107 protein-coding genes, 2 tRNA genes and 3 pseudogenes (2 of these 112 cut by a window edge) are annotated in these 113,078 nt (G+C 69.5%); 73 read left to right on the top strand and 39 right to left on the bottom strand.

Annotated elements, in window-relative coordinates; all coding sequences use genetic code 11:
* The 6 genes from recR to FBY35_RS16390 form a co-directional block, all read left to right on the top strand.
* Positions 1-17, top strand: the 3' portion of a protein-coding gene (gene recR, locus FBY35_RS16415; RefSeq protein ID WP_142214508.1) for a recombination mediator RecR. Its footprint begins 583 nt before the window's first position; 17 of the gene's 600 nt are visible here — the last part of the coding sequence; the start codon falls outside the window, past its left edge; its stop codon occupies positions 15-17.
* On the top strand, positions 10-669 hold the full coding sequence (locus FBY35_RS16410) for a DUF5063 domain-containing protein (protein ID WP_142214507.1): 660 nt from the start codon (positions 10-12) through the stop codon (positions 667-669). Before recR ends, FBY35_RS16410 begins: the two co-directional genes overlap by 8 nt.
* 259 nt (positions 670-928) lie before the next feature.
* Positions 929-2,200, top strand: a complete 1,272-nt coding sequence (locus FBY35_RS16405) for an aspartate kinase (RefSeq protein WP_142214506.1) — start codon at positions 929-931, stop codon at positions 2,198-2,200.
* Entirely contained in the window at positions 2,197-3,267 is a 1,071-nt protein-coding gene (locus tag FBY35_RS16400; RefSeq protein WP_142214505.1) for an aspartate-semialdehyde dehydrogenase, read from the top strand. Before FBY35_RS16405 ends, FBY35_RS16400 begins: the two co-directional genes overlap by 4 nt.
* Positions 3,268-3,691: 424 nt before the next feature.
* Entirely contained in the window at positions 3,692-4,261 is a 570-nt protein-coding gene (locus FBY35_RS16395) for a SigE family RNA polymerase sigma factor (protein WP_142215104.1), read from the top strand.
* Between the two features lie 71 nt (positions 4,262-4,332).
* Positions 4,333-5,367 carry a hypothetical protein gene (locus FBY35_RS16390; RefSeq protein ID WP_260848630.1) on the top strand — a complete coding sequence of 345 codons (1,035 nt, stop codon included), beginning with the start codon at positions 4,333-4,335 and terminating at the stop codon, positions 5,365-5,367.
* Between the two features lie 146 nt (positions 5,368-5,513).
* Here the strand turns inward: FBY35_RS16390 and FBY35_RS16385 are convergent, their stop codons facing one another.
* Both FBY35_RS16385 and FBY35_RS16380 read right to left on the bottom strand, forming a co-directional pair.
* A complete protein-coding gene (locus FBY35_RS16385; protein ID WP_142214504.1) occupies positions 5,514-6,263 on the bottom strand; it encodes an SURF1 family protein in 750 nt (249 codons plus the stop codon).
* A 73-nt stretch (positions 6,264-6,336) separates the two neighbouring features.
* Positions 6,337-8,178: a prolyl oligopeptidase family serine peptidase gene (locus tag FBY35_RS16380; protein ID WP_142214503.1), complete on the bottom strand. Its 1,842-nt coding sequence runs from the start codon at positions 8,176-8,178 to the stop codon at positions 6,337-6,339.
* A 123-nt stretch (positions 8,179-8,301) separates the two neighbouring features.
* Between FBY35_RS16380 and FBY35_RS16375 the strand changes: the two genes are divergently transcribed.
* Entirely contained in the window at positions 8,302-8,694 is a 393-nt protein-coding gene (locus tag FBY35_RS16375) for a nuclear transport factor 2 family protein (RefSeq protein WP_142214502.1), read from the top strand.
* Here the strand turns inward: FBY35_RS16375 and FBY35_RS16370 are convergent.
* The 3 genes from FBY35_RS16370 to FBY35_RS16360 all read right to left on the bottom strand — a co-directional run bounded on the left by FBY35_RS16370 (position 8,688) and on the right by FBY35_RS16360 (position 10,939).
* Complete coding sequence (locus FBY35_RS16370) at positions 8,688-9,386, bottom strand: 4'-phosphopantetheinyl transferase superfamily protein (protein ID WP_142214501.1); 699 nt, start codon at positions 9,384-9,386, stop codon at positions 8,688-8,690. The two genes, FBY35_RS16375 and FBY35_RS16370, sit on opposite strands and share 7 nt — an antisense overlap.
* Positions 9,387-9,658: 272 nt before the next feature.
* Positions 9,659-10,234, bottom strand: a complete 576-nt coding sequence (locus tag FBY35_RS16365; RefSeq protein ID WP_142214500.1) for a TerD family protein — start codon at positions 10,232-10,234, stop codon at positions 9,659-9,661.
* 243 nt (positions 10,235-10,477) lie between these two features.
* Positions 10,478-10,939, bottom strand: coding sequence for a potassium channel family protein (locus tag FBY35_RS16360; RefSeq protein WP_142214499.1), 462 nt, complete (start codon positions 10,937-10,939; stop codon positions 10,478-10,480).
* A gap of 297 nt (positions 10,940-11,236) precedes the next feature.
* Between FBY35_RS16360 and FBY35_RS16355 the strand changes: the two genes are divergently transcribed.
* Positions 11,237-11,683 (top strand): hypothetical protein, encoded by a 447-nt coding sequence (locus tag FBY35_RS16355; protein WP_142214498.1) that lies wholly within the window; start codon positions 11,237-11,239, stop codon positions 11,681-11,683.
* On the opposite strand, the gene FBY35_RS16350 is transcribed toward FBY35_RS16355, so the two are convergent.
* The gene (locus FBY35_RS16350) at positions 11,684-13,048 is read right to left on the bottom strand and encodes a chloride channel protein (RefSeq protein ID WP_160159275.1); all 1,365 of its coding nucleotides are present in this window, start codon (positions 13,046-13,048) and stop codon (positions 11,684-11,686) included. It abuts the gene before it with no gap.
* Positions 13,049-13,257: 209 nt separating this feature from the next.
* Between FBY35_RS16350 and FBY35_RS16345 the strand changes: the two genes are divergently transcribed.
* Genes FBY35_RS16345 through FBY35_RS36110 form a run of 3 tightly spaced genes read left to right on the top strand, consistent with a single transcriptional unit; the run spans position 13,258 to position 15,358 of the window.
* Entirely contained in the window at positions 13,258-13,968 is a 711-nt protein-coding gene (locus tag FBY35_RS16345) for a TetR/AcrR family transcriptional regulator (RefSeq protein WP_142214497.1), read from the top strand.
* 25 nt (positions 13,969-13,993) lie between these two features.
* Positions 13,994-15,136, top strand: coding sequence for an NAD(P)/FAD-dependent oxidoreductase (locus FBY35_RS16340; RefSeq protein ID WP_142214496.1), 1,143 nt, complete (start codon positions 13,994-13,996; stop codon positions 15,134-15,136).
* Positions 15,137-15,196: 60 nt separating this feature from the next.
* Positions 15,197-15,358, top strand: coding sequence for a hypothetical protein (locus FBY35_RS36110; protein ID WP_160159274.1), 162 nt, complete (start codon positions 15,197-15,199; stop codon positions 15,356-15,358).
* A 219-nt stretch (positions 15,359-15,577) separates the two neighbouring features.
* Here the strand turns inward: FBY35_RS36110 and FBY35_RS16335 are convergent.
* The 4 genes from FBY35_RS16335 to mptB form a co-directional block, all read right to left on the bottom strand.
* A tRNA-Pro gene (locus FBY35_RS16335) sits at positions 15,578-15,651 on the bottom strand.
* 89 nt (positions 15,652-15,740) lie between these two features.
* Complete coding sequence (locus FBY35_RS16330) at positions 15,741-16,667, bottom strand: metallophosphoesterase (RefSeq protein WP_142214495.1); 927 nt, start codon at positions 16,665-16,667, stop codon at positions 15,741-15,743.
* Positions 16,562-17,908 carry a glycosyltransferase 87 family protein gene (locus FBY35_RS16325; RefSeq protein ID WP_399208260.1) on the bottom strand — a complete coding sequence of 449 codons (1,347 nt, stop codon included), beginning with the start codon at positions 17,906-17,908 and terminating at the stop codon, positions 16,562-16,564. Before FBY35_RS16325 ends, FBY35_RS16330 begins: the two co-directional genes overlap by 106 nt.
* 43 nt (positions 17,909-17,951) lie before the next feature.
* Entirely contained in the window at positions 17,952-19,385 is a 1,434-nt protein-coding gene (gene mptB / locus FBY35_RS16320) for a polyprenol phosphomannose-dependent alpha 1,6 mannosyltransferase MptB (RefSeq protein ID WP_142214494.1), read from the bottom strand.
* 173 nt (positions 19,386-19,558) lie between these two features.
* On the opposite strand from mptB, the gene FBY35_RS16315 reads away from it, so the two are divergent.
* Positions 19,559-20,023 (top strand): GatB/YqeY domain-containing protein, encoded by a 465-nt coding sequence (locus FBY35_RS16315; protein ID WP_142214493.1) that lies wholly within the window; start codon positions 19,559-19,561, stop codon positions 20,021-20,023.
* Between the two features lie 137 nt (positions 20,024-20,160).
* On the opposite strand, the gene FBY35_RS16310 is transcribed toward FBY35_RS16315, so the two are convergent.
* Positions 20,161-22,389 carry a transglycosylase domain-containing protein gene (locus FBY35_RS16310; protein ID WP_142214492.1) on the bottom strand — a complete coding sequence of 743 codons (2,229 nt, stop codon included), beginning with the start codon at positions 22,387-22,389 and terminating at the stop codon, positions 20,161-20,163.
* Between the two features lie 393 nt (positions 22,390-22,782).
* Here FBY35_RS16310 and FBY35_RS16300 point away from each other — a divergent pair, with 393 nt between their 5' ends.
* Positions 22,783-23,127, top strand: a complete 345-nt coding sequence (locus FBY35_RS16300; RefSeq protein ID WP_177149633.1) for a WhiB family transcriptional regulator — start codon at positions 22,783-22,785, stop codon at positions 23,125-23,127.
* A gap of 92 nt (positions 23,128-23,219) precedes the next feature.
* Here the strand turns inward: FBY35_RS16300 and FBY35_RS16295 are convergent, their stop codons facing one another.
* Together FBY35_RS16295 and FBY35_RS16290 are read right to left on the bottom strand one after the other, a co-directional pair.
* Positions 23,220-24,512: an ArsA family ATPase gene (locus FBY35_RS16295; protein ID WP_142214491.1), complete on the bottom strand. Its 1,293-nt coding sequence runs from the start codon at positions 24,510-24,512 to the stop codon at positions 23,220-23,222.
* Positions 24,509-25,471: an ArsA-related P-loop ATPase gene (locus FBY35_RS16290; protein WP_142214490.1), complete on the bottom strand. Its 963-nt coding sequence runs from the start codon at positions 25,469-25,471 to the stop codon at positions 24,509-24,511. Before FBY35_RS16290 ends, FBY35_RS16295 begins: the two co-directional genes overlap by 4 nt.
* Positions 25,472-25,567: 96 nt before the next feature.
* Here FBY35_RS16290 and FBY35_RS16285 point away from each other — a divergent pair, with 96 nt between their 5' ends.
* The 6 genes from FBY35_RS16285 (at position 25,568) to FBY35_RS16260 (ending at position 30,824) form a co-directional block, all read left to right on the top strand.
* Positions 25,568-25,729 carry a DUF4177 domain-containing protein gene (locus tag FBY35_RS16285; RefSeq protein WP_121891618.1) on the top strand — a complete coding sequence of 54 codons (162 nt, stop codon included), beginning with the start codon at positions 25,568-25,570 and terminating at the stop codon, positions 25,727-25,729.
* Positions 25,726-26,196 carry a RidA family protein gene (locus tag FBY35_RS16280; protein ID WP_142214489.1) on the top strand — a complete coding sequence of 157 codons (471 nt, stop codon included), beginning with the start codon at positions 25,726-25,728 and terminating at the stop codon, positions 26,194-26,196. Before FBY35_RS16285 ends, FBY35_RS16280 begins: the two co-directional genes overlap by 4 nt.
* Before the next feature lie 338 nt (positions 26,197-26,534).
* On the top strand, positions 26,535-27,962 hold the full coding sequence (locus FBY35_RS16275; RefSeq protein ID WP_260848697.1) for a PQQ-dependent sugar dehydrogenase: 1,428 nt from the start codon (positions 26,535-26,537) through the stop codon (positions 27,960-27,962).
* A gap of 84 nt (positions 27,963-28,046) precedes the next feature.
* A complete protein-coding gene (locus tag FBY35_RS16270) occupies positions 28,047-28,913 on the top strand; it encodes an NUDIX hydrolase (RefSeq protein ID WP_142214488.1) in 867 nt (288 codons plus the stop codon).
* A 43-nt stretch (positions 28,914-28,956) separates the two neighbouring features.
* Positions 28,957-29,787, top strand: a complete 831-nt coding sequence (locus tag FBY35_RS16265) for an MBL fold metallo-hydrolase (protein ID WP_142214487.1) — start codon at positions 28,957-28,959, stop codon at positions 29,785-29,787.
* A 152-nt stretch (positions 29,788-29,939) separates the two neighbouring features.
* Entirely contained in the window at positions 29,940-30,824 is an 885-nt protein-coding gene (locus FBY35_RS16260) for a prohibitin family protein (protein WP_142214486.1), read from the top strand.
* Positions 30,825-30,892: 68 nt separating this feature from the next.
* Here the strand turns inward: FBY35_RS16260 and FBY35_RS16255 are convergent, their stop codons facing one another.
* Positions 30,893-31,567, bottom strand: a complete 675-nt coding sequence (locus FBY35_RS16255; RefSeq protein ID WP_017947815.1) for a Crp/Fnr family transcriptional regulator — start codon at positions 31,565-31,567, stop codon at positions 30,893-30,895.
* Positions 31,568-31,833: 266 nt separating this feature from the next.
* Between FBY35_RS16255 and nth the strand changes: the two genes are divergently transcribed.
* The 3 genes from nth to FBY35_RS16240 all read left to right on the top strand — a co-directional run bounded on the left by nth (position 31,834) and on the right by FBY35_RS16240 (position 34,717).
* Positions 31,834-32,676, top strand: coding sequence for an endonuclease III (gene nth / locus FBY35_RS16250; protein ID WP_142214485.1), 843 nt, complete (start codon positions 31,834-31,836; stop codon positions 32,674-32,676).
* A gap of 64 nt (positions 32,677-32,740) precedes the next feature.
* A complete protein-coding gene (locus FBY35_RS16245) occupies positions 32,741-33,451 on the top strand; it encodes a CoA pyrophosphatase (RefSeq protein WP_142214484.1) in 711 nt (236 codons plus the stop codon).
* A 66-nt stretch (positions 33,452-33,517) separates the two neighbouring features.
* Positions 33,518-34,717, top strand: a complete 1,200-nt coding sequence (locus tag FBY35_RS16240) for a MarP family serine protease (protein ID WP_186356950.1) — start codon at positions 33,518-33,520, stop codon at positions 34,715-34,717.
* An 88-nt stretch (positions 34,718-34,805) separates the two neighbouring features.
* On the opposite strand, the gene FBY35_RS37155 is transcribed toward FBY35_RS16240, so the two are convergent.
* The 6 genes from FBY35_RS37155 to FBY35_RS16210 form a co-directional block, all read right to left on the bottom strand.
* The gene (locus FBY35_RS37155; protein ID WP_142214482.1) at positions 34,806-34,994 is read right to left on the bottom strand and encodes a hypothetical protein; all 189 of its coding nucleotides are present in this window, start codon (positions 34,992-34,994) and stop codon (positions 34,806-34,808) included.
* A 155-nt stretch (positions 34,995-35,149) separates the two neighbouring features.
* The gene (locus tag FBY35_RS16230) at positions 35,150-36,079 is read right to left on the bottom strand and encodes an alpha/beta fold hydrolase (RefSeq protein ID WP_142214481.1); all 930 of its coding nucleotides are present in this window, start codon (positions 36,077-36,079) and stop codon (positions 35,150-35,152) included.
* A 116-nt stretch (positions 36,080-36,195) separates the two neighbouring features.
* A complete protein-coding gene (locus FBY35_RS16225; RefSeq protein WP_142214480.1) occupies positions 36,196-36,645 on the bottom strand; it encodes a phage holin family protein in 450 nt (149 codons plus the stop codon).
* A gap of 61 nt (positions 36,646-36,706) precedes the next feature.
* Positions 36,707-38,104, bottom strand: coding sequence for a Na+/H+ antiporter NhaA (nhaA, locus tag FBY35_RS16220; protein ID WP_142214479.1), 1,398 nt, complete (start codon positions 38,102-38,104; stop codon positions 36,707-36,709).
* A gap of 307 nt (positions 38,105-38,411) precedes the next feature.
* Positions 38,412-40,367, bottom strand: a complete 1,956-nt coding sequence (gene acs / locus FBY35_RS16215; protein WP_399208259.1) for an acetate--CoA ligase — start codon at positions 40,365-40,367, stop codon at positions 38,412-38,414.
* Between the two features lie 200 nt (positions 40,368-40,567).
* Positions 40,568-42,907, bottom strand: coding sequence for a bifunctional SulP family inorganic anion transporter/carbonic anhydrase (locus FBY35_RS16210; protein WP_142214477.1), 2,340 nt, complete (start codon positions 42,905-42,907; stop codon positions 40,568-40,570).
* A 285-nt stretch (positions 42,908-43,192) separates the two neighbouring features.
* Here FBY35_RS16210 and FBY35_RS16205 point away from each other — a divergent pair, with 285 nt between their 5' ends.
* Positions 43,193-44,494, top strand: a complete 1,302-nt coding sequence (locus FBY35_RS16205) for a hypothetical protein (RefSeq protein ID WP_142214476.1) — start codon at positions 43,193-43,195, stop codon at positions 44,492-44,494.
* 62 nt (positions 44,495-44,556) lie between these two features.
* On the opposite strand, the gene FBY35_RS16200 is transcribed toward FBY35_RS16205, so the two are convergent.
* Positions 44,557-45,543, bottom strand: a complete 987-nt coding sequence (locus FBY35_RS16200; protein WP_142214475.1) for an ATP-binding protein — start codon at positions 45,541-45,543, stop codon at positions 44,557-44,559.
* A gap of 102 nt (positions 45,544-45,645) precedes the next feature.
* On the opposite strand from FBY35_RS16200, the gene FBY35_RS16195 reads away from it, so the two are divergent.
* Positions 45,646-46,473 (top strand): oxidoreductase, encoded by an 828-nt coding sequence (locus FBY35_RS16195; protein WP_142214474.1) that lies wholly within the window; start codon positions 45,646-45,648, stop codon positions 46,471-46,473.
* A gap of 347 nt (positions 46,474-46,820) precedes the next feature.
* Here the strand turns inward: FBY35_RS16195 and FBY35_RS16190 are convergent, their stop codons facing one another.
* Positions 46,821-47,678, bottom strand: coding sequence for an HAD family phosphatase (locus tag FBY35_RS16190; RefSeq protein ID WP_142214473.1), 858 nt, complete (start codon positions 47,676-47,678; stop codon positions 46,821-46,823).
* Between the two features lie 493 nt (positions 47,679-48,171).
* Here FBY35_RS16190 and ssd point away from each other — a divergent pair, with 493 nt between their 5' ends.
* The 7 genes from ssd to FBY35_RS16155 all read left to right on the top strand — a co-directional run bounded on the left by ssd (position 48,172) and on the right by FBY35_RS16155 (position 53,060).
* Positions 48,172-49,257, top strand: a complete 1,086-nt coding sequence (gene ssd, locus FBY35_RS16185; protein WP_142214472.1) for a septum site-determining protein Ssd — start codon at positions 48,172-48,174, stop codon at positions 49,255-49,257.
* Entirely contained in the window at positions 49,254-50,402 is a 1,149-nt protein-coding gene (locus FBY35_RS16180; RefSeq protein ID WP_142214471.1) for a TadA family conjugal transfer-associated ATPase, read from the top strand. The genes ssd and FBY35_RS16180 overlap by 4 nt, the downstream gene beginning before the upstream one ends.
* Positions 50,402-51,250: a type II secretion system F family protein gene (locus FBY35_RS16175; RefSeq protein ID WP_142214470.1), complete on the top strand. Its 849-nt coding sequence runs from the start codon at positions 50,402-50,404 to the stop codon at positions 51,248-51,250. Before FBY35_RS16180 ends, FBY35_RS16175 begins: the two co-directional genes overlap by 1 nt.
* Positions 51,247-52,017: a type II secretion system F family protein gene (locus FBY35_RS16170; protein WP_142214469.1), complete on the top strand. Its 771-nt coding sequence runs from the start codon at positions 51,247-51,249 to the stop codon at positions 52,015-52,017. Before FBY35_RS16175 ends, FBY35_RS16170 begins: the two co-directional genes overlap by 4 nt.
* Positions 52,018-52,106: 89 nt before the next feature.
* A complete protein-coding gene (locus FBY35_RS16165; RefSeq protein WP_260848696.1) occupies positions 52,107-52,277 on the top strand; it encodes a DUF4244 domain-containing protein in 171 nt (56 codons plus the stop codon).
* Entirely contained in the window at positions 52,264-52,632 is a 369-nt protein-coding gene (locus FBY35_RS16160; protein ID WP_142214467.1) for a TadE family type IV pilus minor pilin, read from the top strand. Before FBY35_RS16165 ends, FBY35_RS16160 begins: the two co-directional genes overlap by 14 nt.
* Positions 52,629-53,060 carry an Rv3654c family TadE-like protein gene (locus FBY35_RS16155; protein WP_142214466.1) on the top strand — a complete coding sequence of 144 codons (432 nt, stop codon included), beginning with the start codon at positions 52,629-52,631 and terminating at the stop codon, positions 53,058-53,060. Before FBY35_RS16160 ends, FBY35_RS16155 begins: the two co-directional genes overlap by 4 nt.
* Here the strand turns inward: FBY35_RS16155 and FBY35_RS16150 are convergent.
* The gene (locus tag FBY35_RS16150) at positions 52,996-55,479 is read right to left on the bottom strand and encodes a DEAD/DEAH box helicase (RefSeq protein WP_142214465.1); all 2,484 of its coding nucleotides are present in this window, start codon (positions 55,477-55,479) and stop codon (positions 52,996-52,998) included. The two genes, FBY35_RS16155 and FBY35_RS16150, sit on opposite strands and share 65 nt — an antisense overlap.
* A 78-nt stretch (positions 55,480-55,557) precedes the next feature.
* Between FBY35_RS16150 and FBY35_RS16145 the strand changes: the two genes are divergently transcribed.
* From FBY35_RS16145 to FBY35_RS37140, 14 genes are all read left to right on the top strand, one after another.
* The gene (locus FBY35_RS16145) at positions 55,558-55,911 is read left to right on the top strand and encodes an STAS domain-containing protein (RefSeq protein WP_003967428.1); all 354 of its coding nucleotides are present in this window, start codon (positions 55,558-55,560) and stop codon (positions 55,909-55,911) included.
* Between the two features lie 92 nt (positions 55,912-56,003).
* A complete protein-coding gene (locus FBY35_RS16140; protein WP_142214464.1) occupies positions 56,004-56,450 on the top strand; it encodes an ATP-binding protein in 447 nt (148 codons plus the stop codon).
* Positions 56,451-56,722: 272 nt separating this feature from the next.
* Entirely contained in the window at positions 56,723-59,128 is a 2,406-nt protein-coding gene (locus tag FBY35_RS16135; protein ID WP_142214463.1) for a sodium-translocating pyrophosphatase, read from the top strand.
* Between the two features lie 187 nt (positions 59,129-59,315).
* Entirely contained in the window at positions 59,316-59,999 is a 684-nt protein-coding gene (locus tag FBY35_RS16130) for a small secreted protein (RefSeq protein ID WP_142214462.1), read from the top strand.
* Positions 60,000-60,090: 91 nt separating this feature from the next.
* Entirely contained in the window at positions 60,091-61,602 is a 1,512-nt protein-coding gene (locus tag FBY35_RS16125; RefSeq protein WP_142214461.1) for a class I SAM-dependent methyltransferase, read from the top strand.
* A gap of 176 nt (positions 61,603-61,778) precedes the next feature.
* Positions 61,779-61,973, top strand: coding sequence for a hypothetical protein (locus tag FBY35_RS16120; RefSeq protein WP_142214460.1), 195 nt, complete (start codon positions 61,779-61,781; stop codon positions 61,971-61,973).
* A 224-nt stretch (positions 61,974-62,197) separates the two neighbouring features.
* Positions 62,198-65,065: a type I DNA topoisomerase gene (gene topA, locus FBY35_RS16115; protein WP_142214459.1), complete on the top strand. Its 2,868-nt coding sequence runs from the start codon at positions 62,198-62,200 to the stop codon at positions 65,063-65,065.
* A gap of 139 nt (positions 65,066-65,204) precedes the next feature.
* The gene (gene tmk / locus FBY35_RS16110; protein ID WP_142214458.1) at positions 65,205-68,219 is read left to right on the top strand and encodes a dTMP kinase; all 3,015 of its coding nucleotides are present in this window, start codon (positions 65,205-65,207) and stop codon (positions 68,217-68,219) included.
* A gap of 108 nt (positions 68,220-68,327) precedes the next feature.
* Positions 68,328-69,533: a DNA polymerase III subunit delta' gene (locus FBY35_RS16105; RefSeq protein WP_142214457.1), complete on the top strand. Its 1,206-nt coding sequence runs from the start codon at positions 68,328-68,330 to the stop codon at positions 69,531-69,533.
* Positions 69,534-69,613: 80 nt separating this feature from the next.
* Entirely contained in the window at positions 69,614-71,155 is a 1,542-nt protein-coding gene (locus FBY35_RS16100; protein WP_142214456.1) for an alpha/beta hydrolase, read from the top strand.
* A gap of 109 nt (positions 71,156-71,264) precedes the next feature.
* Positions 71,265-71,338 (top strand) — tRNA-Thr (locus FBY35_RS16095).
* Between the two features lie 170 nt (positions 71,339-71,508).
* The gene (locus FBY35_RS37150) at positions 71,509-71,700 is read left to right on the top strand and encodes a hypothetical protein (protein WP_260848629.1); all 192 of its coding nucleotides are present in this window, start codon (positions 71,509-71,511) and stop codon (positions 71,698-71,700) included.
* A 48-nt stretch (positions 71,701-71,748) separates the two neighbouring features.
* Positions 71,749-71,916 carry a hypothetical protein gene (locus tag FBY35_RS37145; protein WP_260848628.1) on the top strand — a complete coding sequence of 56 codons (168 nt, stop codon included), beginning with the start codon at positions 71,749-71,751 and terminating at the stop codon, positions 71,914-71,916.
* Positions 71,883-72,257: an IS110 family transposase gene (locus FBY35_RS37140; RefSeq protein WP_260848627.1), complete on the top strand. Its 375-nt coding sequence runs from the start codon at positions 71,883-71,885 to the stop codon at positions 72,255-72,257. Before FBY35_RS37145 ends, FBY35_RS37140 begins: the two co-directional genes overlap by 34 nt.
* Before the next feature lie 124 nt (positions 72,258-72,381).
* Here the strand turns inward: FBY35_RS37140 and FBY35_RS16085 are convergent, their stop codons facing one another.
* Positions 72,382-72,771: an ATP-binding protein gene (locus FBY35_RS16085; RefSeq protein WP_142215099.1), complete on the bottom strand. Its 390-nt coding sequence runs from the start codon at positions 72,769-72,771 to the stop codon at positions 72,382-72,384.
* A 925-nt stretch (positions 72,772-73,696) separates the two neighbouring features.
* Between FBY35_RS16085 and FBY35_RS16080 the strand changes: the two genes are divergently transcribed.
* From FBY35_RS16080 to FBY35_RS16055, 6 genes and pseudogenes are all read left to right on the top strand, one after another.
* Complete coding sequence (locus FBY35_RS16080; RefSeq protein ID WP_142214455.1) at positions 73,697-74,032, top strand: MerR family transcriptional regulator; 336 nt, start codon at positions 73,697-73,699, stop codon at positions 74,030-74,032.
* A gap of 380 nt (positions 74,033-74,412) precedes the next feature.
* Positions 74,413-74,565: pseudogene (locus FBY35_RS16075) on the top strand (hemolysin III family protein); the annotation flags it as partial.
* 423 nt (positions 74,566-74,988) lie between these two features.
* Complete coding sequence (locus FBY35_RS16070) at positions 74,989-75,192, top strand: cold-shock protein (protein WP_142214454.1); 204 nt, start codon at positions 74,989-74,991, stop codon at positions 75,190-75,192.
* Between the two features lie 318 nt (positions 75,193-75,510).
* Positions 75,511-77,022: a DEAD/DEAH box helicase gene (locus FBY35_RS16065; RefSeq protein ID WP_142214453.1), complete on the top strand. Its 1,512-nt coding sequence runs from the start codon at positions 75,511-75,513 to the stop codon at positions 77,020-77,022.
* A 46-nt stretch (positions 77,023-77,068) separates the two neighbouring features.
* Complete coding sequence (locus FBY35_RS16060) at positions 77,069-77,473, top strand: CBS domain-containing protein (protein WP_142214452.1); 405 nt, start codon at positions 77,069-77,071, stop codon at positions 77,471-77,473.
* A 55-nt stretch (positions 77,474-77,528) separates the two neighbouring features.
* A complete protein-coding gene (locus FBY35_RS16055; RefSeq protein ID WP_142214451.1) occupies positions 77,529-77,840 on the top strand; it encodes an SCO5918 family protein in 312 nt (103 codons plus the stop codon).
* 104 nt (positions 77,841-77,944) lie between these two features.
* Here the strand turns inward: FBY35_RS16055 and FBY35_RS16050 are convergent, their stop codons facing one another.
* The 3 genes and pseudogenes from FBY35_RS16050 to FBY35_RS16040 form a co-directional block, all read right to left on the bottom strand.
* Positions 77,945-78,304: a hypothetical protein gene (locus FBY35_RS16050; RefSeq protein ID WP_142214450.1), complete on the bottom strand. Its 360-nt coding sequence runs from the start codon at positions 78,302-78,304 to the stop codon at positions 77,945-77,947.
* A 177-nt stretch (positions 78,305-78,481) separates the two neighbouring features.
* Positions 78,482-78,882, bottom strand: a pseudogene (locus tag FBY35_RS16045) (L-threonylcarbamoyladenylate synthase); the annotation flags it as partial.
* A gap of 337 nt (positions 78,883-79,219) precedes the next feature.
* Entirely contained in the window at positions 79,220-80,200 is a 981-nt protein-coding gene (locus FBY35_RS16040; protein ID WP_260848626.1) for a DUF3800 domain-containing protein, read from the bottom strand.
* Positions 80,201-80,357: 157 nt separating this feature from the next.
* On the opposite strand from FBY35_RS16040, the gene FBY35_RS16035 reads away from it, so the two are divergent.
* Complete coding sequence (locus FBY35_RS16035) at positions 80,358-80,702, top strand: VOC family protein (protein ID WP_142214448.1); 345 nt, start codon at positions 80,358-80,360, stop codon at positions 80,700-80,702.
* Between the two features lie 101 nt (positions 80,703-80,803).
* On the opposite strand, the gene FBY35_RS16030 is transcribed toward FBY35_RS16035, so the two are convergent.
* The gene (locus FBY35_RS16030; RefSeq protein WP_142214447.1) at positions 80,804-81,679 is read right to left on the bottom strand and encodes a sigma-70 family RNA polymerase sigma factor; all 876 of its coding nucleotides are present in this window, start codon (positions 81,677-81,679) and stop codon (positions 80,804-80,806) included.
* Between the two features lie 101 nt (positions 81,680-81,780).
* Here FBY35_RS16030 and tsaA point away from each other — a divergent pair, with 101 nt between their 5' ends.
* The gene (gene tsaA, locus FBY35_RS16025) at positions 81,781-82,209 is read left to right on the top strand and encodes a tRNA (N6-threonylcarbamoyladenosine(37)-N6)-methyltransferase TrmO (RefSeq protein WP_142214446.1); all 429 of its coding nucleotides are present in this window, start codon (positions 81,781-81,783) and stop codon (positions 82,207-82,209) included.
* Between the two features lie 16 nt (positions 82,210-82,225).
* Here the strand turns inward: tsaA and FBY35_RS36105 are convergent, their stop codons facing one another.
* The gene (locus tag FBY35_RS36105; protein ID WP_160159273.1) at positions 82,226-82,384 is read right to left on the bottom strand and encodes a hypothetical protein; all 159 of its coding nucleotides are present in this window, start codon (positions 82,382-82,384) and stop codon (positions 82,226-82,228) included.
* 99 nt (positions 82,385-82,483) lie between these two features.
* Between FBY35_RS36105 and FBY35_RS37135 the strand changes: the two are divergent.
* Together FBY35_RS37135 and FBY35_RS16015 are read left to right on the top strand one after the other, a co-directional pair.
* Positions 82,484-82,675: pseudogene (locus FBY35_RS37135) on the top strand (sigma factor-like helix-turn-helix DNA-binding protein); the annotation flags it as partial.
* Entirely contained in the window at positions 82,641-82,826 is a 186-nt protein-coding gene (locus tag FBY35_RS16015; protein WP_142214445.1) for a hypothetical protein, read from the top strand. The pseudogene FBY35_RS37135 and the gene FBY35_RS16015, both read left to right, overlap by 35 nt.
* A 15-nt stretch (positions 82,827-82,841) precedes the next feature.
* Here FBY35_RS16015 and FBY35_RS16010 read toward each other — a convergent pair whose 3' ends face one another.
* Both FBY35_RS16010 and FBY35_RS37735 read right to left on the bottom strand, forming a co-directional pair.
* The gene (locus FBY35_RS16010; RefSeq protein ID WP_142214444.1) at positions 82,842-84,527 is read right to left on the bottom strand and encodes a bifunctional 3'-5' exonuclease/DNA polymerase; all 1,686 of its coding nucleotides are present in this window, start codon (positions 84,525-84,527) and stop codon (positions 82,842-82,844) included.
* Between the two features lie 56 nt (positions 84,528-84,583).
* On the bottom strand, positions 84,584-85,861 hold the full coding sequence (locus FBY35_RS37735; RefSeq protein WP_142214443.1) for a helix-turn-helix transcriptional regulator: 1,278 nt from the start codon (positions 85,859-85,861) through the stop codon (positions 84,584-84,586).
* 160 nt (positions 85,862-86,021) lie between these two features.
* Here FBY35_RS37735 and FBY35_RS16000 point away from each other — a divergent pair, with 160 nt between their 5' ends.
* The 4 genes from FBY35_RS16000 (at position 86,022) to FBY35_RS15985 (ending at position 89,930) form a co-directional block, all read left to right on the top strand.
* A complete protein-coding gene (locus FBY35_RS16000; RefSeq protein ID WP_142215098.1) occupies positions 86,022-86,930 on the top strand; it encodes an NADP-dependent oxidoreductase in 909 nt (302 codons plus the stop codon).
* A 57-nt stretch (positions 86,931-86,987) separates the two neighbouring features.
* Positions 86,988-87,671, top strand: a complete 684-nt coding sequence (locus tag FBY35_RS15995; protein ID WP_260848625.1) for a lipoprotein — start codon at positions 86,988-86,990, stop codon at positions 87,669-87,671.
* A 222-nt stretch (positions 87,672-87,893) separates the two neighbouring features.
* The gene (locus FBY35_RS15990) at positions 87,894-88,733 is read left to right on the top strand and encodes a nitrilase-related carbon-nitrogen hydrolase (RefSeq protein WP_142214442.1); all 840 of its coding nucleotides are present in this window, start codon (positions 87,894-87,896) and stop codon (positions 88,731-88,733) included.
* Positions 88,734-88,799: 66 nt separating this feature from the next.
* On the top strand, positions 88,800-89,930 hold the full coding sequence (locus tag FBY35_RS15985; RefSeq protein WP_142214441.1) for a DUF2786 domain-containing protein: 1,131 nt from the start codon (positions 88,800-88,802) through the stop codon (positions 89,928-89,930).
* A 61-nt stretch (positions 89,931-89,991) separates the two neighbouring features.
* On the opposite strand, the gene FBY35_RS15980 is transcribed toward FBY35_RS15985, so the two are convergent.
* Entirely contained in the window at positions 89,992-90,660 is a 669-nt protein-coding gene (locus FBY35_RS15980) for a hypothetical protein (protein WP_260848624.1), read from the bottom strand.
* Between the two features lie 286 nt (positions 90,661-90,946).
* Positions 90,947-91,402: a hypothetical protein gene (locus FBY35_RS15975; RefSeq protein ID WP_260848623.1), complete on the bottom strand. Its 456-nt coding sequence runs from the start codon at positions 91,400-91,402 to the stop codon at positions 90,947-90,949.
* Positions 91,403-91,704: 302 nt separating this feature from the next.
* Between FBY35_RS15975 and FBY35_RS15970 the strand changes: the two genes are divergently transcribed.
* Positions 91,705-91,938, top strand: a complete 234-nt coding sequence (locus FBY35_RS15970; RefSeq protein ID WP_142214438.1) for a DUF397 domain-containing protein — start codon at positions 91,705-91,707, stop codon at positions 91,936-91,938.
* A 24-nt stretch (positions 91,939-91,962) separates the two neighbouring features.
* Here FBY35_RS15970 and FBY35_RS15965 read toward each other — a convergent pair whose 3' ends face one another.
* Positions 91,963-92,472, bottom strand: coding sequence for an ATP-binding protein (locus FBY35_RS15965; RefSeq protein ID WP_142214437.1), 510 nt, complete (start codon positions 92,470-92,472; stop codon positions 91,963-91,965).
* Between the two features lie 312 nt (positions 92,473-92,784).
* On the opposite strand from FBY35_RS15965, the gene FBY35_RS15960 reads away from it, so the two are divergent.
* The 4 genes from FBY35_RS15960 to FBY35_RS15945 all read left to right on the top strand — a co-directional run bounded on the left by FBY35_RS15960 (position 92,785) and on the right by FBY35_RS15945 (position 96,511).
* Positions 92,785-93,648, top strand: a complete 864-nt coding sequence (locus FBY35_RS15960) for a helix-turn-helix transcriptional regulator (protein WP_186356949.1) — start codon at positions 92,785-92,787, stop codon at positions 93,646-93,648.
* Positions 93,649-93,715: 67 nt separating this feature from the next.
* Positions 93,716-95,173 carry an aldehyde dehydrogenase family protein gene (locus tag FBY35_RS15955; protein WP_142214435.1) on the top strand — a complete coding sequence of 486 codons (1,458 nt, stop codon included), beginning with the start codon at positions 93,716-93,718 and terminating at the stop codon, positions 95,171-95,173.
* Positions 95,174-95,275: 102 nt separating this feature from the next.
* Complete coding sequence (locus tag FBY35_RS15950) at positions 95,276-95,824, top strand: DinB family protein (RefSeq protein ID WP_142214434.1); 549 nt, start codon at positions 95,276-95,278, stop codon at positions 95,822-95,824.
* A 45-nt stretch (positions 95,825-95,869) separates the two neighbouring features.
* Positions 95,870-96,511, top strand: a complete 642-nt coding sequence (locus tag FBY35_RS15945) for a PadR family transcriptional regulator (RefSeq protein ID WP_142214433.1) — start codon at positions 95,870-95,872, stop codon at positions 96,509-96,511.
* Here FBY35_RS15945 and FBY35_RS15940 read toward each other — a convergent pair whose 3' ends face one another.
* The gene (locus FBY35_RS15940; RefSeq protein ID WP_142214432.1) at positions 96,512-97,945 is read right to left on the bottom strand and encodes a glutamate decarboxylase; all 1,434 of its coding nucleotides are present in this window, start codon (positions 97,943-97,945) and stop codon (positions 96,512-96,514) included. It lies immediately after the preceding gene.
* A 125-nt stretch (positions 97,946-98,070) separates the two neighbouring features.
* Here FBY35_RS15940 and FBY35_RS15935 point away from each other — a divergent pair, with 125 nt between their 5' ends.
* A complete protein-coding gene (locus FBY35_RS15935) occupies positions 98,071-98,829 on the top strand; it encodes a MerR family transcriptional regulator (RefSeq protein WP_142214431.1) in 759 nt (252 codons plus the stop codon).
* Positions 98,830-98,865: 36 nt separating this feature from the next.
* Here FBY35_RS15935 and FBY35_RS15930 read toward each other — a convergent pair whose 3' ends face one another.
* A complete protein-coding gene (locus FBY35_RS15930) occupies positions 98,866-99,231 on the bottom strand; it encodes a YbjQ family protein (RefSeq protein WP_142214430.1) in 366 nt (121 codons plus the stop codon).
* 185 nt (positions 99,232-99,416) lie between these two features.
* On the opposite strand from FBY35_RS15930, the gene FBY35_RS15925 reads away from it, so the two are divergent.
* Positions 99,417-100,109: a DedA family protein gene (locus FBY35_RS15925; RefSeq protein WP_142214429.1), complete on the top strand. Its 693-nt coding sequence runs from the start codon at positions 99,417-99,419 to the stop codon at positions 100,107-100,109.
* Positions 100,110-100,156: 47 nt separating this feature from the next.
* Here FBY35_RS15925 and FBY35_RS15920 read toward each other — a convergent pair whose 3' ends face one another.
* Together FBY35_RS15920 and FBY35_RS15915 are read right to left on the bottom strand one after the other, a co-directional pair.
* Positions 100,157-101,815 carry a threonine/serine exporter ThrE family protein gene (locus FBY35_RS15920; protein ID WP_142214428.1) on the bottom strand — a complete coding sequence of 553 codons (1,659 nt, stop codon included), beginning with the start codon at positions 101,813-101,815 and terminating at the stop codon, positions 100,157-100,159.
* A 137-nt stretch (positions 101,816-101,952) separates the two neighbouring features.
* On the bottom strand, positions 101,953-102,447 hold the full coding sequence (locus FBY35_RS15915) for an inorganic diphosphatase (RefSeq protein ID WP_108151010.1): 495 nt from the start codon (positions 102,445-102,447) through the stop codon (positions 101,953-101,955).
* Positions 102,448-102,533: 86 nt separating this feature from the next.
* Here FBY35_RS15915 and dacB point away from each other — a divergent pair, with 86 nt between their 5' ends.
* From dacB to folE, 6 genes are all read left to right on the top strand, one after another.
* Complete coding sequence (gene dacB, locus FBY35_RS15910) at positions 102,534-103,937, top strand: D-alanyl-D-alanine carboxypeptidase/D-alanyl-D-alanine-endopeptidase (protein WP_142214427.1); 1,404 nt, start codon at positions 102,534-102,536, stop codon at positions 103,935-103,937.
* Positions 103,938-104,004: 67 nt separating this feature from the next.
* The gene (locus tag FBY35_RS15905; RefSeq protein ID WP_142214426.1) at positions 104,005-105,150 is read left to right on the top strand and encodes a zinc-dependent metalloprotease; all 1,146 of its coding nucleotides are present in this window, start codon (positions 104,005-104,007) and stop codon (positions 105,148-105,150) included.
* Between the two features lie 188 nt (positions 105,151-105,338).
* On the top strand, positions 105,339-106,406 hold the full coding sequence (gene tilS / locus FBY35_RS15900) for a tRNA lysidine(34) synthetase TilS (protein WP_142214425.1): 1,068 nt from the start codon (positions 105,339-105,341) through the stop codon (positions 106,404-106,406).
* A 96-nt stretch (positions 106,407-106,502) separates the two neighbouring features.
* Positions 106,503-107,042 carry a hypoxanthine phosphoribosyltransferase gene (gene hpt, locus FBY35_RS15895; protein ID WP_142215096.1) on the top strand — a complete coding sequence of 180 codons (540 nt, stop codon included), beginning with the start codon at positions 106,503-106,505 and terminating at the stop codon, positions 107,040-107,042.
* A gap of 161 nt (positions 107,043-107,203) precedes the next feature.
* On the top strand, positions 107,204-109,225 hold the full coding sequence (gene ftsH / locus FBY35_RS15890) for an ATP-dependent zinc metalloprotease FtsH (protein ID WP_142214424.1): 2,022 nt from the start codon (positions 107,204-107,206) through the stop codon (positions 109,223-109,225).
* A 137-nt stretch (positions 109,226-109,362) separates the two neighbouring features.
* Positions 109,363-109,968, top strand: a complete 606-nt coding sequence (gene folE / locus FBY35_RS15885; RefSeq protein WP_142214423.1) for a GTP cyclohydrolase I FolE — start codon at positions 109,363-109,365, stop codon at positions 109,966-109,968.
* A 107-nt stretch (positions 109,969-110,075) separates the two neighbouring features.
* On the opposite strand, the gene FBY35_RS15880 is transcribed toward folE, so the two are convergent.
* Complete coding sequence (locus tag FBY35_RS15880) at positions 110,076-111,188, bottom strand: esterase family protein (RefSeq protein ID WP_142214422.1); 1,113 nt, start codon at positions 111,186-111,188, stop codon at positions 110,076-110,078.
* A 147-nt stretch (positions 111,189-111,335) separates the two neighbouring features.
* Between FBY35_RS15880 and FBY35_RS15875 the strand changes: the two genes are divergently transcribed.
* Positions 111,336-113,078, top strand: the 5' portion of a protein-coding gene (locus tag FBY35_RS15875) for a phosphatidylglycerol lysyltransferase domain-containing protein (protein WP_186356948.1). It continues 90 nt past the right edge of the window; the window shows 1,743 of its 1,833 coding nt (coding positions 1-1,743); its start codon is at positions 111,336-111,338; its stop codon lies off the right edge, out of view.

The following is a 113,078-nucleotide window of genomic DNA, read 5'->3' as shown; positions in this document are numbered from 1 at the left end:
GACTTCTCGATGTCTGACGCCAACCTGCACGCCGTCAATCAGGACCCGGACAGCTTCGCGGTCCAGATCGCCGACTCGATCGAGTCCTTCATCGTCGCGACCACGGAAGTCGCGAAGGGCGACGAGCCCGACAGTGCGGTGCCCTTCCTGCTGCTGGAGGTCTCCCAACTCCTGCTGACGGGCGGTCGGCTGGGCGCGCACGAGGACATCATTCCGGACGAGCGGTACGAACCGGACACCGGCCCCGACGTGGACGTCGACGACCTGCGCGAGCGCTTCGCCGTGCTGCTCGACCCGGTCGACGTCTTCTCCGAGGTCTTCGACCCGTACGAACCGCGCAAGGCCCCGGTCGCCTCCCGGATCTCGGACAACCTCGCGGACATCGTCACCGACCTGCGCCACGGCCTGGCCCACTACCGTGCGGGCCGCACGAGTGAGGCGCTGTGGTGGTGGCAGTTCTCGTACTTCTCCAATTGGGGCCCGACCGCCTCCGCCACGCTGCGCGCGCTGCAGTCGCTGGTCGCCCACGTCAGGCTGGACCAGCCGCTGGAGGAGCTGGACGGTCTGGACACGGACGAGGACCTCGCAGAGGACGCGCTGGCCGAGGAGGCCGGGAAGGTGATGGCGCAGGAGATCGCGGGCCCGCTGGGCCTGCGTACGGCCACCTGAGAGCTCCCGGATCCTTTTCCGGCCACTATGTGGCGCGTCACCGGCGGGCGGGCCCTCGGGCCGACGTGACACGGCCCACATACCGCGTAGCACGCATGAGTCGGGGCAGGAGTCGTCCGGGTGGCCGTGACCCTTCCCGGTGATCACGTAGTGAGCGGGACATCTCACCATGTGACTGCACCGGGTCGGAGTCCGGCCGCTCGTTAGACTGAGCCGACCGCAGTAGTGCGGACCGAAACGGACTGAGCGAGGAGCGCACGTGGGCCTTGTCGTGCAGAAGTACGGAGGCTCCTCCGTTGCCGATGCCGAAGGCATCAAGCGCGTCGCCAAGCGAATCGTCGATGCCAAGAAGGACGGCCACCAGGTGGTCGTCGTGGTATCCGCGATGGGCGACACGACGGACGAGCTGATCGATCTCGCCGAGCAGGTATCCCCGATCCCTGCCGGGCGCGAATTCGACATGCTGCTGACCGCCGGAGAGCGGATCTCCATGGCCCTGCTGGCGATGGCGATCAAAAACCTGGGCCACGAGGCCCAGTCGTTCACCGGCAGCCAGGCAGGCGTCATCACCGACTCGGTCCACAACAAAGCGCGCATCATCGATGTGACGCCGGGCCGGATCCGTACGGCGCTGGACGAGGGCAACATCGCCATCGTCGCGGGCTTCCAGGGTGTGTCCCAGGACAAGAAGGACATCACCACCCTCGGCCGCGGCGGGTCCGACACCACCGCCGTCGCCCTGGCCGCCGCCCTGGACGCCGAGGTCTGCGAGATCTACACCGACGTCGACGGCGTCTTCACCGCCGACCCCCGGGTCGTGAAGAAGGCGAAGAAGATCGACTGGATCGCCTTCGAGGACATGCTGGAGCTCGCAGCCTCCGGCTCCAAGGTGCTGCTGCACCGCTGCGTCGAGTACGCACGCCGATACAACATCCCGATTCACGTCCGCTCGTCCTTCTCGGGACTGCGCGGCACCTGGGTCAGCAACGAACCGCAAGGGGACCAGAAGGTGGAGCACGCCATCATCTCCGGAGTCGCCCACGACGTCTCCGAGGCCAAGGTCACGGTCGTCGGAGTGCCGGACAAGCCGGGCGAGGCCGCGGCCATCTTCCGTACGATCGCCGATGCCGAGATCAACATCGACATGGTCGTGCAGAACGTCTCGGCGGCCACGACCGCCCTGACCGACATCTCCTTCACCCTCCCCAAGACGGACGGCCGCAAGGCCATCGACGCCCTGGAGAAGGCGAAGGCCGGGATCGGCTTCGAATCGCTGCGCTACGACGACCAGATCGGCAAGATCTCGCTCGTCGGCGCGGGCATGAAGACCAACCCCGGTGTCACCGCCTCCTTCTTCGAGGCGCTCTCCGACGCGGGTGTGAACATCGAGCTGATCTCCACCTCGGAGATCCGTATCTCGGTGGTCACGCGTGCCGACGACGTCAACGAGGCCGTGCGCGCCGTGCACACCGCCTTCGGTCTCGACTCCGACTCCGACGAGGCGGTCGTCTACGGAGGCACCGGTCGATGACCCGCAAGCCGACGCTTGCGGTCGTCGGAGCGACCGGAGCCGTCGGCTCTGTGATGCTCCAGATCCTTTCGCAGCACGCGGATGTCTGGGGCGCCATACGACTGGTCGCCTCTCCGCACTCGGCCGGCCGCAAGCTGGCCGTGCGCGGTGAGGAGACCGAGGTCGTCGCGCTCGGCGAAGAGGCACTGACGGGCGTCGACGTCGCGCTCTTCCTCGTACCGGACGCGGTGTCCGCGCAGTGGGCGCCGGTCGCCGCGGCCAAAGGCGCGGTGGTTGTGGACAATTCGGGCGCCTTCCGGCTGGATGCCGATGTGCCACTGGTCGTACCCGAGGTCAATCCGCATGCCGTACGGGTCCGCCCGCGCGGCATCGTCGCGAGCCCGCACGACACCACGCTCGCGATGGTTCCGGCCGTGGGCGCGCTGCACGCCGAGTTCGGGCTGCGCGAACTGGTCGTCGCCTCCTACCAGGCCGTCAGCGGCGCGGGGCGTGACGCCGTCGGGGCGCTGCGCGCCCAGCTGTCGCTCGTTGCCGGTACGGAACTGGGCGCCGGGCCCGGAGACGTACGCAGGGCCGTCGGCGACGAGCTGGGACCGTTCGCGGCACCGCTGGCGCTGAACGTGGTGCCCTGGTCGGGGACCCTCCAGGACGGCGGCTGGTCGTCCGAGGAGCTGGGGCTGCGGGCCGAGACGCGCAAGATCCTCGGCCTGCCGGGGCTGCGGGTGGCGGCGACGTTCGTCCGCGTCCCGGTGCTCACCACGCATTCGCTCGCCGTGCACGCGCGCTTCGAGAGCGAGGTCACGGTGGAGCGGGCGCACGAGATCCTGGCGACCTCGCCCGGAGTGGTGCTCTACGACAATCCGGCGGCCGGGGACTTCCCCACGCCCGCCGATGTGGTGGGGACCGATCCGACGTGGGTGGGGCGGGTGCGGCGGGCTCCGGACGACCCCTGTGCGCTGGACCTGTTCGTCTGCGGCGACAATCTGCGCAAGGGTGCCGCGCTCAACTCCGCTCAGATCGCGGAGGCTGTCGCGGCGGAGATCGGGCCCGCGCTCGCCCCCGGCTGATCCGTCCCGTTTGTTGCCGCTCTGTGCGCTTCCTCTGTCTGCTTCCCGCTGAATCGGGGCGGGGGAAGCGGAATGCTTTGTAGGCTCTGTGAACACCCTGTGATCAAGACGAAGGTCTGTACCACTTGAACTGGGGTGCAAGGATGTTCGACGATGCGCTTCCCCTCTTTCTGCAACCGGCAGTTGGGCGGGAGGCGTCTTTGCGGTTGCCCCTTCACGGTGCCGCGAAGAAAAGGGGCATTGGGGAAGAGCGGGTACGCATGGGCGCATTTGGTTCACCGTCAAAAACGGTGGCGTACGCGTACAACCCTGACGGGGGGAAGCGTGTCCAACAGGCGTGGCAGAGGTTCTCGACTTCACCAGGGTGGTCCCGGTCCGCGGCGCAGCAGTGCGCCCGCTCCGCCGGCCCCGCCCGCCCGCCGGCATGCCGGTGATCGCCCCCATGCCCCGCACCACCCGCATCTCGTCCCAGCGCGAGGGCGCTGAGGACACCATGGCCGCGGGTACCACAGTCGATCACCTCACCGAGACCTATCGCGCCCACTACCGGTCGCTGCTTGGTCTCGCGGCCCTGCTTCTCGACGACACGGCCTCCTGCGAGGACGTCGTCCAGGAAGCCTTCATACGCGTCCACTCGGCGCGCAACCGGGTACGGGACCCGGAGAAGACCCTGGCGTATCTGCGCCAGACCGTCGTGAATCTGTCGCGGTCGGCGCTGCGGCGCCGCATCCTCGGGCTGAAACTGCTCTCCAAGCCGATGCCGGACATGGCGAGCGCCGAGGAGGGCGCGTACGACCAGCTGGAACGGGACGCGCTGATCAAGGCGATGCGCGGACTCCAGCGCCGCCAGCGCGAGGTTCTGGTGCTGAGGTACTTCGCGGACATGACAGAGGCTCAGGCCGCCGAGACGCTGGGGATTTCGCTTGGCTCGGTGAAGGCGTACGGCTCGCGGGGCATCGCGGCGCTGCGCGTCGCCATGGAGGCGACGGCATGAGCGGGCACAGGGACAGGTTTGAGCAGTACGGGCCGGACGGGCCGTTTGACGACCGGACTGGGAACGGAATTGTGAACTACGGGCCGGAAAATGAGCTGGGCGGCCTTGGAGCCCTTGGCGGGGACGAAGTCGCCCTGCGGCGGCTGCTGCAAGGGGCGGTGCAGGATCTGGAGCCCTCCGAAGGAGCCCTTGACCACCTGCGAAGGGCAGTCCCTGCGCGACGCGCCCGCAAAAGGCAGGCGCTGGTCGGTGCGGCGGCCGCGGTGGTGCTGATCGGCACCGCCGTCCCCGCCTTCGTGCATGTGGCGACCTCCGGCGGCAGCGACAGCGCCAACCCCGTCAACGCCGGACACGGCGAACAGGCTCAGGGAGGCACCGGGGACGAGGCGGGAGCCGAGGACGGCGAGTCGGGGACGGGCAGCCCCTCCGCCGGCGGCCAGGGCACCGGGCAGAACAAGGGCGGCGCGACCCCGACGCCGGGACAGCAGCCCTCCGGCGCCACGGACGGCAGGACGGGCGGCGTCCTCAACCCGCCCGTTACCGCGCCCGCCAGCTCCGCGGTCTGCGAGTCCGGCCAGCTCGGCGTCACCGCGGCGCAGGCGGCGCCCGACGCCGAGGGCAAGGTGTACGGCACCTTCCGCGTCACCAATGTCTCCAAGACCGACTGCGCGGTCAGCGGCGACGGCACGGTCACCTTCAAGGCGCTGGGCGCGGCCGACCCCGCCAAGATCACGGTGGCCGAGCACACGGCGGGCGACGCGGCGACCGGTCTGCCGGCCCCCTCGGAGGAGGCGGCTTCGCTGCTGCTGAAGCCGGACACGGCGTACGAGGTGAAGTTCGCCTGGGTCCCGAAGGACAGCTGCCCGACCACCGGAGCATCGCCCGAACCCACGCCGTCGGAGGGCGGCTCGTCGGGCGCGAGCACAGGCACGGGCACGACCTCGGGGAACGCCGAGCCCCAGCTGGTCCCCACGGCCGACGGCCCGGCGGACGGCAGCGTCGCCGTGACCCACACCACCGGGGTGGGCTCGCCCAGCGCGGAGACGACGATCACCAACGCGTGTTCAGGCACGATCTACCGCACGGGTGTGCTGAGCGCTCAGTGACGGGCCGGTCCGGGCCGGCGCCTGCGCCCGCGGCGCCGCGCGACGGAGCCGCACATCGGCAGCTGCCCTACCCGCCCCCCCACCGCTCGGTTTGAAGGTCGGGCAGGTGGGCCCGCCCCGATTGGCGCGGGTTCCGGCGGCGCCCGTTACGCGGGCTCCAGGCCAAGCGCTCGGTCTCGCTCAGCCTCCGCTTCGCGGCGCAGCAGCCGGAACCACATGAAGAGCACGAAGCCGGCGAAGACGAACCACTCCCCGGTGTAGCCCAGGTTCTGGAACGCCTTCAAGTCCAGCCCGCTGCCCTCCGGCGCGGACGCCGGGACCGGCTTCAGTCCGCTGTCGGCCTCCGTGAGGGTGACCCACGCGTCGTACACGTCGTCCGGCACGAGGTTCACCAGCGACGCCGCGCTGATCATCCCCAGCTGTCCGCCCGGCAGCCCGCCCGCCGCGTGCACGCCTTCGGTGCCCGGGGTCTCCGAGGCCTGCAGGGCGCCGGCCACGGTGACCCTGCCGGCGGGTGCCGCGGGGGCGGCCGCGCCCTGCCGCAGCCAGCCGCGGACCACCGGCAGCGTCCGGCCGCCGTCGGTCTTGAGCAGCGTAAGCACATACGAGCCGCGCTCACCGTCCAACTGCCGGTCCGGCACCAGGAACTGCTTGCCGTACCGCCCGCCGGCCGTCACCTGCCGCCCCGACGTCTTCTGGTCGACGGGCAACAGCTCGTCCAGAGGCACGGCCTTCTGCTCACCCGGCGCGGGCCCCTGCTTGGCCTGCTGATGCGTGGTGACGCGGTCCTCGAACTTGCCGAGCTGCCACGACCCCATGAAGACACAGAAGGGGATCGCCAGCACGACGAAGATATTGATCCCCCACCAGCGGGGCGTCAGCAGGAACCGGTACACACCCCCACGGTACGGAACGTGCCGACCGCCCCTCGGCCCGCCCCCCGTTCGCGGAGCCCGTCCCGCCAGCCGGCTACCCCAGGTCCACCCCCTGCCCCAGGTGCTCGGCTGCGAACGCGAGCTCCAGCCCCACCTGCTTGATCCGCTCCTCCACCACCAGCGAGCCGTGCCCCGCGTCGTAGCGGTACACCTCGTGCATCGCGCCGCGCGCGGCGAGCCGGTCCACATAGTTCTCGACCTGGCGGATCGGGCAGCGCGGGTCGTTGACGCCCGCCGAGATATAGACCGGGGCCCGGACCGCGTCCACATACGTCAGCGGCGAGGAGGCCTCGAACCTCTCCGGGACCTCCTCCGGCGTACCGCCCAGCAGGGTGCGGTCCATCGCCTTCAGGGCTTCCATCTCGTCGTGGTACGCCGTGACGTAGTCCGCGACCGGTACCGCCGCAAGGCCCAGCGCCCAGGCCTCGGGCTGGGTGCCCAGGCCGAGCAGGGTCAGATAACCGCCCCATGAGCCGCCCGCCAGGATCAGCCTCTGCGGATCCGCGAGCCCGGATGTCACCGCCCACTCCCGGACCGCCGCGATGTCCTCCAGCTCGATCAGCCCGACCCGGTGCTTGAGGGCGTCCGTCCATTGCCGGCCGTACCCAGTCGAGCCGCGGTAGTTGACCCGTACGACCGCGTATCCGTGGTCGACCCACGCCGCCGGGCCCGCCGCGAATTCGTCGCTGTCGTGCCAGGTCGGGCCGCCGTGGATCTCAAAGACGGTCGGCAGCGGGCCCGTCGCACCCGCCGGCCTCTGCACCAGCGCGTGGATCCGGCCGCCCGGCCCCTCCACCCAGGCATCCTCGACCGGCACCGATTCCGGCGCCTTCATGCCCGGGGGATCGAGCACGACACCGCCCGATGTCGAGCGGACCTGGGGCGGCAGCGCGGCCGAGGACCACAGGTACTCCACCTCCCCGCCCGGCCGGGCCGTCGCACCCGAGACCGAACCGGCCGGCGTCTCGATCCGCACCAGCTCCCGCGTCGCCAGGTCGTACCGCCACAGCTCGCCGCGTGCCTCGAAGCTGTGCGCGACCAGCAGCCCCGAGCCGTCCGGATACCACTCGGCGTTCACATCGCCCGGCAGGTCGATCGCGAGATCGGTCTCCTCGCCCGATGCGACGTCCCAGATCATCGGCTCCCAACGGCCGCGCCGCTGATGCCCGACGAGCAGCCGGGTGTCCCCGTCCACCGGAGCGAAACCGAGGACCTCAAGCCCCAGTTCCTCAGTGCCCCCCTTTGTGTCGTCCAGCTCGCAGACGGGGCTGCCGTCGAGGCGTACCACTCGCAGCGCCGAGTGCATCGCGTCCCCGTGCTCGGTGTGCTCGATCGCGATCAGCGTCCCGTCGTGCGACAGATCGCCGACCCCGGCGGACTCCCGGTGCCGGTAGATCTCGGCCGGCTCCGCGTCCTTGCGTACGACGTGAATCGTCGTGCCGTCCTCGTCGGTCGAGCGGCCGACCACCGAGGTGCCGTCCCGGCCGATGGCCAGACCCGCCGGATAGGAGGGTCCGAGGCCCGGCGCGGCGGGCTCGTCGTCCCCACCGCCGAAGGGCTGGCGCATCCAGACGCCGAACTCGTCGCCGTCGGTGTCCGAGAACCACAAGATCGACGCGCCGTCGGGGGAGAGCACCCCGTCCGTCGTGCCATTGGGCCGGTCCGTCGCCTGCCGCTGCTCGCCCGTCGCCCGGTCCCAGGCGTACAGCTCGTAGGTCCCGGTGGCGTTGGACACGAAGAGCGAGCGGTGCGGTGCGTCCTCCGCCCAGTCGGGCAGGGAAACGCGCGGCGCGCGGAAGCGCTTCTCCCAGTCGGGCATGCCGGGCAGCTCCGGCGTGCCCGGCAGCTCCGGCGTGGAGTCGGTGATCTCAGTCATGACCCCATTCTGCGCCGGACCCCCGACAATCCGTTCGGGCCGTCCGCAGCCTGTGGATAACTTCGGCGTCGCGCTCGTGATCACCCGGGCCCGATTGTCAGTGGCCGGGTGCACACTCGCCGTATGAACCGATCGACCTCAGCGACCGAGCTGCACAAGACCGTTGAGACGTACTGGTCCTCGGCCGAAGCCCGCGACTGGGCGGGCTTCGCGGCGACGCTGGCCGAGGACGTGGTCTACGAGCTGCCGCAGACCCGCGAGCGGATCCGCGGCCAGGAGGCGTGCGTCCGTTTCAACCGCGAGTATCCGGGCGACTGGCACCTGCGCATACAGCGGATCGTGGCCGACCGCGACCAGGCCGTCACCTGGATCCACGTCACCGTGGGCCTTGAGGAGATGTACGTGGTCACCTTCTTCACCGGTGACGAGGAGGGCCGGATCACGACCGTCACGGACTTCTGGCCCGAGGCGTACGAACCGCCGCCGGGCCGCGAGCACCTGGTAGAGCGCTACTGAGGCGCGGGCCCGGGCGTGGTGCGGCGTACGGCGACGGCTGCCGTGTAGCCGGGATCCGCGGGCAGGTCGGCCACCAACCAGTCGGCGTCAGCGGCCGGTTGGGGTCCGGCCCCGACATAGGTGAGGGCAAGGTCCTCGTTCAGGCCGACTCCCGTCGCCTTCAGCAGGGCCTCCTTACGTGTCCAGCAGCGGGCGAAGGCGAGGGCGCGGTCCGCCGTGGGCAGCGCCGCGAGGTGTGCACGCTCCTTCGGGTGCAGCTGGGCGGCGACATCGGCGACGATCCCGATGTCGCCGGGTACACCTTCGACGTCGATGCCGACGGGTCCCGTGGCCAGCGCGATCATCACCAGGCCGCTGGTGTGCGAGAGCGAGAAGTGCACCGGGCTGCCCGGGACGACGGGCCGCCCGTGCGGGCCCCCGCAGTGGGTGCACGGCTCGCGCGAGAAGGGCACCGCTTCCGGGGCCAGTCCCAGCCGCTCACCCAGAAGCCTGCGCAGCGTCACGTGCGCGACGGCGTAGGAGTCCCGGTCGGTGTCCCGCACAAAGGCAGCCAGGCGCGTGGACTCCTCGCCGTCGAGGATGTGGGGCCGGGCGAGAGCATCGGCGATATGGTCGGGCACCCGGCCGGACCACAGCAGTTCCACGCCCGGCAGCGCCTGGGCCTCGCGGCCGATGGGGGTGTCGGTCGGCATGCTGTGGTCCTCCGCCTGTGGTTCGACGCCGGCATCAAGGCTGACGGGCCGGACGGTCCATCAAGGTGGTCGGCCCCCGAGTCGACCGTACGGGAACGGGAGCCGGACCGTGCGGCCCCGCCGCCGAAGCCACCGCGGGGGCCGGCACATACCGGGCAGGTACGTCGGCTGTACCGGGCCGACGGACACCCGGGCGCGTGCCAAGGGCCCGACCCACGCCGCACGCGTCGTCGAGGATCAGGCCCTTGAGCAGCTGAACAGGCTTACGCGGCTCAGATATTGACGCCGAAGTCCTGCGCGATGCCCCGCAGGCCCGATGCATACCCTTGGCCGACCGCGCGGAACTTCCACTCCGCGGCGTTGCGGTACAGCTCGCCGAAGACCATCGCGGTCTCGGTCGAGGCGTCCTCGCTCAGGTCGTACCGGGCGAGCTCCGTGCCACCGGCCTGGTTGACGACGCGGATGAACGCGTTGCGCACCTGGCCGAAGGACTGCTGGCGGCTCTCGCCCTCGTGGATCGAGACCGGGAAGACGATCTTGTCGACCTCGGCCGGCACGCCCGCGAGGTTGACCTTGATCTGTTCGTCGTCGCCCTCGCCCTCACCCGTGAGGTTGTCACCGGTGTGCTCGACGGAGCCTTCTGGGCTCTTGAGGTTGTTGAAGAACACGAAGTGCTGGTCGGAGACGACCTTGCCGTTGGCGTCGACCAGCAGAGCGCTGGCGTCGAGGTCGAAGTCCGTGCCGGTGGTGCTCCGTACGTCCCAGCCGAGGCCCACGACGACCGCGGTCAGTCCCGGGGCCTCCTTGGTCAGCGAGACATTGCCGCCCTTGGAAAGGCTGACACCCATGGAAATCCCCTGCGCAATCCGGCGCGGGCCGCGCCTCTTGACGATTCCTTTGCCCAACGGGGCAACGAGCGGTCCCCCTCCCTGGTTCCCCTGTCGCCCGATGTCATCGTCCGGTTGGCCCTCACCACGCTTCGGCACCCTCGACAATGAGCGCCGCGCGGTCGCGGCGGACCAGGTCGCGGGGCCCGATCATGGCCATCGCCCTCTTGCCGGGCATCAGGGCGGACATCTCGGGCGGACATGTCAGGTGAGATCGTCGCGCCCCATCCGCTCCCCGGCCCGCCTGCGCACTCGGCGCGACACCGCGGTCGCGGCGGCGGTCAGGATGACGAAGCTGTACAGGATCTGAAACATGGTCACCAGTCGTGCGGTCTGGCTCAGCGGCACCACATCCCCGTAGCCGACCGTCGCCAGAGTGATGACGGTGAAGTACAGGGCGTCGAGCCGTGTCTTGAGTCCCTGGAACGAGTCCGGGTCCTTGGCGAGGGCGTAGTACGTCCCGGAGAAGAGCAGTACCGCCATGAGCATCAGGACGGGAATGACGATGACGGGGTGGGCACCCGGCCTGTCGATGTACGCATCCCTGATCTGACGCAGCAGCAGGTACGTGGCGACGGCGAGCCCCGCGAAGAAGATCGTCCAGCTGACCAGGGGGCGGTCCGGTCCGAGGCTGTCGAGGGGGAGCAGGAAGTACGCGGTGGTCATGGCGACTACGAGACAGACGGGTGGACCCACGACTCGTAGCACTCCAGGATTGGTTGTGCGGTGCACCACGTGAGCCTCCCGCCCGAGGTCGCGTCCCGCCGAAGCTCGCCCCCACCACGATCGTCCGCCCCGGCGATCCCCCGCCACTCCACGGCAGCCGAACGGTGCGTCGGCGCCTGAGTGCCCCGCGCCCGAATCACCCGGACGGGCGTACCCAAATGGCGCCGAGATGGGCCGGGGCCGACGCTCGAAGTCCCGTATGTGACCGGCGTACGGGACCGAACAGAGGACCACACCATGAGTCAGGACCAGCGGGCAGGAACACCGACGTACACGGGGCCGCAGCCCGGAGAACCGAACAGCGGATGGGTGACCGGCGGACTCGCCTTCGCCGCCGTGCTGATGCTGTGCGTCGGAGTGCTCGGCGTGCTCCAGGGCATCGCTGCGATCATCGAGGACGACGTGTACGGCCGGGTCGGCAACTACGTCTATCGCATCAACCTGACCGGCTGGGGCTGGATCCACCTGATCATCGGCGCCTGCCTCGTGATCACCGCCGGGGGCCTGTTCAAGGCCGCCACCTGGGCGCGAGTCATAGGTATCTGCCTGGCCTCGCTCAGCCTCATCGCCGAGTTCATGTTCCTGCCGTACTCGCCGATCTGGTCCGTAGTCATGATCGCGGTCGACGTGTTCATCATCTGGGCGCTGGCGGTGTACCGCAGTGACGCGCCGCGTAAGGCCTGATCAGCCTTTCGTGATCGACTTCCGCTCCCCTTCGAGGAGTTGGGAGGCGATGAAACCGACGACCGAGCAGACGATGACCAGCGGCATCTGGTGCGCTGCGTCAGTGCCGAGCAGCAGGAAGGAGAGCACGGCGCTGGTGAGCGGGAGACGGGTGACCACTGCCGTGGCGGTGGCCATCCCGAGCGCGAGCCCCGGCGCCGTACCGAGGCCCGGCAGACCCGAGCATGCGATGCCGATCGCGGCACCGAGCATGAGGGAGGGGAAGATGGGGCCGCCGCGCAGGCTGCCCAGACAGATGCCCCATGCCAGGCCCTTGAACAGGACGAGAGCGGCCAGCGTGCCGATGGACCAGGCGTGGGGCTGTGCGGCCAGGCTGCTCAGAGTCGTCTGGCCGGACAGCGCGGCCTCCTCCGGCGAGCGGTCGGTGACCAGGGCGTACGCGGAGATGCAGATGCCCACGGCCATGGCACAGGCGACCGTGCGGACGGCGGTGAGCCGTTTCGTCCAGGCTTCCGTGAGAAACCCGAGGCGGTGCCCGGCTGTGACGATCACCGCGATCAGCACCGCCACGGGAATCCCCCACAGGAAGTCCCACGCGTCCGGGTTTGTGTCCGGCGGCACCTGGGGCAGGGTGAGCCCCCCGGTCGACAGCCCGGTCCATTGCCCGAAACCGGTGAAGACCAGCGCCCCCACACCGCTGGCCAGCAGACAGGGCAGCAGCAGGAGCACCAGCTGCGAGCCGCCGAGACCGGCGGCCTCCACCACCATCACGGCGGCCACCAGAGGGCCGCCGAGAATCGTGGAGATCGCCGTAGTGGAACCGGCGGTGCCCACAACGAGCGCGGCCTTGGGGTCCGCTTCCCGTTTCGCCGCCCGCACGCTGAGCAGGGCAAGGCCGCTGCCCACCCCCATCAGAGGAGCTTCCGGACCCAGCACCACGCCCAGAGGCAGCCCCGCAAGGGCGGCGAAGACCACGCCCGGCAGCTCCTTCGGCCCGAGGGTCGGACCGCCGAAACCGTGGACGGGCACATGCCCGCCGTGGCCCGGCACGCGTGTGACGACTGGAGCAAGCAGCAGCCCGGCCAGCAGCAACGCGGGCAACGGCCACCACCAGGGCGGCTGGTCGTATCCGGCCGCCTCCGGCAGGGACTCCCACACCCAGTGCTGGAGCTCGTGCTGCAGGCTCACGAAGTAGAAACAGGCGAGCGCGATGGGCACGCCCAGGATGACGGAGACCAGCAAGAGGCGTAGGTAGCCGGGGCTGAACAGCGCCTCACGCAGCGTCAGCGGACCCGGGTCCGGCCCTTGGTCCTTGGGCGCGGGGGTTGCGGACTGGCCTGGGGGCGGCGGGGGGTTTGCGGACATGGAGGGCGCGCTCTCCTCGATCTCCGGCGGGCCAGGTGCTGGTGGGCACAGTCAACGCGGACGAGATCAACGGCGCACTCCGGAGATGGCGGTGGGGTGACGGACCTGGCCCCGGCTGGCTCAGTCGTCGGGCGGCGGGAGCCTTGCGGGGTTGCGAACATGTTCGTCAGGTACTTGTTCGTGCCGAACATGTTCGTTAGCCTCGGTCCATGGCTACTCACGGCAATGCACCCCTCAGTCGTAGGGAACGTCCGGCCAAACGCGCCCTGACCCGGCCGGGCATCATCGCCGCCGCAGTGCGGATCATGCGGTCCGAAGGTCTGCAGAAGGTCACCATGCGACGCCTGGCGCAGGAGCTGGACACCGGCCCGGCGTCGCTCTACGTGTACGTGCGCAATACCGCCGAGCTGCACGCGGCAGTCCTGGACGAGTTGCTCGGCTCCGTCGACCTGACGCCGGTCAGCGAGGACGGCGACTGGCGCGACCGGCTGATCGAGGTCCTCACCTCCTGCACTTCGGTGCTGTTCGCCCACCCCGAACTGGCCCGCGCGGCACTCGTCGCCCGCCCCAGCGGCGAGCACTATCTGCGGCGGGTCGAGGCGCTGCTGGCTCTGATGGACGAGGGCGGCGTCCCGCCGGGGCAGGCCGCTTGGGGCGTGGACCTACTGCTGCAGTACGCCACCGCGACCGCCGCCGAGCACGCCGGTCAGGGCCAGGCCGCCGACGCCCAGGACGACTGGGACGCCCTGACCAGGGCCCTGCTCGGCGCCTCTCGCGACACCCACCCCCATATCGCCGCACTCGCCACCGCGCTGCTCTCGGGCGAGCCCCGGACCCGGTTCGCCTGGGGTGTCCGTGTGCTGCTCAACGGCATCGTGCACACCCCCGTACCGGCCCCTCCGGCCGGTTCCGCGGCCTGAACCGCACCCCACGAGGAGTATCGGCATGACCACCCACCACCCTCTGGCCATCATCGGCGCCGGTCTCGGCGGCCTCACCCTGGCCCGCGTCCTGCATGTCAACGGCATCGCAGCGACAGTTTTTGACCTGGAGGCGTCCGCCGGGGCCCGCACTCAAGGCGGCATGCTCGACATCCACGAGGAAACCGGGCAGGCGGCGCTGCGTGCCGCGGGCCTCCATGATCAGTTCCGCCGGCTCATACACCCCGGTGGCGAGGCCATGCGCATTCTCGACAAGCACGGCGTCGTACGGATGGAGCAACAGGACCCGGGCGACGGCGCACGTCCCGAGGTTGACCGCGGACAACTGCGCGACCTGCTGCTCACCTCGCTGCCCGAGGGCACTGTCCGCTGGGGCAAGAGGATCACTGGCGCCGGCCCCCTGGGCGGCGGCCGCCACGAAGTGACCCTGGCCGACGGGAGCGCCTTCACCACCAACCTGCTCATCGGCGCCGACGGGGCCTGGTCGAGGATCCGCCCGCTGCTCTCGGCGGCCCTCCCCGCGTACACGGGTGTGTCGTTCGTCGAGGTGGACCTGCTGGAAGCCGACCGGCGCCACCCCGGCAGCGCGGCCGTCATCGGCGGCGGATTCTTCTTCGCGCTCGACGACGGCAAGGGACTCCTCGCCCACCGCGAGACCGACGGCAGCCTGCATGTCCACGTCGCGCGCAAGGCACCCCACGAGTGGATCACCGGCATCGACTTCACTGACACCGACGCCGCCAAGGCGGCCGTCCTCGCCCACTTCGACGGCTGGCACGACAGCCTGCGCGCGCTGGTCGCCGAGGCCGACGGCGCCCTGGTGCCGCGGCACATCCACGCCCTGCCCACTGCCCACCGCTGGGACCGGATCCCCGGGGTCACCCTCCTGGGCGACGCCGCCCACCTGATGTCCCCGTTCGCCGGCGAGGGCGCCAACCTCGCCATGTTCGACGGCGCCGAACTCGGCAGCGCCCTCGCCGCCCACGCAGGCGACACCGAGGCCGCACTCGCCGCCTACGAACGGACGCTGTTCCCCCGCAGCGAATCCTCAGCCGCGGAGTCGGCCGCCAGCCTCGACCTGCTTTTCGGCGACAACGCCCTTACGGGCCTGCTGGACCAGTTCGCTTCCCACAGCCAGCCGGGCTGACCCGCGCGGCCCGCTCCCTTGGTGTCACCGGTCCGTACGGCATGCGCGGAGGTGTACACGGTGGAACAACTCCGCCAGATCATGGGCGCCTTGTGGATCACCGATGCGGCGGCAGAGGTCTCGCTGAACCTGCGAACACACTTCGCCGGTACCCACGAGTTCAAGCCGGGTGACCACCAGCGCAAGGCGCTCACGACGGCGCTGGACCAGCTCGTTGCCTGAAGCACGGCTCTCGCCACGCTGCGCTCCACTCGAAGCTCCGCAGCCGCCTGCCCACGAGGCAGTCCGTCCATCGCCGCGGTCAACAGGTTTGACAGCAGCCCGAGTTCCCCGTTGCGCTGCCTGCACGAGCCGCGCGGAAAGACTCCCCGGAGGACACGAGAAACCACTCAGGGGCCTGATCCACTCGGTGGATCAGGCCCCTGACCTGGTACTTCACTGTCGGGGTGGCGGGATTTGAACCCACGACCTCTTCGTCCCGAACGAAGCGCGCTGCCAAGCTGCGCTACACCCCGATGTCACCGCTGTCGCGGCGACATCGATTACTTTAGCCCACCCGCGGCCCTGGACGAAATCCGGTTTTCGCGCACGTCCCCGGGCCGTCTCAGTCCCGTGCCACCAGTGTGAGCAGCGTCGCTTCCGGCGGGCACGCGAACCTCACCGGCGTGTAGCGGCTCGTGCCGCAGCCCGCCGAGACGTGCAGGTAGGAGACGTTTCCGGCGTTCTGGTGGGTCGAGAGGCCCTTGACGCGGGCGGTGTCCAGGTCGCAGTTGGTGACCAGGGCGCCGTAGAAGGGGATGCACAGCTGGCCGCCGTGGGTGTGGCCCGCCAGGATCAGGGGGTAGGCGTCGGCTGTGAAGGCGTCGAGTGCGCGCAGGTAGGGGGCGTGGACCACGGCCAGGGAGAGGTCGGCGGCCGTGTCCGGGCCGCCGGTGACGCGGTCGTAGCGGTCGCGTTTGATGTGCGGGTCGTCGAGGCCCGTGAACGCGAGCTCGTAGCCGTCGAGCTTCAGGCTGCCGCGGGTGTTGCTCAGGTTCACCCAGCCCGCCGTGTCGAACGCGTCGCGCAGCTCTTCCCACGGGTTGTGGACCACGCCGACCGCCGGGGCGTTGCCGTTCAGGCCGTGTCGGCCCTGGACCTTCTCGATCAGGTAGCGGCCCGGGTTGCGAAGCGTGGGGCCGTAGTAGTCGTTCGAGCCGAAGACGTAGACGCCGGGGTATTCGAGCAGCGGGCCGAGTGCGTCGAGGACCTCGGGTACGGCGTCCGGGTCGGACAGGTTGTCGCCGGTGTTGACCACGAAATCCGGGCGCAGGCCCGCCAGGGACTGGAGCCACGCGCGTTTCTTGCGCTGGCCGCACACCATGTGGATGTCGGAGACCTGGAGTACACGCAGCGGGCGCATCCCGTGCGGCAGGACGGGAACCGTCAGCCGTCGGAGGCGGAAGGAGCGGGCTTCGAAGCCGGCGGCGTAGGCGAGGCCGGCAGCGCCGGCTGCCGTGATTCCCAGGGGTACTCCGTAGCGTGCGTGCATGCGTCCATCGTTGCAGACCCGGCGTGGCGGGGCAGCGGACGGGCGGCCGGGGCGGTGGCCTCTTCCCGCAGAGGGAGGGCGATGAGCAGGCCGAGGCAGATCCACACGTACGTATTGCTGCCGAGGAAACCGTCGATGCCCGTCGCGTCCCAGCTCCACAGCCATACGACGCTGCTGCACAGGATGACGTAGATCGCGCCCGCCCATCCCAGCAGGCGGCGCCGTCTCGGGTCCCCCTTCTGGAGGCGCAGCCCCGCGTCGATGAGGACGGCCAGTGCCGGGAACACCCAGACCAGATGGTGCACCCAGGTGACGGGGCTGATCAGGCAGGCCGTGAGGCCGGTCACGGCAAAGCCCGTGAGTTCGTCTCCGGCAGCGACGGCGCGACGTGCGCGCCAGGCCCAGAGGCAGAGGATCACGATCACGCCGAGCGCCCAGACCGTACGGCTGGGGGCGTCCGGCTCGGAAAGCCGGGCGACGACTCCCTGCCAGGACTGGTTGGAGACGTACGCAAGCGAGCCGACCCGGTCCGTGTTCCACATCGCCTCGGTCCAGTAGACCCGCGAGGCGTCGGGCGCCACCCACATGGCGAGCAGTGTCGCGCCGGCCGCGACGCCCGTGGCGGTGGCGGCGGCGCGCCAGCGGCGGGTGAGAAGCAGATAGCCGATGAAGACGGCCGGGGTGAGCTTGATCGCGGCGGCCAGGCCGATGCCGAAGCCCGCGAAGCGGCCGCGGCCCGTGGACAGGAGCCAGGCGTCGGCCAGTACGAGCGCCAGGAGCAGTTGATTGACCTGGCCGAAGCTGAAGGTGTCGCGGACTGGCTCCAGCAGGACGAACAGACAGCCGGCGACGGCGAAGGTGAACCACCGGCTCCAGCCCTGGCGGCGCACGACGGTTCCGGCCGAGCAGTACAGCACCGCTCCAGCCGCCGCGAGGTTGAGCAGCACACTGATCGCGACGGCGCTCTGCCAGTCGACCAGTGTCATCGGCAGCATGCACACGGCAGCGAACGGCGGATAGGTGAAGCCGTAGTGCGTCCCCGGGACCAGATAGTCGTAGATGCGTCCGCCGTCGGTCCACGACTCGACCGTTCCGTAGTACACACCGAGGTCGAACCAGTCGCGGTGCAGCGGGACCGTGGCCAGGAACAGTCCGACGGCGGCGGCGAGCCCCACGACGAGGGACGGCCTTCCGCGCGTGGTCGTCGGCCAGGTCACGCCCGTGGTTCTGGTCGTCGTCATGCGGCGCTCCCTTGCCGCGTCCGGCGGCTTCCCGGTCTCTTCGTCATGCGGCGCTCCTGAGCGGATCCGTCCCGGTGCGGGTCGCGGCGCGCGTCATGCGGTGGGCGCACCACAGCGCGAGCACCGCGAGGACTCCGCCGCAGGTCGCCAGCGCCACCTGAGGTCCCTCCGGCGCGAAGCCGCTCGGCAGTACCGCCAGGGCCAGTACTCCGCTCGCGACGGCGACCGTCCTGCGCACCGAACTGTCGGGTCCGGCCGCTGCTATCAGGAACAGCCCCCACAGCACGTACCAAGGCCGTATCGCCGGTCCGAGGACGGCCACCGCGAACAGGCTCAGCCTGAGTGCGTACACCGGGCGCAGCCTGTGGTGGCGCCGCCATGCGAGCAGTACGGCCAGCGCGGTGGCGCCGAGCCCTGCCAAGTGCCAGGCGGGCGCGGCAAATTGGGCCAGGCTGCTGCCCGCGTTCTCCAGCAGGGCGCCGGTCATGCGGCCGAGGGAAGAGGTGAGCGACCAGTTCTGTGGCGAGACCGGGGTGTCCAGGGCTCCTATCCATCCGTATCCGGTCCCGGTCAGTGCGGTGGTGCCCGCCGTGGTGCCGGCGCTGATCCCGAGGACCGCCGCGACAGCTCTCACTCGTGGTGTACGGCCCTCGAGCTGCCGGGCCCAGAGCAGGGCGACGGCCACCAAGCCCAGTGCGGCGGGCGCTTTCACCAGGGCCGCGAGCGTGACCAGGACGACCGCGACGATCGGCCGGCGCCCCAGCGCCGCCACCAGACCGGCGCCCAGCAGGCCGAGCATGATCGCGTCATTGTGGGCACCGCCGACGAGATGCAGCAGTACCAGCGGATTGAGCGCCCCGAGCCAGAGAGCGGCGGCCGGGTCCGCCCCGCAGTGCCGGGCCAGCGTGGGCAGGCAGAGGACCATCACGGCAACACCGAGCAGGGCGACGAGCCGCATCCCGAGCACGCCGGTGAAGACTTCGCTACGGGTGAAGTCGGTGATGGCCCGGGCGCAGGCGAGGAAGAGCGGTCCGTACGGAGCCGGGGTGTGCTGCCACAGCGGCGCCACCTCCGCCGGCAGCGGTCCGCCGAGCCGCGAGGGCCCGTGCGTGTACACGTCTATCTGTGCGTCGACCATGGCGCCCTGCGCCAGGTAGCTGTACACGTCCCGGCTGAACAGCGGCGGCGTAAGGAGCAGCGGCGCCGCCCACAGCCCGAGGGTGAGCAACAGGGTCCGCCGGCCGGGCGGCTGGGGTCCGCGGACCTCCCGCCCCAGCAGCGCCCAGGCCGCGACCAGCAGTACGAGTCCGAAGTACGCGGCGACCAGTCCGAGCGCGGCCCGGCCGGATTCCGGTGCGAGTGCGTTCCGTACGGGAAGCGCGCCGGCGGTCACACCGCCCGCGGCAAGCGCTGTCGAGCCCACCAGGCCGAGCAGTTGGCATCGGCGGGTGTCGACGGAGACGGGGAGCACCAGCATCTGGGAAGCGTGTCAACGGGCGGTGTCCGAAAGGCGACGCTGTCATCGCCATCGTGCGGCCGCCGCGTGTCGGCAGTCTTACAAACACACGCACCAGGGGTTCCACGGACCGTCGGGGGCGTCGCCGCGAAATGCGAGGGCGACGACATCGCCGCACCTGCCACACTGGACTCATGACCAGCCTCAAGTCCAAGCTTCAGGAAGACCTCACCGCCGCCATCAGGGCGCGCGACGAACTGCGTTCCTCCACCCTCCGGCTGACCCTCACCGCGATCACCAAGGAGGAGGTCGGCGGCAAGACCGCGCGCGAGCTCTCCGACGACGAGGTGCAGAAGGTGATCGCGAAGGAGGCGAAGAAGCGCCGCGAGGCTGCCGAGGCGTTTCAGCAGGGTGGTCGGACCGAGTCGGCCGAGCGGGAGAAGGCCGAGGGGGAGCTCCTCGACACGTACCTGCCCAAGCAGTTGTCCGACGACGAGCTGAACGCGATTGTGGCGCAGGCCGTCGAGGAGGCCAAGGCGGGCGGCGCCGAGGGGCCGCGTGCCATGGGGGCGGTCATGAAGATCGTGAACCCGAAGGTGGCAGGGCGCGCCGATGGTGGCCGGGTGGCTGCCGCGGTGAAGCAACTGCTCGCGGGCTGAGCCGCGCACAGACACACAGCACGAACCAGGGGACCCGGCCGCCCGGCCGGGTCCCCTGGTTCGTGACGATGTCTCGTAACGATGTCTCGTAAGGGCGACTGGTCCACGACGTCCCGTACTCGACTACCGCGGACTTCCTACGGGAACCCTGTCCCGCCGTTGTTCCCCTGGCCGCGGTTGTTCCCGCCGCCGATCAGGTCCGGCGGGATCGAGATGCCGGGGAACGGGTCCTGGCCGCCGTTGTCCTGACCGCGTTGGTCACCGTGCTTGCCGTCGTCCGGCTTCTGGGGCTTGTCCTTGGGCGGGTCCGGGATCGGGACGCTGACGAACGGCAGCGCTTCCTTGCCCTCCAGGGCCCCGGTCATCGCATCGCGCCAGATCGGTCCGGGGACCTGACCGCCGAAGACCTTCTCCTGGTACTGCCCGCCGATGTAGATGTGCTCCATCCTCACCAGCTGGGTGGGGCTGCCGACCCAGACGGCGCCGGAGAGGTTCGGGGTGTAGCCGACGAACCAGGCGTTCTTGCGCTCGTCGGTCGTACCCGTCTTGCCCGCGTTGTCACGGCTCTGGAGACCGGCTTGCTGACCCGTACCGGAGTCGACCACTCCGCGCAGCAGGGTGTTGATGGTGTCCGCGGTCTGCTCGGACATCACCTTGCCGCAGGTGGACTTCGGGACCTCGAGGCTCTTGCGGTCCGCCGTCTCGATCGACTCGATCGCGGTCGGCGTGCAGTACGTGCCGCGGTTGGCGAAGGTCGCGTACGCGTTGGCCATGGTCAGCGGCGAGATACCGGTGGAGCCCAGGGTGAGTGCCGAGGGCTCCTCGGGGAGCTTCTTGCCGTTGCCCTGCACCACTCCCAGCTTCTGGGTCATCTCCATGACCGGGCAGAGGCCGATGTCGGCGATCATCTGGACGAAGTAGGTGTTGACCGACTTCGCCATCGCCTCCTTGAGGGCGTACGGACCGACCTCCTTCTCGTTCTCGTTCTTGAGCCGCTGGTCGCCGAGGTTGACCCAGGGCTTTCCGCTGCAGGTCGCCACCTGGGAGGGGTACGGCATCTCGTACGGCGCCGGATACACCTGCGTCGGCGGCCTGCCCTGCTCTATCGCCGCCGCCGCCACGAAGGGCTTGAAGGTCGAGCCGACCGGGAAGCCGTAGTTCGAGCCGCCCATGCCCTGGTTGACCGAGTAGTTGATCTGGGTCTCGGTCTTGCCGAAGCCGTACGGTCTGGACTGGCCCATCGCCATGATCTTGCCCGTGCCGGGCTGGACCATGGTCACCGCGGAGGCGACCTTGTCCGTCTTGTAGACGTGTTCCTTGATCGATTTCTGCGTCGACTTCTGGGCCTGCGGGTCCAGCGTCGTCTTGATCGTCAGGCCGCCCTGGTTCCAGACCTTGGCCCGGTCCTCCTTGGTCTTGCCGAAGACCGGGTCGGACAGGAAGACCTCGCGTACGTAGTCACAGAAGAAGCCCGCGCCGTTGGCAGCCGTGATGCAGCCGTTCTTCGGCTTGCTGACCTTCAGGGAGATCGGCGCCGCCTTCGCCTTGTCCGCTTCCGCCTGCGTGATGTCGCGCATGTCGGCCATGCGCTGCAGCACGGTGTTGCGACGCCTGGTCGCCTCCTGCGTGTCGTTGACCGGGTCGTAGCGGCTGGGGGACTGCACGATGCCCGCGAGCATCGCCGCCTCCTCCAGCTTCAGGTTCTTGGCCGACTTGGAGAAGTAGCGCTGGGAGGCGGCCTCGATGCCGTACGCCTGCTGCCCGAAGAAGGTGATGTTGAGGTAGTTCTCCAGGATCTTCTTCTTGCCCAGCTCTTCCTCGACCTGGATCGCGTACTTCAGTTCCTGGATCTTGCGGCCGATCGTCTGCTGGGTGGCCTGGGCGACCTTGTTGGGATCGTCGCCGGCCTCCTCCACGAAGACGTTCTTCACATACTGCTGGGTCAGGGTCGAGGCGCCCTGGGAGACGCCGCCCGACTGGGCGTTGCGGTTGAGCGCGCGCAGGACGCCCTTGAGGTCGATCGCGCCGTGCTCGTAGAAGCGCGAGTCCTCGATCGCGACGATGGCCTTCTGCATGTACGGGGAGACGTCCTTGAGCGACACCACCGTGCGGTCGCGCGAGTAGACCGTGGCGATCTGCCCGCCCTGCGAGTCCAGGATCGTGGTGCGCTGACTCAGCGGCGGAGTCTTGAGATTGGCCGGGATCTCGTCGAATCCCTTGACCGTCCCCTTGGCCGCGAGGCCGAGCGCACCGACGGCGGGCAGGGCGATGCCTGCCAGCACGGCTCCGGAGAGCACGCTGACACCGAGGAACTTGGCGGCCTGCTGGGGCCCTGTCAGACCTCCGCCGGAGCGCTTCTTTGGCATGGGGGCAGCCTACGTTCTCATTCGCCGGACACGCGTATAGGCCTTGGCCTAAGCTGCTCACAACTGTCACAGCAGTGCGGTTCTGCATCAAGGCCTTCCCCCACTCCCGCTGTATCCGAAGCCATCGGGCCGTGTCCGAATCTGCCTCATGCGTCGCCCGGCGTCCGTTGTGACTCAACTAACCTGTCCCGCTTTGTCGGGATAGTCGCGTATGCCCTCAGCTCACTCCCCTGGGTGATCTGCCGCGTACGCATAGTCCGTTCGGGCCATTCAAGATTGGGCCCGAAGGGGGTGTTGCGCTGTGCCCACCTTCCGTAACGTCCTCAACTGGCAGCGGTGAATATGCCGCTGCCGCCGTGGGGGAGCCTCGATTCGGGAGAGGACGGCGCCGGCATGGGCTGGGTAACCGACTGGAGTGCGCAGGCAGCCTGCCGCACTACCGATCCGGATGAACTGTTCGTACAAGGGGCAGCGCAGAACAGAGCCAAGGCGGTGTGCACCGGTTGCCCGGTGCGGACCGAGTGCCTGGCCGATGCGCTCGACAATCGCGTCGAATTCGGCGTCTGGGGCGGAATGACCGAGCGGGAACGGCGCGCACTGCTGCGCAGGCGTCCCACGGTCACCTCCTGGCGGAGGCTGCTCGAGACCGCGCGTACGGAGTACGAGCGCAGCGCGGGCATCCTGCCCGTGGGCCTCGACGACGACGAGACATACGAGACGTACGCAGCGGTGGGGTAGCCCACCGCTGTTTTGTTTACACGGCCGCGGCTTGTCTACGCGGCTTGCCTACGCGGCGCTTGCTGTCACGGCTTCCGCTGACACAGCGTCGTTCACACGGCTCCGGCCGGGACGGAATCGCCGGTCGCGAGCTGGTCACCGATGGCCCGCAGCCCCGCGAGATCGTGTACGTCGCCGGGCAGAGCGGGCACTTGGGCCACCGCCACCTCGGGGTGGAGCGCGGTAAAACGGTCGCGCGTGCGCTGTTCGCGCGCGAGCACCTGCATCCTTTCGGCGTGCAGGCGCAGCAGACCCGCCGTCAGTTGTTCTGTGGTGTGGTCCGCAGGGGTGCTTTGCTCGGGGGTGCAGTCCACAGGGCCGTCCGCAGGGCCGTCCACGGGCTGGGGGTCGGGAGAGGCGGCCGCGGAGTCACGAACACCAGTCTTCCCGGACCCCTGATCCACAATGCGGCCCTCGTCAAGATTTTCTGCGGCCGCAAGTGCCCGCTCGGCCGACAGGCGGGCGGCGCCGCTGCCATGGACCCGGTTGAGCACCAGACCGGCCAGCGGCATCTCCTCCGCCGCCAGCCGCTCCACGAAGTAGGCCGCCTCGCGCAGTGCGTCCCTCTCCGGCGCCGCGACCACCAGGAAGGCCGTACCGGGTGCCTGCAGGAGCCGGTAGGTGGCATCGGCGCGGGTGCGGAAGCCGCCGAACATGGTGTCCATCGCGGACACGAACGTCTGCACATCACGCAGGAGTTGACCGCCGAGCAGTTTGCCGAGCGTCCCCGTCATCATCGACATGCCGACATTGAGGAATTTCATCCCCGCCCGGCCGCCCACCTTCGCCGGCGCCATCAGCAGCTTGATGAACTTCCCGTCCAGAAAGGACCCCAGACGCCCGGGCGCATCGAGGAAGTCCAGCGCCGAGCGCGAGGGCGGAGTGTCGACGATGATCAGGTCCCACTCGTCACGGGCGCGCAGCTGACCCAGCTTCTCCATCGCCATGTACTCCTGCGTGCCCGCGAAACCGGCCGACAGGGACTGGTAGAAGGGGTTCTCCAGGATCGCCCGGGCCCGCTCGGCGTCCGCGTGCGCCTCGACGATCTCGTCGAAGGTCCGCTTCATGTCGAGCATCATGGCGTGCAGCTCGCCCTCGCCCTCAATGCCCTTGACCCGTCGCGGGGTGTTGTCCAGCGAGTCGATGCCCATGGACTGTGCGAGCCTGCGGGCCGGGTCGATGGTGAGGACGACGACCTTGCGGCCGCGCTCCGCCGCCCGTACGCCAAGGGCCGCTGCGGTGGTGGTCTTGCCGACTCCTCCCGCGCCGCAGCAGACGATGATGCGTGTCGCGGGGTCGTCGATCAGCGGGTCGACCTCAAGAGCAGGCGCCGCGTCCAGGGTCATGAGCCGGTCCCTTGCTTCCGCAGTTCCTTCGACAGCTGGTAGAGCCCCGCCAGGTCGACTCCCTCGCTCAGCAGGGGGAGTTCGTACGTCGGCAGGCCGAGGGCGGTCAGTGCCGCGCGCTGCTCGCGCTCCAGCTCCACGCGCTGGGCGTGGTCGGCGGCCTGCTCCAGGAGCGGAGTGACGAGTTTCGCCGAACCGCTGACGCCCGCCGCCGTGAGTGCCTTGGCGATGTCCGGGCGCCGGTCGCCCGCGGCGTGGCGCACCGCCTCCTCGTCGAGGATGTGGGGGCGCACCATGTTCACGATGACCTTGCCGACGGGCAGCTCGGCGGCGCGCAGCTCGGCGATACCGTCCGCGGTCTCCTGGACAGGCATCTCCTCGAGGAGCGTCACCAGATGGACCGCGGTCTCGGGGGACTTGAGTACGCGCATCACGGCCTGGGCCTGATTGTGTATCGGGCCGAACCTGGCCAGGCCCGCCACCTCGTCGTTGACGTTGAGGAAGCGGGTGATGCGGCCGGTGGGCGGGGCGTCCATCACCACGTAGTCATAGACGTACGGACCTTGCCTGGTCCTGCGGCGCACGGCCTCGCAGGCCTTTCCGGTCAGCAGTACGTCCCGGACGCCGGGCGCGATGGTCGTCGCGAAGTCGATCGCGCCGAGCTTTTTGAGCGCGCGGCCGGCGGTGCCCAGTTTGTAGAACATCTGGAGGTAGTCGAGAAGCGCGCGCTCGGCGTCGATGGCCAGCGCGAACACCTCGCCGCCGCCCGACGAGACGGCGATTTTTCGCTCCTCGTAGGGAAGCGCCTCCGTCTCGAAGAGCTGTGCGATGCCCTGTCTGCCCTCGACCTCGACAAGGAGAGTGCGCTTTCCCTCGGTTGCGAGGGCCAGCGCGAGTGCGGCGGCCACCGTCGTCTTACCGGTACCACCCTTGCCGCTGACGACCTGGAGCCTGCTCACGTATTCGAGCCTAACCAGTCGGGCTGTCGCCCATGCAGGAGGCTGCCTGCGGGCTGCGTCACGAGGCAGGCGGCCGGTGCGGCTACAGTCGGCTCCATGACCAAGTGGGAATACGCGACCGTGCCCCTTCTCGTGCACGCAACCAAGCAGATTCTGGACACCTGGGGCGAGGACGGCTGGGAGCTCGTCCAGGTCGTTCCCGGGCCGAACAACCCCGAGCAGCTCGTGGCGTACCTGAAGCGGGAGAAGCAGTCGTGAGCGGCGCCGTCGAGGCGAAGCTCGCCGAACTCGGGCTGACGCTGCCGGAGGTCGTGCCGCCGCTGGCCGCGTACCAGCCGGCTGTGAGGTCGGGTGCGTACGTCTACACCGCGGGCCAGCTCCCGATGGTGGAAGGAAAGCTTCCGATCACCGGCAAGGTGGGCGCCGAGGTCACCGCCGAGGAGGCCAAGGAGCTTGCCCGTACCTGTGGGCTGAACGCGCTGGCCGCCGTGAAGTCGGTCGTCGGCGATCTGGACCGGATCGCCCGTGTCGTGAAGGTTGTCGGCTTTGTTGCGTCGGCCGCGGACTTCACCGGTCAGCCCGCTGTGCTCAACGGGACCAGCGAGCTTCTCGGTGCGGTGTTCGGCGACAAGGGTGTGCACGCGCGCAGCGCGGTGGGCGTCGCGGTGCTGCCGCTGGACGCTCCGGTCGAGGTCGAGATCCAGGTGGAGCTCGTCCAGGACTGACGTACCGCCGGCGACTTGCGCCCTGCGCGCGGCCGACGCGCCGCGCGGGACTGACTGATCGTTCAGCACGGAGTGGAGCTTGTACGGAGCCGAGGCTCCTGCTCAAGTGCCATATGGGGCCCTGAGTCCGCCGGTCTTCCGGCAGATTCGGGGCCCCGCTCGTCTTCGGTAATCCCCTGCATCTCTCTTGGCGTGGACGCGTCGACGGGTGTCACCTGTCCATGGTTAGGAAGATTTCCTAACTATCTGAACGCAGGAGGGATCCGTGGCACCAACCCCCCGCCGGTCGCGCCGATCGGGAGGCGCCGCCCTCGTGGCCGCGGCCACCGGCCTGGGGCCTGTGCTTCCTGCCTGACGACTCCGGCATCTACACCGAGCGCAACACCTTCAACGTCCACAAGCTCACCAAGTCGGGCCAGAAGACGCTGGTCGGCAAGGTCCCGAACATGATCGGCACGGGTGGCGAGGGCGGTCTGCTCGGCATCGAGATCAGCCCGAGCTTCACTACGGACCACTATCTCTACTTCACCCACTCCGCGTCCGAGGGCAACCGCATCGTGCGGATGAAGTACGAGAACAACGCGCTCAGCGACTACAAGATCTTGCTCCAGGGCATGGAGAAGAGCCGCTTCCACAATGGCGGCCGGCTGCGCTTCGGTCCCGACGGCAAGCTGTACGCCTCGATGGGCGATGCCCAGAGCGGCAGCCGGGCGCAGGACAAGAACTCGCTCAACGGCAAGATCCTGCGTGTCAACCCCTACGGCACCATCCCGTCGGACAACCCCTTCGGCAACGCCGTCTGGTCGCTCGGCCACCGCAACCCGCAGGGCCTGGACTTCGACTCCCAGGGCCGCCTGTGGCAGGCGGAGTTCGGCAACAGCGTCATGGACGAGGTCAACCTGATCCAGAGGGGCGGCAACTACGGCTGGCCCAACTGTGAGGGCACCAACGGCAGTTGCTCCGGCTACATCCCGCCCAAGAAGACCTGGCCCACGTCCTCGGCCTCTCCCAGCGGCCTGACCGGCATCAACGACTACGTCTTCGTCGCCACCACCGTCGGTGAGCGCGTCTACCGGCTGCGCATCGACGCGAACTCGAACCTGGTGGACCAGAAGACGTACTTCCAGGGGACCTACGACCGGCTGCGCACCGTCGAGGTCGACCACGACGGAGACATCTGGCTCACCACGTCGACCGACAGGGACGGCACGGCGGGCAACGACCGCGTCCTGCTGATCGACATCGTGTACTCGGGCGGCAATCCACAGCCGGGTGAGTTCAAGCTGACCAGCAGCGCATTCAACGACAACGCCACCATCCCGGCGAAGTACACCTGCGTCGGGGACGGCACGGCGGGCCAGGATCCTTCGCCGCCGCCGGCCTGGGGCGCGGGAAGCTCCGGGGCGAAGAGCTACGCCGTCGTCTTCGCCGACGTCGCAGGCAGTGGCAACAAGCTGCACTGGGCGATCTGGGACATCCCGGCGGCCAGGCCCTCCCTCCCCGAGGGTCTCGGATCGGGCTTCGACGTCCCCGGCCAGGGCGGTGCCAAGCAGAAGGCCATGGGCAGCGGGGCGAACGCGCAGAAGTTCTTCGGGCCGTGTCCCGGAGGCTCGACGCACCCGTACACCTTCACGCTGTACGCGGTGAACGCGACAACCGTGCCGGGCATCGGCTCGGGCTCGTCGACGGCCCAGATCGAAACGGCGATCAAGAACGCGAGTACCGCGAATGTGAAGCTCCGCGGCAACTCCAACGCGGGCACCTGAACGCGGGCACCCGGCGCACGGTTCGAGGGGCGGCACTCACGGCCGCCCCTCGAACATGCCGACGAGAGCGGATAGCCTCCGGCCATGTCCAATGGTCAGTGGTACCCGCCGGAGTGGCCGGACCGGATTCGCGCGCTCGCGAGCGGTGAGCTCACCGCCGTGACGCCGAAGCGGGCCGCGACCGTGATGCTGTTGCGCGACACCGTGGACGGCCCCGCCGTCCACATGCTGCGCCGACGCGCCTCCATGGCCTTCGCCGGAGGCGCGTACGCGTATCCCGGCGGCGGTGTCGACCCGCGCGACCACGACCATCTGGTGCGCTGGGCGGGTCCCTCGCTGCGGACATGGGCGGACCGGCTCGGCGTGGACCCGGCGTCCGCCCAGGCCATCGTGTGCGCGGCCGTGCGCGAGACATACGAGGAGGCGGGCGTTCTGCTCGCGGGGATGAGTCCCGGCACGGTCGTCGGCGACACGACCGGCGACGACTGGGAGGCGGACCGGCGGGCGCTGGTCGAGCGGGAGCTCTCCTTCGCTGACTTCCTGGACCGGCGCGGCCTGGTGCTGCGCTCGGACCTGCTCGGCACGTGGGCGCGGTGGATCACCCCCGAGTTCGAGCCGCGGCGCTACGACACCTGGTTCTTCGTGGCAGTTCTGCCCGAGGGCCAGCGGACGCGGAACGCGTCGACGGAGGCGGACCGTACGGTCTGGATCCGTCCTGCGGAAGGGATCGCGGGCTATGACAAGGGCGATCTGCTGATGATGCCGCCCACGGTCGCCATGCTGCGGGCGCTGGAGCCGTACCGGGCGGCCGCGGACGCGCTCGCCGCCGCCGGAGAGCAGGACCTGAATCCCGTACTGGCCCGGGCACGGCTGGACGACCAGGGGCAGCTCGTGCTGAGCTGGCCGGGCCACGACGAGTTCACCAAGCACATCCCGACGGAGGGTTCGTAATGACGGAGAGCGCCGCGATACGGCGGCGTGCCGGAGGTGCGCGATGACCGAAGCAGCCGCGCTGCCCGGACAGCCGCGCGGGGGCGTGCTCTCGGGGCCCGCCACCGCACGCGCGGTGAACGTCCTCGCGCCCAACGCCTCTCCCATGACCCTCGACGGCACGAACACCTGGATCGTCTCCGAGCCCGACTCCGAGCTCGCCGTCGTCATCGACCCGGGCCCCCTCGACGATCCCCATCTGCAGACGGTCGTCGCGACCGCCGAGAAGGCCGGCAAGCGGGTCGCGCTGACCCTGCTCACCCACGGCCACTCCGACCACGCGGAGGGCGCCGCCCGGTTCGCGGAGCTGACGGGTACGAAGGTCCGGGCCCTCGACCCCGCGCTGCGGCTCGGCGACGAAGGGCTCGCGGCAGGCCAGGTCATCCGCGTCGGAGGCCTCGAGATGCGGGTCGTCCCGACGCCCGGCCACACCGCCGACTCCCTCTGCTTCCACCTTCCCGCCGACCGGGCCGTACTGACCGGCGACACGATCCTGGGGCGCGGCACGACGCTCGTCGCCCACCCGGACGGGCGGCTCGGCGACTACCTCGACTCCCTGCGCAGGCTGCGCTCCCTCACGGTCGACGACGGGGTGCACACTGTCCTGCCGGGCCACGGGCCCGTACTCGACGACGCACAGGGCGCGGTCGAGTTCTATCTGGCCCACCGGGCGCACCGCCTCGCACAGGTGGAGACGGCGGTCGAGGACGGGCATGTCACCGCGGCCGAGGTGGTGGCGTACGTGTACGCCGACGTGGACAGGTCGCTGTGGCCGGCGGCGGAGCTGTCGGTGCGGGCGCAGCTGGAGTATCTGCGCGAGCACGGCCTGATCTGAACCCTGGCCTTACGTGAACCCTGGCCTTGCCCGAACCCTGGCGTGATCTGAACCTGGTCCGGGCGAACCGCGGGCAGGCCCCCAGGCGTCGGGTTCATTGGCCTGTGCTTTACGCTCCGCTTACTTCTGACACCGTTCCTGGGGGGACCAGCGTGTTCGTGCTCTTCATCCTGCTCGTCATCGCGGCAGCCGTGCTGTTTTTCGTCGGCCGCGGCAGCGAGAAGCGCGGGCTCAAGCTCGGCGCACTCGGGGCGCTGCTCGCGGGCCTCTTCGCGGGGATCGCCAGCTGTGTGCACATCATCAGCGCCTATGAGGTGGGCGTCCCGGTCACCTTCGGCAAGGTCGGCTCGCCCATGACGGCGGGGATGAACATCACCTCGCCGTTCACCAACGTCACGACGTTCTCCACCCGCCCGGTGGACCTCAACCTCTCCGACAAGGACGTCGTCGAGGTGCGCTCCTCGCAGGGCGGTGTGATGTACGCGGAGCTCACTGTGAAATGGGCGGTGACGCCCGCCAAGGCCGTCGAGCTCTACCGGCTCGCGGGCAGCGAGGACGCGATTCAGCAGCGCCTGGTCTTCCCGGACAGCCGGGAGATCGTCCGTAACGTCTTCGCCCGCCACACCAGCGAAGAGGGCTACAGCTCCGCCCGCGAGACGATCAACAGCGAGATCGCCGACCGGATCAAGGAGCGGCTCGCTCCGCGCGGCATCGACGTCACCACCGTCAATCTGCGCAATGTGAAGCCGTCCGACCGGCTCCAGGACCAGATCGACCGGAAGATCCAGCAGCAGCAGGCGACCGAGCGGGCCACGGAAGCGGCACGCACCGCGAAGGCGGAGGCCGAGCGCCGGCGGATCGAGGCCGAGGGCATCGCCAGGGCCAACAAGATCCTTAACAACTCGCTCACCGACAAGGTGCTGACCAACCAGTGCATCGACGCCTTCAAGGAAGCGGCGGCGAAGCACCCGGTGTACGCGGTGCCGTGCGGCGGCGGCAGCGGCAACCCGCTGATCGTGGACGGCACGAAGAACTAGCCCACTCCGGAACTACGAAGGGCCGACCCCGGATCACTCCGGAGGTCGGCCCTTCGTACGCTTCGGTGCTAGCGCGAACGCTTGGCGAGGCGCTCCACGTCCAGCAGGATCACGGCCCGCGCCTCCAGCCGCAGCCAGCCGCGCTGCGCGAAGTCGGCCAGCGCCTTGTTCACGGTCTCGCGGGAGGCGCCGACCAGCTGGGCCAGCTCTTCCTGGGTCAGGTCGTGGACGACGTGAATGCCCTCCTCCGACTGCACGCCGAAACGGCGCGAGAGGTCGAGGAGCGCACGGGCCACCCGGCCCGGTACGTCGGAGAAGACCAGGTCGGACATCTGATCGTTGGTCTTACGCAGCCGGCGTGCGACGGCGCGCAGGAGCGCGGTGGCCACCTCCGGCCGGGCGTTCAGCCAGGGCTGCAGGTCGCCGTGCCCGAGACCGAGGAGCTTCACCTCGGTCAGCGCGGTGGCCGTCGCGGTCCGCGGACCGGGGTCGAAGAGGGACAGCTCGCCGATGAGCTCGCCCGGGCCGAGGACGGCGAGCATGTTCTCGCGGCCGTCGGGGGACGTGCGGTGGAGCTTGACCTTGCCTTCGGTGACCACGTACAGGCGGTCGCCGGGGTCGCCCTCGTGGAAGAGAGCGTCGCCACGGGCGAGCGTCACTTCACTCATCGAGGCGCGGAGCTCCGCGGCCTGCTCGTCATCGAGCGCCGCGAAGAGCGGGGCGCGCCGCAGAACGTCGTCCACGTGTTCTCTCCTTGTCGACCTGCTCAGGGACCGGGGTGGCCCATGATGCCGGACCGGGCACCCGGGGTGCGGGCGCAGGTCGGATCCCTGGCCGTAAAACCGTGCGATCAATCACACCAAGTCTGACTCACTGGAGCGCCTGTTCGTGCGGCAGGGGCCCGATTGGGTCCTGATTGGCTGTGACCGGGGCGGATGTCAGTGCTGGCCCGTAGGCTGACCGGGTGTCCAATTCGCCGGTGAGAGCGCAGGCCAAGGGGGCTGGGAGCGTGTCCGGAAAGCAGAATTCCGCTGTGGGCGAACAACCCTCGCTCGGCCCTAAGAAATCGGGCAAATCGCCTAAATCGGAATCACGGCTGGCCATGGTCCGCCGTGCGCGCCGGATCAATCGGGAGCTCGCCGAGGTCTACCCGTACGCCCACCCGGAGCTGGACTTCACCAACCCCTTCGAGCTGCTCGTCGCCACGGTCCTGTCCGCCCAGACGACGGACCTGCGGGTGAACCAGACCACTCCCGCGCTCTTCGCGAAGTACCCCACGCCCGAGGATCTCGCCGCCGCGAGTCCGGAAGAGGTCGAGGAGCTCATCCGCCCGACCGGGTTCTTCCGCGCCAAGACCAAGGCGATCATGGGCCTCGCGACCGCGATCCGCGACGACTTCGGCGGCAAGGTCCCCGGCCGCCTCGGCGACCTGGTGAAACTGCCGGGAGTGGGCCGCAAGACCGCGTTCGTGGTCCTCGGCAATGCGTTCGGAGTGCCCGGCATCACCGTCGACACCCACTTCCAGCGCCTGGTGCGCCGCTGGAAGCTGACCGAACAGGACGACCCGGTGAAGATCGAGGCGGAGATGGCCGCGATCTTCCCCAAGAGCGAGTGGACGATGCTCTCGCACCGGGTGATCTTCCACGGCCGCCGTATGTGCCACTCCCGCAAGCCCGCTTGCGGTGTCTGCCCGATCGCCCACCTCTGCCCGGCGTACGGAGAGGGAGAGACGGACCCCCAGAAGGCGAAGAAGCTGCTCAAGTACGAGAAGGGCGGCCAGCCCGGCCAGCGCCTGAACCCGCCGCCGGACTACCCGGGCAAGCCGGCTCCGCCTCTTGGGGCGGGCGGGTGACGTCCCCGACCCGGACCGACGGAACGATGCACGCGCCTCGAGGCGTTGTGAACGAGGGGTGCCGATGATGCGCGCAGGAGAAGAGACGTACGAGCAGAACTACGACCAAGAGGTGGTGGTCACCACCGACGGTCTGCCCGCCTGGCTCGACCCCGTCGTGCGCGCCGCGGACACGGTCGAGCCCGAGCAGCTCAGCCGTTTTCTGCCGCCCGAGAGCGGCCGCGGCCGGCAGTCCGCTGTCCTGATCCTGCTCGGCGAGGGCGCCAGGGGGCCCGAGCTGCTGCTCATGGAGCGCGCCGGGAGCCTGCGCTCACATCCCGGGCAGCCCTCCTTCCCCGGTGGCGCGCTCGATCCCGAGGACGGAGATCCGGCCACCACCGGGCCGCTGCGTGCCGCGCTGCGCGAGGCCGAGGAGGAGACCGGCCTCGACCCGGCGGGCGTCCAGATCTTCGGCGTGCTGCCCAAGCTCTACATCCCGGTGAGCAGTTTTGTCGTCACGCCCGTACTGGGATGGTGGCGCACCCCGAGCGCGGTCGGAGCGGTCGACCCCGCCGAGACCGCGCGGGTCTTCACTGTGCCCGTGGCGGATCTCACGGACCCGGCCAACCGTGCGACGGCCGTGCACCCGAGCGGGCACAGTGGTCCGGCCTTTATGGTCGAGGGGGCTCTGGTCTGGGGTTTCACCGCCGGTGTGATCGACCGCATTCTGCATTTCGCGGGATGGGAACGACCATGGGACCGCGCCAAGCAAGTCCCGCTCGACTGGCGCTCATGACAGGCTGAACCCTGCCGCTCCAGCCCGGACGGAGCAGGCGCCGACGAATCTGCGAGGCAAATGACGGTGAACGTGCTCGACATTCTGTTGCTGGTCGCCGCCGTGTGGTTCGCGATCGTCGGCTACCGACAGGGTTTCGTCGTCGGCATCCTCTCGGTGATCGGTTTCCTCGGTGGCGGGCTCGTCGCCGTGTATCTGCTGCCCGTGCTCTGGGGCCAGCTGACGAACGATTCCGACGTGTCCACGACAGCAGCGGTCGTGGCCGTCGTCATCGTGATCGTCTGCGCGTCGGTGGGGCAGGCTTTCACCACCCATCTCGGCAACAAACTCCGCCGGTACATCACCTGGACGCCCGCGCGCGCCCTGGACGCGACCGGGGGCGCGCTGGTCAACGTCGTGGCGATGCTGCTGGTCGCGTGGCTGATCGGTTCCGCACTCGCCGGGACCGCCCTGCCGACGCTCGGCAAGGAGGTCCGCAGCTCCAAGGTGCTGCTCGGGGTCTCCCGGGTGATGCCCAGTCAGGCCAACACCTGGTTCACCGACTTTTCCTCCGTCCTCGCGCAGAACGGCTTCCCTCAGGTCTTCAGCCCGTTCTCGAACGAGCCCATCACCGAGGTCCAGGCCCCCGACCCGGCGCTCGCGGGCAGCCCGGTGGCCGCCCGCGCCCAGCGGTCCATCGTCAAGGTCGTCGGCACGGCCCAGAGCTGCGGCAAGGTGCTCGAAGGCACCGGCTTCGTCTTCTCCGACCGCCGAGTGATGACCAACGCGCACGTCGTCGGCGGCGTCGACGAGCCGACCGTCCAGATCGGCGGTCAGGGCAAGCTGTACGACGCGAAGGTCGTGCTCTACGACTGGCAGCGCGACATCGCCGTACTGGACGTGCCCGACCTCAAGGCGCGGCCGCTCCAGTTTGCCGACTCCGACGCGCGCTCCGGCAACAGCGCGATCGTCGCGGGCTTCCCGGAGAACGGTTCGTACGACGTGCGCTCGGCCCGCGTCCGCGGCCGGATCAACGCCAACGGCCCCGACATCTACCACCGCGGCACGGTACGCCGTGACGTCTACTCGCTGTTCACGACAGTCCGTCAGGGCAACTCCGGCGGTCCGCTGCTCACGCCCGACGGCAGGGTGTACGGCGTGATCTTCGCCCGTTCGCTGGACGACCCGGACACCGGTTACGCGCTGTCGGTCGACGAGATCCGTGAGGACATCTCGTTCGGCCTGACCGCGAACCAGCAGGTCGACAGCCAGGGGTGCGCGCTGTAGCGGTCAGCCGCGGGCCGTACGAGGTGCTGAGGGGGCGGCGGTGGGCCGTACGAGGTGCCGTACGGGTCAGCCGTAGGCGGCCGGGGCGTCAGCCTCGGGTATGCCGCAGCCGCGCCGAGACCCAGCGGGCCCGGCGCCGCAGGATGCGCGGAATACCGATCCCCTGCCCGGGATGCTCATGGCCCTCGCCTTGGGGGCCACCCCTCTCGTGGGTAACCGGCCCGTTGGCCGAGCGGCGGTTGCGTGCTGCGTCACCGTAGTCGTACGTCCAGCCCATACACCGACGTGTGCCCGTGCCCCATGGTCGGTAACCGCGCCGGGGACGGCCAATTGGCCTATGCGCCAGGCATTTGGCTGTTCGTCGTACAAGCGTTCACGGGTGTGGAGGCAGCGGCACAATTGGGGCCGACGGTGCCGCCGCGCGCCGCCGCCCTAGCGGTCGGGCTCGGGGTCGTTCAGCCAGGCGATGAGCTCCTTGGAGAACCCGGCCGGATCCTCCTCGTGCGGAAAGTGGCCGAGGCCGTCGAACAGCCGCCAGCGGTACGGCGCTTCCACGTACTCGCCCGAGCCCGCCGCGCTGCGGGTCCGCATCGCCGGGTCCAGCGAGCCGTGCAGATGCAGCGTCGGCACCCGCACCGGGCGCTTCATCCGGCGGTTGAACTGGATCCCGTCCGGCCTGGCCAACGACCGCACCATCCACCGGTACGGCTCGATCGAGCAGTGCGCCGTCGACGGGATGCTCATCGCCCGCCGGTACACGTCGAGCGCGTTCTCTTCCGGCGGCTGCGGCCCTGACCAGTCCTGGATGAGTTTGCCCACCAAGGCCGCGTCGTCCGCCACGAGCTGACGCTCCGGAATCCACGGCCGCTGGAAGCCCCAAATGTACGAGCCCGCCCGGCTCTGCGAGACGTCGGAGAGCATCGCCGACCGCCAGCGCCGGGGATGCGGCATCGAGGAGACCGCGAGCCGGCGCACCAGCTTGGGGCGCATCACCGCCGCGGTCCATGCCAGATAGCCGCCGAGGTCGTGACCCACCAGCGCCGCGTCCGGCTCGCCGAGCGAGCGGACCACGCCGGTGATGTCGAGCGCGAGGTTCGCGGGGTCGTAGCCACGGGGCGTACGGTCGCTGCCGCCCACGCCCCGCAAATCCATCGCAACCGCACGGAACCCGGCGTCGGCGAGCGCGGTCAGCTGATGCCGCCACGTCCACCAGAACTGCGGAAAGCCGTGCAGCAGCAACACCAGCGGTCCATCGCCCATCTCGGCGATATGGAAACGCGCACCATTGGCCGCCACGTCGCGATGGGTCCACGGACCATTGATGCGTACGGGGCTGCCAGAACCGGTATCAGGGGCCGTCATGCAGACGAGCGTGCCACACCTCAGCACCACGCGGTCGCCACGCCCACCCGCGACGGGGCGAGGTGCGACCCCCAGGGGATGCTCAGCCGGTGCTCACGGCCTTGCGAGAGTGGTCTTCAGACCGCGGCCTTGTCCTGCGCCGGGCGAGGGTGCGGCTTGACGCCCTGGAGTACGGCGGCCGTCTGTTTGGCCGACGCGATGGACTTCTCCGGCGGCTTGACCTTTTTGAACTTGGCCACGGCCAGTAGCGCGAGCAGCCCCGCGAGCAGCAAATACGCCCCGCCCACGATGAGGAACGACCAGGCGAGGCCAAGACCCAGATTGTGGATCCCGTACGCCGCCGCGAAGCTCAGCACCGGCAGCGAGAAGAGCACGAACACTCCCGCGACGGTGAAAGCCGCACCGCCCATCGCGCCGCGCCTGACGTCCTGCCTCAGCTCCGCCTTGGCCAGGGCGATCTCGTCGTGCACGAGCGCGGACATCTCGGCGGTCGCCGAAGCGACCAGTTGGCCGAGACTGCGCTCGGCGCCGACGACGTTCGCCGCGGTGTTGCCGGGGTCGCTCATCGCTGACTCCCTCTCCTCATCGGCGGATCCGATGTCAGTTCCGATCTGTTCCGATGTCAGATCATGCCGGACCGTCGCCGCCCTTGCGCGACGCCCCCGCCAGTTCGGCCCTACGGCGGTGCTCCGCGGCCTTCTCCTCGTAGATCGCCGCCATCCGAAGGTGGTATTCCGGCTTGTCCTGCTCATAGATGTCGGGGATGCCGTCGTGGTCCTCGTCGCGCTCCTCCTCCTCGACGAGCGCGTTGTACTTCCGTACGCGCAGCTTGAGCAGAATCGTGGCGAACACGGCGGCGATCAGGGAGCCCATGAGGACGGCGCCCTTGACCTCCTCGGTGAGTACCGGGTTGCCCGCGAAGGCCAGTTCGCAGATGAGGAGAGAGACGGTGAAGCCGATTCCGGCGAGCGCGGCCACCGCGAAGACGTCCGGCCAGGACAGATCCTCATTGAGCTCGGCCCGGGTGAAGCGGGCAGCGAGCCAGGAGCCGCCGAAAATGCCGAGGGTCTTGCCGACCACCAGGCCGAGGACGACGCCGAGGGGCTCCGGCTGGGTGAAGACGTCGGTGAGCAGGTCTCCGGAGACGACCACTCCCGCGGAGAAGAGCGCGAACAGCGGTACGGCGAGTCCCGCGGACAGCGGCCGCACGAGGTGTTCGATGCGCTCGCCTTGAGAGTGCTCCTCGCCCTCGCGCCTGGTGCAGCGCAGCATCAGGCCCATGGCGACACCGGCGACAGTGGCGTGGATGCCGCTGTTGTACATCAGCCCCCAGATGACGAGAGCCAGCGGGACGTACACGTACCAGCCGCGAACGCCCTTGTGCAGGAGGAGCCAGAAGACTCCGAGGCCGACGACGGCACCGCCCAGCGCCGCGAAGTTCAGGTCGTCGGTGAAGAAGACGGCGATGATCAGGATCGCGAAGAGATCGTCGACGACGGCGAGGGTGAGCAGGAACGCGCGCAGCGCGGACGGCAGCGAGGTGCCGATGACGGCGAGGACGCCGAGCGCGAAGGCGATGTCGGTGGCGGTCGGTACGGCCCAGCCGCCGGTGGACCCGCCGCCGACGGTGGTGACGACGAAGTAGACGACCGCGGGCAGGGCCATTCCGCAGACGGCGGCGATCACGGGCAACGCGGCGGCCTTCGGGTCGCGCAGCTCACCGGCCACCAGTTCGCGTTTGAGCTCGATCCCGGCAACGAAGAAGAAGATGGCGAGCAGTCCGTCGGCAGCCCAGTGCTCGATCGAGAGATCGAGGCCGAGGGCGGAGGGGCCTATGTGGAAGTCGCGTGCGGTCTCATAGCTGTCGCCCAGGGGGACGTTGGCCCAGATGAGCGCGGTCACCGCGGCAACGAGAAGAAGGACACCACCCACGGTCTCGGCCCGCAGCGCGTCCGCGACGAAGGTTCGCTCGGGCAGAGACAGACGTCCGAGGAACTTGCGGCTGGTGGGGGTGGGCGCGGCCACGTCGGGAGACCTCCGGTCGGGTGGGCGGGACGGAGCACATGCCGACCAGACTTCCCGGCGCACCTAGGTTCCTGCTGCGTGATGAACGCGGTCCTTAGCTTACCTAAGAGCGCAGGGGCGTATCCGGTGAGCCTCACCTTAAGGGGCGTAAGGGGCATGCGTCGCGCGGTCGGGGAGCGGACGGGTGCGCCTTCGACGCCCGCGGCGCGGAGTCACCGCGTCCGGGGCGACGGTGTCAGGCCAGGGGCAGACACGAGGGAGGGGCCCTGCCGCACCGCGGCCGGACCCCTCCTAACAGGTGTCTGAATCAGTCCTCGCTCGCCGCCGTCGGCAGCTTCGTCTGGATCAGGTCCATCACCGACGAGTCCGTGAGAGTCGTGACATCGCCCAGCTGGCGGTTCTCCGCGACATCCCGCAGCAGCCGCCGCATGATCTTGCCCGAGCGGGTCTTCGGCAGCTCCGCCACCGGCAGCACACGCTTCGGCTTCGCGATCGGCCCCAGCGTGGCGCCCACGTGGTTGCGCAGGTCGTTCACCAGATTCTCGTCCTCGCTCGCCGTGCCCCGCAGGATCACGAAGGCGACGATCGCCTGACCCGTCGTCTCGTCCGTCGCGCCCACCACCGCCGCCTCGGCGACCTTGGGGTGCGAAACAAGCGCAGACTCCACCTCGGTCGTCGAGATGTTGTGCCCGGACACGAGCATCACGTCGTCGACGCGCCCGAGCAGCCAGATGTCGCCGTCGTCGTCCTTCTTGGCGCCGTCGCCCGCGAAGTACTTGCCCTCGAAGCGCGACCAGTACGTGTCGATGAAGCGCTGGTCGTCGCCCCAGATGGTGCGAAGCATCGACGGCCACGGCTCGGTGAGGACGAGATAGCCGCCGCCTCCGTCCGGAACCTCGCGGGCCTCGTCGTCCACGACCGTCGCCGAGATGCCGGGCAGCGCCCGCTGGGCGGACCCCGGCTTGGTCTCGGTGACACCGGGCAGCGGCGAGATCATCATCGCGCCGGTCTCCGTCTGCCACCAGGTGTCCACGATCGGCGCCTTGCCCGCGCCGATGTGCTCCCGGTACCAGATCCAGGCCTCCGGGTTGATCGGCTCACCGACCGACCCGAGCACACGCAGCGAGGACAGGTCGAACTTGGCGGGGATGTCGTCGCCCCACTTCATGAACGTACGGATGGCGGTCGGCGCCGTGTAGAGGATGGTGACCCCGTACTTCTGCACGATCTCCCAGAAGCGGCCCTGGTGCGGAGTGTCGGGCGTGCCCTCGTACATGACCTGGGTCGCGCCGTTGGCGAGCGGCCCGTACGCGATGTACGAGTGGCCGGTCACCCAGCCCACGTCGGCCGTGCACCAGTACACGTCCGTCTCCGGCTTGAGGTCGAAGACGGCGTGGTGGGTGTACGCCGCCTGCGTCAGGTAGCCGCCGGACGTGTGCAGGATGCCCTTCGGCTTACCCGTGGTACCCGAGGTGTAGAGGATGAAGAGCGGGTGCTCGGCGTCGAAGGCCTCGGGGGTGTGCTCCGCGGACTGGCCGTCGACGAGTTCGTGCCACCACGCGTCGCGGCCCTCGGTCCAGGCGACCTCCTGGCCGGTGCGCCGCACGACGAGCACGTGCTCCACGTTGTCCACGCGGTCGATCGCGTCGTCCACGGCCGGCTTGAGCGCGGCAGGCTTGCCGCGCCGGTAGCCGCCGTCGGCCGTGATGACGACCTTGGCGTCCGCGTCCTGGATACGGGTCGCGAGCGCGTCGGCCGAGAAGCCTCCGAAGACCACCGAGTGCGCGGCGCCGATACGGGCGCAGGCCAGCATCGCAACGACCGTCTCGGGGATCATCGGCATATAGACGGCGACCCGGTCGCCCTTGCGGACACCGAGTTCGGTCAGGGCGTTCGCGGCGCGCGAGACCTCGTCCTTGAGCTCGGCGTAGGTGATCGCGCGGCTGTCGCCGGGCTCGCCCTCGAAGTGGATGGCGACCCGGTCGCCGTTGCCCGCTTCGACATGGCGGTCCACGCAGTTGTACGCGACGTTCAGCGTGCCGTCCGCGAACCACTTCGCGAAGGGCGGGTTGGTCCAGTCGAGGGTCTCGGTCGGTTCGGTGGCCCAGCTGAGCCGCCTTGCCTGCTCGGCCCAGAAGCCAAGCCTGTCCGCCTTGGCCTGCTCGTACGCCTCCGCCGTCACGTTGGCGTGCGCGGCCAGCTCGGCGGGCGGTGCGAACCGCCGCTCTTCCTTGAGCAGGTTGGCCAGGCTTTCGTTGCTCACGACATCTCCCTTTCCCAGGGCGTCCTATGTGCCTATGTGTCCCAGGCCATAGCTCATCAGCCAGAGGGCCGGGTGACAAGAGCCTTCCGGAAATTGGTTTAGACCTGTTGGGGCTGTGAGTGGAGCCATGTATGGCCCCTCCTTCCCGGGCGGCGGGAAAGAGGGGCCATACATTCTCACGGGCGTGGCCGAGGAGCGGTTCAGGCGCGCGACGTCTGCAGAGCCGAAGGAGCTGGTGCGACCCGGTCGAAGACCTCGTCGATCTCGTGTTCGTCGCTGCTCGCGAGGAGATACGCCTGGGCCTCGCCGACATGGAAGTACATTCCATGCAACTCCAGCGTCCCCTCGGCGAGTCGCCTGGCCACCGATTCATGGGCCCGCAGATGCTCCAGCTGTTGGACCACATTGGTCAGACACAGCTGCTCCACCGCGTCGGTGGGCATCCGCCCGGAGATCCTTGCCCAGGAACGGTGCCTGCTCCTCATCCGCTCAAGGCTCGGCTGCCCGTGCCGCAGCCAGCGCCGCAGCGGCGTCTGGACGCTTGCGGGCGGCCCGTTCAGCAGCGCCTGCATCGCGCCGCAGCCGGAGTGGCCGCAGATGGTGATCGAGTCGACCTCCAGCACATCGACGGCGTACTCGATGGCCGCGGCCACCGAGTCGTCGCCGTTCTCCGCACCGGGCAGCGGAACCAGATTTCCCACATTGCGCACGGTGAACAGGTCGCCCGGGCCACTGGCCGTGATCATGCTCGTGACCAGCCGGGAGTCGGCGCAGGTGAGGAAGAGCTGCGATGGCCGCTGCCCCTCGCGCGCCAGCCGCGCCAGTTCGTCGCGCACCAGCGGGGCCGTGTTGCGCTGGAACGAGCTGAGCCCGCTGGCCAGTTGATGCGCCTTCGCCTGCCGGGGCCGGTCGTCGCCGCAGTGATGGTTGCGCCAGGGCGTCCAGGGGCGGCAGCAGCCGTGCGTCTCCGATGCGGGCTCGCTGATCCGCGCCCCGGCCCGGCCGGTGAACTCAGCCGTCCCGCCCTGCGCGATGTGCGAGGCCTGCCAGCCATGCAGCGCCTCGTACGCCGCGTGGTCCATAAAGGAACCGTCCAACTCGACCACACAATGGGCTCCCTGGGGCACCTGGCTCAGCGTCCTGCTCAGCCGCGGCACGGCCAGAAACGTCAACTGGCCACGCGCCCGCACCCGGTGGAACCCCTCCAGTTCGTCCGCGGTGATCCGGGTCCGGGTCAGCCGGCGCAGGGCCACCGCGACAGCCACGGCGATCCCGATGGCCACACCTTCCAGCACCCCCGCGAGCACCACCGACGCCAGTGTCGCCGCATACACGACGATCTCCCGGTTCCGGCGCACGCTGCGCAGATGCGTGATGCTGACCATCTGTACGCCCACGACCATCACCAGTGCCGCCAGCGCGCTCAGCGGGATCAGATCGAGCACGGGCACGAGCAGCAGCGCGGCGACCGTGATCCACAGACCGTGCAGCATCGTGGAATTCCGGCTCACTCCGCCCGCGGACACATTGGCGGCACTGCGGACGGCGACTCCGGTGACGGGCAGACCGCCGAGCGCACCGGAGACGACATTCGCCGCCCCCTGCCCGGCCAGCTCCCGGTCGAGGCGCGCCCTCGGAATACGGACGTCCGGTGTCTTGCGGGCAGCCACCAGCTTGTCGATGGCGACGGCCGACAGGAGCGACTCCACGCTGGCCACCAGGGTGATGGTGAGAACGGAGGCGAGGATGCCGAGCACCGGCCCTTGGGGCAGCTCGGGCAGGGCATGGCTGCTCCAGGACGGCAGATCGACGCGTGGCAGGCTCAGCCTGGCAACCACTGCGAAGGTCGTCGCTCCTGCCACCGCGGCGAGAGCGGCCGGGATCTTCCGTACGACGTGCCCCACGCGCCCGGGAATCCGCGCCCACACCATCAGCACGGCAATGGTCAGAACGCTGGCCGACAGCGCGGCCGGTTGAAGGTTGGCCAACTGGGCGGGAAGGGCACGGACGTTCTCGGTCGCCGAGCTCTGCGGGGTGCCGCCGAGGACGATATGGAGTTGTGCGAGGGCGATCGTGACGCCGATGCCGGCCAGCATGCCGTGCACGATCGCCGGGCTGACGGCGAGAGCCGAGCGGGCCACCCGAAGGGCGGCCAGCCCGAGTTGGGCGATTCCGGCGAGGACGGTGATGGCGCAGGTCGTGCGCCAGCCGTACCGGTGGATCAGATCGGCGGTGACGACGGTCAGCCCGGCCGCGGGACCGCTGACCTGAAGCGGCGCCCCGCCGAGCCGACCGACGACGATCCCGCCGACGGCAGCGGCCACCAGCCCGGCCTGGAGGGGTGCGCCGGTGGCGAGCGCGATGCCGAGGGAGAGCGGCAGCGCGATCAGGAAGACGCAGATCGAGGCGGACAGATCGGCGCCCGCGATGCGGAAGCGGTGGGGCGGGCGGGCCTTGTTCTTTCGGGAATTGCGGGCTGGGCGGGGCTTTCGGGTTTTGCGGGAGGGGTCTTCGGTGCGGGTGGGGACGCAGGCAGACATGGTTCCCGTCTCCTCCGGGGCAGCGCGGTCGCGGAATGTGGGGACGCGGCCGTGGGTCACGGCGTGCAGCGGCGGGATTCTCAACTCTCGGTAAATGGATCGTAATGCAAAGTAAAGACTGAGGCATGATTTTCAGGGCAAATGGGGCAGCATTTCACCCGTTCTGGTGATTAGTAATTTGAACGCGGCTCGTCGCACCCCTCCCCACCCATCGCGATGCGAGCTTGACGGCGCCACAGGCAATGCGTCGTACAGGCATATAGGCATACGAAAGAGGGTGGGCGGATGAGGGCCGCCACGAGGAGGATCGCCGTGGGGGCAGTCGCCACGGCACTGATCGCAGGAGTCGCCGGCTGCTCCGTACCGGGCATGACCGACGATTCGGCCGCAGCCAAGCGGGGCGCCCTCGGGGCGAAGAAGGGCGCACCGGCCCCCAAGAGCGCGGTACGCCTCATCGGCGACGGATCCACCGCGTTCACCGGACCCCAGCCGGGTCTCCTCAGGCCGGTGCGCCTGAAGCCGGGTCAACAGCCGCCGCAGTTCGTGGTGTTCTCCTGGGACGGAGCCGGCGAGGACAGCCAGAAACTCTTCTCGCACTTCCGCGAGGTGGGCAAGAAGTACGACGCGACCATGACCTACTTCCTCAGCGGCGTCTACCTGCTACCCGAGGAGAAGGCGAACCTCTACGACCCGCCACAGCACCCCGTCGGCCGCTCGGAGATCGGCTTCAACAACACCCAAGGGATCCGTGACACCGTGCGTGAACTGCGCGGCGCCTGGCAGGACGGCAACGAGGTGGGGACCCACTTCAACGGCCACTTCTGCGGCACGGACGGCGGCGTCGGCCAGTGGTCCGTCGCCGAGTGGAAGAGCGAGATCAGCCAGGCCAGGTCATTCGTGAAGAACTGGCGCACCAACGCCGGCCTGGAGAACGAGCAGCCGCTGCCCTTCGACTACGACAAGGAGCTCATCGGCGCTCGCACCCCCTGCCTCGAGGGCCGCCCGAACTTCGTGCGCGCCGCCGCCGAACTGGGCTTCCGCTACGACACCAGTGGCATCAACGACCAGGTCTGGCCCAAGAAGGACCTCGGCCTGTGGGACCTCTCGCTCCAGATGGTGCCCGTCCCGGGCAGGGCCTTCGAGACCCTGTCCATGGACTACAACTTCATGGTCAACCAGTCCGGGACGGTCAAGGGTGACCCCTCGAAGTACCAGTCCTGGGGCAACCAGATGCGCGACGGCCTGGTGAAGGCCTTCGACCGCGCCTACAAGGGCAACCGCGCGCCGCTGATCATCGGCAACCACTTCGAATCCTGGAACGGCGGGACATATATGCGCGCGGTCGAAGAGACGATCGCGACGGTCTGTGTGAAGCGCGACGTGAAGTGCGTGTCCTTCCGCCAGCTCGCCGACTGGCTGGACGCGCAGGATCCCGAGGTTCTGCGCAAGCTGCGCACGCTCCCGGTCGGCCAGGCCCCGAAGAACGGCTGGGCGGCCTTCCTCGCCACCCAGCCGGCGGGCGCACCGGGTTCAGCCACGGCCAAGCAGGGTCAGGGCTCAACCGCGGCCAAGCCTCAGTCGCGCTGACATCGGACACCCGCACGTCCTCCTTCGGCGCCCCTCGCGCCGGTCGGCGCGAGGGTGTCCTCTCAGCCGGGCTGTGCCGCGGCGGCAGGCTCGGCCAGTACGAAGGCGGGGTCGACCTGGGCCGCAAGGTCGGCTCCTGTCTTCGCGTTCCCCCAGCTCTGCGCGTTCTTCCGGTGGAAGTGCACCATCTGGCGGGTGTATCGCTCCCAGTCGCGGTGCCCGTACGAGTCCTCCGCGGCGTTCTGCAGCACCTGCAGCGACATGCGGTTCTCGGCCTCCAACTGCTCGAAGCGGGGCGGCCGTCCCTTCTCCATCGCCCGAACCCAGGGGGAGTGCCCGACGGTCACCAGCAGGTCATCGCCCACCTCGTCGCGCAGGAAGTCGATGTCGTCCGTGCCCTGCACCTTGTTGCCCACGACCTTGAGTGCGACGCCAAAGTCCCGTGCGTACTCCTTGTACTGGCGGTACACCGAGACCCCCCTGCGCGTTGGCTCGGCCACCAGGAACGTCATGTCGAACCGGGTGAACATCCCGGAGGCGAAGGAGTCCGACCCCGCGGTCATGTCGACGACCACATACTCCTCGGGGCCGTCGACCAGGTGATTGAGGCACAGCTCGACCGCGCCGACCTTGGAGTGGTAGCAGGACACCCCGAGGTCCGACTCGGTGAAGGGACCCGTCGCCATCAGCCTGATGGCCCCGTCGTCCAGGCGCACGCCGACCGCGCAGGCGTCGTAGACCGGGTTGTCCTCGCAGACGCGCAGCAGCCGCGAGCCCTCCCCCGGGGGCGTGGTCTTGATCATCATCTCGGCGGAGGGGATCCGGGGATTCGATCCCCGCAGATAGTTCTTGATCAGTGGCAGATGCGCGCCCATCGCGGGCAGCGCGGCGGCCTCTGCCTCGTCGAGGCCGAGCGCGGCCCCCAGGTGCTGATTGATGTCGGCGTCCACCGCGACGACGGGGGCTTCATTGGCGGCCAGGTGGCGGATGAAGAGCGATGACAGCGTCGTCTTGCCGCTGCCGCCCTTCCCTACGAAAGCGATCTTCATGTTCACCTAGGGTAGTGGGTCGATCGCACGGTGTGGCCGGTCTGCGTGAAGAAGACCACTCCGAGGTGGGGCCGGGGCCGGGGGCGCGTAGCCTCGCTACCTATGAGTACGAATGCCTCGGTCGACCCCCTCGCCACCCTCGGCTCCCTGCCGGGCGTCGCCGACTCCGTGGACTCCGTACGCAAAGCCGTCGACCGGGTCTACGGTCACCGGGTGATGCGCAGGCGCAGCACCGAGGTCACGTCGGAGGCGGCGCTGCGCGGAGCTCGGGCTTCAGCCGCGCTGTCCGGCGCGGACTGGGCACTGGAAGAGGTCCGCAGGCGGACCGACTTCGGCGTCGAGCCCGAGGCGCGCACGGTGGGTGCAGCCCTGCGGCTCACCGCCGAGGCGGGTCAACTCCTTTCCATCTGGCGGCAGTCGCCGCTGCGCGTGCTCGCGAGGCTGCATCTCGTCGCGGCGAGTGGTGCCGGTGACGACGTCACGGTCGGCAGGCCGCGCCTCGCGGGCGAGGAAGTTGACGAGCCGGTGATCGAGGCGCCGCTTCCGGATGCGGGCGAGGTGACCGGCCGACTGGACGGACTGGCCGGACTGATCATCGCGGGCAGCTCCGCCCCGGCACTTGTGACGGCTGCTGTGGTCCACGGCGAACTGCTGGCGCTGCGCCCGTTCGGTACGTACAACGGCCTCGTCGCGCGGGCCGCCGAGCGCATCGTGCTGATCGGAAGTGGGCTCGACCCGAAGGCCATCTGCCCTGCGGAGGTGGGCCATGCCGAGCAGGGCCGGGCGGCGTACGTGGCCGCATTCGACGGGTATCTGTCAGGCACGCCCGACGGGATGGCTGCCTGGATCGCGCACTGCGGGCGAGCAGTGGAACTCGGGGTCCGGGAGTCGACCGCCGTGTGTGAGGCATTGCAGCGCGGCGCGGCCTGAACTGTCCCGGATAAGCTCCGGAGAGAGCCCCTGAACAGGGTTGCGGCGGTACCGGAATTGGTACCGCCGCTGGCATGTCCGCCGAGTTACCAAGCGTCCTCGTAATATTGCCCATCAGGTCGGGAACTTCTGCCCGTCACCTGGTGCGGCTGGCCCGTAATCGACGGGTCGACGTCGCGTGGGTGCTCAGTTTTCATGCTTCGGTCCGTGGGCCTTCATGCGTTAAAGGTGATCCTTTCGGATGTCCTTGGTCTCGCGGGCCGTTGATTCATTTGTACTCCAGCCGAAGGGCAAGCGGAAGCCCCAGCTGCACATCTTTACTTGTAGGTTCAAACGCGGACGCATATCTACACAGCGGGAGCGCTGGCAATCTGCACCGCCGCAGTACGCCGCCGGCTGGCGTACCAGACGAGCCCGGCGGTCGCTGCCGCCGCCCCCACCGCGGCCGCCGCGACCAGGGCCGGGCGCGGCGGCATGGACAGCGCGGGCAGTCGCTGTTTGAGGCGGACCGGACGGTTGAAGACCAGAATCGGCCAGCCGCGCGCTGTCGCCTCCCGGCGCAGTGCCCGGTCCGGATTCACCGCACAGGGATGGCCGACGGAGGAAAGCATCGGGACGTCCGTCGCCGAGTCGCTGTACGCGTAACAGCGGGCCAGGTCGTACCCCTCCGAAGCGGCGAGTTCCTTGATCGCTTCGGCTTTGGTCGGGCCGTATGCGTAGTACTCCACCTCCCCGGTGAAGCAGCCGTCGTCGCCGACCACCATGCGGGTGGCCACCACCCGGTCGGCGCCGAGCAGTTCGCCGATCGGTTCGACCACTTCGGCGCCTGAAGTGGAGACGATGACGACGTCGCGGCCGGCCGTGTGGTGCTTCTCGATGAGGGACGCGGCCTCGTCGTAGATGATCGGGTCGATCAGGTCATGGAGCGTCTCGGCGACGATCTCCTTCACCTGCTGGACGTTCCAGCCCTTGCAGAGCGCCGAGAGGTACTGGCGCATCCGCTCCATCTGGTCGTGATCGGCGCCGCCGGCGAGAAAGACAAACTGGGCATAGGCGGTACGCAGTACGGCTCGGCGGTTGATCAGGCCGCCTTGGTAGAAGGACTTGCTGAAGGTCAGCGTCGAAGACTTCGCAATGACCGTCTTGTCCAGGTCAAAGAAGGCGGCTGTGCGCGGCAAGGAGTGGTTTTCCACGAGCCTGAGCATAGGTGCCCACCATTCGGCGTACGCTCGGGCGTGTGGGTTTGCCTGAGAAGGCTCTCGGGTACACCATGGAAGTCACGGATCGTTCGCGACCGTGCTAACCCGGTCCGGCTCCTCCCCCCCCGAGTCGGCCGGAGAGACGACCCCCGCTCTCCCCCCCGGCGGGGGTCGTCGCATGTCCGGACGCCTTTCGTCCCGCTGGTGTGATCCATTGTGATCGTTCTCCCCTCGTACGAGCTGTGCCATCGGCGGCCCTCCATCACTGTGCACGGTCACTGTGCGTAGCGGAAGTGCAGCTCCCGGGAGTCACCGGTACGAGCGAGCGGGATATTCACAAGTGGCTAGTTGTCCACAGTTTTTTAGCAAGATCCACATGATTTTTCGGTCCGCTGCACGGTGATTCCGGCTGCGCAGTTCGCGGACCGCAGGAATCACAGATCTACGCACGAAGCGAGATCGAAGTAATCAGGGGGTGGAGAACGTGGCTGGATCCATCATGTCCACACGGCCGCCGACCGTCGAAGGGCGGCGGGACGGGCCGCTGATCGTCACCGAGGACATGGAACTGCTCGACGATCTGCTGAGGCTGTGTGCCGCGGCGGGAGCCGAGCCGGACGTCCATCACTCGGTGCCCGAGCGCAGGGGAAGCTGGGAGGGGGCGCCGCTGGTCCTCGTCGGCGACGACGCGGCCGCTCGCTGCCGTGGTGCCGCCCGCAGACGCGGTGTGCTGCTGGTCGGGCACGATCAGGACGACCCGGACGTCTGGCGGCGGGCGGTGGAGATCGGGGCCGACTGCGTGCTGCGGCTGCCCGATGCCGAGAGCTGGCTCGTCGACAGGATCGCCGATGTGGTCGAGGGGGTCGGACGGCAGGCGCTCACCGTGGGGGTGATCGGCGGCCGGGGTGGGGCCGGTGCATCGACGCTGGCCTGCGCGCTGGCGGTGACCGCGGCACGGACCGGGCGGCGCACCATGCTCGTCGACGGCGACCCGCTCGGCGGAGGTATCGACGTGCTGCTCGGGGGAGAGCAGGCCGAAGGCAGGCGGTGGCCGGATTTCGCGACGTCCAAGGGACGGGTCGCAGGCGGGGCGCTGGAGGAGTCGCTGCCCGAGCTGCATTCGCTGCGGGTACTCAGCTGGGACCGTGGCGACTCGGTGGTCATTCCGCCGGAGGCGATGCGGTCGGTGCTGGCCGCGGCACGCAGGCGCGGCGGGGTGGTGGTCGTGGATCTGCCGCGCCGGGTGGACGAAGGAGTCGCGGAGGCACTGGCCCAGCTGGATCTCGGACTGCTGGTGGTACCGGGTGAGTTGCGGGCCGTGGCTGCCGCCAATCGCGTGGCGTCGACGGTGGGCATGGTGCTCCAGGATCTGCGCGTGGTGGCGCGCGGTCCGTTCGCGGCGGGGCTGGACGAGCAATGGGTCGCGGACGCGCTGGGACTACCGCTGGCGGGTGAACTTCCCGCGGAAGCGGACCTGTTGGCCGCGCAGGAATCAGGCGTTCCACCCGGCGGTGCGCGCGGGCCGCTGGCCAGGTTCTGCACGGCCTTCTGGGATCGCGCGCTGACGGGTGGCACAGTCTCATGAGCACCGGGCTGCTGGATGCCGTGCGGCAGCGTCTCGCGGAGAGCGGAGCCGAGCCCACACCGGCAAGGGTCGCCGCCGCGCTGAGGGCCCAGGGACGGCTGCTGGGGGACGCCGAAGTACTGGGCGGCACCGAGGCGTTACGGTGCGAACTGGTCGGGACGGGGCCGCTGGAGCCACTGCTGGCCGACCCTTCCGTGACGGACGTCCTCGTGTCCGCACCCGACCGGGTGTGGGTTGACCGGGGCCGGGGACTTGAGCTCACGGGAGTGACCTTCGCCGACACGGCCTCGGTGCGCAGGCTGGCGCAGCGGCTCGCGGCGGTGGCTGAGAGGCGCCTCGACGACGCCCGGCCCTGGGTGGACGCGCGGCTGCCGGACGGGACCCGCATGCATGCCGTGATCCCGCCGGTGGCGGTCGGCTCGACCTGTCTGTCGCTGCGGGTCGTCAGGCCCCGGGCGTTCTCCGTCGGGGAGCTGGTCGCGGCCGGGACGGTGCCACCCGGCGGGGACCGGGTGTTGAAGGCGCTGATCGATGCCCGGCTCTCCTTCCTGATCAGCGGCGGGACGGGATCGGGCAAGACGACCTTGCTGTCGAGCCTTCTCGGCCTCGTGGGGGAGCGCGAGCGGATCGTCCTGGCCGAGGACTCGGCGGAGCTCCGGCCCGAACACCCGCATGTGGTCCGGCTGGAGTCGCGTACCGCGAACCAGGAGGGCGCGGGCCGGGTGACGCTGCGGGACCTGGTGCGCCAGGCACTGCGGATGCGGCCCGACCGGCTCGTCGTCGGGGAGGTGCGTGGTGCGGAGGTCACCGAGCTTCTGGCCGCGCTCAACACCGGGCACGAGGGCGGCTGCGGGACCGTCCACGCCAATGCCGCGGCGGATGTACCGGCCCGGCTTGAGGCGCTCGGGACGGCGGCGGGGCTCGACCGGGCGGCGCTGCACAGCCAGTTGGCGGCCGCCCTCGCGGTGGTGATCCATCTCGTACGGGACAGGGGCGGGCAGCGGCGGATCGCCGAGGTGCATGTCCTGGAGCGGGATGCGGCGGGGCTGGTGGTGACCGTGCCCGCACTGCGGTGGGGCGCCGAGGCATTCGCGTACGGGCCGGGCTGGGAGCGACTGCGGTCGCTGATCGGAGGTGCGCTGTGATGGCCGGCGAGCAGGTGTACGCGGCAGCGGTGTGTGCCGGGGCGGCTGCGTGGCTGACGGTCGGGCGGGATCAGGGGCTCAGACGCGCGCGGTTGCTGCTGGCGGCGGGCGGTGAGGTGAAGGCTTCCCCGTGGTGGGCCTGGGAGCGGGTGCTGCCGCGGGTTGGGCTGCGACGGGAGTGGCTGTGCCTGCCCGTCGCCCTGGTGCTCGCCGCGCTGGGTGGATCGGTGCTCCCGCTGTTCGCGGGGGCAGTGGCGGTGCCGCTGGTGAGGCGGCGGCTACGGGCCCGGGAAGTGAGGCGCGAGCGGGAGCGGCGAGCCGAGGGGGTGGTCACCCTGTGCGGCGCGGTGGCCGGCGAACTGCGCGCCGGGCAACAGCCGGGGCAGGCACTGCTGTTCGCCGTGAGATCCACCGGGGTGCTGGGCGATGCGGAGGCGCGGGTGCTCGCGGCCGCGCGCTTCGGGGGTGACGTACCACAGGCACTGCGGGAGGCGGCGAGGGAGCCCGGTGCGGATGGACTCGCGGGAGTCGCTGCCTGCTGGCGGGTGGCCGTGAACAGTGGTGCGGGTCTGGCCGTCGGGCTCGACCGGCTGGAGGCGGCCCTACGGGCAGAGCGGGATCAACAGGCCGATCTGAAAAGCCAGTTGGCGGGTGCCTGGTCCACCATCGGGTTGCTTGCCCTGCTTCCGCTGGCGGGTCTCGGGATGGGCTGGGCGCTGGGCGCCGATCCTCTGCGGATTCTGCTGCACACACCGGCGGGCCTCGCGTGCCTCGTTGTCGGCGGATTGCTGGAGACTGCGGGTCTCTGCTGGGCCGGGCGGATCGTGCGTCAGGGAGACGAGCCGTGACCGGGGACGCTGTCCACAGGCTGGGGGCAGCGGTGTGCGTGGTGGCGGCGGTGGCTCTCCTGGCCTTCACGATCGTCGCAAGGCGGCGTCGGCGCGCGGTGCGCATGCGGATCCTGGCGCTGTTGGGTGTGGATCGCGAGCGGCAGCGATGGCGGCCGGAGTGCGGGGCCTGGGCGAGGCGTTGGGCGGGGCCGTTGGGTGCGCTGATCACCGGCTGTGTGCTCGTCGGAGGGGTGCTCGGCTGCGCCGCCGGGCTCGGCGGGGCCTATGGGGTATCGCGCTGGCAGCGAAGCCGTAAGCCTGCGGCGGGGGCCGAGGATCAGGAGGCGAGCCGCCAATTACCGCTTGCCGCGGACCTCCTGGCGGCCTGTATCTCGGCCGGGGCGGGTCCCCGCGAGGCGGCTGAGGCGGTCGGAGAGTCGCTGGGCGGGCCGGTCGGCGAGCGGCTGGCGCGGGCGGCAGCTGAATTGCGGCTCGGCGGTGAGCCGGCACGCGCCTGGGGGTGGTTCGGGCGGATACCGGGAGCGGAGGGGCTCGGCCGCTGCCTGGAGCGAGCCGACTCGACCGGGGCTCCGGCCGCGGAGTCGGTGTCCCGTCTGGCCGAGCGCTTCCGGGCGGACCGGGCGCGGGCGGTCGCGGCACGAGGCCGCAAGGCGCAGGTCCTGATCACAGCTCCTGTTGGGCTGTGCTTCCTGCCCGCCTTTCTCGCGGTGGGCGTGGCCCCGGTCGTGATCGGCCTCGCGGACGGACTGCTGAACGGCAACTGAGCACGCGCAAGTGTGCAACTGAACGAGATCTCTTGGAGGTTGACATGTGGAATCCGGTTCGGGGATGGCTGCGCGGGCTGGCGCGCAGGATGCGCGGGGACACCCTGCGCAGTGACGCGGGCATGACCACGTCCGAGTATGCGATGGGGACGATCGCGGCGTGCGCTTTCGCCGCCGTTCTGTACAAGGTCGTCACGAGCGGTGCCGTCTCGGGGGCGCTCCAGTCGGTGATCGGGAAGGCGCTCGATGCGCAGTTCTGAGGTGGGCGACAGGGGGTCCGTGACCGCGGAGGCGGCCGTCGCGCTGCCCGCCCTGGTCGTCTTCGCCCTGGCCCTGGTCTGGGCGCTGATGGCCGCGTCCGCGCAGATCCAGTGTGTGGACGCGGCCCGGGCCGGGGCGCGTGCCGCTGCCAGGTCCGAGCCTCGGACAGCCACACTGGCCGCCGCCCGCTCGGCGGCTCCCAGCGGCGCCACTGTCACGCTCGGGCGGACGGGTGATCTCTGGCGTGTCCGGGTCGAGGCTAAGGCCCCCGGCCCGCGTGCCCTGTCTTTGACGCTCAGCGCGGATGCGGCGGCGTTCGCGGAGGACGCCGCGAGCCATGAGGAGGCCTCATGAACCGGAACCGACACCTGAACGGGGGCCGGCACCTCGACCGCGACCGGCACCGACGCCGGGACCGGGGCCGGGACCGGGGTTCCGCGACCGTGTGGGTGGCCATGGCGACCACCGCGCTGTGTGCCGTATTCGCCGTCGTCCTGGCCATGGGGCAGGCCGTGGTCGCCCGCCATCGCGCAGGCTCCGCAGCCGACTTGGCGGCCCTGGCGGCTGCTGATCACGCTCTGCGGGGCACAGCAACCGCCTGTGCGATGGCGACCGAGGTGGCCCGGGCACAGGGCGCCGCGGTGGTGCGCTGCGCGGTACGGGGCGAGATCGCCGACGTGACGGCGCAGGCCCGCTTCGGCCCCTACGGCCCAGCGGTCAGGTCGCGGGCGGGCCCGCCGGGGCCTCCTGCGCTGTCGGGGCACCCCGCAGCAGTTCCGTGAGGAGGCGGACTGCGCCGCGCTTGTGCAGCGGGTCGTTGCCGTTGCCGCACTTGGGGGACTGGATGCAGGACGGGCAGCCCGCCTCGCACTCGCAGGACGCGATCGCCTCACGCGTGGCGGTCAGCCACTCACGGGCGGTGTGGAAGGCCCGCTCGGCGAAGCCCGCGCCACCCGGATGGCCGTCGTACACGAAAACAGTCGGCAGCAGGGTGTCCGGGTGGAGCGGCACCGAGACGCCGCCGATGTCCCAGCGGTCGCAGGTGGCGAAGAGCGGCAGCATCCCGATGGAGGCGTGCTCAGCGGCATGCAGGGCGCCGCCCAGCTGCTTGGGGTCGACCCGGGCGGCGTCCAGCTGGTCCTCGGTGACCGTCCACCACACCGCCCGGGTACGCAGGGTGCGGGGCGGAAGATCGAGTCTGGTCTCGCCGAGGACTTCACCGGTGATGAGTTTGCGGCGCAGGAAAGAGACGACCTGGTTGGTGACCTCGACGGAGCCGTAGCAGAGGCGTCCGTCGCCCCACGGGATCTCGGTGTCGGTTTCGAGGACGGAGACGGAGGTCGTGTCGCGGGCGGTGGTGGAGTACGGCGGGCTGGCCTCTTCGACGAGGGCAGCCGAGTCCTCCAGGTCCAGGTGCTTCACGAGGTACGTACGGCCCTGGTGGAGATGGACGGCCCCGTCGTGGACCGCGGTGTGGGCGGCCGATTCGTCGACCGTGCCCAGCAGCCGGCCGGTGGCGGCCTCCACGATCTGGACCGGGCGGCCGCCCTCGCCCCTGATGTCGGTGAGGTCGGCGGCCCGCTCGCGGCGGGTCCAGTGCCAGCCCGAGGCCCGGCGGCGGAGCAGCTTGGCGGCCTCCAGTTGGGGCATGAGATCGGCCGTGGCCGGGCCGAAGAGTTCGAGGTCGGTGTCCGTGAGCGGAAGCTCGGCGGCGGCCGCGCAGAGATGGGGGGCGAGGACGTACGGGTTGTCGGGGTCGAGGACCGTGGACTCCACCGGCTGCTGGAACAGCGCCTCGGGATGGTGGACGAGGTAGGTGTCCAGCGGGTCGTCGCGGGCCACGAGCACGGCCAGGGCGCCCTGGCCCGAGCGGCCCGCGCGGCCGGCCTGCTGCCAGAGCGAAGCCCGTGTCCCGGGGTATCCGGCGATGATCACGGCATCGAGGCCCGAGACGTCGACGCCGAGCTCGAGGGCCGTGGTGGCCGCGAGGCCGAGGAGCTCGCCGGAGTGCAGGGCCCGCTCCAGCGCCCGGCGCTCCTCGGGCAGGTAGCCGCCCCGGTAGGCGGCGACACGCGGGGGCAGCGAGCGGTCCACCTCGGCCAGGCGCTCCTTGGCGATGACGGAAATCAGCTCGGCGCCGCGCCGGGAGCGTACGAAGGCGACGGAGCGGACGCCCTGGACGGTCAGGTCGGTGAGCAGGTCGGCGGTCTCGGCGGTGGCGGTACGGCGTACGGGCGCGCCCTTCTCGCCGTGCAGCTCGGTGAGCGGGGGCTCCCAGAGGGCGAAGACGAGCTCACCGCGTGGCGAGGCGTCGTCTGCCACCTCTTGGACGGGCAGGCCGGTGAGGCGGCCGGCAGCCAGAGAGGGTTCCGCGGCGGTGGCGGAGGCGAGGAGGAAGACCGGGTTCGCACCGTAGCGGGCGCATACGCGGCGAAGGCGGCGCAGCACCTGGGCGACATGGGAGCCGAAGACGCCCCTGTAGGTGTGGCACTCGTCGATGACGACGTAGCGCAGGGAGCGCAGGAAGGAGGACCAGCGGGGGTGTGAGGGAAGTATTCCGCGATGCAGCATGTCCGGGTTGGTCAGGACGTACGTCGCGTACTGCCGGACCCACTCCCGTTCCTCGACCGGCGTGTCGCCGTCGTAGACGGCGGGACGCACCCGGTTGCCGAGCGGCGCGGCGAGCTCTTTGACGGCGCGGCACTGGTCCGCGGCCAGAGCCTTGGTCGGGGCCAGGTAGAGAGCCGTGGCACCGCGTCCATTGGCGGCCTCGGCGCCGTCGAGAAGGGTGGTTAGCACGGGCGCCAGGTAGGCCAGGGACTTGCCCGAGGCGGTGCCGGTGGCGATCACCACGGATTCGCCGTCCAGGGCGTGCTCGGCGGCTTTGGCCTGGTGGGCCCACGGATGGTCGATCCCCGCCTGTTCAATGGCCTTGATCACTTCTGGGCGGATGCGGTCGGGCCAGACGGCATGACGGCCCGGCCTTGGGGGCAAGTGCTCCGTATGAGTGATGCGCGCGGCACGGCTCGCCCCGGCGGTGAGCCGGTCGAGGACCGTAGCGGGGGAGAGGCGGTTGTCCCCGCTCTCGGAGGGTCGTCTGGGACGGTGATTCTTGGCCATCGGGACCGAGTGTGTCACCGGCGTGACGGACAATGGTCTCAAGGCGTCGTGCATGGCTGCTGGTAAGTGATTGAATGCCATCGCGGCTGGCGACCGTCTCTGGCTCCGCCGGGGAGTCCTGAGGGGGCGGCCGCTCGATAGCAAGGTGCTGGAGGATCCGTGGACCTGTCCCTGTCGACTCGCAATGTGTCCGGCCCTGGTGGCGACCGTACGGTCGTCGAGGTCGGTGGCGAGATTGATGTGTATACCGCGCCCAAGCTGCGCGAGCAGTTGGTCGAGTTGGTGAACGACGGCAGCTACCACCTGGTTGTCGACATGGAAGGCGTGGACTTCCTCGACTCCACCGGCCTCGGCGTACTCGTGGGCGGCCTGAAGCGCGTTCGCGCGCATGAGGGCTCGCTGCGCCTGGTCTGCAACCAGGAGCGCATTCTCAAGATCTTCCGGATCACAGGTCTGACCAAGGTGTTCCCGATCCACACCACGGTCGACGAAGCTGTCGCGGCCACCGACTGACGGTTGGCCGGAGACTGCCGGAAGAAGTGAGGGGCACCGGGCATCCAGCCCGGGCCCCTGAGATGCACGCCCGTACGTCCGAGGGGGATCGCATGGCAACCGTTGAACTCCGCTTCAGCGCCCAGCCTGAGCATGTCAGGACGGCCCGTCTGGTGGCGGCCGCCGTGGCTCGCCGGGCAGGGGTCGACGAGGCCGTGCTCGACGAGGTCCGTCTCGCTGTCGGCGAGGCGTGCAGCCGTGCGGTCGGGCTGCACCGCAGCCATGGCATCACAGCGCCCGTCAGGGTCGCGCTGACTGAGGAGGAGAAGGCATTCTCCATCGAGGTCGGGGACGAGGTCCCGAGCGCGGGCGCCGAGGGGTCCTCCGGGGCCCCGGGGGCCCGTGACGCCGCTGACGGGGATGCGGACTCCGAGGGCGAGGACGAGATGGGTCTCGCCGTCATCAGCGGTCTCGTCGACGACGTGGAGGTCACGTCCACCGAGGAGGGGGGCGTGATCCGGATGAGTTGGCCGACGACGCCCGTCACCGTCGTGCCCTGATCGCGGATGATCGACAACGGCGCCGGAATGTCGGCCCATTGATCGTTTAATTTGGATAAGGCCCTGCTGAGCAGGGCCTTTTTCCATTTATCTAGATCATTTATCGCACGTCAATGCCTTTGACCCGTTACCCCTTTCGGGGGGTGTTTCGGAACCCGATCATTTGCTGAGGAGCAAGTGAAGGTCAATTCCAATTGCCGCGCCCTGTTTTGATCAGGTTCCGCTACCTACAATCCGTCCACATCTTGAGCTCTGAGCGTCAAGGAGGACGAATGGCGGGGCTCTTCAACCCAGAACTGACCGATCACCCCACTTCTCTCGCAGCCGCGGTACTCACCGACGACAACCGGCTGATCGTTATCGTGATCGCCGCCGTCGCGGTGGCGGCACTGATCGTCGCCCAGGTGCTGGTGCGCCAGGTGCTGGCCGCCGGCGAGGGCACAGATTCCATGAAGAAGATCGCGGCAGCCGTGCAGGAGGGCGCGAATGCCTATCTGGCCCGGCAGTTGCGCACCCTCGGCGTCTTCGCCGTCGTGGTGTTCTTCCTGCTGATGCTTCTTCCGGCCGACGACTGGTCACAGCGCGGCGGACGTTCGGTGTTCTTCCTGGTGGGTGCGCTCTTCTCGGCGGCCACCGGATACATCGGCATGCGTCTCGCGGTACGAGCAAATGTGCGCGTGGCAGCGGCCGCGCGTGAAGCGACTCCGGCGGAGGGCGAGCCGGAAAAGGATCTGACGGCCGTCTCGCACAAGGCCATGAAGATCGCTTTCCGGACGGGAGGCGTGGTCGGCATGTTCACGGTGGGCCTCGGCCTGCTCGGTGCCTCCTGCGTCGTTCTCGTCTACGCGGCCGACGCGCCCAAGGTGCTCGAAGGCTTCGGCCTCGGCGCCGCGTTGATCGCCATGTTCATGCGTGTCGGTGGCGGCATCTTCACCAAGGCCGCCGACGTCGGCGCCGACCTGGTCGGCAAGGTTGAGCAGGGCATCCCGGAGGACGACCCGCGCAACGCCGCCACCATCGCCGACAACGTCGGCGACAACGTCGGTGACTGTGCCGGCATGGCGGCCGACCTCTTCGAGTCGTACGCGGTCACGCTCGTCGCGGCGCTCATCCTCGGCAAGGCGGCATTCGGCGACGCCGGACTCGCCTTTCCGCTGATCGTCCCGGCGATCGGCGTGGTCACCGCGATGATCGGCATCTTCGCGGTCGCCCCGCGGCGCGCCGACCGCAGCGGGATGTCCGCCATCAACCGTGGATTCTTCATCTCCGCGCTGATCTCGCTCGGCCTGGTGGCTGCGGCGGTGTTCATCTATCTGCCGTCCTCGTACGCCGAGTTGGACGGTGTCACCGAGGCCGCGATCACGTCGCACGCCGGAGATCCCCGGATTCTGGCGCTCGTCGCCGTGGCCATCGGCATCGTTCTCGCGGCCCTGATCCAACAGCTGACCGGGTATTTCACCGAGACCACCCGGCGTCCCGTCAGGGACATCGGCAAGTCCTCGCTGACCGGACCCGCGACCGTCGTGCTGGCCGGTATCTCCATCGGTCTGGAATCCGCCGTGTACACCGCGCTGTTGATCGGTCTCGGTGTGTATGGGGCGTTCCTGCTCGGCGGTACGTCGATCATGCTCGCCCTGTTCGCGGTGGCTCTGGCCGGTACCGGCCTGCTCACCACGGTCGGCGTCATCGTCGCCATGGACACTTTCGGACCCGTCTCCGACAACGCCCAGGGCATCGCCGAGATGTCCGGCGACGTCACGGGCGCGGGCGCACAGGTGCTCACCGACCTCGACGCCGTCGGCAACACCACCAAGGCCATCACCAAGGGAATCGCCATCGCCACGGCCGTACTGGCCGCGTCCGCGCTCTTCGGTTCGTATCGCGACGCCATCGCGACCGCGGCCAGGGACGTCGGTGAGAAGGTCGGCGACGGCGGTCCGCTGAATCTCGTGATGGACATCTCGCAGCCGAACAATCTGGTGGGCCTGATCCTCGGCGCCGCGGTCGTCTTCCTCTTCTCGGGTCTCGCGATCAACGCGGTGTCCCGTTCGGCGGGCGCTGTCGTCTACGAGGTGCGGCGGCAGTTCCGCGAGCACCCCGGGATCATGGACTACACCGAGACGCCGGAGTACGGGCGCGTCGTCGACATTTGCACCAAGGACGCGCTCCGCGAGCTTGCCACACCGGGTTTGCTCGCCGTACTCACGCCGATCGCCGTCGGCTTCTCGCTCGGTGTTGGTGCCCTCGGCTCCTTCCTGGCAGGCGCGATCGGCACCGGCACGCTGATGGCCGTGTTCCTCGCCAACTCCGGTGGCGCGTGGGACAACGCCAAGAAGCTCGTCGAGGACGGACACCACGGCGGCAAGGGCAGCGAGGCCCACGCCGCGACCGTGATCGGTGACACCGTCGGCGACCCGTTCAAGGACACCGCGGGACCGGCGATCAACCCGCTGCTGAAGGTGATGAACCTGGTGGCGCTGCTGATTGCGCCCGCGGTCATCCAGTTCAGCTACGGGGACGACTCCAACGCCGGAATCAGGGCGCTGGTGGCGTTGCTGGCCATCCTCGTCATCACGGGCGCGGTGTACATCTCCAAGCGGCGAGGCATCGCCGTCGGTGACGAAGACAACCATGCGGAGCGGAGCGCGAAGTCGCCTGATCCTGCGGTGGTTTCGTAACACCTGCTCAAGAGGCGGGCGGGCGGCGCGTATTGACGTGCCGACCGCCCGTTTGTGCGCCGTCGTGAGCCTTGTCTCCCTTGGTGCAAATGGCTCTAATGGGTAACAGATCGGGCATACCGCACGCGGTTGTCGCCCACATGGCGTGTATGTTCCGGGGCCGAGAGCCTTGGAAGGGACCAATCCGGTGAACAAGCAGCTTGCGGCCGCACTGTCCTGCGGCGCGGTACTGGTACTGGCGTTGTCGGGCTGCACCGACGGCGACGGCGACAACAAGGTGAACGACTGGGCCAAGACGTTCTGCAACCAGGCGCAGCCGCAGATCAAGAAGAGGGCCAACGCCGAGCAGGCCATCATCTCGACGGCGGCGGACGGCAAGCCCGCCGACATCCAGGCCGCCGACTCGAAGGCCTTCCAGGATCTCGCCGATGTGAACAACTCGCTCGCCACCGCGGTCAAGGCAGGCGGAACGCCGCCCATCGACGACGGCGCGAAGATCCAGCAGGACGCTGTCGCCGAACTCCAGGCGACAGCGAAGGCGTACTTCGCTCTCAAGAAGCAGGTCGACGGACTCAACGCCAAGGACCAGCAGAAGTTCGCGGACGGGCTGCAAGGCGTCGCCGACGGTCTGGCGAAGATCGAGAAGATGAAGCAGGACGCGGTGAAGAAGCTGCAGTCCGGTGACCTGGGCAAGGCGATGGCGAAGCAGCCCGGCTGCCAGACGGTGAAGGCCTCGAGTCCGCCCGCGGGCGGCTCTGGCTCGGACTCGCCCTCCACCCCGGCTTCCCCCTCCACCCCGGCTTCCCCGTCCAAACCGGCTTCGTCGAAGGCATCGGCGAACGCCGCGTCGAAGCCCTCGGAGACGGCGTAGGCCAAAAAGCGCGAGCGGGCAGTAGGAGGCAGCACGCGGGAAGAGGGCCCGGCCGTCGGCGTTCGTCAGTGCAGGCCGCCACAATGGGCGGGTGAGTACGACCAGCCCTGCCTCAGGCCTTCCTTCGCCCGACCGCTCACCCCGGCTGCGTGAAGCCCTTCTCGCCGCGAGCTTCACCGCCGACGGACTGCTCGACCTGCTCGGCGCCCCCGCCTATGCCGCGCTCGCCCGCAGCGAGACGGTGCCGGCGCTGCGCGCCACCCGCGGGGACGGCGTCCTCGACACGCTCGTACAGCTGTTTCTGCTCCAGCGCCCCGTCGCCTCACAACGGGCGGGGGCAGCCCTCCCGCTCGATCAGTGCCTTGCCGACGGCTGGGTGGTGCATGACGGCGACGACGTACGCGCCACGGTCGATGTGAGGCCGTACGGCGGTCCCGAGGGCCAGGACTGGTTCATCGTCTCGGACCTGGGCTGCGCGGTGGGCGGCGCTGCCGGCGCGAGCGGCCAGGGCGGGGGAGTTGTTCTCGGTGTCGGCGGGGCGTCCACCACGCTCGCCGGGATCACCGTTCGTACGCCGGTGTCTTCCGCGCTCGACCTCGGCACCGGCTCCGGCATCCAGGCGCTGCACGCGACCCAGCACGCGACGCGCGTCACGGCCACCGATCTCAACCCGCGGGCCCTGCACTTCGCGCGGCTCACGCTGGCGCTCTCCGCGGCTCCCGAAGCCGATCTGCGCGAAGGCTCGCTCTACGAGCCGGTCCACAAGGACACGTTCGACCTGATCGTGTCCAATCCTCCGTTCGTCATCTCCCCGGGCGCCAGGCTGACCTACCGGGACGGCGGCATGGGCGGGGACGATCTGTGCCGCTCGCTCGTTCAGCAGGCGGGGGACAGGCTGAACGACGGGGGATACGCCCAGTTCCTCGCCAACTGGCAGCACGTGGAGGGGGAGGAATGGCAGGAGCGGCTGCGCTCCTGGGTGCCGCGCGGCTGTGACGCCTGGATCGTCCAACGCGAAGTGCAGGACGTGACGCAGTACGCCGAATTGTGGCTGCGGGACAGCGGCGATCACCGCAGCGACCCCGCTCAGTACGCCGCGCGGTACGACGCGTGGCTGGACGAGTTCGAGGCCCGCAAGACCAAGGCCGTCGGCTTCGGCTGGATCACGCTCAGGAAGTCCGGTTCCGAGCGCCCTTCGATCGTCGCCGAGGAGTGGCCCCACCCTGTCGAGCAGCCGCTCGGCGTCGGCGTGCAGGCACACTTCGCGCGGCAGGAATATCTGCGCACGCACGACGACGCGGCGCTGCTCGCCGGTCACTTCACGCTGGCCCCGGAGGTCGTGCAGGAGCAGGTCGGGCTGCCGGGCGCGGAGGACCCGGAGCACGTCGTGCTGCGTCAGAACCGCGGTATGCGGCGGGCCACCAAGGTGGACACCGTCGGCGCGGGCTTTGCCGGGGCATGCGACGGGTCGCTCAGCGCCGGGCGGATTCTGGACGCGATCGCCCAGCTGCTCGGCGAGGATCCGGTGGTGTTGCGCGACCGAACCCCGCAGGCGCTGCGGCTGCTGATCGAGGAGGGTTTTCTGGAACCGGTGCGTCCATGAGGTGAAACCGGCCAACATCAATAAGAAGGGGAGGGCCGGACTCCAAGAAAGGGAGGGTCGGACTCCGGGTGGGTGAGCCCATATGGCGTTCACCCGGAATTCGCACCCATGACGCCCGGAGGTGCCAGCCTCGGCCTCCGGGCGACCTCGGCTTCAGGGAAGGACCGGGTACGGGCATGGAGAGCGGGCCGGCGATCTTCGCGGGGACGGCGTTCACGCTGTTCGGGGCGGGCCTGCTGTGGACGGGGGTGCGTCTGCGCCACCGCGCGCCGGTCGCCCACGGAGTGAGTCCCGCCACGGCCGTCGCGCTCGCGGTCCTGCTCGACGCGGTGTTCCTCGCCCTCGGTCTCTGGTGCTTCGGCCGCGTCTGATCTGGGGGCATCCGGGCTCCGCAGTGCCGTAGTGCCGATCCGCGGCGGCAGGAATAGCCGGACTCGGGTTACCGTTCGAGTGGCCGTTGCGGGCTTTTGCCGTTTGACACGGGGGCGGGTTGTACCGTCACACTCCGCAGCGACAGCAGCGTCACAGCCGTGCCGCACCCAGTGCCGTACAGCCGTGAGCGCCCACAGAGCGTCGACCGGAGAGAAGAGCGAAGTTGTCCCCGACCAGCGAGACCGCACAGGGCGGCCGCCGACTCGTGATCGTCGAGTCGCCTGCCAAGGCGAAGACGATCAAGGGCTACCTCGGCCCCGGCTATGTTGTCGAGGCGAGCGTCGGGCACATCCGCGACCTCCCGAACGGTGCCGCCGAGGTGCCGGAGAAGTACACCGGCGAGGTGCGCCGCCTCGGTGTCGATGTCGAGAATGACTTCCAGCCGGTCTATGTCGTCAACGCCGACAAGAAGGCCCAGGTCAGGAAGCTCAAGGAGCAGCTCGCCGAGTCTGACGAACTCTTCCTCGCCACCGATGAGGACCGCGAGGGCGAGGCGATCGCCTGGCACCTGCTCGAGGTCCTCAAGCCCAAGGTCCCCGTCCACCGGATGGTCTTCCACGAGATCACCAAGGATGCGATCCGCGAGGCCGTCGAGAACCCGCGCGAGCTCAACAAGCGCATGGTCGATGCCCAGGAAACCCGCCGTATCCTCGACCGTCTCTACGGCTACGAGGTCTCGCCGGTCCTGTGGAAGAAGGTCATGCCGCGGCTGTCCGCCGGCCGTGTGCAGTCCGTCGCCACCCGTCTTGTCGTCGAGCGCGAGCGCGAGCGCATCGCCTTCCGCTCCGCCGAGTACTGGGACCTGACAGGCACCTTCTCCACCGGCCGCGCCGGGGATGCCTCAGACCCCTCCGTTTTCACGGCCCGGCTGAACACCGTCGACGGACAGCGCGTGGCGCAGGGCCGCGACTTCGGCTCGGACGGGCAGCTCAAGTCCGGCCAGGTGCTCCACCTCGACGAGGCGAATGCCCGGGCACTGGCCGCCGCGCTGGCCGATGCCTCGTTCGCGGTCCGCGCCGTCGAGTCGAAGCCGTACCGCCGCTCTCCGTACGCACCGTTCCGCACGACGACGCTGCAGCAGGAGGCCTCCCGCAAGCTGGGCTTCGGGGCCAAGGCCACCATGCAGGTGGCGCAGAAGCTGTACGAGAACGGCTTCATCACCTATATGCGTACGGACTCCACCACGCTGTCCGACACCGCCATCGCATCGGCCCGGGCGCAGGTCACCCAGCTTTACGGCGCCAACTATCTGCCGGACAAGCCGCGTGTGTACGCCGGGAAGGTCAAGAACGCGCAGGAGGCGCACGAGGCGATTCGCCCTTCGGGTGATCGTTTCCGCACGCCGGCCGAGACGGGGCTGACCGGCGACCAGTTCAAGCTCTATGAGCTGATCTGGAAGCGGACCGTTGCCTCTCAGATGAAGGACGCGGTCGGCAACAGCGTCACCGTCCGGATCGGCGGCCGCGCCGCTGACGGCCGTGACGCCGAGTTCACCGCCTCCGGCAAGACGATCACCTTCCACGGCTTCATGAAGGCCTACGTGGAAGGCGCCGACGACCCGAACGCCGAGCTCGACGACCGTGAGCGGCGCCTCCCGCAGGTCTCGGAGGGCGACGCCCTGTCCGCCGAGGAGATCTCGGTGGACGGCCACGCGACCAAGCCGCCGGCCCGCTACACCGAGGCCTCGCTGGTCAAGGAGCTGGAAGAGCGCGAGATCGGCCGCCCGTCGACGTACGCGTCGATCATCGGCACGATTCTGGACCGTGGCTATGTGTTCAAGAAGGGAACGGCACTCGTGCCCTCCTTCCTGAGCTTCGCCGTGGTCAATCTGCTGGAGAAGCACTTCGGCCGGCTCGTCGACTACGACTTCACCGCGAGGATGGAGGACGACCTCGACCGCATCGCACGGGGCGAGGCGCAGGCAGTGCCGTGGCTGAAGCGCTTCTACTTCGGCGAGGGCGACGACGGCGGAGCCGCCTCCGCCGCGGGCAACGGCGACGGGGACCGCCTCGGTGGCCTGAAGGAGCTGGTGACGGACCTCGGTGCGATCGACGCCCGGGAGATCTCCAGTTTCCCGGTCGGCGAGGGCATCGTGCTCCGCGTCGGCCGGTACGGCCCGTACATCGAGCGCGGCGAGAAGGACGCGGAGGGCCACCAGCGGGCCGACGTCCCCGACGACCTCGCCCCGGACGAGCTGACCGTGGAGTTCGCGGAGGAACTGCTGGCCAAGCCGAGCGGCGACTTCGAACTGGGCGCCGACCCGGTGACGGGCAACCAGATCGTCGCCAAGGACGGCCGGTACGGCCCGTATGTCACGGAGATCCTTCCCGAGGGCACCCCGAAGACGGGCAAGAACGCGGTCAAGCCGCGCACCGCCTCACTCTTCAAGTCGATGTCCCTGGACACCGTCACGCTCGACGACGCGCTCAAGCTGATGTCCCTGCCGCGTGTGGTGGGCAAGGACGCGGAAGGCGTCGAGATCACCGCGCAGAACGGCCGGTACGGCCCGTATCTGAAGAAGGGCACGGACTCGCGCTCCCTGGAGACCGAGGACCAGCTCTTCAAGATCACACTGGACGAGGCGCTGGCGATCTACGCACAGCCCAAGCAGCGTGGGCGGGCCGCGGCCAAGCCGCCGCTGAAGGAGCTGGGCACGGACCCGGTCAGCGAGCGGCCGGTGGTGGTCAAGGACGGCCGCTTCGGTCCGTACGTCACCGACGGCGAGACGAATGCGACGCTGCGCACGGGCGACAGCGTCGAGGACATCACGCCGGAACGCGGCTACGAACTGCTCGCCGAGAAGCGGGCCAAGGGTCCCGCCAAGAAGACGGCGCGGAAGGCCCCGGCCAAGAAGGCGCCCGCGAAGAAGGCCGCTGCGAAGAAGACGGTCGCCAAGAAGGCTGTGGCCAAGAAGACCGCCGCCAAGAAGACGACCTCGGCCGCCGCGGCGAAGAAGACGACCTCGGCCGCCGCGGCGAAGAAGACGACCGCGTCGGCGAGGGCTGCTACAAAGGCGCCGACGGACGAGTAGCCGTATGCCCGGCCGTGTTCGGAGTTTGGGCAAAGGGTTCGGGCGCTTTGCGCGGGGGACGGTTCGCCCCCTCCGCACAAAGCGCCTGTATGTTCGGACAGGCCTCCGGGGAGCGGGCCGCTCCGGATAGGCTGGGCGGATGACGCGAGCCGAGCAGCCAGCCGAGCAGCAGGCGGTCGTGAGCACCGCCTCAGAGACTGCCTCAGACTCCGACGCAACCGACGCACTTGGCGCGGATTCCCGTGAACGTGCGGTGCGTGCCCTGCTGCGCTTCCCCCCGCTGAGGCGGTTGTGGAACGCCCAGGTCGTGGGCGGTATCGGTGACTCGGTCGCCATCCTTGTCCTTCTCCTGCTCACACTGCAGGCCTCGGTCCTGGCGGGCACCTTCGGGGAGGGCTATCGCGGAGCTGCCTTCGCCGTCGCTGCGGTGCTCGGTGCGCGGGTGCTGGCCACGCTGCTCTTCGGCGCCGTACTGCTCGGCCCGCTGACCACGCTCACCTCGTCCAAGGGGCCGCTCGACCGGCGCTGGACCATGATCGGGGCGGACGGGCTGCGGCTCGCGCTCTTCGTGGTGGCGCCGCTGTGGATCGACTGGACGCTGGACAACGCCACGGCGATGCTGCTGATCACCGTCTTTGTCGCGGGCGTCGCCGAGCGCTTCTGGACGGTCGCCCGCGACGGCGCCGCTCCCGCACTGCTCCCCGCCCCGCCGCTGGAGGGCGCGGCCGTGCGCCCGCTGCCGGACCATCTCGACGCGCTGCGGCGGCTCTGGCTGCGTACGGGCTTCGCCGTCATCCCCGCCGGGGCCGCGGTCCTGCTCGTGGCCACGCTGGTCGGAAACCTGCTCGGCTCGGGCATCGACTGGTTCTCGCTGCACCAGGCGGCCCTCGGTTCGTATGTCGCGGCCGGTCTCTTCGCCGCATCCGTCTCGACGCTGTACTTCGTCGAGCTGCCCGGCTCGCAGACCCCGCGGCCGCGTTCGCCGCTCGAAGGGCTGCGCCGTCCGTCCACCGGCAACGGCGTGGACAGGGGGCGTACGGACGCCATACCGCTGTTCGTCCTCGCCTGCGCGTCGGTCGCGGGCGCGATCGCATCCGCCGTGGCCGTATCCGTACTGCACGCCTTCGACCTGGGTGGCGGCCCCGCCGCCTTCGCGCTGCTCGTGCTCGCGCTCACCGGCGGTGCCGGTGTCGGCATCCGCGGCGCCGCCGCCGTACTGCCCACCCTGTCCCGCCGCCGGCTGCTCGCACTCGCGCTCGCCGTCACCGGCATGGCGCTGCTCGCCATGGGCCTGGTGCCCGACACGGCGAGCGTGCTGTTCATCGCGCTGCTCGCGGGACTCGCGGCCGGTGTCGCCGCGAGCACCGGGCACGCTCTGATCGACCAGGAGACGGAGGACTTCCGGCGCCCGCGGATCACCGAACACCTCCAGGCGGTCGTACGGGTCGCCATCGCCCTCGGCGCGCTGGCGGCTCCGCTGCTCGCCGCGGCGATCGGGCCGCACCGGCTCGCGAGCGGGGACTTCGTCTTCGCGCACGGCGGTGCGGCGTTCACGCTGATGCTGGTCGGCGCGCTGCTGCTGCCGGTCGCGGCCGTGGTGCTCGCCAAGACGGACGACCGGTCCGGTGTTCCGCTGCGCCGGGACCTCGGCGACGCGCTGCGCGGCGGGGCGGACCCGGCGCAGGCGCCGTGCCGGACCGGGTTCTTCATCGCCATAGAGGGCGGCGACGGGGCCGGGAAGTCCACCCAGGTCGAGGCGCTCGCGGAGTGGATCCGGGCGAAGGGCCACGAGGTCGTCGTGACGCGTGAGCCGGGCGCGACACCGATCGGGAAGCGGCTGCGGTCGATCCTGCTCGACGTGTCCTCGGCGGGGCTCTCGAACCGCGCGGAGGCACTGCTGTACGCCGCCGACCGCGCCGAGCACGTCGATTCGGTCGTGCGGCCCGCACTGGAGCGCGGCGCGATCGTCATCTCCGACCGCTATATCGACTCCTCGGTCGCCTACCAGGGCGCGGGCCGGGATCTGTCCCCGACCGAGATCGCCCGTATCAACCGCTGGGCGACGCACGGACTCGTACCGCATCTGACGGTGCTGCTCGACGTCTCCCCGGAGACGGCGCGGGAGCGCTTCACCGAGGCACCGGACCGGCTGGAGTCGGAGCCGGCTGAGTTCCACCAGCGGGTGCGCGCCGGATTTCTGACCCTCGCGGCGGCGGACCCCGGCCGGTACCTGGTGGTGGACGCGGGGCAGGAGCCCGAGTCGGTCACGACGGTTGTACGACACCGGCTCGACCAGATGCTGCCGCTGTCCGAGGCCGAGGTGAAGGCGCAGGCGGAAGCGCGCAGGGCGGCCGAGGAAGAAGCCAGGCGCCGGGCCGAGGAAGAGGCCGCGCGCAAGGCGGAGGAAGAGCGGCTGGAGCGCGAGCGGCAGGAGCAGCTCGCCAAACTCCGCGCCGAGGAGGAGGAGCGCAAGCGCCGGGAGCTGGAGGAGGCGCGGCAGCGCGAGGCCGAACGGCAGGCGGAGGAGGCCCGGCAGCGGGCCGAGGAAGCACGGCGGCTCGCCGACGAGGAGCGGGCGCGTCGGCTGGCGGAGGAGAAGGCGCGCCGGGAGGAAGAGGAACGGCGGCGCCGGCAGGCCGAGGAGGAGGCCCGGCTGCGGGCCGAGGCGGAGGAAAGGCGTCAGGAGAAGCAGCGCAAGGCGGAGGAGGCGCTGCTGAGGGCCGAAGAGGCGCGGAGGCTGGCGGAGGCGGCCGCGTCCGCTGCTGCCGCGTCCGCGGCTTCGCCCACCGAGGTGACCGTGCCCACGCCGGTGGTCGCGCCGTCGGACGAGGTCACCCAGGAGGTAGCGAAGCCGGGCCCGGTTGTCGACGAGACGGCGGTACTCCCGAAGTTCCCGGCGGACGCGGACGAGACGGCGGTGCTTCCTCCGGTACGGGACGCGGACGAGACGGCGGTGCTTCCTCCGGTACGGGACGCGGGCGCGGCCCCGGACGAGCGGACGCGTGAGCTCCCTCAGGTCGACCCGGCCGCGGCCGGCCGGCGCCGCCGCCCGGACTGGGCGGAGGAAACGCCGCTGGACGACCTCCCGTCGCTGGCCGACGAACTGCTGGGCCCGCACGAGGACGACGAGAGCGGGGGGCGCGGGAGGCGCTGAGAGCATGCCCGGTGCGGCGGCGCGGCTGTTTGAGGCCGCGCCCGCACCGCTCTGTCAGACCCCTCGCCCACAATGGAGACCCCACGCAAGAAAGGCGGGTGACGGCGCATGGCCGTTTGGGACGACGTCGTCGGTCAGGAGCGCGTCCACGCACAGCTCTCCGCCGCCGCCCGGGACGCCGACGCCCGCGTCACCGCCGAGGCCCGGCACGAGCAGCCCCCGGACGCGTCCAAGATGACGCACGCCTGGCTGTTCACAGGTCCGCCCGGTTCCGGGCGGTCCACCGCCGCCCGGGCGTTCGCCGCGGCGCTGCAGTGCACCAGTCCCGACCGTGCCCTCGGGGGGGAACCTGGCTGTGGGTTCTGCGACGGCTGCCACACCACCCTCGTCGGCACGCACGCCGACGTCGAGGTGATTCGTACCGACCTGCTCTCCATCGGCGTCAAGGACACCCGCGAGCTAGTCCGGCGCGCGCAGCTCTCCCCGGCCGGCGGGCGCTGGCAGGTGATCATCCTGGAGGATGCCGACCGGCTCACGGAGGGTGCGGGCAACGTCCTGCTCAAGGCCGTCGAGGAGCCCGCCGCCCGCACCGTGTGGCTGCTGTGCGCGCCCTCGATCGAGGATGTGCTGCCGACGATCCGTTCCCGCTGCCGCCATCTCACGCTGCGTACGCCCCCCGTCGAGGCCGTCGCCGACGTGCTGATCCGGCGTGACGGCATCGAGCCCGATGTCGCCATGTCCGCCGCCCGTGCCACCCAGGGGCACATCGGCCGGGCCCGCCGCCTGGCGACGGACGAGCGGGCCCGGGCCCGTCGGGCGACCGTACTGAAGATGCCGCTGCGCGTGGAGGACATCGGCGGCTGCCTCAAGGCCGCCCAGGAGCTGATCGACGCCGCCGCCGAGGACGCCAATCAGGTGGCCGAGGAGATCGACGTCAAAGAGACCGAGGATCTGAAGGCGGCTCTCGGCGCATCGGCCGGGGGGCGGATGCCGCGGGGGACCGCGGGGGCGATGAAGGAACTGGAGGACAGGCAGAAGCGTCGCAAGACGCGTTCGCAGCGAGACAGCCTCGATCTCGCGCTCACCGATCTGACGGGCTTCTACCGCGATGTGCTCGCCCTCCAGATGGGCTCGGAGATCGCGCTCGCCAATGTCGACGTACGGGACGCTCTCGACCGGATTGCCGGCGCTTCGACCCCCGAGGGCACCCTGCGCCGGATAGAGGCGGTGGTCGCCTGTCGCCATGCGCTGGACAGCAATGTCGCGCCGCTGCTGGCGGTCGAGGCGATGGCGGTGGCACTGCGCGCGGGCTGAGCGGCCTGCTGGGGTGTTGACCGGCTCACCCGTACGAGCACGGGCAGGCACGGTCCGCACCCTGCGGCTACGCTCCGAGGATGGACACCAGGCGCCTGCTGCGCACCTCCGCCCTCGCGCTGGCCACGGCCGGTCTGCTGATCTCCGGCTGTACGGGCGGGAGTTCCTCGCCTGGCGCCTCCGCGTCCGCCGCACCGGGCCGGGCCGCCCCCGCCGCCGCGCTCAAGCCGTACTACGAGCAGGAGTTGAAGTGGCGCCCGTGCGGTGTCGAGGGCTTCGACTGCGCCACGATGAAGGCTCCGCTGGACTACGGTGCGCCGGACGGCGACTCGATCAAGCTGGCCGTGGCTCGCAAGAAGGCCACCGGCCCCGGAAAGCGCCTCGGCTCGCTGCAGGTCAACCCGGGCGGCCCAGGAGGCTCTGCGGTCGACTATCTGCAGGGCTACGCGGGTATCGGCTACCCCGCTCCGGTCCGCGCCCGGTACGACATGGTCGCGGTCGACCCGCGCGGTGTGGCCCGCAGCGAGCCCGTCGAATGCCTCAGCGGCAAGCAGATGGACGCGTACACCCAGGTCGACCAGACGCCCGACGACGCCGCCGAGACGGCCGGCCTCTCGACCTCGCTGAGAGATTTCGCTGCGGGCTGCAAGGAGCATTCCGGCCAGGTCCTGCCCCATGTTTCCACCGTCGAGGCAGCCCGTGACATGGACATCCTGCGCGCTGTGCTGGGCGACGAGAAGCTTTCGTACGTCGGGGCCTCGTACGGCACCTTCCTCGGCGCGACATACGCCGAGCTGTTCCCCGACCGCGTCGGGCGTCTCGTCCTCGACGGAGCGATGGACCCGTCACTGTCCTCCCGTGCGATGAACCGGGACCAGACCGCGGGCTTTGAGACCGCGTTCCAGTCCTTCGCCGCGGACTGCGTCAAGCAGAAGGACTGCCCGCTCGGCAACACCTCCGCCGCGGACGCCTCGCTCCGGCTCAAGGCCTTCTTCACCGCGCTCGACGCCAAGCCCGTTAAGACCGGTGAGAGCCGCAAGCTCGGTGAGGCGCTGGCCACCACGGCAGTGATCGCCGCGATGTACGACGAGGCCGCCTGGCCCCAGCTCCGCGAGGCCCTGACGGCAGCCATGGCGGGTAACGGAGCCGCGCTCCTCTCGCTGGCCGACAGCTACTACGAGCGCGAGAGCGACGGCACGTACGCGAACCTGATGTACGCCAACGCGGCCGTGAACTGCCTCGATTCGCCGCCCGCCTTCACCGCCCCCGCGGCCGTGCAGTCGGCGCTCCCGGAGTTCGAGAAGGCCTCGCCGGTCTTCGGCAGGGGCTTTGCCTGGGCCTCGCTGAACTGCGCGTACTGGCCCACCCCCGCCACCGGCGCACCGCACCGCATCGCGGCGAAGGGCGCTGCCCCGATCGTGGTCGTCGGCACCACCCGGGACCCGGCCACCCCCTACAAGTGGGCCCAGGGGCTGGCCGGCCAGCTGTCCTCCGGGAGTCTGCTGACATACGAGGGCGACGGTCACACGGCGTACGGGCGCGGCAGCGACTGCATCGACACGGCGATCAACACCTACCTGCTGGAAGGCACGGTTCCGCCGAAGAACAAGCGCTGCAGCTGACGCCCGGACGTGGTCCGGGGGTGGTTCGGGGCACCCGAAACAACCCTGTAGACTTGGCGCCGCTGCTGATGCGAACGTGTCTTCGTCAGGACGCGTATATCCGCAGCTTGCCGCCTTAGCTCAGTTGGCCAGAGCAACGCACTCGTAATGCGTAGGTCTCGGGTTCGAATCCCGAAGGCGGCTCAAGAAAGCCCAGGTCAGAGCCTTGGAAGCCCCCCACGAAGATCGTGGGGGGCTTTTTCTGCGCCCAGATGGGAACATCCTGGGAACGGCGATTCTCCGATAAGTCTTCTATGTCTGGATTTTCGCTAGTCGAAGGCGGGCCGAGGGTGGCCTGATGCCGACTGGAGGCGTTGACCGCCGAGCACCTGATTCACCCGCGTCGCCGCGGCGAACGCGAGGCGCTGCGGGTCCTGCTGGCCACCCGTCAGGGCGCCGTCACCTCGTGCGCGGCGGCGATCAATCACCTCAAGGCGCTGCTCGTGTCCGCGCCCGAGGACCTGCGGGCCGAGCTGCGCGGCAAGGGCCGCAAGGCGGTGATATAGCACTGCGCCAATCTCCGGGAGCGGCCGATCCAGACCATCGAGCCCCGGATGACCGCGCGTGCACTGCGGTCCACCGCCGTTCGGGTCCAGGCGTTGCGAGCGGAGGCGGAGGCGGAGGAGCTGGAGGCCGAGATCGTCGTGCTGGTCGAGGCGATGGCGCCCGAGCTGCCGCGGCTGACCGCGTGGGTCCGATCAGCGCGGGTCAGATCCTGGTGAGCTGGTCGCACCCGGGCCGCTTCCGGTCCGAGGCCGCGTTTGCGGCGTTCGCCGGCACGCCGCCGATCCCCGCGTCCTCCGGCCTGACCAACCGCCACCGGCTGAACCGGAGGGGCGACCGGCAACTCAACCGGGCGCTGCACACCATCGTGCTGATCCGCATGCGCACCGACCCAACAACCAAGGTCTACATTCAGCGGCGCACCACCGAGGGCAAGTCGCCTCGGGAGGCCCGGTGCTGCTTGAAGCGGGCCATCGCCCTCCAGGTCGTCAAACTGCTCGAACGGGGGTCGGTCGAGGAGAACTTGACGGCCGCCAACAACCTCGCGATGGCCGCTTGACGGATATAGCAGCCTCGGAAACCGGCGCTACAGGCAGCCGTCACGGCTGTCGGTGCAGCGGTTATCGGTGAGATTGACCTTGAGGAGGCCGCCGGTCGGGCCGGGCGGCGGCGGCGCCTTGGCGCTACCGGGCGAGGAGGGCGCTTACGGTCTTGCCGCCGGCCGTGTGGCGGGTCACCGCGGTGGCGCGGGCGAGGCGGTTGACCATGGGCCAGCCGAAGCCTCCGGTGCCGCCGTTCAGGTCGGGGGTGCGCATGCGCGGGGCCTGCGGGCTGCGGTCGTGGACGGCCACCTCGATGCTGTCCGGGTGCGCGGTCAGGTTCAGGGTGCAGGTGCCGCCGCCGTGGCGCAGGGCGTTGGTGACGAGCTCCGAGACGACCAGAACCACGGTGTCGGCAGCCTCGGCTGCGATCGGTTGTAGGAGACCTTCGAGGAAATCCCGGGCGCTCTCGCGTGCGCCGGCGACGGATGTCGCGGAGCGGACGGTTGCGACGTTGACGCTCATCGTGTCCATCAGGTCACCCTGGTCTCTGTCGTCAATGCCCGGTCCAGTCTGCCCGGGCTTCTGCCCCGGCCTGCGGCCGGTTAACGCGTCGGCAGCGACGGCCTCGCGCTGCCCTCGTCGCTGTTCGAGGTCGATTACCTCACCGTCGAACGCGCGGAAATCTATGTCGGCCGGAGTAGACATTGAGCGGTGGTGTGGTTATGGTTTCTCTCGTAGCCCAGAGAGACAGCAGGGCCTGGCAGAGACGAACTGCCGGGCAGCAGTACCCGCAGTTGCAGTTCGCAGGACGGTGCGGTGGTGGAGTTCCGAAGCCAGGGTTGTTGCAGGACGGCGACGGGACTGACGGCCGGACCGGGTGGCCCGCAGTGATCAGGGGCCGCCGTGAGCAGTACCGCAGTCGCAGTTAACGCAAGTGCAGTACCCGTAAGTGCAGTTGGCAGTACCCAGCAGTGAAGTCAGTGAGCAGCACCTCGGTAAAGGCGTCGGCTGCGGGCGCGCGTACCGGGAAGTTCGGCAGTGGGGTTCTAAGCCAGAGCAGACGCAGGACGGGCGACGGGGCTGGCTGCCGAAGAGTGGCGCTGTCGCAGGCCACTGGGTAGTTCGCATCACCCAGCAGTTCGCAGTAGAGCAGTACCAGCAGTACGCAGTCCCCCGCTTGGTAAGTAGTTGATCACCGAGGGAAGAACGGAGGAGCCAGGCGCCATCAGGATCGCCCGGGCAGAAGTCTTGAGTCCGGGTACCGCAGGACATCGATAGTGAGGTGGTCTCCGGTCAAGCAACCGCGATCCCCGCATTCCCTGCCCTCTCCCGGGTGGGCGTGCGGACACAGAAGGCCGGCGCGGCACTAGGGCCGGCAGATGGTGTAGCAGTTCCTTCGGGGCCTTGGTGCCAGTACGGCACCAAGGCCCCTCCACGCGTTCCAAAGAGAGGTGCAATGACAGCAGGCGACTCGTACAGCCGTCTCGATGACGACGATTACCCCGCCTACACGATGGGCCGGGCCGCCGAGATGCTCGGCACCACCCAGGGCTTCCTCCGTGCCATCGGCGAAGCCCGCCTGATCACCCCACTGCGCTCCGAGGGCGGCCACCGCCGCTACTCCCGCTACCAACTGCGCATCGCCGCCCGAGCCCGCGAACTCGTCGACCAGGGCACCCCCATCGAGGCCGCCTGCCGCATCGTCATCCTCGAAGACCAACTCGAGGAAGCCCAGCGCATCAACGCCGAATACCGCCGCACCGCCGAATTGGCGGGACCGCCCGTGGCTTGAGGCAGCGCGCCCGCCGGGTACCGGCGGGTCCCCGCACACGCGTGTCAGGGTGTGCCGCAGGGTCGTCTCCCACGGTGGTCAGAGTGCGGACATGTCCCGTCCGGGCTGGCTGTCATGGTTCGGAAGGTCCCCTTCGCCCACGTCTGCCTGGACGGCATGAGGCATGGCTACGGGAACCGTGAAGGGGTTCAACGCGGAGGGGGAGCTTCAGCTTCATCCCGCAGGACGGCGGAGCAGACGTTCAGACACTCTTACAGGCTTCGAGGAAGGCTTTGCGTCCAGCGGGATCGTCCGACCTGCCGTCGGCGTGCAGCATGCGCCAGGCGGTGAGTTCGAGATCTCGGAGCCATAGTTCTCCGATGACCTGTGTCTTGAGGTCGGGAAGATCATTCTACAGTGCGGGCGCAGTCGTCTACGCCCTGAAGCGCCCCGACCCCTCGCCCCGCTGGTTCGGCTTTCACGAGGTGTTCCACGCGCTGACCGTGGCAGCCTTCACCGCGCACTACATCGCCATCTTCCTGGCCATCTACTGACCGCGCCCCCGATCTGTGTCGAGACCGGCTACGGGTCGACGGGGCCGACGCCGGGCGAGACGGTGCCACCGGAACAGTTGTGCCCCCCGAGCGGTGAACGGTGCCCGCTTTTCCTGAAACGCTGCGCTCCGGGTGGCGCAATATCTATGACCGCGAGATGAGGGTTTAACGCGCAGTGCGGGGAGTGTTTTTATGGCAACCAAGGGAGTGGAGTAATTTACCGTACATGGGCTGCTACCTCATGCTACCGTCGATCTCAGTTGCAGTTGTGGTTCCCAAAAACTCTCGAGCTCCTTCGCCGGAATTTCCCGGCAATCTGGAAGCTTTTTGTATTGCCGGTCTTTTTCCGGACGGGGCATCATCGCGGCGACCCGGTATCCGCACATCGCGGGTCCCGGCGTACTGCCTCAAAGGAGATATGACGTGGCGTCAGGCACTGTGAAGTGGTTCAACGCGGCCAAGGGTTTCGGCTTCATCGAGCAGGACGGTGGGGGCGCCGACGTGTTCGCCCACTTCTCGAACATCGCTGCCGAGGGCTTCCGTGAGCTGGTCGAAGGCCAGAAGGTCACCTTCGACATCGCGGCGGGCCAGAAGGGCCCGACGGCCGAGAACATCGTTCCCGCCTGACGCTGACGCGGACTTCGTAGCTGGGGCCCGGCATCCCTCGGGGTGCGGGTCCCAGCTGCGGATCTTTCCCACAGTGGTGTCACCTGTGGGACGACGAGTCCCATCCTCAGGGATGCGCGTCTTTTCGGAGCTGTACCGGTCGATGTCCAGGATTTCACGTCCGCATGGCGTCACCTATTTCATGGCTTGCATCCCGCACCGGATTCAGGGCAAGCCGCATTCCTTTTCGTATTCCATCCGGTTCGTTCTTGTGATTCCCCGAGCTGCTCTTTCGCTGCGGGAATTCCTTGATGCGCGCCGTATCAAGGAAGGTTCTCGATGAACCCCACACGTACGAACGGCCGTTCCTCCCGCCCCCGCCGGACCGAGGGCCCCGCTTTCGGGTCCGGCGCCGGTTCGAGGCGGGGCGCCCGCTTCGGCTCGCCCGCCCCCACCCGTTCCGGCACCCCGGGCCGATCGGGTGGCCACGGCCGGCGGCCCGCCGCGGTCCAGGGCGAGTTCGCCCTGCCGAAGACGATCACTCCCGCGCTGCCCGCGGTCGAGGCGTTCGCCGACCTCGACATGCCCAAGCAGCTGCTGGCCACACTGACCACGCAAGGCGTGAGCGTCCCGTTCCCGATTCAGGGCGCGACCCTGCCCAACACCCTCGCGGGCCGCGACGCCCTGGGACGCGGGCGCACCGGCTCCGGCAAGACCCTCGCCTTCGGCCTGGCCCTGCTGGCCCGCACCGCCGGACAGCGCGCTGAGCCCCGCCGGCCGCTGGCCCTGGTCCTCGTGCCGACGCGTGAGCTTGCCCAGCAGGTGACCGACGCACTCACCCCCTACGCCCGCTCGGTGAAGCTGCGCCTGGCCACGGTCGTCGGCGGAATGCCGATCGGCAGGCAGGCCAATGTGCTGCGCGGTGGCGCCGAGGTCGTCGTTGCGACGCCGGGCCGGCTCAAGGACCTCATCGACCGCGACGACTGCCGACTCAATCAGGTCGCGATCACCGTCCTGGACGAGGCTGACCAGATGGCCGACATGGGCTTCATGCCCCAGGTCACCGCGCTCCTGGACCAGGTACGCCCCGAGGGCCAGCGGATGCTGTTCTCCGCCACCCTCGACCGCAACGTCGACCGCCTGGTCCGCCGCTACCTCACCGACCCCGTCGTGCACTCCGTCGACCCGTCCGCAGGTGCGGTCACCACGATGGAGCATCACGTGCTGCACGTCCACGGCGCCGACAAGCACCGGACGACGACCGAGATCGCGGCCCGCGAAGGCAGGGTGATCATGTTCCTGGACACCAAGCACGCCGTCGACCGGCTGACACAAGACCTGCTGAACAGCGGGGTGCGGGCCGCCGCCCTGCACGGCGGCAAGTCGCAGCCCCAGCGCACCCGGACCCTGGCCCAGTTCAAGGCCGGACACGTCACCGTGCTCGTGGCCACGAACGTCGCCGCCCGCGGCATCCACGTCGACGACCTCGACCTCGTCGTCAATATCGACCCGCCGACCGACCACAAGGACTACCTGCACCGCGGCGGCCGAACCGCGCGGGCCGGGGAGTCCGGCAGCGTCGTCACCCTGGTCACCCCCAACCAGCGCCGGGACATGACCCGCCTCATGACAGCGGCCGGCATCGTGCCCCAGACCACGCAGGTCCGCTCCGGCGAAGAGGCACTCGGCCGGATCACCGGCGCCCAAGCCCCCTCCGGCATCCCCGTGACGATCACCGCGCCGGTAGTCGAGCGGCGTCAGCGCAGCGCGGCCTCACGCGGCCGGCGCAGCCCCGCTTCGGCGGCCCGGCGCATGACAGCGCGGCAGACCTCCTTCGACGCGGCGGCCTAGAAACTTCGGGATCAGGAAACTGGCCCACCACTGCAGGAGGCACCTTTTGACGCTGGTTCAGATGCAGCCCCGCTCGATGTGTGCCACCCCCGTGCACAGGACGGCGGCCGACGCCATGGACACCGCCGGACCGCAGGTCTGCGACGACATGACCGTCGAGGTCGCCCTGTCCGTCATGGCCAGCGCCCGCACCGGACACCTCCTCGTCTGCGACAACGACGGTCTGTGCACCGGACTTCTCACCCAGGCCCATCTCACCGCAGCCCGTGACAGCTCCACGTACACGGACCGGATCCAGCTGCGGGACATCCTCGGCGACCGAGGGCCGTTCACCTCGCCCGTGACCACCATGGCCGAAGCCGAGCACGCGATGCGTTACAGCCGACTCGATGCCCTGCTGGTGGTCGACGAACACGGCAGTGCTCTGGGCGTCCTCGCCCTTGCCCGCTGAACCGCCTCAACCGTGGCAGAACCATCCCCCCTCGTCCCTCTCCCTGTGAGGCATCATGCGCTGTGTCATCGCCCGCTTCCCGTTCGACCTCACCAAGAGCGGCGTCCTGGAATCGATGAAGGGCGTCAAGCCCGAGCAGGCTTCCGGCGAGTCCGTGATCATCGGCCGCCGCACCTACCCCGTCAAACAGGTCGGCCAAGTAATCACACGCCAGGACCGCCGCGACTTCAGCGCCAGCGAAGTCCTCCGAGCCATGACCCGGCTCGGCTTCACCTGCCGCGAACTTCCCCAGGCCCCCGCGCCCACCCGCGTTCTCAACCCGCTCCAACAGGCTTCCGCGATGCTCGGCGCCCCTGTGGCCGCCTGACCGACGGGCAGGCGCGAGCCGCCGACAAGCAGCGGTGAAGGTCCGACCGGGGTGCGCCGGTCGGACCCTCACCGCGTACCGAGGTTTCTCGGCGCGGCAATGGGTCAGTGGTCGGAGTAGCTGAAGTCGCCCATTGTCCAGGCACTGACGTCCTCGATCGCCACGCGGTACATCCCGCCCGTCTCCGGGATCCCCACCGCGCCCTGCAAAATCCGCGCCACATGGAAGTGCAGATGCCTGGGCGGCCCCTCCCCGTGCGTCGCAGCGGTGAACACGGCGGAGAAATCGCTCAGGCGGGCCGAGTCCGCCAAAACCTCCGACACCCGCTGCCTCCAGACGACTTCGGGAGCCAGCCGCCCCGTGATGACAGCACCACCGGCGACCACGGTCAGAGACATCTGATTGCTGTGCCCGGACTCCACCAGAGCGGCGACGTCAACAAGCAGTTCGTCAGGCTTCGACATGAGAGACGATTTTAATCACGAGCCGTCTGATCAGCTCAAGCAGTGGTACTCCACGAAAAATGCAGGATCGAACTGCGCAGACGACAATGCCGGAGGCCGGGGCGGGTGGCAACAGCTTGATGGTCCGGCCCTGTCGGCCAGCGTCCCCGACAGTGAAAGGGCTCGGCTCGCGGCGCCTCAGTGAGAGTCCCCCAGTTCGGGTACGACCTCGCGCAGCTGCTCGGTGCTGAGCACGCCCGCGCGGAGCAGGACCGGTGCCTTGCCGGTGACGTCCACGATCGAGGACGGCACGGCAGCCGAGGTCGGGCCGCCGCCGAGGTGGACGGAGACGGAGTCGCCGAGCATGTTCTGTGCGGCGTCGCAGTCCTGGGGGGACGTCTGCCCCGTCAGGTTGGCGCTGGAGCCCGCCATCGGCCCGGTCTCGGTGAGCAGGTCGAGGGCCACGGGGTGTGCCGGCATTCGGACCGCCACCGTGCCGTGGGTGTCGCCGAGGTCCCACTGCAGCCACGGTTAGTGGGGGCGACCAGGGTCAGCCCGCTGGGCCAGAAGGCGCGTACGAGCTGGCATGCCTGTTCGGAGAGTCTCATCCCAATGCCGATGCGAAGCTCCCCGATTGGCCCCCGCTCCGACCAGCGATGCTGCCATTCAGGACGGCCTTGGGGTTGCAGTACGGGAACGGATGGGAACCTGGTGGGAACGGAAGGATCAGGAACGATGCGGCACGACCAGACGGAAGTAGAAGCCTGCACCCGCTCCGACCTGCATCTTTCCCAAGATCCGAGCAAAGTTGATCAAGATCGTGATGATCATGTGTCGACTCGTAATGCGTAGGTCTCGGGTTCGAATCCCGAAGGCGGCTCAAGAAAGCCCAGGTCAGTTCTCCGCTGACCTGGGCTTCTTTCATTGGTCGCACTTTCATTGGTCCGCCTGAGCGTGAGCGGGGCCCAGCAGGGACCAGCTTCGGTCGTCGCCCCAGATCGAGGACGCGTCCACATACGGCCGCAGCAGCGCCGTGAGCTCCGCGTCGCCCCGGCCGTTGAGTTCGTCCGAGGCTATCTTCCGTGCCACTCCGGCCAGGAAATCGGCGAGCTGAACGCGCGGATCGGAGCGGGAGTCGACGAGCCGCACGCTGGTCAATCGGCCCTGTGGTGAACGGAGATGCTCCTTGAGCCAGGCGATGCGCTCTTCCGTCAGCGCGTTCTGCTCGTCGTGGACGAGGGAGACAGGCTGTCCGCCCGCACTCCAGTGGGCGACGGTTTGGACGATGGCCGGAATGAGGGGGTCCAATGACGGAATCTTCGTAGGGTTTTCGAGAGTCCGTGCCCAAAAAGAATCGGCACGGGGCCTGGCCTGTTGAAGCAATTCCATGATGTCGCCGACTCCGTTGCCCGCGCCCGCCGGGTGCAGCGCGTCGACCAGATGGAAGAAGGAGTCGACGGGGGTTCGCGCGTCCCAGCGGTTCTTGGTGCGCATCAGATTGTTGGACGATTCCAGGAAGGCCTGCCACTGTTCGTGCCCGAAGGCGCGAGGGCCCTCGCGATACAGGGTGAGAGCCATGGCGCCCGGGGTCCGGCCGCGACCTTCGCCCACGAGGAGGCCGATGACCCGGCCGACGACGAAGAACGCCTTGTCGGTGAGATGGACGTGAGCGTTCCCGTGGATGGGCCCCGACAGGCCCAGCATCCACTCAAGGGTCGAGCGGTGCTTTCCCCGGAGCAGATGATTCGCTTTGTATTCCTCCGCCGGTGAGCAGATTCTGCTGCGTATTTCCTGGATGGAATCCGCCGCTGGTTCAAGCGGCAGGTGCACGCTGGCGTGGGCGAACTCATCAGTATTTCCGGCGGTGAGATTCTCGCCGTCGGAGCCGGACTCGTCGCAGAAGACTTCCACCCTCACCAGTGTTGGCGATCCTGGTGGTATGCACCATGGGTTTTCCCATGCCTCCGGTCGGGGGGCAGGTCCGTGTGTCCGGCGGTCACATTCCCTCGTCGCGTCGTGTCATGGCAGTGAACGCACGACCTGAGCACGATGAACCCAGTACCAGGAGCACGTCATGAACGAAGGCATCAAGACGATCATCTACCCCGTCAAGGACATCGAGCAGGCCAAGGCCCGCTTCACCGAGCTGCTGGGGTTGGAGCCGGTCATGGACGAGGTCTACTACGTCGGCTACCGCGTCGGCGGCCAGGATGTCGGTCTGGACCCCAATGGCCACAGCCTGGGCATGACGGGCCCCGTCGCCTACTGGCACGTCGATGACATCAGGGCAAGGATCAAGGCGCTCGTCGGTGCCGGTGCGGAGACCCTGCAGGACGTCAAGGACGTCGGCGGCGGCAAGCTGAACGCCATCCTCAAGGACGCGGACGGCAACGTCATCGGCCTGATCCAGGAGGCCTGACGGCCCGCGGCCGAGAGCCGCGAAAACGGTGGCCCGGTCCGTACGCCCTCCGTAGTGACCGGGTCGCCGCAGGCCGCAGGCCGGATGCCTCGCAATCCCCGTCAGCCGCTCAGGACCTCCAGGTCCAGCCGGCCCACGCCCTCGGGGTCGGCGACGATGTCGATCGCGACGATCCTGCCGTCGGAGGCGATCGTGAAGCCGAAGATCACGCGCGGCTGTCCGCCCGGGGCCCACACCAGCCCCGCAGCGCCGTTGATGATCGCCGGCTGCGCTGCCTGCGCACGTCCCGCGAAGGTGTGGGCCACCGCCTGCGCACCGCGTGCCGCGCCCGCTCCCGACCGAACCGCCGCGCTGTCCGCGCGCAGGACGACATCCGGGTCGAGCAGCGCCAGCAGCGCGTCGAAGTCGCCGCCGCGCGAGGCGGCGAGGAAGGCGTCGACGACTTCGCGCTGGCGGGTGACATCGGTTTCGGGGGCGGTTTGCGCGCCCTGGACCCGGCGGCGGGCGCGGCTGGCGAGCTGGCGGGTGGCCGCCGGGGTGCGCTCCACGACGGGGGCGATCTCGTCGAAGGGCACGGCGAACATGTCGTGCAGGACGAAGGCGAGCCGTTCGGCGGGCGTCAGGGTGTCGAGTACGACGAGGAGCGCCAGGCCGACCGAGTCGGCGAGCAGCGCCTGGTGCTCCGGGTCGGCGATGTCCTCGCGGTCGGCGGCCGGTTCCGGACGGTGCGCGTCCCAGGGGTCCTCGCGCCGGGTCTCGTGCGAGCGCAGCATATTGAGGCACACGCGGGCGACGACGGTGGTGAGCCAGCCGCCCAGGTTCTCGACCGCGTCGGCGTCGGAGCGGCTGAGCCGCAGCCAGGCTTCCTGGACGGCGTCGTCCGCCTCGCCGGAGGAGCCCAGCATCCGGTAGGCCACGGCGCGCAGCCGGGCGCGGTGCTCCTCGAAGCGTTCCGCCAGAAAATCGTTCTCGTCCATGGGACACATTCCTTCGCCGCCGCGTGTCACAGGAGTGACCCGTGAGACCGAGCCAATGTGACAACTATCAGCCACGGATCAAGCCACGCGTGGGAGGAAGCATGAAGGACAGTCCGTACGTCCTGCGGCCGATCGGCCGGGTCGAGTCCCCTCTGACCGACCGCGGGTCGGCTCCCAAGCAGGGGGACGAGGGCGCGCCCGAGGCCTGGCTGGTGTTCGAGCCGGAGGTGAGCGAGGGCCTGCGCGATCTGCGGGCGGGTGAGGAGGTGATGGTGCTGACCTGGCTCGATCGCGCGAGCCGCGAAGTTCTGGCGGTGCATCCGCGTGGTGATGGGACGAGGCCGGTGACGGGGGTGTTCTCGACGCGTTCGCCGGACCGGCCCAACCCGATCGGGCTGCACCGGGTGACGCTCGTGGCGATCGACGGGAGGGAGGAGGGCACGAGGGTGCGCGTACGGAACCTGGAGGCGCTGGACGGGACACCCGTACTCGACGTGAAGCCCGTGCTCGACCCAGGGGCCGAGCGCTGAGCGGACCGCCCGTCCGTCACGGCTGGGGAAGAGCCCGGGCGCCCGCCGCGCACACGGCTAGGAGGTACGCCGCCGAGGCCACCCGCACCACCTTCTCGCGGGTCGATGCCGGCCATGAGGTGCGGGTCACCACGACCCCGTACGCGGTCACCGGCGCGCCCCGCTGCAGGCGCACGGGCGGGTTGACGAGGCGTGGGAGCAGTGGCGGCCGGCGGTCGCGACGCCGGAGACCTCCGACGGGGCTACGAGTCGACGCTGGGGGGCGCGCGGAGCCGATCCGACGCTGCGCCTCGCCCTGCTCGGTGCGCTCGGGCAACTCGCTCCCAAGGACCGTGCCGTGGTGGTGCTGCGGTACTGGGAGGACCGCAGCGTCGAGGAGACCGCTGATGCCATGAAGGTCAGCTCGGCTGCCGTTCGCACCAGGTCGACGCGTGCGCTCGCGAAGCTCCGGCAGCAACTGGCAGGTCGATACCTTCCGGCCGAACGGTCTGTCGATCCAGATCTCCGCCTACAACGCCCCGACCCCCAAGTCGCTCAAGCGCGGCAAACAACCCCTGATCACGATGGAGGAGCTGAAGGCCATCGCCACGGACCCCGTGTGGCTCACGGCCCGATAGCCCCCCGGGACACGGTCACTTCGCGTCCGCGTAACACTCCACCACCGCCGTCGTGAACGGAAACCGCACCGGCGTCCGACCGAATGCGATCCGCCCGGCCAGCTCACCGGCCTCGCGGATCGCCTTCGCGACCTCCGCCGCCTCGTCCGCCGGGCAGTGGACGATCACCTCGTCGTGCTGGAAGAAGACCAGCTCGGCACGCATGCCGGCGGTGGCCTGCCGCAGGGCCGCCAGCATCAGCAGGGCCCAGTCCGCCGCGCTGCCCTGCACCACGAAGTTACGGGTGAAACGGCCGCGCGCCCGTGCGTTGGAGGAGGCGTAGCCGGGGGTGAACTCCGTATCCGTGGAAGGGAGTTCCTCGCTCTCCTGGGGGATTCCCGCCTCGTCGTCGTCCCCCGAACCAGCCGCCCGCGGGCTCGTGCGCCCCAGCCAGGTGCGCACCAGCCGCCCCTCCTCGCCCGCCCGTGCCGCCTCGTCGACGTACGACACGGCGAGCGGGAATCTGCGTCTGAGCATCGCCAGGTTCTTCAGGCCGTCGCCCGAGGTCTGGCCGTAGATCGCTCCGAGCAGCGCGACCTTCGCGTGGTCGCGGTCCCCGGAGAAGGCCCGGTCGGACAGCGCGGAGTACAGATCGCCCTCATGGCCGGCGACGTCCATCAGGCCCGGGTCGCGGGAGATCGCGGCCAGTACCCGCGGCTCCATCTGGTCGGCGTCCGCGACCACCAGGCGCCAGCCCGCGTCCGCGACGACCGCGCGCCGGATCACCTTCGGGATCTGAAGTGCCCCGCCGCCATTGGTCGTCCAGCGGCCCGAGACCGTGCCGCCGGGCAGATACTCGGGGCGGAAGCGGCCGTCGCGGACCCAGTCCTGGAGCCAGCCCCAGCCGTGCGCGGTCCAGATGCGGTACAGCTTCTTGTACCGGATCAGCGGCTCCACCGCCGGGTGGTCGATCTCTTCCAGCTCCCAGCGCCGGGTCGACTTCACCCTGATCCCCGCCTGCGCGAACGCCTTCACCACATCCGCGGGCAGATCCGGGCGCACCCGTCGCCCGAAGGCGGCCGACACCTCGTCCGCCAGCTCCGCCAGGCGGCGCGGCTCTCCACCGCCCGCGTACCGCTCGCCCAGCAGCTCGTGCAGCACGTCCCGGTGGACGTCCGCGCGCCACGGCAGCCCGGCGCGGTTCATCTCGGCGGCCACCAGCATGCCCGCGGACTCGGCGGCCGTGAGCAGCCGCATCCGCCCCGGATGCACGGCGGTGTCGTGTCTTCGCTGCTGGCCGGCGTAGACCTCGAGGAGCGCTTCCAGCGGTACGGGCACGGGCTGTGGCTCGAAGAGCGAGGACTGCGAGCCCGGTTCCGCCGCTCGCTGCGGGGGATCGGGTGGTACGGGGCGGTTGTGCAGCCGGGCAAAGGCCGCCGCCGCCGACCGGGGTTCGCCGAGCCGTCCCTCGTGGCCGAGCAGCAGGAGCTCCGCGTCCTCGATGTCGTAACACCGCTCGACGCGCACCCCCGCCGCCAGCAGCCGGGGGTAGATCTCGGAGGTGGAGCGCCAGACCCATCTGCCGACGTCCGGGCGGGAGCGGACGGCCTCGGTCAGCTCGGGCTCCTCCTGGACGGGCCCGGCGGGCAGGCCGTCGGGGCCGAGGGGGACGAGCCGCGCCCCCTCGCCCTCCGCCGCCGCCAGAGCCCATCGTTCGCTCATGGGAGCGAGTGTCGCAGCCGGGTCCGACAACGGCTCCGATCCACGGGCCGCGCCCCCTACGCGACCGCGTGGAACAACGCCGATGCCTCGCCCCGCGAGGCCACTCCCAGCTTGGTCAGGATGTTGGCGACATGGAACTTCACCGTCGACTCGCTGATGTGCAGCTCCTCGGCGATCACCCGGTTGCGGTGCCCGCGGGCCAGATGCGTCAGCACCTCCAGCTCCCGCGCCCCCAGTGAACCGAGCGGATCCGCCTGTACGGCCGGTGGCGCCCCCAGCGGAATGGTCGCCGTGACCGTGGTGCCCCAGCCGGGCACGGCGTCGACGTCGAGCCGCCCGCCCAGCGCATCGAGGCGCTCGCCCACCCGGTGCGGACCGAGCGAGCAGCTGGAGATGTCGCCGGGGCCGTCGTCCCGTACCGTCGCGCGCAGTTCGGCGTCGGTCAGGTGCCAGCCGACATGGACCCGGCTCACCTCGTCCTGTTCGAGGACGGTCAGCAGCACGGCCCGTACGACGGCGCGCGCCGCGTGAGCCACGTCGGCGGCCAGCGGACGGGCCGAATCGGGCGCGCCCAGTTCCAGGCGGACCGGGCTGTAGCGCAGCATCGGCCGCAAGGAGTCCGCGAGCCGGGCGAAGGCCTGTCCGGCGGGCTCCTCGGCGACCGCCTGGTCGCGTTCGGCCTCGGCCCGCAGTTCGACGAGCGCGGTGACCGCCAGATCGACGGCCGCCGCGCGTGCCGTCGTGTCGTCGAGGCCCCGGCCGCGCAGCACGCCGAGCACTCCCGACAGCGCGGTCGCATGGGCCTCGGTCAGCTCGGCGATCACTCTGGCCCGCTCTGCTGCCGAAGCCCGCGACCGGGCCAGCGCGCTCGGTACGGCCTCGGTGGCGAGCCGGTCGAAATGGCTGGTGACCAGGTCCCACATGGTCTGGACGACGGCGGTGTCCGCCGCGGGGACAGGAGGCAGAGGGGTGGTGTCGCCCGTTCGTACGAGCACAAGCAGCGCCCCGCGCGGGGTCGCGTCGCTGGCCACAGCCAGCACCTGGTGCTCGGCTCCGCCGATCCTGGCCGTGCCCTGCCAGGGCTGTCCTGCGGGCACGGAGGCGGCCAGCGGATCCAGTTCGGCCGCCGTGATCCGGCCCGCCGGGGCGTGCTCGCCGTACGTCTTGAAGGGGGAGTGCGCGCAGTGCGTGGACAGTTCGGCCACGGCCAGATGCGGGACGAGCCCGTTCAGGGTCGCGGACAGCCGCGGCAGGATCGCGCCGAGCGGCTGCCGGATCACCTCGTAGGCGGCGGCCAGGGCAGACCCGGCGTTCTCGGATCCGGTCAGTTCCATGACGGCCAGCGTACGGCGGCGACGGGCGCGGGGGGCTGTCCCTTCGGCCAGGTCGAACTGTCCGAAAGGCGGGCCGGGTCCGCAGCGCCGGGGACCGAGGGTTGACCTCGGTTGATCCCGACGGCAGGAGCCAGTCATGTCACAGACGCACATGTCCCAGATGCGAGCGATCGTCTTCGAAGAGTTCGGCGGACCCGAGGTGCTGCGCCTCGTGCGGGCCGAAGTGCCGCAACCGGGCCCCGGCCAGGTGCGGGTGAGGGTCAGGGCGGCGGGCGTCAACCCGCTGGACTACAAGATCCGTTACGGCTGGATGGAGCACCAGTACCCGACCACCCTCCCGCGGATCCCCGGGCTCGAGTTCGCCGGGATTGTCGACGAGGTCGGCGAGGGCGTCACGGATGTCGCGGCCGGCGACGAGGTCCTGGGGTGGACGACCACCGGCGCCTACGCCGAGTACGCCCTGGCCGAGTCCTTCGTGCCCAAGCCCGCGGGCGTCGGCTGGGCGGACGCCGCGGCCCTGCCCGTCGCGACCGAGACCGCGCAGCGGGTGCTCGACCTGCTCGGCGTGCGCAGTGGCGAGACGCTGCTGCTTCACGGCGCCGCCGGGGCGGTCGGAGCGGCGGCCGTCCAGCTCGCCCGGGAGACGGGCGTGAGGGTCGTCGGCACGGCGTCCCCGGCGAACCACGACTACCTGGGGAAGCTGGGTGCGACACCCGTGGCGTACGGCGAAGGCCTGGTCGAGCGCGTGCGCACGGCCGCTCCCCAGGGTGTGGACGCGGTCTTCGACGCGGCGGGCAAGGGCGCGCTTCCCGCCTCGGTCGAACTGCGCGGCGGCACGACGGACCGCATCATCACCATCGCGGACCCGGACGCGGCGGCGCACGGGGTCCCCTTCTCGGCGGGCGGCACCCAGCGCCCGGAGATCGCCCTGGCCGGGCATGCCCGGCTGGCGGCGGACGGCACGATCCGGATCCCGGTCGTGGAGGCCTTCCCGCTGGAGGAGGCGGCCAAGGCGCAGGCTCTGAGCGAGACGGGCCATGTGCGGGGGAAGCTGGTGATCATTCCCTGACGGCAGCGATCTAGGATCGGTCAGGTTTGTTCGGAACTGACCCAGGGGTGGGGAATCGTGGTGCGAGGTCTTCTGCGGGGCGTGGGTTCCGGGCTGGTCCCGGCGGCACTGGTGACGGTGGCGCTGACCGGCTGCTCGTCGGAGGAGGCCTCGGACCGGCCTCTGCCGCAGGCGAGCGCGAAGGGCGCTTCGAAGGTGGACGGGAAGGCGGACGGGAAGGCGGACGGGAAGCGGGACGCGCCGGTGGCCGCCGCGAAGGGCGGCACGGTCGGGGGCCCGGGGTCGCCGTGCGCCCTGCCCGTCTCGTTCGATCTGGCGGCCGACTGGAAGCCGAAGGCCGACACGATGGACAAGCAGTTCGGGCTGACGAAGCAGGGCCCCGTCACCCTCGTCTGCGAGATCGACGCCAAGCCTGCCGGGAACATCGGCTTCCTGCGCGTCTGGACCGGGGGCCGCGCCGGTGACGATCCCCGCAAGGCGCTGGAGGCGTTCGTCGCCGGGGAGGCGAAGAGCAGGGACAAGGTCGCGTACGCCCAGATCAAGGCGGGCGAGTACGCGGCCACCGAGGTGACCTACCTCAACACCAACGAGTTCCTGGACGCGCCGAAGAAGGAGCGGGCGCTCGCCCTGACGACCCCCAAGGGCGTGGTCGTCGTGCATCTCGGCGGACTGGACACCGCGGAGCACGAGGCTATGCTCCCGGCGTACGAGCTGGCGAAGAAGAGCGTCCGCCGGGCTTAGGGCCTGTCGTTCGGATCTTGCCGGGCTCGCGTGCCCTGGCACGCACATCTGCTGCGTTGTCGTCAGTCGCCTACGCTCCGCGTGGGCTCCTTCCTCCGCCTTGCAACTGCACGCACCAGACCCCGCTCACTGATCCGGCCTGATCCGAACGACAGGCCCTAGGACCTGGCCGGCCGGCCCGCCCGAGGTGCCCGATCGCCCCACCGCTGTCAGGCTCGTTGCATGCGAATGGCACTGGCACAGACCGACTGCGTACTGGGGGACGTGGACGCGAATCTCGAAACGGCCCGGGAGCAGATCGAGCAGGCCGTCGCCCAGGGCGCGGATCTCGTCGTCTTCCCCGAGCTGAGCCTGCACGGCTACCACCTGGGCGCGCTGCGGCGCGATGCCTCGGTGCAGGCGCGCGATCCGCGGCTGCTCAAGCTGGGGACGTACGGCGCGGACGTGGTGGCGGGGTTCCACGAGCACACCGCGCTGCGGGCCTACAACGCCTGTGCGTACTACAGCGGCGGTGAACTCCTGCACACACACAGGAAGTTGTATCTGCCCAACTATCTGGCCTGGGAGGAGCGCAAGCACGTCAGCCCCGGCCAGCTGCTGCGCGCTTACGACCTGCCGGGCGGCGCCGGTCGCGCAGCCACGCTCATCTGCAACGACGCCTGGCAGCCGGCGCTGCCCTGGCTCGCCGTGCAGGACGGGGCCGAGGTCGTGATCGTGCCCGCGAACAGTGCGGCCAGCCTCGATCCGGAGGCGATGGACACGGGTCTGTACTGGGACAGCCTGCTCACCTACACGGCGCGGATGCTCCAGTGCTGGGTCGTGTTCGTGAACCGGGTGGGCAGCGAGAACGGGGCGTCGTTCTGGGGCGGTTCACGAGTGGTCGACCCGCGTGGTTCGGTGGTGGCCCAGGCGCCCAAGTGGGAGCCGGGGCTCGTGACCGTGGACATCGACCTCCACGAGGCGCGGCGGCAGCGGAGGGCGGTGCCGCTGGTGGCGGAGGCACGGCTGGGGCTGATCGACCGCGAGGTGCGACGGCTGATCGACGAAGGCGGGGACAGTTAGGCGCAGCGGCTTTGGCACGAGGGGCAGGCCCCAGCCCGTGGGACACCCCGTGGGATCATCGGAGGCGTGAGCACGGTCGGCACGGTCGAGAAGGCGCTTGCCGTGGCCTTGTACGCCGACGGCCACGAAGGGCTCGACACGGGCGCTTCCCTGCTCGCCGCCGATCCGGACGCCGACATCGAACTGAGGCTGCGCGGCGAGGAGTTCCTGCGCCGGGCCTGGGAGCGCGGCTGGCAGCCCGCCGATCTCGTACGGCTCGTACGGCGCGACCTCGGCGACGTGCACGAGCGGCTGGCCGCCGGGCTGATCACGGGGGAGAGCGCTCGGTACGCGCATCTCGCCCCGCGCTGGCGGGCCCAGCTCGACGAGCTGAAGCAGCCCCCGTACACCGCCGACCGCTTCTCGTACGCGACCGCCGTACTGGAGCTGTACCGCCTGCTGATCCGGCTCCCCGCGATCGAACCGGTCGGCCCGATACCCGGCGCGCCCCTCTCCGCCGAGCCCGCGCCGCACGAGCCGCGCATGCTGGGCCGGATCCGGGCGCTGCTCGCCAAGGCGGAGGCGACCGGCTATCCGCAGGAGGCGGAGGCGCTCACCGCGAAGGCCCAGGAGCTGATGGCACGGCACAGCCTGGACGAGGCGATGCTCGCGGCGCGGGCCCATCGTCCCGACGTGCCCGCGGCCTGCCGCATCGGCGTGGACGCCCCCTACGAAACGGCCAAGGCGATCCTGCTGGACGCCGTCGCCTCCGCCAACCGCTGCCGCGCCGTATGGAACAGCGCCTTCGGCTTCTCGACGGTCGTCGGCTTCGACGGCGACCTGGAGGCGGTCGAGCTGCTCTACACCTCGCTGCTGGTCCAGGGGACGACGTCGATGACCCGCGCGGAGGCGACCCAGCGCGCGGGCGGCCGCAAGCGGACGAAGACCTTCCGGCAGTCCTTCCTGATGTCGTACGCCGCCCGCCTCGGCGAACTCCTCACGGCGGCGACCGACGCGGTGACGGCCGACGAGGGAAGCGACCTGCTGCCGGTCCTGGCCGCGCGGGACGTGGCGGTCACCGACCGCGCGGAGCAGATGTTCCCCGAGACGACGACCACTCGGGTACGCGGCGCGACCGACGAGGCCGGCTGGGTGCACGGCAGGGCTGCCGCGGACACAGCGCATCCGGTGCGGGAGCGCCGCAGGCTCAGCGGCTGAGCGGGCTTGAGCGCGACGGCGGACCCCTGCCCCGCCGCAAGGGCAGGGCAGGGGCCGTGCGTCAGCGCTCCTGGACGAACGCCCTGCCCCCGTGGGCATCCGCGGAGCAGGACTTCTTCTCCGCGTCCGTCATCTTGCGGCTCTTGACGACCACCGCGTTGCTCTTACCGTCCGTACCGTTCGCGGCCGGACCCGTGATGGTGTCCTGCCAGAACCAGTAGTAGTGATCCCACTTGGGGCTGTCGTAGTGGGTCTGCCAGGTGCCGGAGACCTTCTGCATCACCTGGGCGCGGGAGATCCAGCCCACTTCACCGGGCTTGACCGTCATGCCCAGGGAACTGCTCTCCGAGTGCGTGCTCGTCCAGGTGTGGCTGTAGGTCGCCGTCACACTCAGGTCGATGATGCCCGCGATCTTGCCGCCAGCGGTGACCGAGACGCCGACCGAGTCGGTCGAGCCCACGGTGTCGCTCCAGGTCATGGACTGAGTGGCGTCCGACGTACTGCAGTTGTAGAGCGAGTCGGAGACCTGGCGGAACTCACCCAGGTACGCCTCGCCCAGCTGGGGGGAGTTGAAGGTGCACTTGCCCTCGCCGGAGGCGCAGTCGGCCGTCAGCTGCTCCCGTGTCGGCTGCTCTTCGGCGGAGGCGGGCAGGGCAGTCGCCGCCGCGATTCCGCAGGCCGCCGCCGTCAGGGCCAGTAAACGGCCGCCGTGCCGTATGGCGCGGTTCATCCTCATGTTGGTGCCTTTCGGTTGTGCATGGGGGGTCGGTGAACCGGGCGCCTTCACACGGGAGTTGAGGCTCCCGCACCCGTCCGCGCTCACCGCCTGTGCATGCGAGGCTGTCCCAACAGCCTCCGTAGCCACACCAAGAGGAAGTAAAGTTGTAGTTGACGGTGCAATCGCCGCCGGGCGGGACCGCGCTGACACGACGGCGGGCCGCGAACCCGTGAAGGTCCGCGGCCCGCGGCCGACTTCGAACGTCAGGACGTGAGAGGTGCCAGAGGCACCGGAGGCGTCAGGGAGTCGGGATACCGGTCGGCAGTCCCGTCGGCAGCCCCTCGGGCAGCTTGCCCGGCGCGGTCTTGGAGAGCGTGTCCTTCGCGCCCCCGTCCCACGAGATCACCAGCTTGGAGCCGTCGTTGGACTCGATCGAGCCCATCGTGCGGTCGGTGTTCCCGTCCGCGCACTTCAGCGACAGCATCGGTTTGCCGCCGTGGTCCGTCACCTCGCCCGTGCAGACATGACCGTCGCCGACGACCGCCGCGGTCTTGCCCGAGACGGACAGCGCGACGGCCTTGCCGTCGGTCACACCGGACCAGGCGCCGTCGATGCTCCCACTCGCCGACCCGCTGTCGCCGCCCGCCTCGGTCGGCGTGGCGGACGTCGTGCCCTTGCCCGCGTCGTCGCTGTCGCTGCTGCCACAGCCGGTCAGCGCGAGCGCGGCCACAAGACCCGCCGCGGCGACTGACATTCGTACGCGCTTGTGCACCTATCGGTCCCCCTAGTCGGTTTCAAGACCGCGCCAAGCTACCAGCACGACGTGCGCACTCCGGCGGGGAACCCGACGTGTGCCTGCTCACGTACGTCTGGAATGGGAGCCGGAAGGGTGCGGGACACGTCTCTCCCTTAAAGGAAGCTTCCACCGGAGCTGTAACCGTGGGGCCACCAGGCGTGCACGTGCATCTGCTCGTGCCGGTGCCCATGCATTGGCATATGAACACAGCTATGATCCGGGATGGTTGACACCTGCACCTTGCACCCGGGGAGCGACTTGTGCCCAACGTGTACAACGGCATGGCGGCGACGGAGCTGCACGGTGTCGTCTGGCAGAAGAGCAGGCACAGCAACTCCCAGGGCTCGTGCGTGGAGTTCGCCAAGCTGCCGGGCGGGGACGTGGCGATGCGCAACTCACGGCACCCGGACGGCCCCGCACTCGTATATACGCCGGCGGAGATAGAAGCGTTGCTTCTGGGCGTCAAGGACGGGGAATTCGATCACCTGGTCTAGGTCCTGATCGACCGGACACGGCGCCTAGCCGAGCCGGAACAGCGCCCAGACCACCTTGCCGTGCAGCGATCCGGCCAGCGGGTGCCAGCCCCAGCTGTCACTGAAGGAGTCCACGAGGAAAAGGCCCCGGCCGGACTCGGCCGCGCCACTGGGATCCGGGAAGGAGGCGTCGCCGCTCTCGCCGGCCGCCCCCGGGCTGTCCTGGCTGGGGTCGCGCACCGCGCACACCAGCCGGGTCGTCCAGCGCATCAAGTGCAGCCGTACAGCCGGTTCCTGGGTCTCCCTGTACGTCTCCCCCGGCAGTGCATGCCGCAGTGCGTTGGTCACGAGTTCGGACACGACCAGGGCGACATCGTCGAAACGGTCGCTCAGTTCCCACTGGCCGAGAGTGGTCCGGGTGAACTTCCGCGCTCCACGCACCGCTTCGAAGCGGGCTGGCAGGGCGCACGAGGCCGAGCTGGAGACCGCCGCGGGATCGATAGGCGGAAGCCCCTGCCTTAACGGCTCGAGCATGGTCGATCCATTCATCCCCATGCGAGGCACTCCCGGGAATCGCGGCTGTGACGCTACAACACGAACGAGCACGCAGGTGCGCGAGGTCCATGGTTCCCAATGCGTAGGGCAGATGCAAGGGCAGATGCACGTGCACGCGCCCGGCCTGTCCGACCCCGTGGCGGTTCTTGCTCATTTCTTCCACCAAACTCTTTCCAGCCCTTGCCAAGGCCGTCTCATTTCCGTAATCGAATGAGTACGGGGTGAAGCGTTTTGGTGGCAGAATCCCGGGTCTCGGGGTTCGGGGGTGCTCCGGCAAGGCGGACCAATGAGTCGATGGGGAGGGTTGGGGTCGTGACCGCAGGCGAATCGAGCGGTTCGGTGGTACGGCGCATCCTGTTGGGCTCGCAGCTGCGGCGGCTGCGCGAAACACGCGGCATCACCCGAGAGGCGGCCGGGTACTCGATCCGGGCGTCCGAATCCAAGATCAGCCGCATGGAGTTGGGACGGGTGAGCTTCAAGGCGAGGGACGTCGAGGACCTGCTGACCCTCTACGGAGTCACGGACGAAGCGGAGCGCGGGTCCCTCCTGGGTCTCGCCAAGGAAGCCAATGTGGCCGGCTGGTGGCACAGCTTCGGCGATGTACTGCCGGGCTGGTTCCAGACATACGTCGGTCTGGAAGGCGCCGCCTCGCTCATCCGTATCTATGAAGTGCAGTTCGTGCACGGCCTGCTGCAGACCGAGTCGTACGCCCATGCCGTCGTCTCCCGCGGTATCCCCGGCGCCCCCACGGCCGAGATCGACCGCCGTGTCGCCCTCCGCCTCGAACGCCAGAAGGTTCTGGTCTCCGAGCGTGCCCCCCGCTTCCATGCCGTCCTCGACGAGGCGGCGCTGCGCCGCCCCTACGGCGACCGCTCAGTGATGCAGGGCCAGTTGAGGCATCTGATCGAGATCTCCGAGCAGTCCAACATCACGCTTCAGGTGATGCCCTTCAGCTTCGGCGGACACGCGGGCGAGAGCGGCTCGTTCACGATGCTGCGCTTCCCCGAGTCGGACCTCTCCGACATCGTCTATCTGGAGCAGTTGACCAGCGCCCTGTATCTCGACAAGCGCGAGGAAGTGGCGCAGTACGAACGGGTGATGAGGCGTCTGCAGGAGGACAGCCCGGATCCGGCCGAGACCCGGGATCTTCTTCGAGGGCTCCTTCAACTCACCTGAAACACAAGTACGATGACCCGACATCAGGCATCTGCTTCTGCAGTCTTCCGGTAAGGAATCGGATCACATGTCCTTCTTCACCGAGCTGGCCCACCAGTACATCGATGGCGAGTGGAGGCCGGGAAGCGGCTCCTGGGACATCATCGATTTCAACCCGTACGACGGCGAGAAGCTGGCCTCGATCCCCGTTGCCACCGCCGCCGAGGTGGACCAGGCCTACCGCGCCGCCGAGCGGGCGCAGGAAGCCTGGGCCGCGACCAATCCGTACGCCCGCCGCCTGGTCTTCGAGCGTGCCCTGCGCATCATCGAGGACCGCGAGCAGGAGATCACCGAGACGATCATCGCGGAGCTCGGCGGCACGCATCTGAAGGCGGCCTTCGAACTCCACCTCGCCAAGGAGTTCCTGCGCGAGGCGATGCAGCTCTCGCTGCGGCCCGAGGGCCGCATCCTGCCCTCGCCGGTCGACGGCAAGGAGAACCGCGTCTACCGGCTGCCGGTCGGCGTCGTGGGCGTGATCAGCCCCTTCAACTTCCCCTTCCTGCTGTCCATCAAGTCGGTGGCCCCCGCGCTGGCGCTGGGCAATGCCGTCGTCCTCAAGCCGCACCAGAACACCCCGATCTGCGGCGGGTCCCTGGTCGCCAAGGTCTTCGAGGACGCGGGCCTGCCCGCCGGGCTGCTCAATGTCGTCATCACCGACATAGCGGAGATCGGCGACGCGCTGCTGGAGCACCCCGTACCGAAGGCGATCTCCTTCACCGGCTCAGACAGGGTGGGGCGACATGTCGCCACGGTCTGCGCCGCCAGCTTCAAGCGTGCCATCCTCGAACTGGGCGGCAACAGCGCGCTGATCGTGCTGGAGGACGCGGACATCGACTACGCGGTGGACGCTGCGGTCTTCAGCCGTTACGTGCACCAGGGCCAGGTCTGCATGGCCGCGAACCGTGTCCTGGTGGACCGGAAGGTGGAGAAGGAGTTCACCGAGAAGTTCGTCGCCAAGGTCAAGAGCCTCAAGGTCGGCGACCCCAAGGACCCCGGCACCCACATCGGCCCGCTGATCAACTCCACGCAGGCGGACGCGGTCACGGCGCTGGTCGACCAGACCGTCGAGGCCGGGGCGACCGCTCTGCTGCACGGCAGCTCCGAGGGCAATCTGGTGCGCCCGTCGGTGCTGACCGGGCTCGATGCCGACTCGCCGGTCCTGCAGCAGGAGATCTTCGGCCCGGTGGCTCTGATCGTGCCGTTCGACGGGGAGGACGAGGCGGTCAGGATCGCCAACGACACTCCGTACGGCCTGAGCGGCGCGGTGCACACCGCTGACATCGAGCGCGGTGTACGGATCGCCCGGCGCATCAACACGGGGATGATCCACATCAACGACAGCACGGTCCACGACGAGCCGATCGTGCCCTTCGGCGGCGAGAAGCACTCGGGCAGCGGCCGGCTGAACGGCGAGTCGATGATCGAGGCCTTCACCACCCAGAAGTGGATCTCGGTGCAGCACGGGCGCTCGCACTTCCCGTTCTGACGTTCCTGGAGCCTGGGCCCTTTGCGGACAGAAGCTGACCGCAAGTGTCCGTAACTTGGTTGTTGTCAGGACGGCACAACCAAGCTCGGAAGGGCGGACTTCATGGTCACTCACGTTCCCGCAGAGGCTCAGGGCGACGAGCGCGGCGCGCTGCTCTCCTTCGTCGAGGCGCAGCGCGGCGCGATCCGCCGTTCGGTACTCGGGCTGACCGAGGAACAGGCCGCGAGCCGGCCCAGCGCCAGCGAGCTCTCGCTCTCCGGGCTGCTCAAGCATGTTGCGGAGACGGAGCTGGGCTGGCTGCGGATGGCGCAGCAGCGGCCGAACGAGCGGCAGCGCACCGAGGAGACCTGGGGGGACAGCTTCCGTCTGGTGGGCGACGAGACCGTCCCGGAGATGCTGGCCTTCTGGGACGAGGTGGCCAAGGAGACGGAGGCGTTCGTCCACTCCGTGCCCAGCCTGAACGACACCTTCCCGCTGCCTCCCGCGCCCTGGTTCCCCAAGGACGCCGCGGTGTCCGTGCGCTGGCTGCTGCTGCACCTGGTCGAGGAGATCGGCCGGCACGCCGGGCACGCCGACATCATCCGCGAATCGCTGGACGGCAAGGGTGCGTTCGACCTGGTGGCGCTGGAAAGCGGTCAGAGCTGGGGCTGAGCCCTGCCGGGTACTCTATTCAAAGTTGAATAGAAAGGTACGCGGATGTCAGCGATCCGGCTGCTGGTCCTCGGGGCCGTACGTCAGCACGGGCGGGCGCACGGCTACCAGGTCCGCAACGATCTGGAGTACTGGGGCGCGCACGAGTGGTCCAACGCCAAGCCGGGCTCGATCTATCACGCGCTGAAGCAGATGGCGAAGCAAGGGCTGCTGCACGCCCATGAGACCGCGCCGTCCACGGCGGGCGGGCCGCCGCGCACCGAGTACGAGATGACCGAGAAGGGCACGGAGGAGTTCTTCAAGCTGCTGCGGACGTCACTTACGGCCTTCGACGAGAGGATGGACGTGCTCTCTGCGGGGATCGGCTTCATCGTCGACCTCGAGCGGGAGGAGGCCGTGGCCCTGCTGAAGGAGCGGGTACGCGGCCTGGAGGAGTGGCGGTCCTCGGTGACCGAGTACTACACGCCGGAGGCGGGGCCCGAGTCGATCGGGCACATCGGCGAGATCATGAACATGTGGGTGGGCTCGGCGGACTTCGGCGCACAGTGGACGCGGGGGCTGATCCGGCGGATCGAGGACGGGGCGTACGTGTTCGCGGGCGAGGGGGAGCCTTTCACCGGGGTGCTCGCGGACGGCGAGGAGAATCCGTACGCGACGGGCGAACGGCATCCCCACGACGACCGCTGATCAGTGGTGGAACGCGGACGCCGCTGCCGTGTCCTTGGTCAACGGGTGCGGCTGGCGGCGCAGTTCCGGCAGCAGCTGGTTCAGATCGTCCAGCAGCAGCTCGCCGAGGTCGGCCGAGAAGCCGTTGCGGATCACCAGCCGCAGCACGGAGAGGTCCTCGCGGTTGGGCGGGAAGGAGTACGCGGGGACCAGCCAGCCGCGTTCGCGCAGCCGCCGCGAGACGTCGAAGACGTCGAAGTTCTTCACGTCCGGCGCTGTGGTGACCGCGAAGACGGGCAACTGGTCGCCTCGCGTGAGGAGTTGGAACTCCTCCAGCGCCTCCATCCGGTCAGCGAGCGTGCAGGCGATGTCACGGGAGGTCTGCTGAACCGCCTTGTAGCCCTCCCGGCCGAGGCGCAGGAACGTGTAGTACTGCGCGACGACCTGCGCGCCGGGCCGCGAGAAGTTGAGGGCGAACGTCGGCATGTCGCCGCCCAGATAGTTGACCCGGAAGACCAGCTCCTCCGGCAGGTCCTCGTGCGAACGCCACAGCGCCCAGCCGACCCCCGGATAGACCAGGCCGTACTTGTGCCCGGACGTGTTGATCGACTTGACCCGGGGCAGCCGGAAGTCCCAGACCAGATCCTCGTCGATGAACGGCGCCACCATCCCGCCGGACGCCCCGTCGACATGGACGGGGATGTCCAGGCCCGTACGCTCCTGCAGGGCGTCCAGCGCGGCACAGACCTCGGCGACGGGCTCGTACGACCCGTCGAAGGTCGAGCCCAGCACGCTCACCACGCCGATGGTGTTCTCGTCGCAGAGATCGGCCGCCGCCTGCGGATCGAGATGGAAGCGGTCGCCCTCCATCGGCACGAGACGCGCCTCGACCTCCCAGAAATTGCAGAACTTCTCCCAGCAGACCTGGACGTTGGCGCCCGTCACCAGGTTCGGCCGGGCGGCGGAGGGATAACGGTCCGCGTTGCGCCGCGCCCAGCGGCGCTTGAGCGCCATCCCGGCGAGCATGCAGGCCTCGCTTGAGCCGGTGGTCGAGCAGCCGACCGCGCCGGCCGGGTCCGGGGCATTCCACAGGTCGGCGATCATGGCCACACAGCGCCGCTCCAGCTCGGCGGTGCGCGGGTACTCGTCCTTGTCGATCATGTTCTTGTCCCGGCACTCCGCCATCAGCACCCCGGCCTGCGGCTCCATCCAGGTGGTGACGAAGGTGGCGAGGTTGAGCCGTGCGTTGCCATCGAGCATCAGCTCGTCATGCACCAGCTGGTATGCCGTCGTGGGCGGAAGCGGCCCGTCCGAAAGCCGGTGCGTGGGGGGAGCCGCGGTCATTCCGCCGACCGGGTCGGCGGAGTAGAAGGGGTTGACCGAGAGCCTGCGCTCCCCCGCCTGCCCGGCGGCGCCCTGGTCCGGAGGGACGCAGGCGCCCTTGTGGAGTGGCATCGTCGGTATCCGCCTTCCTGGTTCATCGGTGAGCGATCAGCCTTCAGGCTCGTACGGGCTTGCACCTCACGCAACGTGAGGCCCGAGGCTGAGACGCGTAACGAGAAGTGAAGGAGCGGAAAGCGATGAGCTACTCCGTGGGACAGGTGTCCGCATTCGCCGGCGTGACCGTGCGCACGCTGCATCACTACGACGAGATCGGACTGCTCCGTCCGAGTGGCCGCAGCCACGCGGGCCACCGGCGCTACGAGGACGCCGACCTCGACCGGCTGCAGCAGATCCTGTTCTACCGGGAGCTCGGCTTCCCGCTCGACGAGGTCGCGGCCCTGCTCGACGACCCGGACACGGACCCGCGCGAACACCTGCGCAGGCAGCACGAGCTGCTGACCGGCCGGATCGCCAGGCTGCAGGAGATGGCCGCCGCCGTCGAACAAGCCATGGAGGCGAGAAAGATGGGCATCAACCTCACGCCCGAGGAGAAGTTCGAGGTCTTCGGGGACAAGGACCCCGAGCAGTACGCCGAGGAGGCCGAGCAGCGCTGGGGCGGCACCGATGCCTATGCCGAGTCGCAGCGGCGGGCAGCGCGCTACACCAAGGACGACTGGAAGCGCATGCAGGACGAAGTCGCCGACTGGGGCGCCCGCTACGGCGCCCTCATGGCGGACGGCGAGCCGCCGACCGGTGAGCGGGCCATGGACATGGCCGAGGAACACCGCCGGCACATCACCAGGTGGTTCTACGAGTGCACGTACGAGATCCACACGGGACTCGGCGAGATGTATGTGTCCGACGAGCGGTTCCGCGCTTTCTACGACACCACCCGGCCCGGGCTCGCCGTCCATCTGCGCGACGCGATCCTGGCGAACGCGGTGCGCAACAGCTGAGCGGGCTGCGGCGTCCGTGTCCTGGCCCGGAGCTCCTCAGCTCTTGGCCAGGACAACCGCCGTCCCGTACGCGCAGACCTCCGTGCCCACGTCGGCCGCTTCCGTCACATCGAAGCGGAACATCAGCACGGCGTTGGCGCCGCGGGAGCGGGCCTGCTCAACCAACCGCTCCATCGCCTGGTTACGGGTCTCGACCAGGGTCTTGGTCAGGCCCTTCAGCTCACCGCCGATCATCGATTTGAGACCGGCGCCGATCTGGCTGCCCAGATGCCGCGAGCGCACGGTGAGGCCGAAGACCTCGCCGATGACCTGCTGCACCTGGAACCCGGGTACGTCGTTCGTGGTGACGACCATGACGTCGGACTGCGGACCCTGCCCGCCGCCGTAATCCTCGATGCCCATCTGCGTCCACCTTCCGTACGGGCTTGTGACGCACAGCTTTGTCCCAGACGGGGCACAGTGCATCCTGGGCGGACGGACGGAACGTTGAGCAGCCGCGATGCGTTGATAGCTTTGGGTGGCCGACCACGCCGGATCGACGGCCGAATCGACGATCGACCGACTATCGACTCAGGAGCCCGGACCTCGTGACTACCCTTGCGCTCGGACCGAGCTGGCTGGACCCGGACTATCTGATCTCGACGTTCGGCCTGATCGGGGTCTTGGTCATCGTCTTCGCCGAATCCGGCCTCCTCATCGGCTTCTTCCTGCCGGGCGACTCGCTGCTGTTCACCACCGGCCTGCTGGTGACGACCGGCACGCTCGACGAGCTCCCGCTGTGGGCGGTGTGCGCGCTGGTCGTGTTCGCGGCCGTCGTCGGTGACCAGGTCGGCTATCTCTTCGGCCGCAAGGTCGGTCCCTCGCTCTTCAGGCGCCCCGACTCCAGGCTCTTCAAGCAGGAGAACGTCGAGAAGGCGCACGAGTTCTTCGAGAAGTACGGTCCCAAGTCGCTGGTCCTGGCCCGCTTCGTGCCCATCGTGCGCACATTCACGCCGATCATCGCCGGTGTGAGCCGGATGAACTACCGCTCGTTCATCACGTTCAATCTCATCGGCGGCGCCCTGTGGGGCGCGGGTGTGACGCTGCTCGGCGCGGGGCTCGGCAAGGTCGAGTTCGTGAACAAGAACATCGAGGCCATGCTGGTCCTGATCGTGCTGCTCTCGGTGATCCCGATCGCGATCGAGTTCCTGAGGGCGCGCTCCAGGAACAAGAAGGAAGCGGCCGCCGCCGGACCGGAGGACGAATCCCCGTCGCAGCGCGGCCGCCACGCCAAGCGCTGAGCTCTCGCGGGCTGCACGCGAACCCGGCAGGATCCGGACGGCAGACCCTAGAACCCGCGCGTCCGCTTGGCCGCGCGGCGGCCGGACGGGCCTTCCACACCGGGCACGGGCACCCGCAGGAACAGCCGGGACAGCTCGCCGCCCAGGTTCACCCCGATCGCGATGGCCAGCGCCAGGGCGGCGGCCTTGGTGAGCTGGGTGAGGCCCGCGTTCAGATCGTTCCTGGCGATCTCGAGCAGTCCGAAGTACGTCGCGCTACCGGGCAGCAACGGCCCGATCGCCGCGGTCACGTACGGCAGCGCGGACGCGAACCGGTAGCGCGAGAGAGCCTGCCCGAACAGGCCCACCAGACCGGCCGCCGCGGCTGTCGCGGCGACCGGCGAGACATCCGCGGTGTTCGCGAGCGCGCCGTACACCACCCAGGCGACCCCGCCGTTGAACGTGGCCAGCAGCACCGTGTTCCGCTCCTGCTGGAGCAGCACGGCGAAGCACAGGGACAGTGCCATCGCCGCCAGCGTCTGCACCACCGGCCGGTGGACACTGTGGATGGCCGTCTCGGGGTTCAGGCCCGCGCCCAGCGCGAGGCCCAGATAGAGCACGCCCAGTACGCCGACGACGATGCCGACCACCAGATAGCCCACCTCGAGCAGCCGGGCCGCCGCGGTGATGTAGAAGCCGGTCAGACCGTCCTGTACGCCGGCGACCAGGGCACGCCCCGGGATCAGCGCGAACAGCCCACCGGTGATCACCGCCGAGGCGCGTACCTCCAGCGGTGACAGCGTCAGCGCGACGCCCATCGCGGCGGACGGCATGGCCGCGGCGACGAACTGGTAGAACTCGGGCAGTCCGCGCCCCGCGCACAGCCAGGCGAGCCGGTCGCCGAGCATGGCGCTGATCGCGGCCGCGAGGAACACCAGCGCATCGCCGCCGACCAGCACGGACGCCGCGCCCGCCAGCAGTCCGCCGGCCAGGGTGAGCGCCCAGCCGGGGTAGGGGTGGCGGTTACGGCGGATCTCGGCGAGGCGGCGGTAGGCCTCCTCCAGCGAGACCTCCGACTCCTCGGTGCTGATGTCGTGGACCAGCCGGTAGACCGCGGCCAGCCGGGTGTAGTCGGTGCCCCGGCGCCGCACGGTCCGGTTGGCCGTCACCGGGTCGTCGACGAGCGAGGGCTGGTAGGTGATCGACAGCAGTGTGAAGGTGACGGTCGGCTCGCAGCGGTCGAGTCCGTAGGAACGCGAGATGGCGAACATGGCCGCCTCGACGTCCTCGGCGCCCTCGCCGCCCGCGAGCAGCAGCTCCCCGATACGCAGCGTCAGGTCGAGCACGCGCGGGACGGCCGGACCGCCTTCCTCGTGCCGCTGCACGGCCTCCGGCACGGGCCGCTCTCCCACCGGCATCCGCAGCATCGTCCGCATCCGGTCCTGCCAGGGGGCGTCCTTGGTCAGCCGGACCACGGGGATGCCGTGCGCGGGCGTGAACGCGGGCGGCGAGTTCCTGGCGCTGTAGGTGCTCGGCAGGGCGAAGGCGGAACCCTCCGGCTCGGCCGGGCCCTCGGTCCCGACCCCGGTCGGAACGGCGAACTCCGAGGAGGGATGGTCCTCTTCGGGACCATCCGGCTGTCCCACCCCGGGCGGCGGGGTGAAGGCGCTGCGCGCCTCGTCGGACTGAGGCTTCCGGTCTTCCGGACCCTCCGGTTCCGCCACCACGTGCTGTCCTCCCTCCCTCTTGTGCCGGTGTCAGCCCAGTATGTGTGCGGGCTGATCCTTCACGCCCCGCTCGCTCACGCACGACGGGCGGCGCACCCCCGAAGGGTGCGCCGCCCGTACGAGCAATTCGGCGGAGGTCAGTGCGCGCCGCCCTGCGCCTCCAGGCGCTTGTAGGAGGCTTCGATCTCGGCCTCGGCCTCGGTGCGGCCGACCCAGTTCGCGCCCTCGACGGACTTGCCGGGCTCCAGGTCCTTGTAGACCTCGAAGAAGTGCTGGATCTCCAGGCGGTCGAACTCGGACACGTGGTGGATGTCGCGCAGGTGCTCGACGCGCGGATCGGAGGCAGGCACGCACAGCAGCTTGTCGTCGCCGCCCGCCTCGTCCGTCATCCGGAACATGCCGATCGCGCGGCACTTGATCAGACAGCCCGGGAAGGTCGGCTCGTCAAGGATGACCAGCGCGTCCAGCGGGTCGCCGTCCTCGCCGAGCGTGTTCTCGACGAAGCCGTAGTCGGCCGGGTAGCTGGTCGAGGTGAAGAGTCGACGGTCAAGGCGGATCCGACCGGTCTCGTGGTCCACCTCGTACTTGTTCCTCGAACCCTTCGGGATCTCGATGGTGACGTCGAACTCCACGGGTGGCTCCTCCATGATCAACACATACGTCTGGTGGTTAAGTGTCCCTCACGCAGGTGTGTGATCGCGAAAGGGGATGGTGCGGGGTGCCAGAGGTCAGGACGTGGCAGCTCGCCGCGGGCGCCGCCGTGGCCGGCCTCGCCCTCGCCGCCGGGGCGGTGGCCGCGGCGGGTCCCTGGGACTCGGGCCAGCGTAAGGCCGAGAAGGAGCGGGCGGCTGCCCGGAGTCCGGTGGGTGGCGCACATCACGGAACACCGAGGCGGCAGGCCCCGGCTCCCGCGCCCAGCGCACCTGGTGTGCTCGCCGCTCTCGGCGCCCCCGCGAACGCCACGGCCAAGGCCGCGGGGACCACGCCCACCGACCTCGCAAAGGTGCTCGCTCCGCTGCTCGGCGACCCGGGGCTCGGGACAGTCCGTACGGCCTGCGTCGTCGATCTCGCGACGGGCAGGCAGCTCTTCGGGCTGGGGGTCCGGCAGCCGATGACTCCCGCCTCCACGATCAAGATCGCCACCTCGGTCGCCGCCCTGTCCGCCCTCGGCCCCGACCACCGCATCCCCACCACCGTCCTCGCCTCGAAGGACGCCAGGCAGCTCACCCTGGTCGGCGGGGGAGACGCGAGCCTCGACTCGGCAGGACTGCGCACGCTCGCCGATCGTACGGTCCGTGCCCTGCGCGAACGGGGGGTCGCCTCCGTCCGGCTCGCGTACGACACCTCGCTCTACAAAGGGCCCGTCCGCCACCCCATCGGCCCCAACCCGAACATTGCCCCGGTCAGCGCTCTCATGGTGGGCGAGGGCCGGTACGACGAGAAGAGCACGGGGCCCGCCGGCCGCAGCCCCGATCCGGCGGGAGACGCGGTGCGTGCCTTCGCGCGGCTGCTCGGCGAGCGCGGCATCGCAAGTTCCCCCGCCCCCGCCCCCGGCCGAGCAGCCGACGGGTCCGCCCCGCTGGCCAAGGTGCTCTCCGTACCCCTGTCGGCCCTGGTCGAACGGGCACTGACCAACAGCGACAACGACATCGCCGAAGCACTGGCCCGCCAGACCGCCCTCGCCACCGGCGAGGAGCCGAGCTTCGAGGGCGCAGGACGGGCCGTCACGAAGCAACTGGCGGGACTGAAGCTCCCGTTGACCGGCGCCCGCATCGCCGACGGCAGCGGCCTGAACCGGGACGACCGGCTCACCGCCGGGCTGCTCACCGCACTGCTGGCCCGCGCCGCCGACCCGGCCCACCCCGAACTGCGCCCGGTCCTGACGGGCCTGCCGGTCGCGGGCTTCAGCGGCACCATGGAGAGCCGCTACAGCCGGACCTCGCCCGGCACCGGACTGGTGCGCGCCAAGACCGGGACCCTGACCGGCGTCAACACCCTGGCGGGCACGGTCGTAGCCCCGGAGGGACGCCTCCTCGCTTTCGCCTTCCTGGCCGCCGACACCCCGTCCAAGGAGGCCGCCCAGCCCGCTCTGGACCGGCTGGCGGCCGCGCTGGCCTCGTGACTCAATGGGCGAACCGGCCGTTGCCGACACCTGACCGCTCCCGGAGCCGACAACGTACGGTTGACGCATGACGAGCATCGGTGGTGCCGAGATGGTCGACTGGAACCTCGCCGCGGCGACCGCGACCCGCTTCGTGCGGCCCGGACCCGAGGTGAGCAGGGACGAGGCGCGTGCCGTCGTCGCCGAGCTGCGACGGCATGCCAAGGCGTCCGAGCTGCATGTACGGGACTTCACCCGGATGATCCCGGACGGCCATGAACCGAAGGACACCCCCGTCCTCGTCGTGGACCGGGCCGGGTGGATCCAGGCGAACGTCGCGGGCTTCCGCGAGTTGCTGAAGCCACTGCTCGACAAGATGCAGGAGCGCCGCTCGGGCAGCGCCGGCGGTGCGATGCTCGGTGCGGTCGGCGGCAAGGTCACCGGCGTCGAGCTGGGGATGCTGCTGTCGTTCCTGGCCTCACGGGTTCTGGGGCAGTACGAGACCTTCGCGCCCGCCACCCGTGAACTGCCCGCGGGAGACCCCTCCGACTCGGGCGGTGGCGGCGGCCGCCTCCTCCTGGTCGCCCCGAACATCGTCCATGTCGAGCGTGAACTCGAAGTGGATCCGCACGACTTCAGGCTCTGGGTCTGCCTCCACGAGGAGACCCACCGCACCCAGTTCACCGGTGTGCCGTGGCTGCGCGACCATCTCGAGGGCGAGATCCAGTCATTTCTGGGCGAGACCGAGGTCGACCCGATGACGGTTCTCGAGCGCTTCCGGGAGGCCGCCCAGTCGCTCTCCGGCGCCCGCCCCGAGGGCGAGGAGGACGAGGGCGGCCGCTCCATCGTCGAGCTGGTCCAGACCCCCGCCCAGCGCGAGATCCTCAGCCGCCTGACCGCCGTGATGTCCCTGCTGGAAGGGCATGCCGACTTTGTGATGGACGGTGTCGGGCCCGATGTCGTGCCCTCCGTCGCCGAGATCCGGGAGAAGTTCCAGCAGCGCAGGGCCCGCGGCGCGAGCCGTCTGGACCAGGCGCTGCGCAAGCTGCTCGGCCTCGACGCCAAGCTGCGCCAGTACCGCGACGGCGCGCGGTTTGTCCGGTCCGTCGTCGAGGAGGTGGGAATGGATGGATTCAACCGCGTCTGGACGTCTCCCAACACGCTGCCCACCAAGGCGGAGATCGCCAAACCCGCGGACTGGGTCGCGAGGGTGCACCGTAAAGCAGAATCGTGAGCGGGTGGCGTCCGACGGCAGAAGGACGCCCCCCTAATCACCCATCCGAGGGACCGTGGGCAATGGGTAGGCGTGCAATGCTCGGGTATCGGCTCGGTTCTGTCACCATCGACGCACTCTGAGTGACTGATCCTCCCCTCCCGACAACCGACCGAGGCACCCCCAACTTTCCACGAAGGGCACCGGACATGGGTCCCCATCCTGCGGTCGCGGCGATACGCCTGGCGGTCCGCCGCGTACTCCACGACGTACTCTCCGAACACTCCGACCGGCTCGCGCGCTCCGTCGGCCATGCGGCCCCCGCGCGCTCGGCCTCCCCGTTCCATCACGCGCCCGCAGACGAGCAGCCGCTCGTCCTGGTGGCATGCTCCGGCGGCGCCGACTCCATGGCCCTCGCCTCCGCCCTCGCCTTCGAGGCCCGCAAACTCTCCGTCCGGGCCGGCGGCATCACCGTCGACCACGGCCTCCAGGACGGCTCCGAACTCCGCGCCGCCGAGGTCGCCGCCCGGCTCACCGCGATGCAGTTCGACCCCGTCGAGGCCATCACCGTACGAGTCGGCCGCGACGGCGGCCCCGAGGCCGCGGCCCGCGACGCCCGCTATGCCGCCCTCGACGACGCCGCCGAGCGCCACGGCGCCGCCGCCGTCCTGCTCGGCCACACCCGCGACGACCAGGCCGAAACCGTCCTGCTGGGTCTCGCCCGCGGCTCCGGCACCCGCTCGCTGTCCGGGATGGCGGCCGTCTCGGGGGCGGCCGGCCGTTACCGCCGCCCCTTCCTGCAGCTCGACCGGCAGACCGCGCGCAAGGCCTGCATGGCCCAGTCGCTGCCCGTCTGGGACGACCCCCACAACGCCGACCCGGCCTACACCCGCTCCCGGCTGCGGCACGAGGGCCTGCCCGCCCTGGAGAAGGCGCTCGGCAAGGGCGTCGTCGAGGCCCTCGCCCGCACCGCGCAGCTCTCCCGCGACGATGCCGACGCCCTGGACACCTGGGCCGCCGACGCGGACGCCTCCGTACGGGACGACGCGGGCCGCCTGGAGTGCGCGAAGCTCTACGCGCTGCCGCCCGCCGTGCGCCGCCGGATCCTGCGCCGGGCCGTGATCGAGGCCGGTGCGCCCGCCGGTTCGCTCTTCGCCCGGCACGTGGAGGAAGTCGACCGGCTGATCACGGGCTGGCGCGGCCAGGGAGCCATCAACCTGCCCGGCCGCGTCGAGGCACGACGGCAGGGTGGCAGACTGGTCATTCGGCAAGGCTGACGCAGTCGCAGCGAAACGCGAGTGGCTGTATCCGTCCGGGGGACAACCCCCGGACCCTCGGCAGAACAGAAAGCGACGCGGGTGAACGAGAAGGACATGGGCGCCGACCTCCAGTCGGTGCTCATCACCAAGGAAGAGATCGACGCGAAGCTGGGCGAGCTGGCCGCGAAGATCGACGCGGAGTACGCGGGCAAGGATCTGCTCCTCGTGGGTGTCCTCAAGGGCGCCGTGATGGTGATGGCGGACCTGGCGCGTGCCCTGTCCACCCCCGTCACGATGGACTGGATGGCCGTGTCCTCGTACGGCGCGGGCACTCAGTCCTCCGGCGTGGTCCGGATCCTCAAGGACCTGGACACCGACATCAAGGGCAAGCACGTCCTGATCGTCGAGGACATCATCGACTCCGGCCTCACGCTCTCGTGGCTGCTGTCGAACCTCGGCTCGCGCGAGCCGGCCTCGCTCGAGGTCTGCACACTGCTGCGTAAGCCGGATGCCGCGAAGGTCGCGATCGATGTGAAGTGGATCGGCTTCGACATTCCCAATGAGTTTGTCGTCGGGTACGGCCTGGATTACGCCGAGAAGTACCGCAATCTGCCGTTCGTCGGCACGCTCGCACCGCACGTGTACGGCGGCTGAAGCCCCCCGAAAGCACGGGAACCCTGACCCCTCTCCCGCCGTTGGAGCAAGGGAAGGCGGCCACAGGTGACAATGCTGGGGTACCGTCCGAAGAACAGTCTTTTCTCACAGCAGCATTTACCTACGGGCAGGAGGGACGGGGCGATTTCCGCTCCGTATGGATGGACGTGAAGCGATACTTCCGTGGGCCGGTCATGTGGATCGTGCTGGCCGTCCTCGCCGTGGTCGTGTTGATGCAGGTCGTCGGCTCGTCCGGCGGCTACAAGACGGTGGACACCGGCGAGGTCGTCCAGGCGATCGACAAGAACCAGGTCGACCAGGTCAAGCTGACCACCGGCGACGAACAGATCATCAAGGTTGATCTGAAGGACGGCCAGAAGGTCAAAGGCAGCGACAAGATCCAGGCGAGCTACATCGGCACCCAGGGTGCCGATCTGGCCGACAAGCTTCAGACGAAGTACGAGGCCGGCGACATCGAGAAGGGTTACACCGTCTCGCCGTCGAAGCAGAGCCCGTTCGTCTCGGTGCTGCTCTCGCTGCTGCCCTTCGTCCTGATCGTTGTGGTCTTCCTCTTCCTGATGAACCAGATGCAGGGCGGCGGCTCCCGAGTGATGAACTTCGGGAAGTCCAAGGCCAAGCTGATCACCAAGGACACCCCCAAGACGACCTTCGCCGATGTGGCGGGGGCCGACGAGGCGGTCGAGGAGCTCCACGAGATCAAGGAGTTCCTGCAGGAGCCGGCCAAGTTCCAGGCGGTCGGCGCCAAGATCCCGAAGGGTGTGCTGCTGTACGGCCCGCCCGGCACGGGCAAGACGCTTCTCGCGCGCGCCGTCGCGGGCGAGGCCGGTGTCCCCTTCTACTCGATCTCCGGCTCCGACTTCGTCGAGATGTTCGTCGGTGTCGGTGCATCCCGGGTGCGCGACCTCTTCGAGCAGGCCAAGGCGAACGCTCCGGCGATCGTCTTCGTCGACGAGATCGACGCCGTCGGCCGACACCGCGGTGCGGGTCTGGGCGGCGGACACGACGAGCGTGAGCAGACGCTCAACCAGCTGCTCGTCGAGATGGACGGCTTCGACGTGAAGGGCGGCGTCATCCTGATCGCCGCCACGAACCGGCCCGACATCCTTGACCCGGCTCTTCTGCGTCCCGGCCGTTTCGACCGGCAGATCGCCGTCGACCGCCCGGACATGCAGGGCCGTCTGGAGATCCTCAAGGTCCACCAGAAGGGCAAGCCGGTCGCCCCGGACGTCGACCTGGGCGCGGTTGCCCGGCGTACGCCCGGCTTCACCGGCGCGGACCTGTCGAACGTGCTGAACGAAGCAGCGCTCCTGACGGCGCGCAGCGACAAGAAGCTGGTCGACAACCACGCCCTGGACGAGGCGATCGACCGCGTCGTGGCGGGCCCGCAGAAGCGGACCCGGATCATGTCGGACAAGGAAAAGAAGATCACCGCGTACCACGAGGGCGGTCACGCCCTGGTCGCGGCGGCCTCGCCGAACTCCGACCCCGTCCACAAGATCACGATTCTGTCCCGTGGCCGCGCTCTGGGCTACACCATGGTCCTGCCGGACGAGGACAAGTACTCCACGACCCGCAACGAAATGCTCGACCAGCTGGCATACATGCTGGGCGGGCGCGCGGCCGAGGAACTCGTCTTCCACGACCCGACCACCGGTGCGGCCAACGACATCGAAAAGGCCACCGCCACGGCCCGCGCGATGGTCACGCAGTACGGCATGACCGAGCGTCTTGGCGCGATCAAGTTCGGTGGCGACAACACCGAGCCGTTCCTCGGACGTGAGATGGCTCACCAGCGGGACTACTCCGAAGAGGTCGCCGCGCTGGTCGACGAAGAGGTCAAGAAGCTCATCGAGACCGCGCACAACGAGGCGTGGGAGATCCTCGTCGAGAACCGCGACGTGCTCGACAACCTGGTTCTCCAGCTCCTTGAGAAGGAGACCCTCGGCAAGGAGCAGATCGCCGAGATCTTCGCGCCGATCGTGAAGCGCCCGGCCCGCCCGGCCTGGACCGGCTCCTCGCGACGCACTCCGTCGACGCGACCGCCGGTGCTCTCGCCGAAGGAGCTGGCGCTGACCAACGGAGCCGTCGGCTCCAACGGCTCCGCCCCGACGGACGCCGCTCCGGCCATCGAGGCGGTTCCCGAGGAGCGTCCGGAGGGCTGATCGGCTGATCCCCGGCGGTGCCGTCGTCGTACGGCGCCGCACAGGGCCCGGAATGAATGCCGCGTCCCCCAGGTTCTAGCCTGGGGGACGCGGCGTTTGGTACGCCCGTACGCCACAGCACGAGGAACGAGGCACAGATGACCGACCCGGTGACGCTTGACGGCGAGGGCATGATCGGCGAATTCGACGAGAAGCGGGCCGAGAACGCCGTGCGAGAACTCCTCATCGCGGTCGGGGAGGACCCGGACCGGGAAGGCCTGCGGGAGACGCCGGGTCGGGTGGCGCGGGCGTACAAGGAGATTTTTGCCGGGCTGTGGCAGGAGCCGGAGGATGTCCTGACGACGACGTTCGACCTCGGCCATGACGAGATGGTCCTGGTCAAGGACATTGAGATCGTCAGCATGTGTGAGCACCACCTGCTTCCGTTCCACGGGGTGGCTCACATCGGCTACATCCCGGCGGACACCGGAAAGATCACCGGCCTGTCCAAGCTGGCCCGCCTAGTCGAGGTCTACGCTCGCCGGCCGCAGGTGCAGGAGCGGCTGACGACACAGATCGCCGACTCGTTGATGCGGATCCTTGAGGCGCGCGGCGCGATTGTGGTCGTGGAGGCCGAGCACATGTGCATGTCCCTGCGAGGCATCCGCAAGCCCGGTGCCAAGACCACCACGTCGGCGGTGCGCGGCCAGCTGCGTGACGCGACAACCCGCGCCGAGGCGATGAGTCTGATACTGGCGCGATAGCCGGGGTGCCGGGGGTGCCGGATGCCCCGCGTCCCCTCTGAGGCTCTGATCGCCGGTCAGAGGGGGCCCGATGCGCAGCGCACTGGGTCCTCGCGCGCTGCTGAGGCCTACGACGCGCTGAGCCGTCCGCTCAGCCACGTAAGGGCGGGCGGGATCTCGCGCCGCCAGGTGTTGAAGTTGTGCCCGCCGCTGTCGAGCATGATCGACGAGACACGGGCCGGAGCCTTCACCTTGTGGATGAACTGCAGGGTGTGCTTGAGATTGCCCTCGCCCGCCTTCGAACTGGTCACCAGGAACGACGACTTGCCCTGCGGCAGATGGTCCAGGCTCCACAGCAGATTGGCGCGGCTCTTCGCCCTATTGTCGCCGTGGAAGAGATCGCCGGTCGTCGGGTCGTCGGCCGCCTTGTAGTACGCCGAGAGGCCCGCGGCCGCGCCGAACTGCTCCGGGTGGTGCAGAGCGATCTTCAAGGCGCAGTAGCCGCCGGTCGAGTTCCCGATGAAGCCCCAGTTCCGGGGCTTGGTGCCGACGCGGTACGTCTCAGAGATCGCCTTCGGCAGATCCTTGGCGAAGAAGGTCTCGGTCTGCGGCCCGCCCGGTACGTCCGCGCACTCGGTGTCCCGCGGCGGCGCGACGGTCGGCCGCAGCATCACGAGGATCATCGGCTGCATAGCGCCGTCCTTGGCCTGCATGAAGGCCGTTCTCGGGTACTTCAGTCCCTTGAGCAGGTTCTCGGCCGTACCGGGATAACCCGTCAGCACCAGTGCTGCCGGAAAGGTGCTCTTCTGGTACTTCGGCTGAAAATACTCCGGAGGCAGGTAGACATACGCAGGTGTGTCGATCCGGGATTTCTCGCCCGCCACGACGATCTTCTGTATCTGGCCGCCTGTCGCGGGCCGTGAGCTGCCCGGGACATCCAGCTTCTTCTTCTCCACGACCTTGATCCGCTTGCCGCCGGCCGAGTGGTCGACGACCACGCCCATGTCCTGTTCCTGACCGAAGAGGTCGGACCAGGAGCCGTAGAAGAGGAACGAGTTGTTCGCGGCGAGTCCGACCGCGGCGAAGAGTGCCAACTGGGTCGCGAGCAGCAGACCGATCCTGCCGGTCACGGCCCCCCAGCTGCGGCGCGCCAGCCGCGGCCAGAGCCAGATCGTGACGGCGAACAGCAGCACGGCCAGGAGGATGGCCAAGGCCAGAACTTTGTTACTGGTCAGACCCATGAGTCGCGTGAGCTTTCTTCCTTGAGAATTTCCTGTGAATGAGTGAACCCACCTCCCGAAAGTCCCGTCCTAGAGAGCGCTAATCGTCCGGAGCCCGCTGAACTGCGGCGCACGGACACAGGATCTCTCGCGGAGTCACGGGAAGCGATGTCTGCAACGGTAGATGGGGACAAATCAGGATTGGTTCCGGATCAGGTGCGTCGCGTCCTGCGCGGCCCCCGATCGGAAGTGGTTCCTTCGCTGGTCGGCACGGCCTGCACACTCGTCGGCCTGATCGACATTGCCGCCGGGGTCTTCCCCCGGTTCCGGCACAGCCGTATGCACTCGCTCGCCGAGGTGTTGCCGGGAACCACCAGGCCCTTCGCCGCGGCGCTTTCGCTGAGCGCCGGCGTGCTGCTTCTGCTGCTCGCCCACGGGCTGAAGCGGCACAAGCGCCGCGCCTGGCGGGCCGCGGTGATCCTGCTGCCCGTCGGCGCGGTGGGGCAGTTCGTCTACCGCCACTCGGTGATCGGTGCGCTGGTCTCGCTGCTGCTGCTGACGCTCCTGCTGCGCCACCGCAGTGAGTTCGCCGCGCTGCCCGACCCGCGCAGCCGCTGGAAGGCGCTGGCCAACTTCATTCTCATGGGCGCCGGTTCCCTCGGCCTCGGCCTGGTCATCGTCAGCGCGCACCCTCACAACGAGGTCGGCAGCCCCAGCCTGACGGACCGCCTGGAGCATGTCCTGTACGGACTGTTCGGCTTCGAGGGTCCCGTCGACTATGCCGACGGCGTGTCCTGGACGGTCGGTTACTCCCTCGGCGCGCTCGGCCTGCTGACCGCCGTCACCACGATCTATCTCGCCTTCCGCCCCGAGCACCCGGCGGCGCGCCTCACCGAGGACGACGAGCGCCGGCTGCGCGACCTGCTGACCCGGCACGGCGGGCGGGACTCGCTCGGGCACTTCGCGCTGCGCCGCGACAAGGCTGTCGTCTTCTCGCCGAGCGGCAAGGCCGCGGTCACCTACCGCGTGGTCTCCGGCGTGATGCTCGCCAGCGGCGACCCGATCGGCGACGTCGAGGCGTGGCCAGGCGCGATCGAACGCTTCATGGACGAGGCGAAGGCGCACTCCTGGACCCCGGCGGTGATGGGCTGCTCGGAGACCGGCGGTGAGGTCTGGACCCGGGAGACCGGGCTGGACGCGCTGGAGCTCGGTGACGAGGCGGTGGTGGACGTCGCGGATTTCTCGCTCACCGGGCGCGCGATGCGCAACGTACGCCAGATGGTGAAGCGCATCGAACGCAATGGGTACATCACGCGAGTACGGCGCGCACGTGACCTGTCCGACGAGGAGCTGGAGGCCATCAGGCAGGCCGCGGCGGACTGGCGGGGCACCGACACGGAGCGGGGCTTCTCGATGGCCCTGGGCCGGATAGGCGACCCGGCCGACGGCGACGCGGTGATCGCGACGGCGCACAAGGACGACCCCGATTCTCCGTACGGCGACCTGAAGGCGATCATCCACTTCGTCCCGTGGGGGCCGGACGGAATGTCCCTGGAACTGATGCGGCGCGACCGCTCGGCCGACCCGGGCATGAACGAACTCCTGATCGTGGCCGCCCTGCAGGCCTCTCCGGACCTGAAGATCGAGCGGGTCTCGCTGAACTTCGCGATGTTCCGTTCGGCGCTGGCACGCGGCGAGAAGATCGGCGCGGGCCCGGTGCTGCGGATGTGGCGCGGACTGCTCGTGTTCCTCTCCCGCTGGTTCCAGATCGAGTCGCTGTACAAGTTCAACGCGAAGTTCCAGCCGCGCTGGGAGCCGCGCTTCGTGGTCTTCCGCAACACGCGCGACCTGCCGCGGATAGGTTTCGCGGCGATGCAGGCGGAGGGCTTCGTCAACGTCGCGCTCCCCCGC

The sequence above is a fragment of the Streptomyces sp. SLBN-118 genome (assembly GCF_006715635.1).
Taxonomy (GTDB): Bacteria; Actinomycetota; Actinomycetes; order Streptomycetales; family Streptomycetaceae; genus Streptomyces.
The sequence above is the reverse complement of the archived record's forward strand: the minus strand, read 5'-3'. Positions and strand labels throughout refer to the sequence as shown.

Bases quoted from the DNA above. Each gene is read 5' to 3' on its own strand.
- FBY35_RS16410 (WP_142214507.1), top strand. From the start codon at position 10: ATGTCTGACGCCAACCTGCACGCCGTCAATCAGGACCCGGACAGCTTC.
- FBY35_RS16400 (WP_142214505.1), top strand. From the start codon at position 2,197: ATGACCCGCAAGCCGACGCTTGCGGTCGTCGGAGCGACCGGAGCCGTC.
- FBY35_RS16395 (WP_142215104.1), top strand. From the start codon at position 3,692: ATGCCGGTGATCGCCCCCATGCCCCGCACCACCCGCATCTCGTCCCAG.
- FBY35_RS16380 (WP_142214503.1), bottom strand. From the start codon at position 8,178: ATGACTGAGATCACCGACTCCACGCCGGAGCTGCCGGGCACGCCGGAG.
- FBY35_RS16375 (WP_142214502.1), top strand. From the start codon at position 8,302: ATGAACCGATCGACCTCAGCGACCGAGCTGCACAAGACCGTTGAGACG.
- FBY35_RS16370 (WP_142214501.1), bottom strand. From the start codon at position 9,386: ATGCCGACCGACACCCCCATCGGCCGCGAGGCCCAGGCGCTGCCGGGC.
- FBY35_RS16365 (WP_142214500.1), bottom strand. From the start codon at position 10,234: ATGGGTGTCAGCCTTTCCAAGGGCGGCAATGTCTCGCTGACCAAGGAG.
- FBY35_RS16360 (WP_142214499.1), bottom strand. From the start codon at position 10,939: ATGACCACCGCGTACTTCCTGCTCCCCCTCGACAGCCTCGGACCGGAC.
- FBY35_RS16355 (WP_142214498.1), top strand. From the start codon at position 11,237: ATGAGTCAGGACCAGCGGGCAGGAACACCGACGTACACGGGGCCGCAG.
- FBY35_RS16350 (WP_160159275.1), bottom strand. From the start codon at position 13,048: ATGTCCGCAAACCCCCCGCCGCCCCCAGGCCAGTCCGCAACCCCCGCG.
- FBY35_RS16345 (WP_142214497.1), top strand. From the start codon at position 13,258: ATGGCTACTCACGGCAATGCACCCCTCAGTCGTAGGGAACGTCCGGCC.
- FBY35_RS16340 (WP_142214496.1), top strand. From the start codon at position 13,994: ATGACCACCCACCACCCTCTGGCCATCATCGGCGCCGGTCTCGGCGGC.
- FBY35_RS16330 (WP_142214495.1), bottom strand. From the start codon at position 16,667: ATGCACGCACGCTACGGAGTACCCCTGGGAATCACGGCAGCCGGCGCT.
- FBY35_RS16325 (WP_399208260.1), bottom strand. From the start codon at position 17,908: ATGACGACGACCAGAACCACGGGCGTGACCTGGCCGACGACCACGCGC.
- mptB (WP_142214494.1), bottom strand. From the start codon at position 19,385: ATGCTGGTGCTCCCCGTCTCCGTCGACACCCGCCGATGCCAACTGCTC.
- FBY35_RS16315 (WP_142214493.1), top strand. From the start codon at position 19,559: ATGACCAGCCTCAAGTCCAAGCTTCAGGAAGACCTCACCGCCGCCATC.
- FBY35_RS16310 (WP_142214492.1), bottom strand. From the start codon at position 22,389: ATGCCAAAGAAGCGCTCCGGCGGAGGTCTGACAGGGCCCCAGCAGGCC.
- FBY35_RS16300 (WP_177149633.1), top strand. From the start codon at position 22,783: ATGGGCTGGGTAACCGACTGGAGTGCGCAGGCAGCCTGCCGCACTACC.
- FBY35_RS16295 (WP_142214491.1), bottom strand. From the start codon at position 24,512: ATGACCCTGGACGCGGCGCCTGCTCTTGAGGTCGACCCGCTGATCGAC.
- FBY35_RS16285 (WP_121891618.1), top strand. From the start codon at position 25,568: ATGACCAAGTGGGAATACGCGACCGTGCCCCTTCTCGTGCACGCAACC.
- FBY35_RS16270 (WP_142214488.1), top strand. From the start codon at position 28,047: ATGTCCAATGGTCAGTGGTACCCGCCGGAGTGGCCGGACCGGATTCGC.
- FBY35_RS16265 (WP_142214487.1), top strand. From the start codon at position 28,957: ATGACCGAAGCAGCCGCGCTGCCCGGACAGCCGCGCGGGGGCGTGCTC.
- FBY35_RS16245 (WP_142214484.1), top strand. From the start codon at position 32,741: ATGATGCGCGCAGGAGAAGAGACGTACGAGCAGAACTACGACCAAGAG.
- FBY35_RS37155 (WP_142214482.1), bottom strand. From the start codon at position 34,994: ATGGGCTGGACGTACGACTACGGTGACGCAGCACGCAACCGCCGCTCG.
- FBY35_RS16230 (WP_142214481.1), bottom strand. From the start codon at position 36,079: ATGACGGCCCCTGATACCGGTTCTGGCAGCCCCGTACGCATCAATGGT.
- FBY35_RS16225 (WP_142214480.1), bottom strand. From the start codon at position 36,645: ATGAGCGACCCCGGCAACACCGCGGCGAACGTCGTCGGCGCCGAGCGC.
- FBY35_RS16210 (WP_142214477.1), bottom strand. From the start codon at position 42,907: ATGTCTGCCTGCGTCCCCACCCGCACCGAAGACCCCTCCCGCAAAACC.
- FBY35_RS16205 (WP_142214476.1), top strand. From the start codon at position 43,193: ATGAGGGCCGCCACGAGGAGGATCGCCGTGGGGGCAGTCGCCACGGCA.
- FBY35_RS16200 (WP_142214475.1), bottom strand. From the start codon at position 45,543: ATGAAGATCGCTTTCGTAGGGAAGGGCGGCAGCGGCAAGACGACGCTG.
- FBY35_RS16195 (WP_142214474.1), top strand. From the start codon at position 45,646: ATGAGTACGAATGCCTCGGTCGACCCCCTCGCCACCCTCGGCTCCCTG.
- FBY35_RS16190 (WP_142214473.1), bottom strand. From the start codon at position 47,678: ATGCTCAGGCTCGTGGAAAACCACTCCTTGCCGCGCACAGCCGCCTTC.
- ssd (WP_142214472.1), top strand. From the start codon at position 48,172: ATGTCCACACGGCCGCCGACCGTCGAAGGGCGGCGGGACGGGCCGCTG.
- FBY35_RS16180 (WP_142214471.1), top strand. From the start codon at position 49,254: ATGAGCACCGGGCTGCTGGATGCCGTGCGGCAGCGTCTCGCGGAGAGC.
- FBY35_RS16175 (WP_142214470.1), top strand. From the start codon at position 50,402: ATGGCCGGCGAGCAGGTGTACGCGGCAGCGGTGTGTGCCGGGGCGGCT.
- FBY35_RS16165 (WP_260848696.1), top strand. From the start codon at position 52,107: ATGCGCGGGGACACCCTGCGCAGTGACGCGGGCATGACCACGTCCGAG.
- FBY35_RS16160 (WP_142214467.1), top strand. From the start codon at position 52,264: ATGCGCAGTTCTGAGGTGGGCGACAGGGGGTCCGTGACCGCGGAGGCG.
- FBY35_RS16155 (WP_142214466.1), top strand. From the start codon at position 52,629: ATGAACCGGAACCGACACCTGAACGGGGGCCGGCACCTCGACCGCGAC.
- FBY35_RS16150 (WP_142214465.1), bottom strand. From the start codon at position 55,479: ATGGCATTCAATCACTTACCAGCAGCCATGCACGACGCCTTGAGACCA.
- FBY35_RS16140 (WP_142214464.1), top strand. From the start codon at position 56,004: ATGGCAACCGTTGAACTCCGCTTCAGCGCCCAGCCTGAGCATGTCAGG.
- FBY35_RS16135 (WP_142214463.1), top strand. From the start codon at position 56,723: ATGGCGGGGCTCTTCAACCCAGAACTGACCGATCACCCCACTTCTCTC.
- FBY35_RS16120 (WP_142214460.1), top strand. From the start codon at position 61,779: ATGGAGAGCGGGCCGGCGATCTTCGCGGGGACGGCGTTCACGCTGTTC.
- tmk (WP_142214458.1), top strand. From the start codon at position 65,205: ATGACGCGAGCCGAGCAGCCAGCCGAGCAGCAGGCGGTCGTGAGCACC.
- FBY35_RS16105 (WP_142214457.1), top strand. From the start codon at position 68,328: ATGGCCGTTTGGGACGACGTCGTCGGTCAGGAGCGCGTCCACGCACAG.
- FBY35_RS16100 (WP_142214456.1), top strand. From the start codon at position 69,614: ATGGACACCAGGCGCCTGCTGCGCACCTCCGCCCTCGCGCTGGCCACG.
- FBY35_RS37145 (WP_260848628.1), top strand. From the start codon at position 71,749: ATGACCGCGCGTGCACTGCGGTCCACCGCCGTTCGGGTCCAGGCGTTG.
- FBY35_RS16085 (WP_142215099.1), bottom strand. From the start codon at position 72,771: ATGGACACGATGAGCGTCAACGTCGCAACCGTCCGCTCCGCGACATCC.
- FBY35_RS16080 (WP_142214455.1), top strand. From the start codon at position 73,697: ATGACAGCAGGCGACTCGTACAGCCGTCTCGATGACGACGATTACCCC.
- FBY35_RS16065 (WP_142214453.1), top strand. From the start codon at position 75,511: ATGAACCCCACACGTACGAACGGCCGTTCCTCCCGCCCCCGCCGGACC.
- FBY35_RS16055 (WP_142214451.1), top strand. From the start codon at position 77,529: ATGCGCTGTGTCATCGCCCGCTTCCCGTTCGACCTCACCAAGAGCGGC.
- FBY35_RS16050 (WP_142214450.1), bottom strand. From the start codon at position 78,304: ATGTCGAAGCCTGACGAACTGCTTGTTGACGTCGCCGCTCTGGTGGAG.
- FBY35_RS16035 (WP_142214448.1), top strand. From the start codon at position 80,358: ATGAACGAAGGCATCAAGACGATCATCTACCCCGTCAAGGACATCGAG.
- FBY35_RS16030 (WP_142214447.1), bottom strand. From the start codon at position 81,679: ATGGACGAGAACGATTTTCTGGCGGAACGCTTCGAGGAGCACCGCGCC.
- tsaA (WP_142214446.1), top strand. From the start codon at position 81,781: ATGAAGGACAGTCCGTACGTCCTGCGGCCGATCGGCCGGGTCGAGTCC.
- FBY35_RS16010 (WP_142214444.1), bottom strand. From the start codon at position 84,527: ATGAGCGAACGATGGGCTCTGGCGGCGGCGGAGGGCGAGGGGGCGCGG.
- FBY35_RS37735 (WP_142214443.1), bottom strand. From the start codon at position 85,861: ATGGAACTGACCGGATCCGAGAACGCCGGGTCTGCCCTGGCCGCCGCC.
- FBY35_RS16000 (WP_142215098.1), top strand. From the start codon at position 86,022: ATGCGAGCGATCGTCTTCGAAGAGTTCGGCGGACCCGAGGTGCTGCGC.
- FBY35_RS15990 (WP_142214442.1), top strand. From the start codon at position 87,894: ATGCGAATGGCACTGGCACAGACCGACTGCGTACTGGGGGACGTGGAC.
- FBY35_RS15980 (WP_260848624.1), bottom strand. From the start codon at position 90,660: ATGAACCGCGCCATACGGCACGGCGGCCGTTTACTGGCCCTGACGGCG.
- FBY35_RS15975 (WP_260848623.1), bottom strand. From the start codon at position 91,402: ATGTCAGTCGCCGCGGCGGGTCTTGTGGCCGCGCTCGCGCTGACCGGC.
- FBY35_RS15965 (WP_142214437.1), bottom strand. From the start codon at position 92,472: ATGGGGATGAATGGATCGACCATGCTCGAGCCGTTAAGGCAGGGGCTT.
- FBY35_RS15955 (WP_142214435.1), top strand. From the start codon at position 93,716: ATGTCCTTCTTCACCGAGCTGGCCCACCAGTACATCGATGGCGAGTGG.
- FBY35_RS15950 (WP_142214434.1), top strand. From the start codon at position 95,276: ATGGTCACTCACGTTCCCGCAGAGGCTCAGGGCGACGAGCGCGGCGCG.
- FBY35_RS15945 (WP_142214433.1), top strand. From the start codon at position 95,870: ATGTCAGCGATCCGGCTGCTGGTCCTCGGGGCCGTACGTCAGCACGGG.
- FBY35_RS15940 (WP_142214432.1), bottom strand. From the start codon at position 97,945: ATGCCACTCCACAAGGGCGCCTGCGTCCCTCCGGACCAGGGCGCCGCC.
- FBY35_RS15935 (WP_142214431.1), top strand. From the start codon at position 98,071: ATGAGCTACTCCGTGGGACAGGTGTCCGCATTCGCCGGCGTGACCGTG.
- FBY35_RS15930 (WP_142214430.1), bottom strand. From the start codon at position 99,231: ATGGGCATCGAGGATTACGGCGGCGGGCAGGGTCCGCAGTCCGACGTC.
- FBY35_RS15905 (WP_142214426.1), top strand. From the start codon at position 104,005: ATGACGAGCATCGGTGGTGCCGAGATGGTCGACTGGAACCTCGCCGCG.
- tilS (WP_142214425.1), top strand. From the start codon at position 105,339: ATGGGTCCCCATCCTGCGGTCGCGGCGATACGCCTGGCGGTCCGCCGC.
- hpt (WP_142215096.1), top strand. From the start codon at position 106,503: ATGGGCGCCGACCTCCAGTCGGTGCTCATCACCAAGGAAGAGATCGAC.
- ftsH (WP_142214424.1), top strand. From the start codon at position 107,204: ATGGACGTGAAGCGATACTTCCGTGGGCCGGTCATGTGGATCGTGCTG.
- folE (WP_142214423.1), top strand. From the start codon at position 109,363: ATGACCGACCCGGTGACGCTTGACGGCGAGGGCATGATCGGCGAATTC.
- FBY35_RS15880 (WP_142214422.1), bottom strand. From the start codon at position 111,188: ATGGGTCTGACCAGTAACAAAGTTCTGGCCTTGGCCATCCTCCTGGCC.